Origin of the sequence: Psychrobacter sp. PAMC 21119 (genome assembly GCF_000247495.1) — a bacterium.
GTDB lineage: Bacteria > Pseudomonadota > Gammaproteobacteria > Pseudomonadales > Moraxellaceae > Psychrobacter > Psychrobacter glaciei.
On the sequence record NZ_AHVZ01000011.1, the window covers coordinates 230,685 to 346,027 of the forward strand.

88 protein-coding genes and 1 pseudogene (2 of these 89 cut by a window edge) are annotated in these 115,343 nt (G+C 43.3%); 49 read left to right on the forward strand and 40 right to left on the reverse strand.

Annotated features, from left to right (window positions below; translation table 11 throughout):
* Positions 1–680, forward strand: partial view of a hypothetical protein gene (locus tag RH96_RS04900; RefSeq protein ID WP_010197991.1) — the 3' portion only. It extends 31 nt beyond the left edge of the window; the window shows 680 of its 711 coding nt (coding positions 32–711); the start codon falls outside the window, past its left edge; the stop codon is at positions 678–680.
* A 262-nt stretch (positions 681–942) separates the two neighbouring features.
* Positions 943–1,623 (forward strand): cupin domain-containing protein, encoded by a 681-nt coding sequence (locus tag RH96_RS04905; protein ID WP_010197992.1) that lies wholly within the window; start codon positions 943–945, stop codon positions 1,621–1,623.
* Between the two features lie 50 nt (positions 1,624–1,673).
* Here the strand turns inward: RH96_RS04905 and RH96_RS04910 are convergent, their stop codons facing one another.
* The 3 genes from RH96_RS04910 to RH96_RS04920 form a co-directional block, all read right to left on the reverse strand.
* Complete coding sequence (locus RH96_RS04910; protein ID WP_010197994.1) at positions 1,674–2,216, reverse strand: DUF3124 domain-containing protein; 543 nt, start codon at positions 2,214–2,216, stop codon at positions 1,674–1,676.
* 97 nt (positions 2,217–2,313) lie between these two features.
* A complete protein-coding gene (locus tag RH96_RS04915) occupies positions 2,314–3,015 on the reverse strand; it encodes a potassium channel family protein (protein ID WP_010197995.1) in 702 nt (233 codons plus the stop codon).
* Positions 3,016–3,126: 111 nt separating this feature from the next.
* Complete coding sequence (locus RH96_RS04920; RefSeq protein ID WP_010197996.1) at positions 3,127–4,887, reverse strand: TrkH family potassium uptake protein; 1,761 nt, start codon at positions 4,885–4,887, stop codon at positions 3,127–3,129.
* 310 nt (positions 4,888–5,197) lie between these two features.
* On the opposite strand from RH96_RS04920, the gene cls reads away from it, so the two are divergent.
* Complete coding sequence (gene cls, locus RH96_RS04925; RefSeq protein WP_010197998.1) at positions 5,198–6,649, forward strand: cardiolipin synthase; 1,452 nt, start codon at positions 5,198–5,200, stop codon at positions 6,647–6,649.
* A gap of 30 nt (positions 6,650–6,679) precedes the next feature.
* On the opposite strand, the gene RH96_RS04930 is transcribed toward cls, so the two are convergent.
* The 6 genes from RH96_RS04930 to RH96_RS04955 all read right to left on the reverse strand — a co-directional run bounded on the left by RH96_RS04930 (position 6,680) and on the right by RH96_RS04955 (position 12,367).
* The gene (locus RH96_RS04930; protein WP_010198005.1) at positions 6,680–7,642 is read right to left on the reverse strand and encodes a putative RNA methyltransferase; all 963 of its coding nucleotides are present in this window, start codon (positions 7,640–7,642) and stop codon (positions 6,680–6,682) included.
* Positions 7,643–7,810: 168 nt separating this feature from the next.
* Positions 7,811–8,929 carry a phospho-N-acetylmuramoyl-pentapeptide-transferase gene (mraY, locus tag RH96_RS04935; RefSeq protein ID WP_010198007.1) on the reverse strand — a complete coding sequence of 373 codons (1,119 nt, stop codon included), beginning with the start codon at positions 8,927–8,929 and terminating at the stop codon, positions 7,811–7,813.
* Between the two features lie 3 nt (positions 8,930–8,932).
* On the reverse strand, positions 8,933–10,384 hold the full coding sequence (locus tag RH96_RS04940) for a UDP-N-acetylmuramoyl-tripeptide--D-alanyl-D-alanine ligase (protein ID WP_010198008.1): 1,452 nt from the start codon (positions 10,382–10,384) through the stop codon (positions 8,933–8,935).
* Between the two features lie 358 nt (positions 10,385–10,742).
* Positions 10,743–11,225, reverse strand: coding sequence for a bacterioferritin (gene bfr, locus RH96_RS04945; RefSeq protein ID WP_010198010.1), 483 nt, complete (start codon positions 11,223–11,225; stop codon positions 10,743–10,745).
* Between the two features lie 61 nt (positions 11,226–11,286).
* Positions 11,287–11,775, reverse strand: coding sequence for a bacterioferritin (gene bfr, locus RH96_RS04950; protein WP_010198016.1), 489 nt, complete (start codon positions 11,773–11,775; stop codon positions 11,287–11,289).
* 400 nt (positions 11,776–12,175) lie between these two features.
* On the reverse strand, positions 12,176–12,367 hold the full coding sequence (locus tag RH96_RS04955) for a bacterioferritin-associated ferredoxin (protein WP_010198018.1): 192 nt from the start codon (positions 12,365–12,367) through the stop codon (positions 12,176–12,178).
* 358 nt (positions 12,368–12,725) lie between these two features.
* Here RH96_RS04955 and RH96_RS04960 point away from each other — a divergent pair, with 358 nt between their 5' ends.
* Entirely contained in the window at positions 12,726–13,055 is a 330-nt protein-coding gene (locus RH96_RS04960; protein ID WP_010198020.1) for an ArsR/SmtB family transcription factor, read from the forward strand.
* A gap of 354 nt (positions 13,056–13,409) precedes the next feature.
* On the opposite strand, the gene RH96_RS04965 is transcribed toward RH96_RS04960, so the two are convergent.
* From RH96_RS04965 to RH96_RS04985, 5 genes are all read right to left on the reverse strand, one after another.
* Complete coding sequence (locus tag RH96_RS04965) at positions 13,410–14,132, reverse strand: sulfate/molybdate ABC transporter ATP-binding protein (protein WP_010198021.1); 723 nt, start codon at positions 14,130–14,132, stop codon at positions 13,410–13,412.
* Between the two features lie 104 nt (positions 14,133–14,236).
* Complete coding sequence (gene cysW, locus RH96_RS04970; RefSeq protein ID WP_010198022.1) at positions 14,237–15,172, reverse strand: sulfate ABC transporter permease subunit CysW; 936 nt, start codon at positions 15,170–15,172, stop codon at positions 14,237–14,239.
* Between the two features lies 1 nt (position 15,173).
* Positions 15,174–16,058 carry a sulfate ABC transporter permease subunit CysT gene (cysT, locus tag RH96_RS04975; protein WP_010198024.1) on the reverse strand — a complete coding sequence of 295 codons (885 nt, stop codon included), beginning with the start codon at positions 16,056–16,058 and terminating at the stop codon, positions 15,174–15,176.
* Positions 16,059–16,239: 181 nt separating this feature from the next.
* The gene (locus tag RH96_RS04980; RefSeq protein ID WP_010198026.1) at positions 16,240–17,340 is read right to left on the reverse strand and encodes a sulfate ABC transporter substrate-binding protein; all 1,101 of its coding nucleotides are present in this window, start codon (positions 17,338–17,340) and stop codon (positions 16,240–16,242) included.
* Between the two features lie 150 nt (positions 17,341–17,490).
* A complete protein-coding gene (locus RH96_RS04985; protein ID WP_010198028.1) occupies positions 17,491–18,615 on the reverse strand; it encodes a sulfate ABC transporter substrate-binding protein in 1,125 nt (374 codons plus the stop codon).
* 255 nt (positions 18,616–18,870) lie between these two features.
* On the opposite strand from RH96_RS04985, the gene RH96_RS04990 reads away from it, so the two are divergent.
* Positions 18,871–19,392 carry a hypothetical protein gene (locus RH96_RS04990; RefSeq protein WP_010198035.1) on the forward strand — a complete coding sequence of 174 codons (522 nt, stop codon included), beginning with the start codon at positions 18,871–18,873 and terminating at the stop codon, positions 19,390–19,392.
* 105 nt (positions 19,393–19,497) lie between these two features.
* Here RH96_RS04990 and sat read toward each other — a convergent pair whose 3' ends face one another.
* Complete coding sequence (sat, locus tag RH96_RS04995) at positions 19,498–20,751, reverse strand: sulfate adenylyltransferase (RefSeq protein ID WP_010198038.1); 1,254 nt, start codon at positions 20,749–20,751, stop codon at positions 19,498–19,500.
* A gap of 277 nt (positions 20,752–21,028) precedes the next feature.
* On the opposite strand from sat, the gene RH96_RS05000 reads away from it, so the two are divergent.
* The 9 genes from RH96_RS05000 to RH96_RS05040 all read left to right on the forward strand — a co-directional run bounded on the left by RH96_RS05000 (position 21,029) and on the right by RH96_RS05040 (position 36,346).
* Entirely contained in the window at positions 21,029–22,714 is a 1,686-nt protein-coding gene (locus RH96_RS05000; RefSeq protein WP_010198040.1) for a nitrite/sulfite reductase, read from the forward strand.
* Positions 22,707–23,303, forward strand: a complete 597-nt coding sequence (locus tag RH96_RS05005) for a DUF934 domain-containing protein (protein WP_010198042.1) — start codon at positions 22,707–22,709, stop codon at positions 23,301–23,303. The genes RH96_RS05000 and RH96_RS05005 overlap by 8 nt, the downstream gene beginning before the upstream one ends.
* A gap of 86 nt (positions 23,304–23,389) precedes the next feature.
* Entirely contained in the window at positions 23,390–24,028 is a 639-nt protein-coding gene (locus RH96_RS05010) for a phosphoadenosine phosphosulfate reductase family protein (protein ID WP_010198043.1), read from the forward strand.
* 202 nt (positions 24,029–24,230) lie between these two features.
* The gene (gene cobA / locus RH96_RS05015; RefSeq protein WP_010198044.1) at positions 24,231–25,898 is read left to right on the forward strand and encodes a uroporphyrinogen-III C-methyltransferase; all 1,668 of its coding nucleotides are present in this window, start codon (positions 24,231–24,233) and stop codon (positions 25,896–25,898) included.
* 158 nt (positions 25,899–26,056) lie between these two features.
* Positions 26,057–27,664 (forward strand): exonuclease SbcCD subunit D C-terminal domain-containing protein, encoded by a 1,608-nt coding sequence (locus RH96_RS05020; protein ID WP_227500939.1) that lies wholly within the window; start codon positions 26,057–26,059, stop codon positions 27,662–27,664.
* A gap of 102 nt (positions 27,665–27,766) precedes the next feature.
* Positions 27,767–31,702 (forward strand): AAA family ATPase, encoded by a 3,936-nt coding sequence (locus RH96_RS05025; protein ID WP_010198046.1) that lies wholly within the window; start codon positions 27,767–27,769, stop codon positions 31,700–31,702.
* Positions 31,703–31,850: 148 nt separating this feature from the next.
* The gene (locus RH96_RS05030) at positions 31,851–32,768 is read left to right on the forward strand and encodes a LysR family transcriptional regulator (RefSeq protein ID WP_010198047.1); all 918 of its coding nucleotides are present in this window, start codon (positions 31,851–31,853) and stop codon (positions 32,766–32,768) included.
* A gap of 1,117 nt (positions 32,769–33,885) precedes the next feature.
* On the forward strand, positions 33,886–35,049 hold the full coding sequence (locus RH96_RS05035; protein WP_010198049.1) for an MFS transporter: 1,164 nt from the start codon (positions 33,886–33,888) through the stop codon (positions 35,047–35,049).
* 97 nt (positions 35,050–35,146) lie between these two features.
* Positions 35,147–36,346, forward strand: a complete 1,200-nt coding sequence (locus tag RH96_RS05040; protein ID WP_010198051.1) for a multidrug effflux MFS transporter — start codon at positions 35,147–35,149, stop codon at positions 36,344–36,346.
* A gap of 98 nt (positions 36,347–36,444) precedes the next feature.
* Here the strand turns inward: RH96_RS05040 and RH96_RS05045 are convergent, their stop codons facing one another.
* A complete protein-coding gene (locus RH96_RS05045; protein ID WP_010198052.1) occupies positions 36,445–41,295 on the reverse strand; it encodes an NAD-glutamate dehydrogenase in 4,851 nt (1,616 codons plus the stop codon).
* Between the two features lie 460 nt (positions 41,296–41,755).
* Between RH96_RS05045 and purD the strand changes: the two genes are divergently transcribed.
* Positions 41,756–43,105 carry a phosphoribosylamine--glycine ligase gene (purD, locus tag RH96_RS05050; RefSeq protein WP_010198054.1) on the forward strand — a complete coding sequence of 450 codons (1,350 nt, stop codon included), beginning with the start codon at positions 41,756–41,758 and terminating at the stop codon, positions 43,103–43,105.
* 372 nt (positions 43,106–43,477) lie between these two features.
* Positions 43,478–44,872, forward strand: a complete 1,395-nt coding sequence (locus RH96_RS05055) for an ABC1 kinase family protein (protein ID WP_010198056.1) — start codon at positions 43,478–43,480, stop codon at positions 44,870–44,872.
* Positions 44,873–45,010: 138 nt separating this feature from the next.
* Here RH96_RS05055 and trmB read toward each other — a convergent pair whose 3' ends face one another.
* On the reverse strand, positions 45,011–45,688 hold the full coding sequence (trmB, locus tag RH96_RS05060; protein ID WP_010198058.1) for a tRNA (guanine(46)-N(7))-methyltransferase TrmB: 678 nt from the start codon (positions 45,686–45,688) through the stop codon (positions 45,011–45,013).
* Between the two features lie 202 nt (positions 45,689–45,890).
* Here trmB and RH96_RS14740 point away from each other — a divergent pair, with 202 nt between their 5' ends.
* Both RH96_RS14740 and RH96_RS05065 read left to right on the forward strand, forming a co-directional pair.
* On the forward strand, positions 45,891–46,082 hold the full coding sequence (locus RH96_RS14740; RefSeq protein ID WP_010198061.1) for a DNA gyrase inhibitor YacG: 192 nt from the start codon (positions 45,891–45,893) through the stop codon (positions 46,080–46,082).
* A gap of 40 nt (positions 46,083–46,122) precedes the next feature.
* A complete protein-coding gene (locus RH96_RS05065) occupies positions 46,123–47,304 on the forward strand; it encodes an aspartate aminotransferase family protein (protein WP_010198063.1) in 1,182 nt (393 codons plus the stop codon).
* A 228-nt stretch (positions 47,305–47,532) separates the two neighbouring features.
* Here the strand turns inward: RH96_RS05065 and RH96_RS05070 are convergent, their stop codons facing one another.
* The 6 genes from RH96_RS05070 to RH96_RS05095 all read right to left on the reverse strand — a co-directional run bounded on the left by RH96_RS05070 (position 47,533) and on the right by RH96_RS05095 (position 56,674).
* The gene (locus RH96_RS05070) at positions 47,533–48,432 is read right to left on the reverse strand and encodes a LysR family transcriptional regulator (protein WP_010198065.1); all 900 of its coding nucleotides are present in this window, start codon (positions 48,430–48,432) and stop codon (positions 47,533–47,535) included.
* 236 nt (positions 48,433–48,668) lie between these two features.
* Positions 48,669–50,669, reverse strand: coding sequence for a DNA polymerase III subunit gamma/tau (gene dnaX / locus RH96_RS05075; protein WP_010198067.1), 2,001 nt, complete (start codon positions 50,667–50,669; stop codon positions 48,669–48,671).
* A gap of 84 nt (positions 50,670–50,753) precedes the next feature.
* A complete protein-coding gene (locus RH96_RS05080) occupies positions 50,754–52,019 on the reverse strand; it encodes a hypothetical protein (protein ID WP_010198069.1) in 1,266 nt (421 codons plus the stop codon).
* Between the two features lie 221 nt (positions 52,020–52,240).
* Positions 52,241–53,773 carry a lysine--tRNA ligase gene (gene lysS, locus RH96_RS05085; protein WP_010198071.1) on the reverse strand — a complete coding sequence of 511 codons (1,533 nt, stop codon included), beginning with the start codon at positions 53,771–53,773 and terminating at the stop codon, positions 52,241–52,243.
* Positions 53,774–54,172: 399 nt separating this feature from the next.
* Positions 54,173–55,264, reverse strand: a complete 1,092-nt coding sequence (gene prfA, locus RH96_RS05090) for a peptide chain release factor 1 (protein ID WP_010198072.1) — start codon at positions 55,262–55,264, stop codon at positions 54,173–54,175.
* 264 nt (positions 55,265–55,528) lie between these two features.
* Entirely contained in the window at positions 55,529–56,674 is a 1,146-nt protein-coding gene (locus RH96_RS05095) for a beta-ketoacyl-ACP synthase III (RefSeq protein WP_010198073.1), read from the reverse strand.
* A gap of 296 nt (positions 56,675–56,970) precedes the next feature.
* Here RH96_RS05095 and pnuC point away from each other — a divergent pair, with 296 nt between their 5' ends.
* The 4 genes from pnuC (at position 56,971) to creD (ending at position 60,574) form a co-directional block, all read left to right on the forward strand.
* Positions 56,971–57,684: a nicotinamide riboside transporter PnuC gene (pnuC, locus tag RH96_RS05100; RefSeq protein WP_010198076.1), complete on the forward strand. Its 714-nt coding sequence runs from the start codon at positions 56,971–56,973 to the stop codon at positions 57,682–57,684.
* Positions 57,635–58,219, forward strand: coding sequence for an AAA family ATPase (locus tag RH96_RS05105; RefSeq protein ID WP_010198077.1), 585 nt, complete (start codon positions 57,635–57,637; stop codon positions 58,217–58,219). Before pnuC ends, RH96_RS05105 begins: the two co-directional genes overlap by 50 nt.
* 63 nt (positions 58,220–58,282) lie before the next feature.
* Positions 58,283–58,807: a TIGR00645 family protein gene (locus tag RH96_RS05110; RefSeq protein WP_026037149.1), complete on the forward strand. Its 525-nt coding sequence runs from the start codon at positions 58,283–58,285 to the stop codon at positions 58,805–58,807.
* A 129-nt stretch (positions 58,808–58,936) separates the two neighbouring features.
* Positions 58,937–60,574: a cell envelope integrity protein CreD gene (creD, locus tag RH96_RS05115; protein WP_010198079.1), complete on the forward strand. Its 1,638-nt coding sequence runs from the start codon at positions 58,937–58,939 to the stop codon at positions 60,572–60,574.
* Positions 60,575–60,689: 115 nt separating this feature from the next.
* On the opposite strand, the gene RH96_RS05120 is transcribed toward creD, so the two are convergent.
* On the reverse strand, positions 60,690–61,373 hold the full coding sequence (locus RH96_RS05120; protein WP_010198080.1) for a DUF421 domain-containing protein: 684 nt from the start codon (positions 61,371–61,373) through the stop codon (positions 60,690–60,692).
* Positions 61,374–61,836: 463 nt separating this feature from the next.
* Between RH96_RS05120 and RH96_RS05125 the strand changes: the two genes are divergently transcribed.
* A complete protein-coding gene (locus RH96_RS05125) occupies positions 61,837–62,748 on the forward strand; it encodes a DMT family transporter (protein ID WP_010198081.1) in 912 nt (303 codons plus the stop codon).
* A 272-nt stretch (positions 62,749–63,020) separates the two neighbouring features.
* Positions 63,021–63,968 carry a DMT family transporter gene (locus RH96_RS05130; protein WP_010198093.1) on the forward strand — a complete coding sequence of 316 codons (948 nt, stop codon included), beginning with the start codon at positions 63,021–63,023 and terminating at the stop codon, positions 63,966–63,968.
* Positions 63,969–64,368: 400 nt separating this feature from the next.
* On the opposite strand, the gene RH96_RS05135 is transcribed toward RH96_RS05130, so the two are convergent.
* Positions 64,369–65,007, reverse strand: coding sequence for a LysR family transcriptional regulator (locus RH96_RS05135; RefSeq protein WP_010198095.1), 639 nt, complete (start codon positions 65,005–65,007; stop codon positions 64,369–64,371).
* 100 nt (positions 65,008–65,107) lie between these two features.
* On the opposite strand from RH96_RS05135, the gene RH96_RS05140 reads away from it, so the two are divergent.
* The 3 genes from RH96_RS05140 (at position 65,108) to RH96_RS05150 (ending at position 67,386) form a co-directional block, all read left to right on the forward strand.
* The gene (locus RH96_RS05140; RefSeq protein WP_026037150.1) at positions 65,108–66,133 is read left to right on the forward strand and encodes a zinc-binding alcohol dehydrogenase family protein; all 1,026 of its coding nucleotides are present in this window, start codon (positions 65,108–65,110) and stop codon (positions 66,131–66,133) included.
* 92 nt (positions 66,134–66,225) lie between these two features.
* Complete coding sequence (locus tag RH96_RS05145; RefSeq protein ID WP_010198098.1) at positions 66,226–67,047, forward strand: PhzF family phenazine biosynthesis protein; 822 nt, start codon at positions 66,226–66,228, stop codon at positions 67,045–67,047.
* Between the two features lie 6 nt (positions 67,048–67,053).
* Positions 67,054–67,386 carry a YnfA family protein gene (locus tag RH96_RS05150; RefSeq protein WP_010198099.1) on the forward strand — a complete coding sequence of 111 codons (333 nt, stop codon included), beginning with the start codon at positions 67,054–67,056 and terminating at the stop codon, positions 67,384–67,386.
* A gap of 272 nt (positions 67,387–67,658) precedes the next feature.
* Here the strand turns inward: RH96_RS05150 and RH96_RS15295 are convergent, their stop codons facing one another.
* Positions 67,659–67,781, reverse strand: coding sequence for a hypothetical protein (locus RH96_RS15295; RefSeq protein WP_264623036.1), 123 nt, complete (start codon positions 67,779–67,781; stop codon positions 67,659–67,661).
* 416 nt (positions 67,782–68,197) lie between these two features.
* On the opposite strand from RH96_RS15295, the gene RH96_RS05155 reads away from it, so the two are divergent.
* The 11 genes from RH96_RS05155 (at position 68,198) to radA (ending at position 79,755) form a co-directional block, all read left to right on the forward strand.
* Positions 68,198–68,821, forward strand: coding sequence for a 6-pyruvoyl trahydropterin synthase family protein (locus tag RH96_RS05155; protein ID WP_010198104.1), 624 nt, complete (start codon positions 68,198–68,200; stop codon positions 68,819–68,821).
* The gene (gene tsaE, locus RH96_RS05160; RefSeq protein ID WP_010198106.1) at positions 68,814–69,368 is read left to right on the forward strand and encodes a tRNA (adenosine(37)-N6)-threonylcarbamoyltransferase complex ATPase subunit type 1 TsaE; all 555 of its coding nucleotides are present in this window, start codon (positions 68,814–68,816) and stop codon (positions 69,366–69,368) included. Before RH96_RS05155 ends, tsaE begins: the two co-directional genes overlap by 8 nt.
* A gap of 87 nt (positions 69,369–69,455) precedes the next feature.
* Entirely contained in the window at positions 69,456–71,339 is a 1,884-nt protein-coding gene (gene mutL / locus RH96_RS05165) for a DNA mismatch repair endonuclease MutL (protein WP_010198107.1), read from the forward strand.
* Between the two features lie 49 nt (positions 71,340–71,388).
* The gene (gene miaA / locus RH96_RS05170; RefSeq protein ID WP_010198109.1) at positions 71,389–72,579 is read left to right on the forward strand and encodes a tRNA (adenosine(37)-N6)-dimethylallyltransferase MiaA; all 1,191 of its coding nucleotides are present in this window, start codon (positions 71,389–71,391) and stop codon (positions 72,577–72,579) included.
* 455 nt (positions 72,580–73,034) lie between these two features.
* Complete coding sequence (gene hfq, locus RH96_RS05175; RefSeq protein WP_010198110.1) at positions 73,035–73,562, forward strand: RNA chaperone Hfq; 528 nt, start codon at positions 73,035–73,037, stop codon at positions 73,560–73,562.
* A 517-nt stretch (positions 73,563–74,079) separates the two neighbouring features.
* Entirely contained in the window at positions 74,080–75,072 is a 993-nt protein-coding gene (locus RH96_RS05180; protein ID WP_010198112.1) for a KpsF/GutQ family sugar-phosphate isomerase, read from the forward strand.
* Positions 75,073–75,223: 151 nt separating this feature from the next.
* Positions 75,224–75,790, forward strand: a complete 567-nt coding sequence (locus tag RH96_RS05185; RefSeq protein WP_010198113.1) for a KdsC family phosphatase — start codon at positions 75,224–75,226, stop codon at positions 75,788–75,790.
* Positions 75,787–76,374 carry an LPS export ABC transporter periplasmic protein LptC gene (gene lptC, locus RH96_RS05190; protein WP_010198114.1) on the forward strand — a complete coding sequence of 196 codons (588 nt, stop codon included), beginning with the start codon at positions 75,787–75,789 and terminating at the stop codon, positions 76,372–76,374. Before RH96_RS05185 ends, lptC begins: the two co-directional genes overlap by 4 nt.
* Before the next feature lie 221 nt (positions 76,375–76,595).
* A complete protein-coding gene (gene lptA / locus RH96_RS05195) occupies positions 76,596–77,078 on the forward strand; it encodes a lipopolysaccharide transport periplasmic protein LptA (protein WP_227500943.1) in 483 nt (160 codons plus the stop codon).
* Between the two features lie 136 nt (positions 77,079–77,214).
* On the forward strand, positions 77,215–77,925 hold the full coding sequence (gene lptB / locus RH96_RS05200; protein ID WP_192811737.1) for an LPS export ABC transporter ATP-binding protein: 711 nt from the start codon (positions 77,215–77,217) through the stop codon (positions 77,923–77,925).
* A gap of 384 nt (positions 77,926–78,309) precedes the next feature.
* Complete coding sequence (gene radA / locus RH96_RS05205) at positions 78,310–79,755, forward strand: DNA repair protein RadA (RefSeq protein WP_010198120.1); 1,446 nt, start codon at positions 78,310–78,312, stop codon at positions 79,753–79,755.
* A gap of 110 nt (positions 79,756–79,865) precedes the next feature.
* Here the strand turns inward: radA and RH96_RS15355 are convergent.
* Positions 79,866–80,207, reverse strand: a pseudogene (locus tag RH96_RS15355) (septal ring lytic transglycosylase RlpA family protein); the annotation flags it as partial.
* 1,077 nt (positions 80,208–81,284) lie between these two features.
* Positions 81,285–82,427, reverse strand: coding sequence for a rod shape-determining protein RodA (gene rodA / locus RH96_RS05215; RefSeq protein ID WP_010198122.1), 1,143 nt, complete (start codon positions 82,425–82,427; stop codon positions 81,285–81,287).
* Between the two features lie 262 nt (positions 82,428–82,689).
* Here rodA and RH96_RS05220 point away from each other — a divergent pair, with 262 nt between their 5' ends.
* Both RH96_RS05220 and RH96_RS05225 read left to right on the forward strand, forming a co-directional pair.
* Entirely contained in the window at positions 82,690–83,688 is a 999-nt protein-coding gene (locus RH96_RS05220; protein ID WP_010198123.1) for a D-Ala-D-Ala carboxypeptidase family metallohydrolase, read from the forward strand.
* 232 nt (positions 83,689–83,920) lie between these two features.
* Positions 83,921–84,469: a hypothetical protein gene (locus RH96_RS05225; RefSeq protein WP_010198125.1), complete on the forward strand. Its 549-nt coding sequence runs from the start codon at positions 83,921–83,923 to the stop codon at positions 84,467–84,469.
* Between the two features lie 176 nt (positions 84,470–84,645).
* On the opposite strand, the gene RH96_RS05230 is transcribed toward RH96_RS05225, so the two are convergent.
* Together RH96_RS05230 and RH96_RS05235 are read right to left on the reverse strand one after the other, a co-directional pair.
* Positions 84,646–86,223, reverse strand: a complete 1,578-nt coding sequence (locus RH96_RS05230) for a M16 family metallopeptidase (protein ID WP_010198127.1) — start codon at positions 86,221–86,223, stop codon at positions 84,646–84,648.
* Positions 86,224–86,292: 69 nt separating this feature from the next.
* Positions 86,293–87,843, reverse strand: a complete 1,551-nt coding sequence (locus RH96_RS05235) for a M16 family metallopeptidase (RefSeq protein ID WP_010198129.1) — start codon at positions 87,841–87,843, stop codon at positions 86,293–86,295.
* A gap of 3 nt (positions 87,844–87,846) precedes the next feature.
* Between RH96_RS05235 and RH96_RS05240 the strand changes: the two genes are divergently transcribed.
* The 3 genes from RH96_RS05240 to RH96_RS05250 all read left to right on the forward strand — a co-directional run bounded on the left by RH96_RS05240 (position 87,847) and on the right by RH96_RS05250 (position 90,451).
* The gene (locus tag RH96_RS05240) at positions 87,847–88,041 is read left to right on the forward strand and encodes a hypothetical protein (protein WP_010198131.1); all 195 of its coding nucleotides are present in this window, start codon (positions 87,847–87,849) and stop codon (positions 88,039–88,041) included.
* A 797-nt stretch (positions 88,042–88,838) separates the two neighbouring features.
* On the forward strand, positions 88,839–89,813 hold the full coding sequence (gene ftsY / locus RH96_RS05245) for a signal recognition particle-docking protein FtsY (RefSeq protein ID WP_227500944.1): 975 nt from the start codon (positions 88,839–88,841) through the stop codon (positions 89,811–89,813).
* A 65-nt stretch (positions 89,814–89,878) separates the two neighbouring features.
* The gene (locus tag RH96_RS05250; protein WP_010198134.1) at positions 89,879–90,451 is read left to right on the forward strand and encodes a methylated-DNA--[protein]-cysteine S-methyltransferase; all 573 of its coding nucleotides are present in this window, start codon (positions 89,879–89,881) and stop codon (positions 90,449–90,451) included.
* Positions 90,452–90,600: 149 nt separating this feature from the next.
* Here RH96_RS05250 and RH96_RS05255 read toward each other — a convergent pair whose 3' ends face one another.
* The 5 genes from RH96_RS05255 to RH96_RS05275 all read right to left on the reverse strand — a co-directional run bounded on the left by RH96_RS05255 (position 90,601) and on the right by RH96_RS05275 (position 97,110).
* On the reverse strand, positions 90,601–91,815 hold the full coding sequence (locus RH96_RS05255; protein ID WP_010198136.1) for an ABC transporter permease: 1,215 nt from the start codon (positions 91,813–91,815) through the stop codon (positions 90,601–90,603).
* Entirely contained in the window at positions 91,815–93,125 is a 1,311-nt protein-coding gene (locus RH96_RS05260) for an ABC transporter permease (protein ID WP_010198138.1), read from the reverse strand. Before RH96_RS05260 ends, RH96_RS05255 begins: the two co-directional genes overlap by 1 nt.
* A gap of 3 nt (positions 93,126–93,128) precedes the next feature.
* On the reverse strand, positions 93,129–94,328 hold the full coding sequence (locus RH96_RS05265) for an HlyD family secretion protein (protein ID WP_010198140.1): 1,200 nt from the start codon (positions 94,326–94,328) through the stop codon (positions 93,129–93,131).
* 63 nt (positions 94,329–94,391) lie between these two features.
* Positions 94,392–95,255 (reverse strand): YihY/virulence factor BrkB family protein, encoded by an 864-nt coding sequence (locus RH96_RS05270; protein WP_010198143.1) that lies wholly within the window; start codon positions 95,253–95,255, stop codon positions 94,392–94,394.
* Positions 95,256–95,385: 130 nt separating this feature from the next.
* Entirely contained in the window at positions 95,386–97,110 is a 1,725-nt protein-coding gene (locus RH96_RS05275) for a TolC family protein (protein ID WP_010198146.1), read from the reverse strand.
* A 722-nt stretch (positions 97,111–97,832) separates the two neighbouring features.
* On the opposite strand from RH96_RS05275, the gene glpK reads away from it, so the two are divergent.
* The 5 genes from glpK to RH96_RS05295 all read left to right on the forward strand — a co-directional run bounded on the left by glpK (position 97,833) and on the right by RH96_RS05295 (position 102,680).
* Positions 97,833–99,434 carry a glycerol kinase GlpK gene (gene glpK / locus RH96_RS05280; RefSeq protein WP_010198149.1) on the forward strand — a complete coding sequence of 534 codons (1,602 nt, stop codon included), beginning with the start codon at positions 97,833–97,835 and terminating at the stop codon, positions 99,432–99,434.
* A gap of 263 nt (positions 99,435–99,697) precedes the next feature.
* Positions 99,698–100,210, forward strand: coding sequence for a hypothetical protein (locus RH96_RS05285; protein WP_010198152.1), 513 nt, complete (start codon positions 99,698–99,700; stop codon positions 100,208–100,210).
* A 151-nt stretch (positions 100,211–100,361) separates the two neighbouring features.
* Complete coding sequence (locus RH96_RS15045) at positions 100,362–100,502, forward strand: hypothetical protein (RefSeq protein WP_157999881.1); 141 nt, start codon at positions 100,362–100,364, stop codon at positions 100,500–100,502.
* 241 nt (positions 100,503–100,743) lie between these two features.
* Positions 100,744–101,772, forward strand: coding sequence for an endonuclease/exonuclease/phosphatase family protein (locus RH96_RS05290; protein WP_010198154.1), 1,029 nt, complete (start codon positions 100,744–100,746; stop codon positions 101,770–101,772).
* Positions 101,773–101,987: 215 nt separating this feature from the next.
* On the forward strand, positions 101,988–102,680 hold the full coding sequence (locus RH96_RS05295) for a TetR/AcrR family transcriptional regulator (RefSeq protein ID WP_010198157.1): 693 nt from the start codon (positions 101,988–101,990) through the stop codon (positions 102,678–102,680).
* Between the two features lie 113 nt (positions 102,681–102,793).
* On the opposite strand, the gene RH96_RS05300 is transcribed toward RH96_RS05295, so the two are convergent.
* The 5 genes from RH96_RS05300 to RH96_RS05320 all read right to left on the reverse strand — a co-directional run bounded on the left by RH96_RS05300 (position 102,794) and on the right by RH96_RS05320 (position 113,700).
* Complete coding sequence (locus RH96_RS05300) at positions 102,794–103,567, reverse strand: hypothetical protein (RefSeq protein WP_010198160.1); 774 nt, start codon at positions 103,565–103,567, stop codon at positions 102,794–102,796.
* Between the two features lie 138 nt (positions 103,568–103,705).
* Entirely contained in the window at positions 103,706–108,955 is a 5,250-nt protein-coding gene (locus RH96_RS05305) for a DUF11 domain-containing protein (RefSeq protein ID WP_227500941.1), read from the reverse strand.
* Between the two features lie 217 nt (positions 108,956–109,172).
* Positions 109,173–111,260: a beta strand repeat-containing protein gene (locus RH96_RS05310; RefSeq protein WP_010198165.1), complete on the reverse strand. Its 2,088-nt coding sequence runs from the start codon at positions 111,258–111,260 to the stop codon at positions 109,173–109,175.
* 41 nt (positions 111,261–111,301) lie between these two features.
* Positions 111,302–111,769 (reverse strand): hypothetical protein, encoded by a 468-nt coding sequence (locus RH96_RS05315; RefSeq protein WP_010198167.1) that lies wholly within the window; start codon positions 111,767–111,769, stop codon positions 111,302–111,304.
* Positions 111,770–112,053: 284 nt separating this feature from the next.
* Positions 112,054–113,700: a hypothetical protein gene (locus RH96_RS05320; protein WP_010198168.1), complete on the reverse strand. Its 1,647-nt coding sequence runs from the start codon at positions 113,698–113,700 to the stop codon at positions 112,054–112,056.
* Between the two features lie 691 nt (positions 113,701–114,391).
* Between RH96_RS05320 and aceE the strand changes: the two genes are divergently transcribed.
* Positions 114,392–115,343 carry the start of a pyruvate dehydrogenase (acetyl-transferring), homodimeric type gene (gene aceE, locus RH96_RS05325; RefSeq protein WP_010198169.1) on the forward strand. Its footprint extends 1,862 nt past the window's final position, so the window shows 952 of its 2,814 coding nt (coding positions 1–952); the start codon lies at positions 114,392–114,394; its stop codon lies off the right edge, out of view.

The following is a 115,343-nucleotide window of genomic DNA, read 5'->3' on the forward strand; positions in this document are numbered from 1 at the left end:
TCAGCTTAAGCGCTTGTGTAACGATCAATGCACCGATGGGCAGCACTGAGAATGGTAGCAGTAATGGAAATACCATCACTCAATACCCTGTTGAGACCGCCCTACTCAATGTTTATACCAAAGAGCGCAGCGAAAAACTATATGCCGTAGTGGACAAGCAAAATATCGTCGCCGATATTAAGGTGACACCCAAAGGTACAGTGGCTTTCAACAATAAATCAGTTAAAGCTGCTGAGATAAATACTGTCACTAAACGCTACGATCAAATCACCAATCAATCTATCGCGACCAACTATTTTACGACCAATCCCTTGATGTTCCATGGCTTCACGGATAATAGCGGTAGATATTCACTATCGAACCAAACAACCATCATCCCCAAAATGGCTTCAGTTGGCGACTCCAATGCCTTGATCACCGAAAACGTCTACAGCGACAGCAGTATGCGCAAACAAACTGGCACTTATAAACAAAGCTGGTCGCTAACGAGGGAGAGCAATAACCGCGCTTGGCTATGTATAGAAACCTCAGAGAACCTACTCCTCAATTTTGATCCTAATGGCACTTCATCAGAATGCTATAAAATCAATGCTCAAGGCGATGTCTTAGCAAGCAAAGTCACTATTAGCCAGCCTAGTAAAAATGGCAGTACTGAGGCGGTGACGTTTATCAGTAAGTAGTTTATTCATATAGTCGATACTAAATGAATAAATAGGTACATGACATTATGATGCGTGACTGGCTCAAACTTTTCTTGCTTGCTGTGCCTACGCAGACAGAGGCTACGAAAAATTTATACCAGTCACGCTGTCTCTTTTTTACATTGACCTGACTATATAACTATTTGCTACCATGGACAGATGGCAAGTAGCGCTCTGAATTTTAAAACCTTTAACAGTAAGACTTTCAGTCTATACCTTTAGTACTTTTTTGGAGTGCCTTATGCTTATCAATGCAGATTTTTCACGTCGTGCCGCGCTAGCCCCTGAACACCATCAATGGGTAAAATCGCCACAAAATGGTGTGGAGCGTGTGATGCTTGACCGCGTAGGAGAAGAGAAGGCACGCGCGACCAGTTTGGTTCGTTATGCACCGAGCTCTTATTTTCCGCATCACTTGCATTCGGGTGGCGAAGAGATTTTGGTATTGTCAGGGACGTTTTCTGCTGATGACACACACTATCCAGTAGGCTGGTACTTGCGCAATCCACCGGCTTCAGGTCATAGACCTTATAGTGAGGAGGGTGCGGTTATTTTTGTTAAACTACGTCAAATGTCATCTGATGAGTCCAATCCTGTGGCTATCGATACTCAAGATAGTGCCAATTGGCAGCGCCAAGACAACCGTGACGTTTGTCCTCTGTTTTTAGATAGTAACGAGCAAGTGAGCTTGCAGCGTATAAATGCAGACGAGTTACTGTTCGATGCTTCAATTGATGGTGGTGCCGAGCTTCTGGTATTAGCAGGTGAGCTGATAGATGATGACCAAGTCTATCAACGAGGTGGGTGGATACGCTTCCCTATAGGTGAACAGCCGCAAGCCAAAGCTGGGCCAGAGGGTGCTACGGTGTATCTGAAAACTGGACATCTCACTCACGTCATTGGTTTAGAAATGAATGAATAAAACCTAAAATATAGCCACAGCCAGTACCACATTTGAATGCTCAACAGACCCTAATGTATTACTGGCGTACCTTGCGTCGTAAAAGCAAAGGCTTTATTGCTAAAGTTGCCTATCATCACCGCCTCAATAACTGGGGTGACGGTATCGTCAATGCCTTCGACCTCAATGATGAAGTTAGCGCCAGAGCCACCTTTGTCCTCTTCTTTTTCGACAATATAATTGAGCGTGCCCATGGCCGGTAGCTCAATAGGTTTATTCAGATACGATTTTAAAAAAGTCCCATGCGTGTCGTAGTAATCGATTTTATTGATATACAATGATTTCTTTAGGGTGGTATTACGAACGCTCAAAGTCGCGGACAGTAAGACTTTACGATTGTCTCTATCGGTATAAATGTCAGAGTAAATCGGCACATAAAAGGTTTGCTGATAGCCAAATTTGCTACGATCAATTTTTGAGGTAATTTCCAGCTGTTTGATGGGGTCTTTCTGCCCTTCTGACAGCATAACGTTCGGGTCTTGAGACGATTGATCACAGCCTGATAGCAGTGCCGTCACAGCAATCAGCAGGACGGATGTGTGATACTTATTCATAACTTTCCCTTTTATAATGTCATAGCGTTGCTATTTAAATAATAGGTATGTCGTCGTTGATGTTCAGACAATGTATCCTTTATTCAGATTTAGCCCGCTACTGGATTTTTACCCCAACGCTACGTAAAAACTGATTAATATGCTTGTTCGCGCCATAGATTATCAGAACATCTTTGTCCTGTAGCACTTGCTCAGGCTCGGCTAAACCTTCGATACTCGGCTTACGTTGCGTCCGTCCAAAGCTGTCTTCATAATACTCATAGCGCATGGTACTAAGCAATCGAATATTAAATTTTTGCTTGAGCTGTAAGTCGTCAACGGTCTTTCCAATCAATGTATTTGGAATACTAAGCTCAACGATACTAAAATGATCGGTAAGCTCAAACGAATCTATAAAGTAGCGCAGTGACAGCCGTTTGGCCCAGCGATCGGCGGCTTCTTTTTCAGGCAAAATAAGATCATCCACGCCGATGGCTTGCAGCACTTTTTGATGCAATGGGTTGATACTGCGGCTAATCAAGCGCCGCGCTTTTAAGGTCTTAAATAGCGCCGTTGCCATGACGTTCGCGCCTTGGTCTTCGCCGATTGCGACCACGACGATATCGGTATCGATAATGGGTAAACCAGTGACGGTATACTCATCGGTGGCATCCATACAGACGGTATGCGAGATGACCTCTTTATAGGCCTCAACTTTTTGCATATTGCTGTCAATAGCAATCACTTCATGACCTTGACTGGTCAGCGCCATACCCAGCGACGAGCCAAAGTTGCCTAACCCTACGATGATATATTTCATATTATCCTTTTGATGCCTTAATAATAGTGCCACGCTTGAATTAACAAAAACTTAGTTAGTAGAAATTTAATTAACAGGGACTTAATTAACAGGAACTTAGTTAACAGGAACTTAGTTAATAGTAATCTCTTCCGTGGGATAGCGGTAGTTACGCTCGCGCATGTTTTTGAATAAAGCAATAAAGAGCGTCAGCATACCCACTCGACCAACGAACATAATCACCGAAATCACCATTTTGCTAAAATCTGACAGCTCGGTCGTCAAATTCAAGCTCAAGCCCACAGTGCTATAAGCAGAAAAGCACTCAAAAATTACTTTAATCAAGTCCAGCTCGGGCTGATCGTAGCTGATAAGTGTCACGCCCATGCCAATGACCAATAACGACAGCCACATGATAGAGAACGCGCGACGAACCGATATCTCAGCGATTTCACGTTTGAACACTTCCACTCTGGTCTGTCCACGCGCCAAACTCAAGGTATTTAATAGCGCGATGGCAAAGGTACTGGTTTTGATACCACCGCCCGTTGAGTTCGGTGACGCCCCAATCCACATCAAAAAAATCGTCAACATAATCGTCGGAAATGCTAGGTCACCCATATCAATACTATTAAACCCAGCCGTTCGCGGAGTGGCAGCAGTGAAGATTCCCGTCACTAATTTGCCATAAAAACTGCCGTGGTCAGCCAGTACACCATTATACTCAAACAGCATAACCCCAATAAGCCCCACTAGCAGCAAAGCACCTGTCGTAATGAGGGTAATACGGCTGTTAATATTGAGTAACCATGGTAGATAAGCATAGCGCTGATTACGACGATATATCAGGCGCTGAGCACGGTAACGCAAATACCGCAGTACATTGACCACAATCACAAAGCCCATACCACCAAAAATAAAGGTAATACCAATAATCAGCTGCAAAGGATAATTGAAGCGCAGCGCGTCATCATATAAGCCTGCACTAAAGGTAGAAAATCCAGCATTACAAAAAGCCGAAATCGCATGGAATACAGAAAAAAACAAGCGCTCAGATAAGTCCATGCCAGGTAAATCATAAATACTGGCGTAAATAAATGCCGCCGCCAATGACTCAACGGCAAAGGTCACATATAAGATAGATTTGAGGGTCGCCACCACATCACCCGTCCCGCGCATATAGGACATCTCACTGATACTTAACTGAGTCTCATAGCTGACACCACCCTTGAAGAAATAGCTAAAATACGTCACAAAGGTCAAAATTCCGAGACCGCCGATTTGAATCAAGCCCATGATAATGACTTGACCAAAGGTTGTGTAATAGGTCGCGGTGTCCACCACAATAAGCCCAGTGACACATACCGCACTGGTGGCGGTAAATAACGCATCGATAAAAGACAAAGGCTGGGTGGTCGCGTTGGGCATCATTAATAGCAAAGCGCCAACCAGCACCACCGACAAAAAGCTTAGAATAAAGAATTGGGCTGGGTTTAAAAAAGTACGATCAAGATTGAAATCGTGATCAGAGATTTCACGAATGAACGTAACCAGAACCGCAATCTTAATCGCCACAAAACCGTCAACGGAAACAGCCAAGCCTGAGCGTATTAAATCCGTGAAATGCGCCACGAGTAAGATAACGATAGCGATACTGGTCAACAAGTCAAAAACGGCCACTTTATTAATCGTTAGCGGTTTTTTGCTATAAATGTAGCGCCCTGTCGTAACGACAAACCCTAAGAAGATAATGACCAAATACAAAATATGAAAAACATGCTGTAGCCAATTCGGTAGCGTAAAACCACTATCGAGGAGAGCCACGGCTACTCCAATGATGCTAATAAAAACAGTAAAATTATTAAGTAATCGATAGCGAATGGCAGCGTGCATAGCCTTAGTCCATGAAAGGAATAACCACGATACTTATACTCCTTTTTTTGACTATTCACTAAGACTGATTTTAAAAAATCTGTAACCAGTTATGAGTTGATTGTTCAAAGCTATGATGAACAAAGAATAGCGTTGTTTTTACACCAGACAGCTCCTTAACTCATCCCAATAAAGGCTGTTGTCATCAACGCTATTGATGACAATCTGATGACAAGTTGGCTACGGTCTAAACGAGTTGCCATGGTAAAGTACGGAGTAATAAATAACGATTGCAGCACCCTGTATAAAGACAATCACTAAGGACGGCGCTATGGTACTGGATATTTTGTTGACCATTCATTTCATATTACTCGTGCTGATATCCTTACGCATACTCTCCCGCCATGATTTGACTTCATCGGCTAGACTGGCATGGATGGTCGTCCTGTTTATCTTGCCTTATATCGGCGTTGTGGTTTACTGGATGTTTGGTGAGGTACATTTAGGCAGTGACTTCAGCCGCAAGCATGAGCAAATTATAGATAAGCTCCATACGCAGAACCCTGACGTGCTCGGTAGCGATGAAGCTTTAACACACGCCATAAAAACCGAGTATCAAGCGGCGTTTGCTTACTCTGCGAACGTCACAGGCTTTCATACCACGGTGGGCAATCATGCGGAACTCATGGCCGATGCGGCTGAAACGCACAAACGAATGATTGCGGATTTTGATGCAGCAACCAATCATATTCATGTGCTGTATTATATTTGGCTGATTGATGGCACGGGTATCGATATTGCCCAAGCCTTGATGCGTGCAGCACGTCGCGGTGTCACTTGTCGAGCAATGGTAGATGGCATGGGCTCACGGAAGATGGTGAGCTCAAAGATATGGCAACAAATGAAAAATGCTGGCGTGCAAGTCAGCGTGGCACTACCGATTAATAATATTATAAAGGTGATGTTATTTAGCCGTATTGATCTGCGTAACCACCGCAAGATTACCGTGATCGATGGCAGCATTGGTTACTCTGGTAGTCAAAACTGCGCGGACCCTGAGTTTCGCGTGAAGCCCAATTTTGCACCATGGGTCGATATTATGCTGCGCGTCGAAGGACCTGTCGTAGCACAGAACCAAATGCTCTTTGCCAGTGATTGGCTGATAGAAAACCCTGACGCAGCGATTGAGAGCTTTTATTACCCTACCGAGCAGCTAGGCTCGCCAACTTCTACAGGCTTTGCCGCACAAGTCTTTGCTGATGGCCCCACCCAACGCTCAGGCGCAACACCGCAATTCTTAGGAGTCCTCATTAGCCAAGCACAGAAAACCCTGACCATCTCAACCCCTTACTTTGTCCCAGATTATTCCCTCATCAATGTGTTATGTGCCACCGCCTATCGCGGCGTAGAGGTCACGATGATCTTCCCCAAACACAACGACTCATTGGTGGTCGCCGCGACCAGCCGCAGTTATTACTGGCAATTGCTAGAAGCAGGGGTAAAAATCTATGAGTACAAACCAGGATTGCTACATGCTAAGACCTTGACCGTTGACGGTCAGATCAGCTTAATTGGGTCGACCAATTTAGATTTGCGTAGCTTTGATTTGAATTACGAAAATAATATCGTCTTTAGCGATACCGCATTAACCGCCGATATTATTGAACGCCAGTATCAGTATATCGCTGATTCAGAAGAAGTCAGCCGTCAACAAGTTGCAGACTGGTCATTGCCATACAGAATTTGGAACAATATTGTCGCGACGATGGGGCCTATTTTATAAATAACGGCTGGGTGCTAGGGCGTGTCCTCATTATTTATCAGCGCTTTTTTGCAAAATATACACCACAAATTTTGCTTCCGTGCTAAATGCTTGTTGCTCAACGCCTGCCAGTAATGTCTGTCTTTTTTCGCTACGGGCGCGGTAAGCATACGGGGTCATGGTCAGCAAGTCGGCTAAGTCAGTCGCTGACAATGTCATCTCGGTACTGACTCGATGCGTCTCTATCAACGTAAAGTATGGTGCCAACTCCTGCAAAAACTTATCAGAATCATGCTCGCGCACGCTATCAAATAATGCATCACGCATCGTTGCTAAATGTCCGACATCAGGCTTGGCAATAATTAGGTAGCCCTTATCAGTCAATACCTTGGCAAAAGCCTCAGGCAAAATAGGGCTAAAAATACTGCTAATACCCGTGACGCTATGAGCACGCAGAGGCAAATTTGCCGCACTGGTGACCAATGGGTAAATCACCGTCGTCTTTTCAGCCTTGTCTTTATGTTGTTGATACCACAGCTGACTGGCGGCTTTGCTCACTTTAGCCAACTCAACCAACGCGGGCTTGCTGATATCAGCCGCTATCAAGGTAGTGACAATATCTGAGCCCATCTGTGCCATCGCCTGCGTGTAATAGCCTTCCCCGCAACCAATATCTAACCAGTTGACTGGGCTTTTATCAGGCTTAGCTGTTGGCGCAGAGATGCTTGCATTTTGCCCTAATAACTGCCCCATTTTCTGACAAACCAATCTTTGTAGCGGCGCATAATGCCCAGCGGCCAAAAACCGCTTTCGCGCTTCTATAGATTGCTGGCTGTCGCCTGGTGTCTTGGATTTTTTTTGCTGTACGGGCAGCAGATTGATATAGCCTTGACGCGCCACATCAAACGGATGCGCAGTTTGCTTAGGGTTTAAACTGCCATCGCAGCGCCACGTATCGGCGGCTGGTTGCAGAGGTGACTGGCAAAGGGGACAAACAAATAAGGACACAAGCATCTCTAGGTCATAGCAATATGGCTAGCATTTTAACAAAAATTGCGTGGGTTGATGAATAAAAGAAGCCGTACAGAATTTAAGAAAACAAAAAGCCACCTCAGTTATTGCTGAGATGGCTTTTTAATCACGCAAATATTTAAGATAGTATTTTTTGACGTTGCCTTACGCTTAGCGCAGTTTCAAAGTCATCAAACCAAGTATGACCAGTAAAATGGCAATAATCCAAAATCTGGCAACCACTTGCGTTTCTTTCCAGCCAATTTCTTCAAAGTGATGATGTAGCGGTGCCATACGAAAGACGCGTTTTTTGCGCAGTTTATAGGAGCCGACTTGCAGCATAACCGATAGCGCCTCGGCGACGAATAAACCACCCATAATAGCAAAAGCGATCTCTTGACGGGTCATAACGGCAATCGTACCGAGCATCGCACCGAGGGCAAGCGCGCCCACATCGCCCATAAAGACTTGCGCGGGATGCGCGTTAAACCACAAGAAGCCAAGGCCGGCACCGATCATCGAGCCACAGACAATAATTACTTCAGAGTTATAAGCAATATAAGGCACATGCAAATAATCGGCAAAGCGTACGTCACCCGAGACGTAGGCCATCGCGCCCAAACCAGCCGCGACTAAAACGACGGGCAAAATTGCCAAACCATCTAAGCCATCGGTCAAGTTGACAGCATTGGAAGAACCGTTAATCACAAAGTAAGTAAAGATAATAAAACCAATGCCGAAAGGCACGGCTGAGAACGGAATCATCCAGTCTTTAAAAATGGGTATTAATAAATCTTGCATCTCGCGGGTGGTGGCCATATCCGGTTGTAACGTGGCGATATAATACAACGAGATACCGACGAATAATGCACCCATAGACAGCCAAAAGTATTTTTTGCGAGCAATCAAACCTTTGGGATTTTTATATTTAATTTTGAGCCAATCATCCGCCCAACCGACCGCGCCAAAGATAATCATCACGATCAGCAAAATCCACACATAAGGATTGTTGAGGCGTGCCCAGAGTAAAGTCGATACCCCGATGGCGCTCAAAATCAACACCCCGCCCATGGTCGGCGTACCAGTCTTAGCCAAATGCGACTGCGGGCCATCATTACGAATGGCCTGACCGTACTTTAGTGATCGCAAATGCCGAATAACCGGTCCGCCAAAGAACATACTAAATGCGAGTGCCGTAACCACCGCAAGTAGCGCTCGTAGCGTCAACGAAGAAACCGCAGAAAACGGTGAGTAATACTGGCCAAGCCAGCCAAACAACCAAACTAACACCGCCTACTCCTCTACTAGCGCATGAATAAGTGTTTCCATCTGCATGGAACGAGAGCCTTTAAACAACACCGTACAAGGCTTAGCTTGTTGCGCTTGCAAGTAAGACTGTAAATACTGCAGTAAACTATCTTTATCAGCGAACGCATGCGCGCTAATCTCAGAAATCTCTTGTGCCCCAGCCACGGTGTAAGGCGCGTACTCGCCAACACACAGCAGTACATTGATACCCGTGGTTGCGATGGTACGACCCAAGCTTTGGTGTTCGCTCACCGCAGCATCGCCAAGCTCACCAATATCTCCTAACACCATCACCTGTGTACCAGTTTGCGCCGCCAATACTTTGGCAGCCGCGCGCACCGAATGTGGGTTGGCATTGTAAGTATCATCAATCAGGCGATGCATACCGAGTAGCTGACTGTTCAAGCGCCCTTTAGCGGGACGTGCGTTCTCAAGCCCGATCACAATGTCATTCACGTCGATATTCAAGGCATGAGCACAAGCCGCCGCCGCCAACGCATTATTAACATTATGCTCACCTGCTAGTGGCAAGCTAATATCATGGACTTGGTTGCCAATATGCAGCTTAAATTCACTGCGTTCAGGCTCGACATCTAAGTGACTGGCGCTGACATCGGTATTACCAAAGCCGATGACATGTGAGGTATGCTTTTCAGCAATACGGCGTAATTGATTGGTAAAATCATCTTTATCGGGAACGATCGCAAATTGCGCGTCATTCAAAGTATGATAAATCTCTGCTTTGGTTTGGCAAATGCCTTCGCGGCTACCAAATTCACCCAAATGAGCGGTGCCGATGTTCAGAATACAAGCCACGTCCGGACGAACAATTTCAGTAGTATAGGCAATTTCACCAATATGATTGGCACCCAACTCTAAGATGGCATAGCGATGGTGATCGGATAATTCGAGCAGCATCATCGGCACGCCTAAGTCGTTATTTAGATTGCCACGGGTAATGAGCGTCGGTGCTAATCTGCCGAAGATACTTCCGAGCATCTCTTTACAAGTGGTCTTACCGCTGGAGCCTGTAATGGCAATCACGGTCAAATCTTGATGCTGCTGACGACGATAGGCGGCTAATTGCCCTAGCGCTAAACGAGTATCCTTGACAACTAACTGCGGAATATTGGTAGAGATAGGCCGTGAGACGATAGCGGCAACTGCGCCCTGTGAGGCAGCCATATTGATATAATCGTGACCATCAAAATTGTCACCGGTTAAGGCTAAAAATATATCACCGGTTTTTATCGTGCGCGTGTCAGTGGCAATACGGTTGCTAGTAATGCCGTTACTTATCCCTGCTTGCCCTTCTTTTAACTGTCCTTCATCTAACTGCCAGTGACCATCAATAGCGGTGGTGGCTGCTAGCAAGTTATCTGCTTGCCAGACATACAGCCCTTGCGACTGTATGGTGTTATCGTTGTCGGCTGTCATAGTAGTGATTACCTTATATGATGATTACGTATTTCTTATAACTAGGGTCTGTTGAACATTCAAATATTAGGACTGCTGATCGCTAAAATTGCCCCAAACTAGGCGTAAACCGACGATAATGTCGAGACCTTAGCTAGGTTTACAACAACGTTTGGGGCGATTTTAGTATTAGCCTTTCAGGGCAGGGCTATTTTTTGCCAATACATGGCGAAATTGTCTAACCTAGAACGACTAGGCGTCAAAAATTTCACTGCGTATTGTCTAAAAAATAGCCACTGCCAGTGCCACATTTGAATGTTCAACAGACCCTAAACCTCTACTGGCTTTTTAATCGATGACGGACTTAAGCGATGACGGACTAAGGCGCTTTGTCATCATCCATCTGTGATTGGATGTAGCGTTCTACCCCAATACTTTCGATCAAGTCTTCTTGCGTCTCTAGCCAGTCTTGATACTCTTCATTGCCATCTTTGAGCTTAATCAATAGCTGACGAGATACATAATCACGATGTGTCTCACACAAAGTAATCGCATCGGTAAGAATGTCGAATTTCTGTTTTTCTAAACGCAAATTGCAATCAATAATCTCTGGCACATCTTCACCCACCAGAACTTTACCCAGTTCTTGCAAGTTCGGTAAACCATCAAGTAACAAGATACGCTCGATTAAATCGTCTGACCATTTCATCTCAGCAATTGACTGATGGTATAACGAGTCATTCAGAGCTTCAAGACCCCAATGCCGAGCAATCCGTGCGTGCAAAAAATACTGGTTAATAGCGATTAGTGATTGACCAAGCACTTTATTGAGTGCACGAATAACGTCTTTATCCCCTTTCATAATATCTCTCCCTTTATCATTACCTAGTAAATTAAATGTCGTGTAACGCTATCGATAGCTATTAAACAAGATGAGGAGATACCTCAGCCATTTGACTTTGTAGGTAATTTGGTAGACCAATCATATCGATGAGACGCAACTGCTGCTCAAGCCAATGCGCATGATCTTCTTCAGTGTCTTTTAGCTGCACAACCAACATCTCGCGAGTGACGTAATCATGTTGTTCTTCACACAGCGCAATACCGTCTTTTAGATGCTGTTGCACTTCATACTCTAGATCAAGGTCAAGCTGCAGCATTTCAGGAACGGTGCTGCCAACGTTGATATCGTTGACTTTCATCTTTGGCGTGCCGCCGAGCATTAGAATACGGCGAATGATAGCCTGTGCGTGTAAGGTTTCATCTTGCATCTCATGATTGATACGGTCGTATAACTTGCCGTAATGCCATTCCGCATACATCTCTGAGTGAATGAAATACTGGTCACGAGCTGCAAGCTCACCACCTAACAGAAAATTTAAATACTCAATAACTTTTGGGCTACCTATCATCACACGCACTCCTATATTTATTCGTCTTTCAGATTACAGTAATAGTGATAATACCTGTGTTGATAGCATTATCAGTAACCTGCACGGTAAAATTGAAAACAACAAAAAGTCTTCTAAAGCAAGACAGATATAGTAGCATATAGACGCTGTATGACTTGTAACGTTATTAACTAAGAATAAGATGCTAATTGAGAATCATAATTAGCCAGCTTTTTTTTAAGACGCTCAACAGGTATTTGAGCAATATAGAGAAAGTTCGGTGCGGGATATAAGCATGATAATTGCCCTACCCTTTATAACAGCTAATTTAGCTATAAAGAGTAAACAGCGATAATAGAAGAGGCGGTTGTTCGAAGGTAGGACTACTTGTCATGCGCAAGCGGTGTTTATCTAATAATCGTTAAACGGCATAAGCTAGGACATCTAATCTAGCATGGTGTTCATCAAGATAATCGTTGACCATAGGTTCGCAGCAGCCACAGCACGTCGCAACATCAAGGGTATCTTTTAGACCGTCAAGGGTATCGATGCCAGCAGCAATGGCAGCTTTGATTTGCTTTTCTTTTACGTCGTTACAGATACATACGTACATGTGCTTGCTCCTACGATGGTTACTATATGTGTTGCTGAAGTACTTAAAAATGAAGAGATGTGTTTTGGACGGTATAGGTTACTTGATATTCAACACTTTATCTTGTTAGTCATTATAATAACGATAATTATTACCATTTGCAATAGCATTGACCTATCTGTTTGGCATAAATCTATCGCTACTGAGTCTTAGTAAAAACTCAATTCATGTAACTGCATACATACGATCATGTAACCGAACATTTTTAACGGTATTAAATTGGCGACGAAGTGTAATTTTGCTTACTTTTTAATCGATTTTATTGATAACTGCTGTTATATTGACATCCTATTAATAAAAGCTCTCTTGGGACTACCCTATGTCTGATAATAATTTTACGATACAACCTATCGAATTGTTTAAAGTTTTATCTGATCCGACACGCTTAAAAATCTTCCAAATCTTATTCAAAAAAGAGGCACGCTGTGTAGGCTCATTGGTAGAAATATTGGATCAACCGCAGCCAACCATCTCTCGCCATTTAAACCATTTGAAAAAATTGGGCATTTTAAGCTGTGTTCGCGACGGTACGTGGATGTGGTATGAAGTGGCAGATGACCTGCCTGAATGGTGCCAAGATATCTTAGACATCACTCATGAGCAAACCTCACTCAGAGACTTAGACGTTGATACGAAAAAACTTGCGTAGTTACTATTAATTCGCGTAGTTACTATTAAGTAGTTACTACGACTAAGTGATTAGATGGTAAGCGATTAGGATAGCAGGTAATTATAAGCTATTAATTAAGCGTTACTATCTGCTAGGTTGTTGGTTGGTCATTGCTCCGCCCTTTAAGTTGACACTTATAAATAGTTTAGTCCACAAAAAAGACCTAATAACTTAGGTCTTTTTTTATTTGCAAATGACAGCAACTGCACAGACTGGTTGTCTTAAACATAGCTAAAATGCAATGAGATATAGTCAAAACATCCCAAAAATGCTGCGATACTGCTGATGTATCGATATTACTTTGCACTGACTATATGGTTTAAAGAATTCTGATTATACTAAATCTAAAAAGTCGCTGACAAAAGCGTTAGCTGGATGGTGTATCAGCTCCTCTGAAGTACCTACCTGCTCAACATGACCATGATTCATCACCACAATCTCATCAGATATTGCGCGCGCCTCTTCTTGATCATGGGTCACCATGATACTGGTAATGCCAAGATCATGATGAATGTCTTTTAGCCAAGTACGCAACTCTTTACGTACCTTGGCATCAAGTGCGCCAAACGGCTCATCCAGTAGTAATAACTTTGGTTTTACCGCCAGTGCTCGTGCTAGTGCAATACGTTGGCGCTGACCACCAGATAACTGATGCGGGTAAGCATTGGCAATTTGCGGCAGCTGTACTAATTCTAGCAACTCTGCCACCCGTTTATTGATATCGGCTTTGCTTGGTCGTTCGTTCTTTGGCAACAGCGTTAAGCCAAAGGCGATATTATCGGCGATATTTTTGTGGCGAAACAAGGCATAGTGCTGAAACATAAAGCCGATATGGCGTTTTTGAACCGGCGTATTGGTAACGTCTAAATCATCAAACAATATCTGTCCCGAATCCGCATATTCAAGCCCAGCAATGATACGTAACAGTGTTGTCTTACCGCAACCAGAGGGGCCTAATAATGTCGTCAATTTACCAGTAGGCACAGTGATATTAATATTGTCTAAGGCAGTAAAATTGCCAAAACTTTTATTAACGTTCCTAATTTCGATGCTCATAATAGTGTCTCTTATTATATCTTTTGTCTGATCGTAGCAGATTGTCTTCGATTACTGTTTTATTTAAATATAAGTAGCGAACTATTAACAGCTACTTGAACCATTTATAGGCTGTTATCTTCGTTCTTTGCTACGGTCGCATTGGCACTCACTGGCAACTCAGGGGCACTTGCCAGCCGTTCAGATTTGGCAAATTTACGCTCTTGTACTTTGGTCATGACTTGTTGTATCAGTAGCGTCACTAGAGCGAGCGCAGCAAGTAAACTTGATAAGGCAAAAGCCGCGGTAAAATTATAATCATTGTAAGCAATCTCGACCAAGAGCGGCATGGTATTGGTCTCACCGCGAATGTGACCCGAGACCACACTAACAGCACCAAACTCACCCATCGCCCGCGCATTGGTCAAAATCAAACCATAGAGCAATGCCCATTTGATATTGGGCAAGGTCACATGCCAGAAAGTCTGCCAACCAGTAGCACCTAAAGTAAGTGCGGCCTGCTCTTCACTATCGCCTTGTGTCTGCATCAGCGGTATCAGCTCACGTGCCACAAAGGGAAAGGTCACAAATAGCGTTGCCAACACAATCCCTGGCACCGCATAAATCACTTGAAAGCCCATGCTCTCAAGCCAGCCACCAACGGTAGAGTTAAGGCCGAATAACAACACAAACATCAAACCGGCGACCACTGGTGACACCGAAAACGGCAAATCAAGCAAGGTCGTGACCAGCTGCTTACCTTTAAACTGATAACGCGTCACCAACCATGCAATCGCGATACCCATCACCATATTAATAGGTAACACGATAGCAGCGGTAATTAACGTCAGCTTAATGGCTTGCAAGGCTTCTGGATCGACCAGCGAGGCAATGTACAGCTGCCAACCACCTTTAAAGGCTTCGTAGAACACCGCAAACAATGGCACCACCAACATGATAACCATGAATAAAACAGCAATCGCGATAAAGGTACGTCTAATCCATGGGCTGTCTTTAGTCGCTGGATTACTTTGATAATCGTAGCTATTGGATATCTGCATCTTAGCGAGCTCCTACACGGCGCGACAGTTTCCACTGTACGATGTTGATGGTCAATAAAATCACAAATGAGATCAGCAGCATAAATAACGCCACGGCGGAGGCACCCTGAACATCAAACTGCTCAAGTTTACTGATAATAATGAGCGGTAAAATCTCAGACTGCATCGGAATGTTACCAGCGATAAAAATCACCGAGCCATACTCGCCAGTCGCACGAGCAAACATCATGCCTGCACCCATAAGTAAAGCGGGTAACAGCTCTGGTAAAATAACCTTACGAAAAGTGGTAAAGCGATTTGCGCCTAATACCGCAGATGCCTCTTCAAACTCAACCGATAGCTCGGCCAGTACGGGCTGTACCGCACGAACAATAAACGGAAAGCTGACCACTACTAAGGCGAGCCAAATACCAATAGGCGTAAAAGCCACCTGAATATCGAATTTATCGAACCATTGACCAATCAGACCATTAGGTGCGTAAAGAGTGGCAAGAGAGATACCGGTGACAGCGGTTGGCAGTGCAAAAGGCAAATCAACCAAAGCATTGATTAAAGATTTGCCCCAAAACTCATAACGCACCAGTACCCAAGCGACCAACGTACCAAACACCATATTAGTGAGCATCGCTAAGAACGACATCCACAAGCTTAATTTTATAGCAGCGGTCACTTGCGGCTGGGTAATGGTTTCCCAAAAGCCGGTCCAGCCCATTTGCGTTGTGGTATAAGCCATCATAGCAAACGGCAGTACCACCAGTAACGATAAGCTAAAGACGGTGATACCCATGCTCAGACCAAACCCTGGCAGCACATTGCGCTGACGCAAACGGTTCAGCCACCCTTTGTTTCGCAGGGGTTTGTTGGCAGAAGATAGTGGTGCACTCATAGTAATGTCCTATTGCCTATCTGATGGTACTTATCGTAAAGACCACGTTTTATCAAATTTATTATTAGTACGCTTATGGTATAAAGGACATAGCGCGGGTGCCATGTCCTTTATATGATTGGACGTTACTTTAGAATTGCTGAGCTGGTAACGACAGTACGTTTAAAACATAGCAGACTGGCTACTGAGGGGCATTAATTGCTAACTGATCGAATACGCCGCCATCACTAAAGTAAGTGCCCATGATCTCATCCCATGACCCAAACGCATCGTTTGGACGGAAAGTTTCAACCGGTGGTAATTTGTCACCATTTTTATCAAGAACGCTTTTTACGCTAGGACGTAAGTAAAGGTCAGCAGCCAATTGCTGAGCAGGCTCGCTCCATAAATAATCAAGATAGGCTTTTGCTGCATTAGTCGTACCTTTCTTGTCCGTCACCGACTTAACAATCGCAACAGGGCTTTCTGATTTGATAGAGTATTTAGGATAAACGATGTCAACTTTACCCGCACCGAAATCAGTGGCGGCAAGGTTGGCTTCGTTTTCAAAAGTTACCAAGACATCACCAATACCGCGCTGAACGAAAGTCGTTGTCGCTGCACGTCCGCCATTCTCATAAACTTTCACGTTTTTAAGCATATCTTTTACATATTTTTTCGCTGGTGCTTCTTCGTTATTAAAGGCGTGTAAGCCATAACCATAAGCCCCTAAGAATGCATAGCGACCATTACCAGTAACTTTCGGATTAGCCATCACAATCTCAAGGCCATCTTTAGTCAAATCTTCCCAATCGTTGATGCCTTTTGGATTGTCTTTACGCACCAAAAATACGATGGTGCTGGTAAATGGCACGGCATTATCTGGGAACTTGCTTTCCCAATCTGATTCAACCAACCCTTTTTTCTCAAGCAATTCAATGTCCGAGCCTTGGTTCATCGTCGCAACATCCGCTTGCAAACCATTGGCCACTGACAGTGCTTGTTTACTTGAGCCACCATGTGACTGCTTAATTAGGATAGTATCGTTTGGGTTCTCAGCTTTATAGTGCTCAACGAACAGTGGGTTGTAGTCTTTATAAAAATCACGTGCCACATCATAAGAGACGTTCAACAGCTCGATATTTTGACCTTCTGCACTCGTGGCTGTGCCATCAGCATTGGCAGTCGTATCTGCCTGCTCACTGTTGCTACAGCCAGCAAGTCCAAGTGTCAACGCCACGCCAGCGACACTTAGAGCGCTCAGCGCTTTGTTTTTTTGTTGATAACGAGCTGCGTATGTCATAAATACCTCTGAGATGTCTGTTTTTTATGTAATGCAGGTATGCTAACAGCGCCATCTTATTATGTTTAATGATGAATATGTGTATGTTATTGCCAAAATGGAATAACTGTATGATATAGATAAAGTTATCAATTACTTAAGGGTTGCCCTCTACTCTACCCGTGCCAGCTGATCGAAACGCCCGCCATCGACAAAGAATGTGTCCATGATCTGTGCCCAAGACCCGAAAACTTCGACTGGCTCAAAAGTGTCAATATCAGGTAAGGTGTCTTTGTGCGCTGCTAATACCTGCTCATTACTAGGACGCATATACATCTGTGCCATGAGTTCTTGTGCGGGGGTATCCCATAAGCCTTTGAGATAAGCGGTTGCGGCCTCAGTTTTACCGCCTTTTTCGGTGACAGCGGTCACTACGGCAACGGGGTTTTTAATAACAATCGAGTAGCTCGGATAAACGATGTCAACTTTTCCTTTTGCGAACTGCTTCACCGCCAGATGCGCTTCGTTTTCGGTAGTGATAAGTACATCACCTAGCCCGCGTTGGGTAAAGCTGGTCGTCGCTGCTCGTGCACCATTGTCGTAAGTAACGACGTTTGCCAATAGTTTCTTGATAAAGTCATCCGTTTTGGTAGGATTTTCCACACTTTCTTTGAATTGATGCAGACCATAACCATAAGCGCCCAAAAAAGCATAACGCGCGGTACCACTGGTTTTTGGATTCGGGATGACCACATCGATACCATTACGCGCCAAGTCCGACCAATCTTGAATGTTTTTTGGATTGCCGTTCCGTACCAATAGCACCATAGTGCTGGTATAAGGAACGGCATTATTCGGTAGGGCTTGTTGCCAATCGGCTGCGACCAAGCCTTTTTCAACCAACAAGTTCATGTCGCTTTCTTGGTTGAAGGTCACCACATCGGCTTGCAAACCATTGGCAACCGACAAGGCTTGCTTACTTGAACCACCATGTGACTGGTTGATATCGATCTTACTGTCTGGATTTTCTTTCTGATAATTCGCACTGAATAACGCGTTATAGTCTTTGTAAAAATCGCGCGACACATCGTAAGAGACGTTCAGTAAGCTGATGTCTTTTTGCCCACTGGCAGATTCGTTTTGCGTGGCTTGCGTTGGGCTACAACCTGCAATTAGCATCATCGCTGTCAATGCGCTGCCAATCATTAGGATGCGTGGTTGTACGCTTTGAGATAATGATGGGGCACCAGCAATACTGCCAATGCGAGATGAGATTTTGTTGATATTAATTTGCATAAATGTTCTCTATAGTTTCGAGTTTCATATCTTTTAGTTTCGATGCGACCATTTTTTATTAAAATACTTATTACGGTCTCAATGGCTATTGCTCAGTGAATTTGGCTTTTTGAATTTAATATTGAGTATAATGAGAGCCATGCTAGCAGCTTGTTTCATGAACGCTTAGTGACAAATTAGCTTATCGAGTGAAGCACTTGGCATAAGCAGGCAGGAGCAATACCTATCATTCACTTAACCACAAGGTGCGACCATATGATTCAATACCAACTCCGCTCAGTACTTTCTATTGCATTATTATTTGCCAGCCCTATCCTTATTAGCGTCAGCGGTTGTAGTTATAGCAATGATAACTACGGTGATAGCAACGTGAAAAGTACTGCTGTTATGCCGACACCTGCTGTGCAAAAAGTCGTTGGTGACTACGCCTCAGAGAGTTATGCGGCTCGCAAGCAAGGTTATGATTGGGTGGGTATTATAGTGAGACCTGACGGAGCGACAGACATTACTATAAAAGTGCGCGCCCGCAGTGATGTGAAAAAACCAACCTGTCATTTTGATGGTAAGGCGACCTTGCTGGGCCAGGATGATGCACACGGCATTATTTTTCAGACCAAGATAAATAACAGCAATGACAACAATGTATTCTTTCAATTTAAAGACGATACGCTGACCATTGATAGCCCAGATAAATATGCATTGAACTATTTTTGCTCAGGTGGCGGTACGCTAGCCGGAAACTATGAGAAGCTTTCGGGTGCTTTAGAGCTGAATTAACATTCAATGACGTTAAGCTTTACTGTAGACAATAAAAAAGGTGCTAGACGATAAGTCTGACACCTTTTTTTATGACTGATTTTATTTATCAACGATACAAATTAATTATACGGCTGATGCACCAGTGAGCTTAACCTCAGCACGTTCCTCACGAGCGATACCGGCATAATAATTGCGCAAAATTTCTAGTACTTCGGGACGGCTAAAGTTCTCTGGCACCTCTTCGTCTTCTGATAGTGCTTTACGTAGCTTAGTACCTGACACTTTGACATGTTCAGAAGCGTCATGCGGGCAAGTCTTGTCTGATGCCATCGCATTACAAGCATTACACCAGAACGTCCAGCCAATTTTTAACGGCTGAGTGATCAGATCGTCTTTGCCAACGTGCTCAAAGATAGTCTGAGCATCAAAGGCACCATAATAATCGCCAACACCAGCATGGTCACGACCAACAATCAGATGACTACAGCCATAGTTTTGACGGAATACCGCATGTAGTAACGCTTCACGAGGTCCAGCATAACGCATGTCTAGTGGATAACCCGCTTGAATCACCGTATCTTGTCTAAAGTAGTTGTCAATCAACGTTTTGATGGCTTCTTGACGCACGTCAGCAGGAATATCACCTGGCTTGAGCGCACCTAACAATGAATGTATCAACACCCCATCACAAATCTCGATAGCAATCTTGGCAAGATATTCATGTGAGCGATGCATTGGGTTACGCGTCTGGAATGCTGCGACTGTTTTCCAGCCTTTGGCATCCAATATTTCGCGCGTCTCCGCAGGCGTTTTATAGATCTCTGGGTATAAGGCTGGGAATTCGCCTTCGCTCAGCACTTCTACGCTACCTGCGATGTTGACATCGCCTTGGTTTAGCACTTGCTGCACGCCCGGATGCTCAGAGTCTGTCGTGGTAAATACTTGCTGGCATTCGTGTTCTTTATCAATATTATAGGTTTCTTCAACCGTCAAGATGCCCATCACTTCACCGTCTTCAGCGATCAACGCGACTTTATCACCTTGATTTAGGCTATCAGCTGTGGCTGTTGGTGCAGATAAGGTGATTGGAATCGGCCAAAACAAGCCAGCATTCTCACCACTTTGCAGACGCATGTTATCAACCACACCCTGCCAGTCGGCTTGATTCATAAAGCCGTTTAGCGGGGTAAAGCCACCAATACCAAACATAATCAAATCGCCACGCTCACGAGAGCTTAAGGTAATCGTCGGTAATGTGCTGGCAAGTGCCAAGGCTTGATCACGGGCGTCGCCAGTTAATAATAATGGCTTAAGCTCACTGCTACCATGAGGAGGGACTAGTTTTGAAGCTGCTTGATTGAGGACTGAAGATGTCATATTGATTTAAAACCTTAATAATAAATGATTATACTTGGTAAATTGGCTTAGCAAATTGGCTTATAAATAGAATACGCATAGGCTACCTAACTTTCGTTATGAAAATTTATGCTGTGTTTGGATATGGATATGTCTTAAAGGAATTTATGTTTTTTGGCACAAGCTTATATGATGTAAAGCTGAATTATTCACATTGCGATCGGCAACAAAATCTATTACACACGCAAATCATTTTCGTCGCTGCTTTTAAGTCTAAAAACAAAATTGAGATTACGTCATGTATCAATATAACTACGCTGACCAAACCTTGGTAGAGGAACGGGTCGCCCAATTTCGCGACCAAACTGAACGGTTTTTGGCCGGTGAGCTGCCAGAAGATCAGTTTTTGCCCCTGCGTTTGCAGAATGGCCTTTATATCCAACGTTATGCGCCGATGTTGCGTATTGCTATTCCTTACGGCCTGCTAGCCAGTTACCAATTGCGTAAATTGGCAGAGATTACTCGCAAATATGACAGAGGCTATGGGCACTTCACGACCCGTACCAATATCCAGTTGAATTGGCCAAAGTTAGAGGAAGTTCCAGATATATTGGCAGAACTGGCATCGGTACAGATGCACGCCATTCAAACGTCGGGCAACTGTATTCGTAATACCACCACTGATCCTTACGCTGGTATTCATCAAGAAGAGATTGCAGATCCACGTCCCTATTGTGAAATTATTCGTCAGTGGTCAACCTTTCATCCTGAGTTTGCCTTTTTGCCGCGTAAATTTAAGATTGCTGTTATTGGTACAGCCAATGACCGCGCGGCGACGCAAGTGCATGATGTGGGACTACACCTAAAAACCAATGAAGCAGGCGAGATTGGTTTTGAAGTATTGGTTGGCGGTGGTCTTGGTCGTACACCAGTGATTGGTAAAGTGATTAACGAATTCTTACCGCGTCAGCATCTGCTCAGTTATCTAGATGCTATCTTGCGTGTTTATAACCTGCATGGTCGCCGCGATAATAAATTTAAAGCCCGTATTAAAATATTGGTGGAGAGCATGGGCGGACCTGCCTTTGCCAAATTAGTCGATGCAGAGTGGGAAGCGCATACCAAAGATGGTGCGCTGACCTTAACAGACGAAAATTTTGCCACTGCCAGCAGTTTCTTTAGCGAGCCTGATTATGTTGCCTTCGACGCTCTGCAAGCACAGTCTGATTTGCAGCAGCAACTCAATGCCGATAAAGACTTTGCCAATTGGTACAATCAAAATACGGTCGCGCATAAAGTGTCGGGCTACCGTGCCGTTGTTATTTCGTTAAAAGCAGGGTTGGTCGACGGAAGCTATGTGCCTTCGGGCGATGTCAACGAGCAGCAAATGGATGCCCTCGCTGACTTATCAGATAAATATAGCTTTGGGGAGTTACGCGGTACTTATCAGCAGAATTTAGTGTTTGCTGACGTGCAAACCAATCATTTGTATGAGCTATGGCAACAGTTGACTGAGCTTAATTTAGCGCGTGCCAATATAAACACCTTAACAGACATGATTGTCTGCCCAGGTTGGGATTATTGCTCGCTTGCCAATGCCACGACTTACAATATCGCTGAGCAAATCGAGAAACAGTTTGATGATCTCGACTACCTTTATGACTTGGGTGAGATTCGTCTAAACATGTCCGGCTGTATGAACGCTTGTGCGCACCATCACACGGGTGATATCGGTATCCTTGGTGTCGATAAAAAAGGCGAACACTGGTATCAGATTAGTTTGGGTGGTAACTCAAGCAGTGATGCCAAAATCGGCAAGATATTGGGCAAAGCAGTGCCAGCTGATGATGTCGCTACTACCCTACAAAAGATTTTGGACGTTTATTTAGAGCTGCGTGCTAGTAATGACAATGACGTAGAACTCTTTACTGATTTGGTCGATCGCGTCGGTATCGCTCCATTTAAGGAGAAGGTCTATGGGTAATCATCATGTACTAAATAGTGATGGTGTCGATATCAGTCAGACTGATACTTGGCATGCGCTTACCACCAATGAGATACCAGATGGTATCGCTCTCACAGAGATATCGCTGCTCGAGACCTTACAAAAGCAAGAGAAGCTCGATGTCGTCCTACCACTTGCAGACTTACTGGATGCTAAAGGCACGCTCGCTGGCGGACTATTGCAGCAAGTATATGAGCTGTTGGGCGAGCATACTAGCCGTCTTGGTGTTTGGATTACCTCAGACACCGATACTGATGCGCTGGCAGGATTGACAGACTTTTTGTTAAAGCAAGATTTGATTGTGATTCATGTACCAGCCTTTACTGATGGGCGTGGTTTTAGTTTCGCGCAAACATTGCGTCAGCTCGGTTTTCAAGGCGAGATTCGTATGGCAGGCAAGTTTGGCCGTGACCAAATTGCGTATCTACTGCGCGCGGGTGCCGACACTTTTGTACTTAGCGAGCACGATATGCAGTCTATCTCTGACATCAGTCAAGCGTTCAATGCGCTTGCTAGCAGTTATGATGGTCGCAACGCTGCCGACTTGCCGATGTTTTCAGGCGCTTAATATTACTATTCAGTAGCCGTTATTTACTTTTAAATATTTTGTTTATTTAACCATTTTTTATATTAACAACAATTAAGGAACGTATTATGAGTCAATTACACCCAAATCTAGACCTTGACCAAGCCAACCAAGCGCTACAAGGTAAATCACCAGAAGAAATCGTAGCATGGGCATTGCAGCAAGCTAAAAACCCAATTATCACGACGAACTTCCGTCCTTATGAATCTGCTATTTTGCATTTAGTCGCCAAGCAACGTCCTGATATTACCGTATTATGGGTAGATTCTGGTTATAACACCGATGCCACTTATCGTTTTGCTAATAAAGTCATCAAAGATTTAGGTCTAAATGTCATTACGTATATCCCTAAACAAACGGCTGCCCATCGTGACGCCACTATGAATGGCATTCCGGGGATTGATAATCCACAGCATGACGAATTCACTGAACAAGTGAAGCTTGAGCCGTTCCGCCGTGCACTAGATGAGCTAAAGCCTGACGTTTGGTTCAATGCCATTCGTAAAGATCAAACCGAATTCCGCCAAGGCCTTGATGTGTTAAGTCTATCAAAAGATGGCGTGCTGAAAGTAGCACCGTTGTTTGAAAAAACAGATGCAGACTTGGATGTTTATTTAGACGAGCACAAACTACCTAACGAGCATGACTACTTTGATCCAACGAAAGTAGAAGAGAGCCGTGAGTGTGGCTTGCATACGCAGCTGTAATATCGACTGATTTTAGTTAAGCAAAAGCCCTCTCATAAACGAGAGGGCTTTTTACATTCTGTATGGCTATTCCTTTTTCAATTAAAAACCACCTTTAACATGTCAAAAACGAATATACTAATGCCAATACACTAAGTGAGACGTCGCACGCGATACCTCATAATGGGGTATATTTTACATTGAATAAATTGCTGGTGATGCTATGAACACCTTTCCACTATTTTTTAAATTAGAAGACCGCAAAGTGCTGATCGTCGGTGGCGGCGATGTGGCGCTACGTAAGGCTGACTTGCTCAGCCGTGCTGGGGCTTGTATCACGGTACTGGCACCAACCATTATGGCTGAGATACAAGCATTGCTATCTGATAGCAAGCACCAACTCATCTATGAAAACTATCATAAAACCTATATGACAGGCGCGCGTGTCATCATCGCGGCGACAGATGACGAAACGCTCAATCATCAAATTCATGCCGATGCTACCGAGATTAATATTCCCGTAAACGTGGTCGATACCCCGCCTTTGTGTGATTTTATTTTTCCTGCCATCGTCGATCGCAATCCCATTGTGATAGGTATTTCTTCGAATGGTAAAGCGCCCGTACTGGCACGTCTGTTGCGTGCACGTCTTGAGACCTTAATACCTCAAGGCTACGGTAAACTTGCCAAGCTGGCAGGTGATTTCCGTGCTGAGGTAAAAAGCAAAATCCCAACCTTAACAGGTCGTCGGCAGTTTTGGGAGCGTGCTTTTGAAGGTCAAGTCAGTGAGCTGATGTTTGCGGGTAATGAAACCCAAGCGGCCGCCCAATTACAAGCCGACTTGGACGAGACGGCTGCCAAAATTGATAGAACCAGCAATGCAGACACTCAAATTCCACAAACAGCGATATCAGTGACTGATTCAAAAGATCAGCCACAACAACACCCTGAACATTCAGCTGCATCGTCTGAGCAAACGCCTATCGGTGAAGTCTATATCGTCGGTGCAGGCCCGGGTGATCCAGAGCTGCTTACGTTTAAAGCGCTACGTTTAATGCAGCAAGCCGATATTGTCTATTATGATGCGCTGGTATCACCGCAAGTATTGGATCTATGTCGCCGTGATGCCGATAAAGTATTTGTCGGTAAAAAACGTAGCAACCACGCCGTCGCTCAGCTTGGTATCAATGAGCTGTTGGTCAATAGTGCGAAAGAAGGTCGCCGTGTGGTACGGCTAAAAGGCGGTGATCCCTTTATCTTTGGACGTGGTGGTGAAGAAATTGAAAGCCTGCGCGCCCATGGCGTCCCGTATCAAGTCGTCCCCGGTATTACCGCTGCCAATGCTGCCGCAAGTTACGCTGGTATTCCGCTTACCCACCGTGATCACTCGCAGTCAGTACGTTTTGTCACTGGCTTCTTAAAGGCTGGCGCGCCCAATAGCAACTTTAGGAGCTTTTTGAATACGGATGAAACCGTGGTGTTTTATATGGGTCTGCATTCGCTGCCGCGTCTGACTGAAGGCTTAATCGAAGCAGGACGTAATGCCGATACACCAATCGCTATTATCTCTAATGCCAGTATGCCAAACCAGCAGGTATTGACAGGGACGCTAACAACTATTGTCGCCCAACAAGAAAAAGCGCAACTGCCAACGCCAGCCTTACTAATCATGGGTGATGTGGTCGCACTACATCATAATTTGGCTTGGTATAACTTACAGAATCAGCAGCACAATCAAAACGTCAGTGACACCGCAAATAATTGGTTGCGTGGCGGTACAGCTGCGACACCTAAAGAAACAAGCTTGCAGCAGCAAGCACATGCCCTATCAATGGTGGCCAATCTAGCAACGCAGCAAGAAGATGGACTCGAGAAACTGGTTATTGATTAGTGACTCTCCTCAACTTAATCGATAGCCACCTAAAGGGGCTATAACCATAAAGAAACCCTATCAGTAATATTTGGTAGGGTTTTATTTTGGCAGCAGAGCAAACAGCAATAATTCTTGCTAGAATGAAGGCTTTCTACTAAAAATCTTTAAGCTCAACTATGTCCACACTTGCCGATACCAAATCTATGCCTATTAAACCTCTCACTATACTCCATACCTCTGATTGGCATTTGGGACGACGGCTTTATGGTCGCATGCGTTATGAGGAATTTGAGGCATTTTTAAGCTGGCTTGAAGAGACGATTAGCGCGCAAAAAGTCGATGTATTAATCGTTGCTGGTGATATCTTTGATACCATGACGCCAAGTAATAGAGCCCAAGCATTGTATTTTGAGTTTTTGGGTAGAGTGTCAAAATCCTGCTGTCAGCACGTAGTGATAGTCGCGGGCAATCACGACTCCCCTACTTTTTTAGATGCACCCAGTCAGGTGCTTAAGTTTTTAAACGTCCATGTGATTGGTACGGCCTGTGACGACTTAACCGACGAAGTATTAGTTTTGAATGACATAGATGGTACATCTCATTGTATTATCGCCGCTGTCCCTTATTTGCGCGACCGCGATGTGCGTAGCAGTAGTGCTGGCGAGTCAGCAGATAGCAAAGACGCAAACGTTATCAAAGGCATTCGCGCCCATTATGATGAAGTCGCTAGCATTGCCAAAGCTCAGCAGGCTAAATTAGCCGAAGCAAACCAACGTCACATTCCTATCATCGCGACAGGGCATTTATTCGCGGCTGGTGGCACTACTACTGATGATGATGGCGTACGTGAGCTGTATGTGGGAAGCTTGGGCAAAATATCCGCCGATATGTTCGATGAATGCTTTGATTATGTCGCACTTGGTCACTTGCATGTGCCGCAGCGTGTCGGTGGTCGTGAGAGTATTCGCTATTCAGGCTCGCCTATCGCGATGGGATTTGGAGAAGCTCGCCAGCAAAAACAGGTGTTGTTGGTAAAATTTGGCGAAGCTTCAAAGCAAGTTACTGATGAGATGTCACCGTCAAAGGCAATTGATGAAGTTATAAGTTTTCAGGCGATAGAAACGGTAGTGCCTATCGAGAAATCCGTAGAGAAACTTTCTAAAAAAGTCGCCGCTCAAGCAACTGAATTTATGGACGACTTGTTTGGCTTTGGTGACTCGGCAGACAGCGAAGCGATTATACCAAACGCCTTTGACGACTCAATTTCTAGTCAAGTAAACGCTATACAGAGTAACCACTCTACAAATAATTCCACAAATAACTCCATATTAGTCTCTAACCTACTACATTATGACGAATCACGTCAGATGCAGGTCATCTCTCTACCCATCCCAAAATTTCAAAAGTTATCACAAGTCTCAGGTGATCTGGACGCTATTCAGCAGACTATCGATAAAACCATTCAGTCTCTCGATGCAACAGAGTCCGTTTGGCTGGAAGTTATTTATACAGGTAATGAAGTGGTCAGTGAGCTGCGCGATCATATTCAATCGATGGTAGATGGCTCGTCCTGTGAGGTGTTAAAAATAAAAAATACTCATACTTATAATAAAGTCCTCAATCAACAGCAGATCTCTGAGACGCTCCAAGATTTAAATGAGCAAGAGGTATTTGAGCGTTGCTTAGTCGCACATAGTGTCCCTGATGAGCAAAAATCAATCTTGCGTGATGCTTATGAGCAAATCGTTTATAACCTTCGTCATGAAGACACTCAGGCCGAATAATAGCAGCTTATTATAGAGGCAATTAATAGCTTCTTAATTTCTCACTACTGTTTCTCATCACTGCCATTTTCTCACTACTCTATATAAAAATAAGACCTGCCCATGCGACTGATTGAACTGCGACTCAAAAACCTGAACTCCCTAAAAGGCGAATGGCACATTGACTTTAGTGACCCCGCTTTTCTTAATGAAGGTATCTTTGCCATTACTGGGCAAACGGGCGCTGGCAAGACGACCATCTTGGATGCGATTTGCTTAGCACTATATAGCCAAACGCCAAGATTGGGTGATATTACAGGTTCGACAAACGAGATCATGACTCAGGGTACAGGTGAATGCTCGGCTGAAGTCATCATCGAGATTGACTCAACACGCTATCAATGCTCGTGGTATCAACATCGTGCTCACAAAAAAGCCAAAGGCAACTTATTGCCGATCAAGCATGAAATCAGCGCGGTCGAAACTGGCAAGATTTTAGAAGAAAAAAAATCTAAAACATCGGTCTATATCCAAGACCTTATCGGCATGGACTTTAGTCAATTTACCCGATCTATTATGCTGGCACAGGGCAGTTTTGCGGCGTTTTTAAAGTCTGATATTGGTGATAGAGCCGCCATTTTAGAGAAAATAACGGGCACTGCCATCTATGCCAAAATATCATTAAATGTGCATGAAAAGAAACGCTCTGAAGAAGAGGTGCTAAGCAATCTCCAAGCAGGCGTCAACAGCTTGTCTTTACTAAGTATCGAAGATGAACAACTGCTGATTGCAGCGTTAAAAGATCTTAATCAACAGCAAAGCACACAACGAAAAACCTTTAAAACACTAAGCGAGCAACTACAGTGGCTAGACAACGTTCAGCAGTTACAGCAGAGTCTGTCTGTTTATCAAACTGAATTTGCAACAGCGCAGCAGGCACAGCAAGACTTCGCTCCTGAAGCGCTGCGCTTAGACATTGCCAGCAAAGCATTGGAGATTGATAGCCAATTTCGAGAGCTGAGTCATAGCCGTGACACGGTTAAACGGCTAGGTATTGAACAACAGGAACTGCTTGATAAGCTTCCAGTACAGCAAGAAGCACTGACCCAGACTGCGACTCAGTTAGACGATGCCAACACTGTTGAAAAGCAAGCCACAGAACGCCTTCAAACGACTTTACCAGTCATTGCCAAGACGCGTGACTTGGATGCCGATATAAAACAGTTATCACAGTCTCTAGTAGACGATAATCAGCGTAAAGATGTACTAGCAAGTAATGCTCACAAATTACGTCAAGAAATCGCTAACCACAAACAAACAGAGCAAGTGACCAAAACTCAGCTTAGCACTATAGAAAAGTGTTTTAATGACAACCAAGAATTAAACGACCTCGATACGGATATAGCAACCTTTGATAATAGCTGTAGTCGATTGAAGGGGCTGCTACAAGACAATGTCCACTTAACAGAAAACAGTCTTGCGCTTAATCATCAATCCAAACAACTCAAGGCTGAATGTGATCAGTTATCTGAGCGACAATCCGCGGATAAACTGAAGGTAGTAAAACAACGTGAGCAATTGACCCACTTGCAACAGCAACAATCGGCACTGCTCCAAAATCAATCAATCGCTAGTATGCGTAGCGAACAAGAGCAAATTGATCACATTAGCAATCAAATTTCGCAAGCCAGCTTTAAGATAAAGCAGTTGTCCGAGATTGTTGGCCAAATCACGAAGACCACTCTCTCGCTACCGACGCTAAATAATGAGTTAACAACATTAGAAGGTTTGCTGGCTAGCCATCAATCAGACATTCAAGATGCCAAAATCAAACGACAAGAAAAGCTGACACATTTAACCCTACTACAAAAAGTCGCTAAGCTTGAAGACTATATAACAGAACTAGAGGATGGGTTGCCCTGCCCGCTTTGCGGTGCACATGAGCACCCTTACGGCAAACAGCATCCATTATTAGACAATAATTATACTAACGACACTAGCAACCAAAATCAACCGTCTCAAATAAACCAAACCCAGCAGCAACTGGCTGAATTAGAAACCCGTATCGAGAGTCTTGAGCAGGCTTTATCGGGCTACCATATCGAATATGCCACAAAGCAAGAAACGCTTAACAACCAGCAGCAGCAACTAGCACCACTACAACAACAATCCAAAACCTTAGGCAGTGATATTCAGGGTTACATATCGTCGCTGTTGAATACCGACCATCGTTATTCTGAGTCGATTGCAGCCATTATCAAGCCATTGGCGCAAATGAGTGACGGCATTAATACCGATATTTCGGATGTTGAGCAGTGCGTATTTTTATTAGATACCGTTAAACAGCAGCTTATTGAACAAAAGCAGTCCATTAAGATGACATTGCTTCATTATGACGAGCTGACTGAGAATGCATCCAAGCTCCGTACTGCTATCGAACATGATGAAAAACAGCAGCAGGCACTGATTAGCAATATCAATAACTTAACAACTGACATCACGCTGCACTCGCAGAAAATTGAAGGTATCGGCGGTAGAATTTTGGCTAACTTCTCTGAGCTAGCGCCCGCTGTGACAACAATTTCATCTTTAGTGCGCAAATACCCTGTAGATAAATATAAGAATGATTTCAATATCGATTTTGAGCCAACAATCATTCAAGACGTACTTGGGCAACTGGATAACAGTATCGATCAGCACACTGTGCTCGATAACGCAGACTATGACCGTCATATTGATGTATTGCGTCAACAGCGTAGTGCGCTTAATCAGTTAAAACAAAGATTTAATGAGAATAAAAATAGCCAACAGCAGCTCACCAATACGTTAAGCAGCTTGGCTGCGCAGATTGAGACTAAGCAAGATCAGCTTACCAACGACGAAGTAGCTTTCGCAAAACTAACAAACTTCATTGCCAATAAAACCAATGATATTGAACAACTAAACCACTCTAGAATAGAAATTTTTTCAGGTAAAAACCCAAACCACGAAGAGACGCAATTACGCAGTACTGTTGATGAGGCTAAAGCCAAGCAAGTAGTAGCACAAAGGCGGTTAGATTCGGTTCAGCAAGCATTAGAACAATTAACGACTAGAAAGCAACAGCTAGAAATGGAGCTACAGTCTGCAACTGTCATGATGGGTAGTAAGCAACAAACCTTTACTGATTCACTCGCAGAGTCGCAGTTCGCGGATGAGTCAGAATTTATCAATGCACGCCTGCCTAAAGAAGAGCGAGAAGCCCTACAGGTACGCAAATTGGCGATTGATAATGCGTTATATCAAGCTAAGTTACAGTTGGATGTCACTCAGCAAGCGTTAGAGCAAAAGCTTGCCACCCCTATGACAGAACAAAGCCGAGACACACTTGCTGAGCAGCATCACCATATTCAGACGGAGATTGATCAGTTAAGTCAAAAAATCGGGGCTATTGATCAAAAGCTCACAGACAATCACAACCAAAAAGGACAACAAGTGGCTCAGCTTGTTGCTATCAATGCACAAAAACAAAAGCTGCAAGTTTGGCAACAGCTCCACATTTTAATTGGTTCGGCTGATGGCAAAAAATACCGTACCTTTGCCCAAGGCTTAACGTTTGAGGTCATGATTAGCCATGCCAATAGCCAATTACAAAAGATGAGTGATCGCTATTTGCTGATTCATGACGATAACAACCCGCTTGAGCTAAATGTCATCGATAACTACCAAGGTGGTGATATTCGCAGTACTAAAAATCTATCCGGCGGTGAAGGTTTTATTATTAGCTTGGCACTCGCACTAGGACTATCACAAATGGCCAGTCACAATATTCGCGTCGACTCGCTGTTTTTGGATGAGGGTTTTGGGACACTTGATGAAGAGTCACTTGATATTGCACTCGATACCTTAACCAGCCTACAACAAGAAGGTAAATTAATTGGTATTATCTCGCATGTACAGGCATTAAAAGATCGTATTCTCACTCAAATTAAAGTTGAGAAAATTTCAGGAGGATTCAGTCAGATATCGGGTCAAGGTTGTCAGAAGGTGGTCAATGTTACTAACGGAAAAGCCTTGTGAGTTAAGGCGGTGGCACTTTACCCAATTAATGTCGTACTATAGTTTATTGCTTGACCAACCTTGTACTATAGTTAATTCAAAATAAAAGAGATACATACTTATTAGATAATATTATGTTGTAATTGATTACAAAAGGTTTGGGCTTATTATGCTGTGTAATAATCATTTAAAACAATTAGATTTTCAAGATATCGTGGTTTTTCTTAATTTAATGGAACTCAGAAGTGCAAAGAAAACAGCTGAATTAATGAACGTTAGTCAACCTACTATCAGCTACTGTCTAAAAAAACTAAGAGAATGCTTCGACGATATATTGTTTATACCAACTGATGGCAGTATGAGCCCTAGTAAAAAGGCTGAAAGAATAACTCCGTACATGCGAATGACAGTTGAATCAATAAACCAATGTGTAGATTCAGTTGAAAGCATACCTTTCGAACAAAAAGTATGGCGTATATGCGCCCCAGAATATTTCGAATTGTGTTTGATACCAAATATTTTAAGTTCTATCAATCAAAAATATTCCAATATTTCTTTAGAGGTACAACGCTTAGGGCAAGATTTACCCTTAGATAAGTTAGTAGTTGGTGATATAGATATAGCAATAGGTTTTGGTCCTGGATATCATCAACTACATCCAAACTTAAACTGGAAGTCTCTCGTTAGCGATGATTTTTGTTGCCTTACAACTTACCAAGGAGCTGATCCTGACATAAATGGTTATATGGATATAGATTTTTTCTGTGATTCACCACATGTATTCCCTACACCGTGGATATCAGAAAAAAACATGGTAGATGGGTGGTTAGATAAAATAGGAAAAAAAAGGATGGTTCTGGCTAGGACTAATAGTTATCAGTCATGTATCAATATTATTGACCAAATCCCAGCTACATTATGCTTACCAAGAAAGCTTGTGCCACTACTTAATATACCTGAGAATGTTAATATTCTCCGCCCACCTCTAGGTTTCCCTAGTTTTACTTTGGATATGGTTTGGTCTAGAGGAAGGTCTGAAAGTCCCGATATAAAAGAACTAAAAAAATTAATAATTGGCAATAAGTAAGTAAATATCAGCGGGTATTCAAATAAATTTCACAGTATTGTTCGCAATAAATACTATAGTTGTCAAGATACTCCTTAAATTATAAGGTTTAAAGACAAGCTTGTGTACTATTTATTCTATTGTGATGAACAACTAAATTCATAAAAAAATAATATTTTTTGACTTGAAGAACATCTCACTCTGCTGAAGTTAAATGCTTGTTAAAAGTATGCGGTTTTATATATTGTTAATAATTTCAGGTGTAAACATATACATATTATCAATCTTACTGAACGTTCTTTTAATTGTTCTCTACTTCTCTCTTACTATATCTTGTGCCTCCAGAACAGCCTCCTAAGCTATTTTCTAGCGTTCCTCACCATTTAATTCTCGGTATTTTCAAGCATCTTTCGGTATGAGCGTTGTGGGAAAGGCTCGCAACATTGACTTATACTAGCCATCATATTTTTTCATATATTCCGCGAAAGCATAGTTGGTGTGGTGATTTCTTTATTCAGAATGAGATTGTCTATCACTAGGCTTTAGTCGTGTGCGATATATAATATTGAATGCTGAAATTATTAGCTCATTATTGAGAATAATATAACAAGCTAAAGCCAACAATACGACTGTCATAAAAACCTATAAGAACGTTAAAACATCCCTTCCTTTTCAAGCATTGCGATAGCTGTGTATTTCAAGTTATTCATTGGTTGACCAATATCAAAAAATCCTACTGCCTCTCATATCATATAGTTTTGTGCTATCAATATTTTGATGGTTTCGAGTTTGACACTTCTTTTAATGTGAATATAACTTTTGAGTTTTGTCCAATTTTATCGTGCAATTGCAACCCCAATCTTCCTCGCTAGAGTCACTTCTTCATTCTAATAATTTAAAAATTAAATCAAGTATTTTAAAATTCAAAAAATGTTGATCTATATGTTTGATACCTTAATTAGGTAACTCAAAAAACTAATTTTACTTAATATATTCGTAAGGAATCTTTGATATGAATACGTCTTCTCCTATACAGAAGCCTTATTATCGACAACCTATCCCATGTTATGGTTTTGAGAGTATTTATGCTGAAACAAAGCCACTCCAGATCACTTATCAGCCCTACAAAAGGTAGGTTATGAGTAAGTCTATATACAACAGATGGCTATTAGCTATTATTACTATAATTATTGGCCTTAATCTTAGACCAATCATGGCATCTATCTCTCCAATTGTTCCTGTTTTACAAAATGCTATAGGAATTAATAACCAAACTGCTGGATTGTTAACAACATTACCCGTGGCAATGATGGGTTGTTTTGCGCTTCTAGGCTCCAGATTTCAGGCTAGAGTAGATGAATATGAAGGTGTGTTGTTTGGGTTGTTGGCCATAGCGGTTTCCTGCGGCTCTCGATTATTTATTCATTCTACACTTCCAATTCTTGTCACTTCTATTGTTGGAGGGGTGGGCATAGCGATAATTCAAACTTTGATGCCTGCGTATTTAAAGAGAGTTACCACAAATAATGCAAGTATCTACATGGGGTTGTTTACAACAGGAATTATGGGAGGAGCGGCTATCTCAGCTGCTTCATCCTCGCCTTTAGAAGAGGTGTTTGGATGGAACTTTGCGTTATCTGTTATGGCTATTCCTGCTTTGTTTGCAATTATATTTTGCTTTTTTGGTATGCAGCGTTTCAAAAGTAACAGTAAAGGATATTTACCACTACCTTTAGGTTCTAAGAACGCATGGTTGCTTATGCTTTTCTTCGGTATAGGAACAGGGGCCTACACTTTAGTATTAGCTTGGTTGCCATTAAATTACACACAATTAGGGTGGAGTAGAAATACGTCCGGGGCTTTATTAAGTATTTTGACAGTCGCAGAGGTAGTGGCGGGTATATTAGTTTCCATTTTTATCAAAAAATTCCCCGATCGCCGTAAGCCTTTATTTACAACTCTGCTACTAATATTAATAGGTTTATTGCTACTGATTTATGTCCCATCAAAACATCCATTACTAACTGTCATAACTTTAGGTCTAGGTATTGGTGCTTTATTCCCATTGTCTTTAATAGTAGCGCTAGACTATTCCTCAGACTCTAAACAAGCAGTCTCTCTTTTAGCTTTTGTTCAAGGTGGTGGATATCTAATCGCTTCAACATTTCCCTTTATGGCTGGCGCTTTAATTGATGCATCCAGTAACTTAACCAATGCATGGATAGGGATGATTGTTGGAGTTTTACTTTTATTGGGTATATGTATGAAATTCTCCCCAAAAGGCTTCTCAATCCAATATTAGCATTTAGATAGTTGCATTTATCAAGTGAATACTCATCAAAAAAAATAATGAACATCTAAAAATAAAGAGCTATTTTAAATATTTAAGGGGTTGGTTAATGAAAAAAGATATACGTTATGAAAACTTTATAATTTTCTTAGCACCATTTATTAATAGCTTGGGAGGGATTGCAATTGATCTCTATGCTCCAAGCTTACCTTCTATAGGTGCTGAATTTTCAGCTTCACCATCAATGATGCAGTATACAATCACTATTACATTGGTTTTCTATGCCATAGGGCAGATTTTCTTTGGAGTAATGGCAGATGCTATAGGTCGAAAATCTGCGGTTGTTTTGGGTCTTTCTATCTTCATAGGAGGCAGTGTTTTAGCTACTACTTCGTCATCAATTGGCATGTTGCTGTGCGCTCGTGCTCTTCAAGGATTCTCTATCGGTGCTTGTCAAGTTGTTGCAAGAGCGTTATTGGTTGATAATATAAAAGGAACTAGATTTGTAATTGCAATTACGTACTTGAGTTTGGCTTTCGGTTTAGGGCCTGTAATATCACCTTATATAGGGGGTTTGATCGAAGATAACTTTGGATGGCGATATAATTTTGTTTTATATGCAGCTTATGGCATTGTCATATTATGCCTGGTTTTGTGGAAACTCAAAGAGTCGTTACCTACAAGTGAAAGACGGAAAGTAACTGACATAATTTCAGGTTTTAAACCCATCTTATTCGATTCTTGCTTTATGACAGCAGTTTTGGTACTTGGATCAAGTTTCTCAGCATTCTTACTTTGGAACGTTGTAGGACCGTATATTATACAAAATACTTTAAACCAGTCCGCTCAATATTTCGGAACAACAGCCTTATTTGTGGGGTTGGCATACTTAACAGGAACACTTTCAAATAGATTTCTAATAAGTCATTTTCAATCTAATAAATTAATGATTTTTGGAGGTGGAGTGTTTCTTCTTGGTATTGTAGTCATTGCAATGAGTCCTAAAGAAGTATCTTTAATTCACCTTCTAGGTGGGATTATTATCATTGCGTTCTCCCAAGGTCTTATATTTTCTAACGCTTTGAGTGTTTCAATGTCGTTATTCAAAGACCGTGCAGGGGCAGCAGCTAGCCTTCAGGGTTGTCTGATGATTGCTTTTGGAGCTGTAGTCACAGGGGTTGTAAGCTCCTTGAACATCAATACTAATACTTCAATTGCTAGCGTATTCTTCTTTTTATTCATAATTTACTGCATCTCAATGCTGCACTTGAATAAAACACATTTTCAAGGTGCCAAAGGTGAGTTTTAATTCATAGCCAAATAATAAAAAACCACCGTTAATGAATAACGGTGGTTTTTTACGATCAATTATTTTAATAGCAACTGTTTTGCTAGTTGCTATTCTAGCTACTTTGTCACTAAGCCGCTCAGCTCACTCATGAGCACAGATAGCGTTGACAGACTGATTTGAATCTCATCATTACTATCGAGCTTATGCATCTCTGTCGTTATCAATTCGAGCTGGTTTTGATGACGAGACTTCCATTCACTAAATGCTTGTTTTGCATCTGGTTTTGAGAGAACAGCATCCATCAATAGACGCAAGCTGCGTGATAATTCGTTCGCTAAGGCATGACGTGCACGGCGATCCCAATAGCCTTGTTGCGGTAAAGTCGCGATGTTATCCGTCATCCAATCGAGCTGCAAGACTTGATAGGCTTCAAAGTATAGAGTCGCAATCTCATCGACAGGACGTTCATACTGCTCGGCAAGTAACGCCGCATCTAGCGCATCGACATGGTAAGGCAGCATAGCAAACAAGGTGGCATCACTATCGGACAGGTCTTTTTGCATTAGGCTATGAGTGTCTTCTTCTAAGTACTCTGCAAATTGCTGCTCAATGAACCCGCCTGATTTGGTTAATTTCTCAACACTATCCCTAAAGCGGCTGATCATATCAGCGACTTGCAAGTTTTGCCCAAAGGTATTGATAAACCAAACCACACCGCGCTCGAGCGCATCACGTAGACGTAGCTCAAGGTTAAGCAATAATGTCGCATCGACTTTATTGTCTAACGACTCAAGCGTGTTCCAAGCTTTTGATACATTAAAGACATCACGGCTAATCGCGTATCCACGGATGATGGTCGCTAGAGATTGGTCTGTTTCTTCATAGAGACGGAACAATGCTTCGATACCCAAACGGTTGACCACACTATTGGTCATATAAGTACTAATAATCTCACGATGCAAACGATGCTCAGTCATCTCATCAAAGAACCGCGTAGCCAGCTCATCTGGGAAGTACTTGCGCAGCTCATTGATGAAATACGGGTCATCTGGCAAGTCAGATAGCAACAAGTTGTCGTAAACCCACATTTTGCCATATGCCATGACCACGGCAAGCTCAGGAGGGGTCAAACCCGCATCTGATTTTTGACGCTTGGCAATCTCTTCGTCTGATGGCAAGTACTCAATAGCACGGTCAAGACGCCCTTCACCTTCTAGCATCTGGATAAAGCGCTGATGATCGCTTAAGTTGGCAGCGGCACGAATATGGCTTAGCTCAATCGCTTGCGGTTGTAGATAGTTCTGGCGTAGCACCAATTCTGCCACATTATCAGTCATACTTTCTAACAGCTCATTACGCTGTTTTAAAGTCATATCGCCTTGTTCGACTACTTTGCCGAGTAGGATTTTGATATTGACTTCATGATCTGAGCAGTTCACGCCGCCTGAGTTATCGATGGCATCGGTATAAATGCGCCCACCCGTTTGTGCGTATTCGATACGCCCTTGCTGGGTGAAGCCCAGATTACCCCCTTCTCCAATCACCGCACAGCGCAGCTCATTACCATTGATACGCAGCACATCATTAGCACGGTCACCAACATCGGCATGGCTTTCGCTTTCACTTTTTACATAAGTACCGATACCACCGTTCCAAATGAGGTCGACCGGTGACTTCATCAAGGCGCTAATGAGATCGTTAGGGGCTAAGTTGTCTTCGCTAATATCGAAGAGCTCTTTCATTTCAGCACTGATAGCGATACTTTTATCTTGACGTGAGAATATACCACCACCTTGACTGATTAATGATTTTTCATAATCAGCCCACGATGAGCGTGGCAATTCAAACAAACGTGCGCGCTCGGCATATGAGGCAGCAGTGTCTGGATTAGGGTCAATAAAGACATGCAGATGGTTAAAAGCAGCGACCAGCTTGGTATGGGTTGAGAGCAGCATACCATTACCAAATACATCACCACTCATGTCACCGATGCCGACCACAGTGAAGTCGTCACGGTTTTGAATGTCCATGCCGCGCATACGGAAGTGACGTTTAACCGACTCCCAACCACCGCGAGCGGTGATACCCATGGCTTTGTGATCATAACCGACCGAGCCGCCTGAGGCAAAGGCATCATCGAGCCAGAAGTTGTATTCGGCAGACAAGGCGTTGGCAATATCAGAGAAACTTGCCGTGCCTTTATCGGCTGCAACAACTAAGTATGGATCGTCTTCATCATGACGTACCGTATCGGCTGGCGGGACAATTTTTCCATCCACAATATTATCCGTGACATCGAGCATACCGCGTAAGAACGTCTGATAACAGGCGATACCTTCGGCTTGGAATGCTTCGCGTCCATCTGCCATAGATTTGGTCTTGACGATAAAGCCGCCTTTTGAACCGACAGGAACAATAACCGCGTTTTTGACCATTTGCGCTTTGACCAGACCAAGTACTTCGGTACGGAAATCTTCCATACGATCTGACCAACGTAGACCACCACGGGCGACTTTACCACCGCGTAGATGTACGGCTTCAACGCGTGGCGAGTAGACAAATATCTCAAACATTGGCTTAGGCTTGGGCAAGTTTGGAATATCTGCTGCCAAAAACTTAAACGATAGGCGGTCTTTACGTACACCTTCACTGTCTCTCTGATAAAAGTTGGTACGCACCATCGCATTGATTAAATCTAAATACCAACGCAAGATACGATCTTCATCCAAGCTATCGACGTCTATCAATGCTGCTGTAATTTGCTCTTGAATCTGCGTGGTTTTTTCTTGGCGCTCATCTTCACTATATTTAGGATTCATGCGTGCATCGAACAAGCTGCTTAATGCCACGCTAATGTCGCTGTTTTTGACCACAGTCTGCTGAATATAAGCACTAGAGAATGGTGCACGGGCTTGCATCATGTAGCGCTGCAAGGCACGGAGCACAACCACATCATGAGTATCTAACTTGGTAATTAATACCAGCTCGTTAAAAGAGTCACTCTCAACACGTCCTGCCCAAATCTGCTTGAGGCTCTCTTCAAATTGATTGCGCACCACTTGCATATTGACCGTATCGACATGTTCCAAGGTGAGCTCATACTCTTGCATCCAAATAGGCTTCTCAGGCAAGTCAAACTCATAGGTTTGCGCTGAAATCACCGAGACACCAAAGTTTTCAAGAATGGGCAATACTTTTGACAAGATGACTGGTTGCTCACGACCATAGAGCTTCAGGTGCAACTGATTACTCGCGTCACCTGTTGACTGATACAAGTGCCAAATCATTGGCTGAACGTCGGTTAACCCAGCCAGACGCTTGACATCTTCGACGGCAGTACGAGCATCAAAGCGCTCTTGGTAAGCGGCAGGTATATAGTTTAAAAAACGACGATTGAGTGCATTGGCTTGTTGTTCACCCACATTATCGAGTAGCATTTTTTGATAATGATCACCCCATGACTGCATGAGTGCCGATAGCTTTTCTTCTAGAGCTGCCGTATTCACTTCATTAACTTGACCGGGCACGGTGCGTACATGGACATGCACACGAGCGTGGGCAGATTCATTAAACTCAGTGGTAAAGCCAGATGACGTGCCACCGTAAGCATCTTTCAAGACATTTTGTACTTTAATGCGCAATTCAGTGTTGAATTTATCACGGGGAATATAGACCAAGCAGGAAACAAAACGCTGATAATGGTCGATGCGGCTGAATAGACGTAGGCTCTTTTTGTCTTGTAATTGGCTGATGCCAGAGACAATTGGATATAACTCTTCGACGCTGGCTTGAAACAGATCATCACGTGGCAAGGTATTGATGACGTGCATCATCTTATGGTGTGCATGACCATCTCGTGGCAGATACGCCATTGCCATGATTTTATTGGCTTTTTCGCGTAGTAATGGTATTTGCTGAACGGTCAGCTGATAGGCTTGCGACGTTAGCAAACCAATAAATCGATATTCACCGACCAGTTTACCGTTGTCATCAAACTTATGAATACCCAAAAAGTCCATATATACTGGACGATGCACAGGTGAGACACGGCTTGATTTAGAGAGCATCAATACGCGCGGCTCAGTCAATAGCTGCTTGAGTACTGTTGGCAATTGGCTAAAGCTTTCTGACAGTTTGTCTTCTTCAGCGCCACGTAGCAGACCAAGCCCACTATTACCAATAGCAAATAAATCCAAGTCTGCATTTTTGGCGTTAGTAGCGTCGCTATTGACATCCATCATACTACCGCCTTCTAAGCGGTACTCACGATAGCCTAAAAAGATAAAATGATCGTCTAATATCCAATCCAAAAATGCTTGAATCTCTTTCTGAGAATAGAATACTTCTGGCAGTGGTTTTTTTGACAGTTCAGATTGAATAGAAGTCAGTTTTTCTCTCATTTGCTTCCAATCGCCAACGACCGTATCAAGCGTGTCCACTTTTGCTAATAATAGTTCTTGTAATGCCGCCAATTCTTCGTCGTCTTGATAGGCAATTTCGCAGTGAATCAAAGATAAGTGAGACGTGGCGCTTTCATGCGCGCCTTCAATATGAACGATATTGCCGTCATCATCACGCGCAACACTAATAATGATGTTATACGTGCGATGGACGTCGATACCTTGAGCCTCAAGGCTCATCAAGATTGTGTCTACCAAGAACGGCCTGTCGTAAGCCACTATCTGTATGACTGTGTGTGAGCTGTGGAAATGCTGCTCTTCTGCCTTTGGATTTAAAATGGCGAGTTGTGGTTTTTTGCCATCATAAGATTTCAGTAGCGTAAAATGATGGAGTGCCATGCCAGCTAAATCAGTATTACTTATCGCCTCTGCTGTTTCCTGATGCAGCGGCTGGTAATAACTATGAATAAAATGATCAAATAGCGATTTGTCATTTTGTACATAGTTGGTGGCAATATCGCTTATTTGGCTTATGTGCTCTTTTGCGATACTTAGAGAGTTTGGCATGTTTGCTGTCCTTGTTATAAGTTTAGTACTTCAATTTTCTCTATCTATTTTCACTCATTAATCAATATCAATGACTAGCAACGTTTGAATATAATGAATCTTACCGATGTCAGATGGTAGTACTCTATTCGTGAGCTACCTTGTTATTATTGGCATCCTCTCCTGGTTTTTATTGCCTAACTTTTATAAGAGCAAACGGCTTGCTAGATTTGATACCGTTAATATGTTGAAGTGTAACGCACCTACGCTCATAGCTAAAGCGTACAACATCATTTCATGAATCAGCAACATGCCGATAACCTTTGCTCATGAGACAATGAGGCCTTAATTGTTGGCGAATACTTGCTGGCAAGTGGATACTCATGGTAATCAAGACACTTTTTTTGTTAGAATATGACCGTATCTCTCAGAGTGTATGACTAACTCATTATTAACTTTAATGCTAAGGGCAAAACGTATGATGAATATTTTGGTGATTGGCTCAGGTGGTCGCGAACACGCGCTAGCATGGCAATGTGCAAAAGACGACAATGTCCAACACGTTTACGTCGTGCCAGGCAATGCTGGTACTGCCCTTGAACCTAAATGCCAAAACGTTGTTTTAGAGCCTGCACGCAGTGAGGCGGACGAACACAGTGCTGTCATCGAGTTTTGCCAAAATAACGCTATCGATATGGTCATCGTAGGCCCAGAAGCTCCACTAGTTACAGGTATCGTCGACGCCTGCCGTGCTGCTGGTATTAAGGCTTGGGGACCGACCGCATATTGTGCGCAATTAGAAGGCTCAAAAACCTTTGCCAAAGAATTCATGGCACAGAACAATATTCCAACGGCGGCTTATCAAGGATTTACAGACGCTGATGCTGCCAAAGCCTATATTGATGAGCAAGGTGCGCCTATTGTTATCAAAGCGGATGGTCTAGCTGCTGGTAAAGGCGTCATCGTTGCGGAGACTGTCGAACAAGCACATGATGCAATCGACGATATGCTGGCTGACAATAAGTTTGGCGATGCCGGTAGCCGTGTGGTTATCGAGCAGTTTTTACAAGGTGAAGAAGCCAGCTTTATTTGTATGGTTGATGGCAAGAATATCCTGCCGATGGCAACTAGCCAAGATCATAAGCGCGCTTTTGAAGGCGACACTGGGCCTAACACTGGCGGTATGGGTGCCTATTCTCCTGCACCAGTCGTTACTCAAGAGGTTCATGACAAGGTAATGGCACAAGTTATTCAGCCCGTGGTTGACGCTATGAATGCCGCCGGTCATCCTTATACTGGATTTTTATATGCAGGCCTCATGATTGACAAGGCAGGCGATCCGTATGTCATCGAATTTAACTGCCGTTTTGGTGATCCAGAGACACAGCCTATTTTAATGCGTTTGCAGTCTTCAATGGTAGATTTAGTCGCTCAAGGGCTGGCTGGTCAATTACCAAGTGATGCTCAATGGGATGCGCGCCCTGCCCTTGGTATCGTGGTTGCCTCAAAAGGCTATCCTGAAACTTCTTCAAAAGGTGATGTGATTGCTGGCTTGCCAGAGTTGGATGCCAATAGTGATAATGCGGTTAAAGTCTTTCACGCAGGCACGGCCTTTTCGCATAATAGCAATGCTGATACGGCAAATACGGGTAATAATAAAGAAGTTATTACTAATGGCGGACGAGTATTATGCGTGACGGCATTAGCAGATACTATCTCAGAAGCTCAACAAGCCGCATTGGCAGTAACAGGTGCAATCAGCTTTGATGGGGCGCAGTATCGCCGCGATATCGGTCATCATGCGATTACCCGCGAAGAAGCAAAGGCATAGTTCATTATTAACAAGCTTTCTGACGATGTTTGGCAAAATTTAGCCATTCTAAGACTACTAAAATATATCAATGTGCTAATTAATGACACGCCCTAGTACTATGCTAGGTCGTGTTTTTTGCTGTATCTTTAAATCGATGCAAACTTTTTACTTTATGAAGTCTTTTGTAGCAACAACAGTGGCTAACGTGTGTAAACGTTCGAATCTTACTTTAGCTTACAAAGTAACTGCCAGTAGTCAACTAAGGCTTATAAACCGCCTTCTCTTTATATGATACAATTTTGTACCCGTTTGTACCTGCGCGTCGCATCTCTCTTGTATTGTAGGTTTTGAACCCGCAAATCAATACCAACTGGATGAATGATTATATTTATGGCAAATGATACGTCTAAACCTTCTAATAATAAGCAGTCAATTGACAACTTAAAAACCTCAGGGTTTGAGCGTCGTATGTCGATTGCCAAAACCTCTCTAAATATTGGTCGTCGTTGGGCAGGCAATAGCGTGTCTGGTATGTTTTTGAATAAAGAAGCGCGCACGGCACGTAACCAAGCTTTTATGGAAGCGCAGGCAAATTATGTGGCAGAAGAACTGGGCAAACTGAAAGGCTCAGTAGTAAAAATCGGTCAAATGTTGGCCATTTATGGTGAGCATGTATTGCCGCCTGAGATAACGCGTGCCTTACAAACGCTTAATGATGATACGGCTACCCTATCATGGCCAACCATCGAGCATACCTTGCGTCAACTATTGGGTGACAAACTCAGTGAGCTTGATGTAGATACTATCCCGATTGGTACAGCTTCTCTTGCCCAAGTCCATCGAGCCACGGTGTTAGCGACTGGTGAGCAAGTGGTGTTAAAAATTCAATATCCAGGGGTCGCAGACGCCATCAACTCTGATCTTGCCTTATTTAAGCGTTTGCTAAAAGTCAGCAACATTGTCCCGCAAACGCGCTCGCTCGATGCATGGTTTGAAGAGATACGCGACCTACTCCATCACGAAGTTGATTATGAGGCAGAGGCTGCAACCACTGAGCGTTTTTATGAGCGCTTAATAGATGATCCACGTTATGCTGTGCCCAAAATAAATCGTACTTATTCGAGCAAACGTCTGTTATGTATGTCTTATGAGCCTGGCATTAGTGTTGTTTCTGAAGCGCTACAGCTTTTGCCCCACGAGCGCCGCAATGCCATTGGTCAAGCAGCCATAGAAATTATGATGCAAGAGATTTTTGTTTGGGGCGAGATGCAAACAGACCCAAACTTTGGTAACTACCTCGTCCGTGTCAGCGATAATGAAAATGATATTGATAAGTTAGTATTACTAGATTTTGGTGCTATTCGCCAGTTTGATAATACTCTATTGACGATTGCTCATGGTTTACTAAAAGCTGGTTATCGTCATGATCATCAGGCGATGATCCAAGCCATGACTGGCTATGACTTTTTTGACACGATGAGTGACAAAGTCCGTTCCGATATTGCCTCGTTATTTTTATTGGCAACTGAGCCTTTTAGTGATCCCGCGATGAATAGCGACATTCCTACTGAGTGTTTGGATGAACAAAATCGCTATATCTGGGCAAATAGCAAACTGCATTCACGCCTCTCATCTGCTGCGACACGGGCGATGCAGTCTTTTGAATTTAATCTTCCACCAAAAGAATTTATGTTTATTAGTCGTAAGTTTATTGGTGCTTATACTCTTTTAACAGTTTTAGACGCCTATACGGATTCTAATAAATTAGTGAAGCCTTACTTGTAATATGAAATGAGTGTAATTTTTGGACTGTCCTTTAGTGGCAGTCTTTTTCATGTAATCATTTTATTTGCTTAGGCTATTTAATATACGATATAATTTGTTATTATGAATGATTCTCAATGGTTGCGTTATTTGATTAGGCTATTTTTTGTCTTTCAAATTACTAACATGCCAATCATCAAACCTCGTTTTATAGCCCTCTGGCTTACGCATCGTCAGCTCCCAACATGTCTCTCCGCGTGCTAGGTACTTAACCTCAAAGTGCGTACGCTCACTGTCTATTGGCACGTGGTAGCGAGTATTTGGCAAACACCATGCCGCAGAGGCTTGTTGCGCTGCATTATCCATATACGCTTCTATATTAGTCGCTAGTACCACTTCTCCGCCTACTTTTAGACGCGATAATAAGAACTCAAAAAATGGCATATTCAACCATTGCTGATTAGGATTGTGCTGTTCAGGGTTGGGGTATAGTATAAAAATTTTAGCAATACTACGGGGTGCGATCGCATGTACGATCCACGCGATGGCATCAGCATGAATAGCATTTAAGTTAGCTACATTTTGCTGTGTGGCAAGTTTAGCAAATGCTTCAAACTTATTACGAGTACGTTCAATGGCTATCAGCTGCTTGCCAGGATTCTGTGTAGCAAAACTAAGCGCGTGCTTACCCTTCCCTGCCCCAATCTCTAGCATTAACGGTTTTTCATCTTTATTGTCATTAATGATATTTGGAATAATAAAGTCACGCGGTGCTGACAGTTTATGTGGTTGAAAAGCTCGGGTTTTCTGATGAGAAAGCGTTGGTTGTTGCATCATGATAAGATATAGCCCTGTGAATGATAACCTTTAGCAAGGTATCAATTTGATTGTTAAACTATTGGCTCTGCTTAGATTGATTTGGTTTGACAGAGATAGACGGGTATTTGCCTTTTGTCATTCTTTAGCCCCATGCTATTATACCGATTCTCGTTCACTGATTATACTTTTCCTAATAACCATGAGGATGGCCTCACTTATTATGACTGACTCTACTTCAAACACCTCCCCCAAGACCTATCCTTGTCCACGCTGCGGTACCCAGACGGCATGGCAAGACAATAAATATAAACCATTCTGTAGCAGTCGCTGCAAAATTATCGACTTAGGTGCTTGGGCAAACGAAGACTACACGTTGCCTGCGGAAACCACACCTTTCTCTGACGAACTATAACCTACACTTTTATTCAATTATTATACCAAGGATGTTTTACATGTCTGCTACTTACCTGATGCCCACTTATAATCGTCAACCAATCAGCTTTACACGCGGTTCAGGCAGTTGGCTTTATACCAAAGACGATACGCCATACTTAGATGCCTTAACTGGTATCGCGGTGTGCGGCTTAGGACATTGCCATCCACAAGTGACTGATGCTATCCAGCAGCAAGCAGGTACCTTAGTTCATACGAGCAACCTATTCGGTATCGATTGGCAAGAGCGCGCTGGCGAAGTGCTATGTACAGCAGCTCAGATGGACAGTGTGTTTTTTGCTAATAGTGGCGCTGAAGCAAACGAAGCGGCGTTAAAAATGGCGCGTTTATATGCATACAAGCAAGGTTTTAAACGTCCAAAGGTCATTGTAATGGAGCAGTCGTTCCATGGCCGTACCTTACTGTCCTTATCAGCAACCGCCAATCCAAAAGCACGCGAAGGTTTTTATACCTTGGACGATGACTTTATCCGTGTGCCCTTTGGCGATATTGCAGCGGTTAAGCAAGCCGCGCAAGCTCATGATGACATTTGCGCCATCTTTGTAGAGCCTATCCAAGGCGAGGGTGGACTCAATACTGCCCCCAATGGCTTTACTTATTTAGAAGAGCTGCAAGCAGAATGTGATGCTCATAACTGGCTATTTATGCTGGATGAAGTGCAAACCGGTAATGGCCGTACTGGTAAATATTTTGCTTATCAACATAGCAATGCTCGTCCTGATGTATTGACGACAGCCAAAGGTCTAGGTAATGGCTTTCCAGTCGGCGCTTGTATGGTACGCGGTCGCGCTAACGGCTTGTTCGGTGCTGGTAGCCATGGCTCTACTTATGGTGGCACGCCATTAGCCAGCCGCGTGGTTCATAGCGTCTACGAGGTATTAGCGAACAGCAATATCATGGAAAACGCAGTGACTGAAGGCTTATTCATCAGAGAAAGTATAGTCGATACATTGGGACAATATGGCGTTAGCAGTCGCGGCGCTGGTATGATGATTGGTATCGCGCTACCTGAAGATTTGGATTGTAGCAAGCTGGTGGATCGTGCCCGTGACGAGCAAAATCTAATTATCAATGTAACCGGTGGCCATGTGGTACGCTTACTGCCACCGCTTAACATCAGCCGTGACGAGAGCACACAAGTGGCTGATCGTTTGATTAATTTATTAAAGCCGTCGTTTTAGCCCAAAGGTTTAAAGAAAAAAAACCTATTTACAGTTAAAAAGAAGCCTATAGATAATCGCTATCTATAGGCTTCTTTTGCTTACTACTGATCAAGTTTTATGGGTATAGTCATTCCACTATAAAAGTATTACTGCGTTAACCTCGCTTGAAGTATTTAATATACGTCTACACTCGGTTGCCTTGTACTACTTTTAAATTGAATCGACTATATATAAATAGATTAAAAGTTAATTCGCATGGAAATATTTTTTCAGCACTTCTAGACAACGCGTAATTTTAGCCGGCTGCTGATCGCGATTTAGAGTAACCGCATATAGCACAAAGCTCGGCAGCTGATAACCAGTCAATACTTCGACCAATTCACCACTTTCTAGCTCTTTTCTAATGTCCATTTCCATCATTCTAACCAAACCGTGGCCTTCTTTTGCTAAAGTTGTGGCCATAAACACATTATTGGTATAAATGCGTGAGTTCAGTTTTATGCGCGATTTTTTGCCAGTTTCGGTCTGAATCATATCAATCTGATTGGCATCTTTCATGATTTCAATACAAATCAGCTGATGTTCGGCCAAATCTTTAGGGGTTTTAAGTTTTACATGTTGGCGTAGATACTGTGGTGAGGCGACAAGCATCTGGCGCACATCCGTTAAAGGATGGCTACTCAAACTAGAATCATTGATCGTTGGGCTCATACGAATCGCGATATCGATACGCTCATCAATCATATCGATATAATGATTGTCTGCTAAATAAGTAACACTTAGGTCATCATGTGCCGCCATCCAAGTCGATAAGGCCGGTAAAATATGATTGACTCCAAGCTCAGGTGTTGTAGCCACACGCAAGCTACCTGCGAGCTCATCACGTAACTGATTGACTTTAATTCTACCTTGCTCAGCCGCACTGACCACGTCTTTTGCCGCTTCGTAAAAACTCTCACCCGCTTCCGTTAAACTGAGCTTACGGGTAGAGCGATGCAATAGTACGACACCCAAGTCGTTTTCTAACGAGCGAATTTGCTGACTGACTGCACTGGTGGTAATACCAAGCTCACGAGCTGAGCCACTAAACGAGCCATGTCCAACCACACTGGCGAACACAGCCATACCGCGTAAATTATCCAACATATTCTCACCTAAGCTGCGTTTTAATTTTTAGTATAACTTAACCATTATAAAGGATTTTAGTTTACCTTACAGCGATTAAATATACTGCTGTTGTTTGAATTAAGTTTATTTCATCAGTAATAAAAGCAAAAATATCAAGGCGATAGTATAACATCGACTTGATATTTTTTATAATACATTGTATCTATTAACTACACATACTATTAAATAATCTTAATAATCATTTTTCTGACTGTTTAATACAACTGAACTTTGCCCATTTTTCCTTCGCCGCGCTCGGTCAGATATTTCATCACCGGTGTATTCATCAATTTTGATTCTGCTACCGTCTTTGCTTGTACCAAACGCTTTTGTTGACGACGCTCAGGTGTTTTGTCATCCGCTTGCATGACGCTACCATCGATTTGCAGACCAATATCTGCCTGTATGAACTGCTGTTGCAGTTTTTCTGCCAGTTGCTGAAAGGTTACCTGCAAGTGCTTACTGTCAACGCTGGTAACAAAGGTCGATTTGCCATTACATAGACCCGTCATCATACCTTGACGAGCAAGTGCCAACTCATCTTGTGCCAAAATCTCGGCTTCACGAGCAGTTTGTAGCCAATAATCCCATTTCTCTGGTGTCCACTCGCCTATCAATTCTTGCGGTGCGCAGCGCAACAACATGCGTGGATCATCAGATTCAGACAGTAATTGAGAATCATTTGCGTCAGGCTCAACAACGGGTTCAGGCTCAACAACGGGTTCAGGCTCAACAACGGGTTCAGGCTCAACAACGGGTTCAGGCTCAACAACGGGTTCAGGCTCAACAACGGGTTCAGGCTCAACAACGGGTTCAGGCTCAACAACGGGTTCAGGCTCAACAACGGGTTCAGGCTCAACAACGGGTTCAGGCTCAACAACGGGTTCAGGCTCAACAACGGGTTCAGGCTCATGAGCTGGATTAATACTTAACGCATTCTCATCCAAACTAGCGTTTGGCTGCTCAATACTGGCTTGCTCTTGATAGTCGATATTATAAGGCTGTAACGGCGGTATCGAAGCTGAATGGGTAATGGCTGCCTGTGTAGAAGTTGTATTTTCTATAGCTGGTACTTTAGATGACACAGAACCATCATAAATAGGGCTTAGTACTTCATCGACTGGCAACGGACGAAAGGCTAACAAACGTAAAATGCACATCTCCAGCGCTTGCATCGGGGTACTGGCAAGCTTAACACCTTCACGCGCTTGCACGACAATTTCATAATACAGTTGCAGGACGTCTGGGCTCATATGCTGCGCAAGCGTATTAATGTCTTGGGCTTGTGCTTCATTTACGTTGAGAGCCACTTCAGGAAGCAGTTGGGTCAACGCCAATTGATGTAATAGCTCAGCCAGCCCATCAAACATACTCGTCGCATCAACCATTTGCGCGCGCATTTGCTCAATATGTGCAGCGACGGCAGATTTATCGTGATTATAGATATCGGTAATTAAACTGACCAAATCAGCCGCATCAATGAGACCAAGCATGGCATTGACAGTGACATCATCCAGCGCACCTTGACCGAAAGCAATGGCTTGATCGGTCAAGGATAAAGCGTCACGTACCGAGCCTTTTGCCGCACTGGCCAATTGCCAAAGTGCTGGCTGAGTATAACCTACCTGCTCTTGGGTAAGGATATTTGCCAGATGCTCACTCAGCAAGGTTTGCGGCAACGGACGCAGCACAAACTGTAAACAGCGCGAGATAATAGTAATCGGCAATTTTTGTGGATCGGTCGTCGCTAGCAAAAACTTCACATGTTCAGGCGGTTCTTCTAAAGTCTTGAGTAGTGCATTAAAACTGTGCATAGACAGCATATGCACTTCATCAATTAGGTACACTTTATAACGTCCTTGGCTTGGCGCATAAGGCACGTTATCTAACAGCTCGCGGGTGTCTTCCACTTTGGTACGAGAGGCCGCATCAATTTCAATCAGATCAATAAAACGACCTTGATCGATGGCGACGCAGTTATCACACACACCGCAAGGCGTACTAGTCACCCCAGTATCACAATTCAGACACTTGGATAAAATACGCGCAATCGTCGTCTTGCCCACACCGCGCGTACCTGTAAAGAGATAAGCATGATGCAGACGATTATAATCAATGGCATTAATCAGTGCTTGCGAGACGTGCGTTTGCCCAATCAATTCATGAAAGTTCTTGGGACGGTATTTGCGAGCTAAAACTTGATATTGCTGCGTCATAGTAACTGCCAATATAGTAACTGCCAATGTGAAAAGTACAAATGTAGGTGAAGCATCAGATCAGCGATCTACAATATAATGAGTCTATGACTGCGATCTTAGCTCAGCCAATTGCTCGTATAAGCGCTGAGTGTTTGCGTCGATAGCCGAGCCATTTTGATGAAACACGTCAACATGCACCTCAGTATTGACGCTGTCTTCACAAGGTCTAACCTCTACGCCAACTAAGAACAAATGGTCCATCACCGGCTGCTGCATTTGTGAATTAAGCTCGAACAATAAATCCTGATGCGAGGCGCGCACCTTGTCTGCACTTAATGTGCTATTTTCATCTTGTGCATAAAACACCATCAAATAATGGCGACCAAATACATGATAAGAATGCTCATGACAAACATAACCATTCCAGTTTGAATCTTTATCAATCGTTCTATGCGCCAATATCTTTTCTATTAAACACGCATAGGTATACATTGACTCATCGACCAACACATCGACCTGCTCTTTTGGCAGTGGTGTTCCCGCCTCATAATACTGCTGAATCAAGCTATTAAATAGCTTGTACCACATGCGAGTATTCTTTTGAATATCGAACATCAGCGCATTAGCAAAAGTTACTTGGTCGGGTTCTGCTGCTGTGAGCAAGCGCGGTTCCACTTGGTCTACTAACTGATGAGCGACCAACTGCTCTTGCACCTCAATGGCTCTCTGGTGAAAATCAGGCGACTGTAAAAATTGGGTGAGCAACATTGATTCGTCTTGAAACGTCTCAAAGCCAGCAAGCTTGCGGCGATGAAAGTCCAAATAAGCACTAAGATCACTCGGGGTCACCAATTGATTGAGAATGTCGACAAAGTTTTGATGACTAAATACTTGTAAGACACTCTCCTCATCGTCCAAGTCCAGCACACAGTCTTCGGCAAAGAACTGACTGCCATACTCGTAATTGACGGTATGGGGTTGTGACTCTGAGTTATCATTTTTATGCTTAATAGCAAGTGACGTCAGACCAATAAAATAAATCGCCTTGTTCGATGCCGACGCGTTTGCGTCAGCCAGTGCCTTATCATTTTTTAGATAAAGCTGCGCATGACGCTTGATTAATTGATTAACCACTTCTTTTCGCCACTCACGAACCTGCGTACTGTCAATTTCTTGCTGATTGGCCTGCATCACCACATCATTGACGATAAGGTAAACCGTCGCACCAGAGAACTCAAAAACAAAGTCATAACCCTGCAATAGATGCTGGGAATGGTTACTGTCTTCTTCTGATACATCGTACAAAGATAAGAAGCTTTGCTGAATCATCTGCTGCCAAACTGAGAGCGGTAGGTGCTGAGTGTCCATAATATCCCTATAAATGAGTGCTCATAAACCACTGAGCGTCTGCCATCAACGTTGCAAAACTCGCTCTATACTCAGTTCAGTAACAGCGTCATAGTCGGTTAAATATAATTTAGGCACAAAGGAAGGCGAGTGAAAACACTACAAGTAGTAAACCAAGCGAGCCTGACATCGTACCTAAATTAGATAGGATTGACTATATTTCATAATAAGTAGACGCTAGTCTAGTTGTCAAGCTTACGACGCATGTGTGGGAACAAAATCACATCACGAATGCTCGCTGAATCAGTGAGTAGCATGACTAAGCGATCAATACCTATACCCTCACCTGCTGTCGGTGGCAAACCATAAGACAATGCTTCGATATATTCTTCGTCAAAATGCATGGCTTCATCATCGCCTGCGTCTTTTTCAGCGACTTGACCACGGAAGCGTTCCGCCTGATCTGCTGGGTCATTTAGCTCACTAAAGCCATTGGCCAATTCGCGACCACCAACGAACAATTCAAAGCGATCGGTAATCTCAGGATTGTCGTCACTACGGCGCGCGAGTGGTGACGTTTCTGCAGGATATTCAGTGATAAAGGTTGGCTGGCGTAATTGATGCTCAGCGGTTTCTTCAAAGATAATCGTTTGCAGTTTACCCACACCAAAGCCATCTTTTACTTGCTGCTTGAGCGTAGTAGATGCGTACTCTGCTAGATACTCACGGTCATTGATATGCGCCATGTCGAAGTTTTCGGCATATTTGGCAATCGCATCAGACATCGATAAACGAGCAAACGGCGCTTTTAGGCTGATGGCTTCTTCTTGATAAGTAATCTCAGTCGTATCCAAGATATCCATCGCCAACTCATTAAATAAGCGCTCGGTCAAATCCATCAAGTCATGATAATCCGCATACGCTTGATAAAACTCAATCATCGTAAATTCAGGATTGTGACGGGTTGAGACGCCTTCGTTACGGAAGCTACGGTTAATCTCAAATACTTTCTCAAAACCGCCAACCACCAAACGCTTCAAATAAAGCTCAGGCGCGATACGTAAATAAAGCGGCATGTCTAAAGCGTTATGATGCGTCACAAACGGACGTGCAACAGCACCACCTGGAATCGGATGCATCATTGGCGTTTCAACTTCCATGAAGCGCTCATTCAGCATGAATTTACGAATACCGCTGACGACCTGACTGCGAATCATAAACGTATCGCGAGTTGTCTCATTGGTCATCAGATCAAGATGACGATTGCGATAACGGGCTTCCACATCTGCCAAACCATGGAATTTATTTGGCATGGGACGTAATGATTTGGTTAGCAGATTGATCTCTTCGATATGCACGTATAGATCGCCTTTACCTGAGCGACCGATATAACCTGATACACCTACGATGTCACCCAAATCTAGCGACTTGATGCTCGCACGCGTCTCATCATCGAGCTCTTTACGCGCGACATATAGCTGAATACGGCCGCTCATATCTTGGATGACAATAAACGAGCCACGGTTGAGCATGACTCGACCTGCTACGTTGACCTGTGTTTTTTCGCCATTCGCCGCTTTTTCTTCAATTTCTTGCTTTGAGACGCCGTCAAAGGCTGTTTGTAAGTCTTGTGCATAATCGGTGCGTTTGAACGTATTTGGATAAGGCTGCTTGCCTGAAGCAGTGATATCGTCTAGCTTAGCTTGCAGCTGAGCAATTAGCTCGTTAGCGTCTTCTGGGGCTTGCTCTTGATTCTGATTGTTGTGCTTTGACATAACACTCTCAATATTATTAGGTAATTAAATGGATAAACGAAAACAGAAAAATTAAATCAATGCTTAGGGTCTGTTGAACATTCAAATATTAGGACTGCTGATCGCTAAAATCAGCATCAAACTAGGCGTAAACCGACGATAATGTCTAGACCTTAGTTAGGTTTATAACAACGTTTGGGGTGATTTTAGCATCAGCCCTTCGGGGCGGGACTATTTTTTGCCAATACATGGCGAAATTGTCTAACCTAGAATGCTAGGCGTCAAAAATTTCACTGCGTATTGTCTAAAAAACAGCCACTGCCAGTTCCACATTTGAATGTTCAACAGACCCTATTATTATAAAAAAATGACATCATGATGAAAAATCATAAAACTGCCAATGTGTTGTAGGATTGGCTGCTAGTCGCCACCGCCGATACTCGCCATCAAATCAGCCTGATGCTCACGTAGTAGTGAGTCAAGAATCTCATCCAAGTCGCCTTCCATAATAGAGTCGAGCTTGTATAAGGTCAGGTTGATACGATGATCGGTCATACGCCCTTGCGGGAAATTATAGGTGCGAATACGCTCACTGCGATCGCCACTACCGATTAAGTCACGGCGCATCGAATCAGCAACATCGACTTGTGCTTGTACCTTAACCTGCTGAATACGTGAAATGAGCATTTTCATCGCTTGTGCGCGGTTTTTGTGTTGGCTACGCTCTTGTTGACACTCTGCGACTGTGCCCGTTGGAATGTGTGTCAAACGTACAGCTGAGTCGGTGGTGTTAACGTGCTGACCACCAGCCCCGCTTGAACGGAACGTATCAAAACGGATATCAGCTGGGTTGAGCTCGACGGTATCATCAATCTCAACTTCAGGCATGACTGCAACGGTACAAGCTGAGGTGTGCACACGGCCTTGGCTTTCGGTTTCAGGAACACGCTGGACACGGTGCACGCCAGACTCAAACTTTAGGCGACCATAGACGCTGTTGCCTGATACGCGAGTGATGATTTCTTTATACCCGCCATGCTCACCTTCGCTTGCAGACAGCACGTCCAATGTCCAGCCTTGGCTCTGTGCGTATTTTTGGTACATTCGGAACAAGTCACCAGAGAAAATCGCTGCCTCATCGCCGCCGGTCCCTGCACGAATCTCCAAAAATGCTGGCACTTTATCGTTAGGATCTTTTGGTAGCATCATAAGATTAAGCGCTTCTTCCATCTTTATGATGGTATCACGAGCATTATCAATCTCGTCTTGCATCATCTCTTTCATGTCAGGATCTGTCGCATCAGCCAGCATAGCTTCTGCATCGGCCTGATCCGTTTCTGCACCCACGTAGTTTTGCCATAAAGTAGTGATATCCATCAAATCGCTGTGCTCGACAGACAATTCACGGAATTTATTATTATCACTAATGACACTAGGATCTGATAACAAGGCGGTGACCTCTTCATAACGGTCTACCATCTGGTCTAAACGCAGGCGTAAGGATTCTTTCATAAAAGGACTTTTAATTGGATGATAAGAGTAAGAGCGTGATTATAGCAAATTTTTCACCGTAAATTAAAACCTCTGAGTAATCTTGCTGCTATTCTAAGTAATTTTGCCATTCTATTGGCAGACATTCCTATCGCTGCTGAAATACTATCCTGTTTTCTCATCAGTCAGTGGTTATAAAATGCGATGCTAAAAACGTAGACATAAAAAAATAGCCAAGAAAGATCTTGGCTATTTTTATCGTTAAAAAAGATCTAGAATGAAACGCTACACTTTACGAACCAATACTGAGCCAATCGAATAACCTGCGCCGAATGAACAAATCACGCCCAAATCACCTGATGCTAACTCATCTTTATAGCGATGGAACACAATCATCGGGCTGGCTGAGCTGGTATTGGCAAATTCAGCAATGACGCTTGGGACAATCGCTTTATCTGCTTCTTTACCGATGACTGTACGTAGAATTAAATCTAACATATTGGCATTGGCTTGGTGTAACCACATCATTTTCACATCACTGGCTTGTAATTCGTTCTCAGTCAAATGCTCTGTGATGATCTCTGACACTTTTGGACAGACTTCACGGAATACTTTACGACCATTCTGTAGAAACAGTTTATCCGTGACTGGTTCTTTGATATCCGGATACATCTCAGTCTGTGCCGCTAAAAACTCTGAGCGATCCATAAAGCCGTATTCGTTTTTTATGTTAGTCGAAAACTGAGTAAATAGCTTAGAGTTAAGAATCTCATAACCTTTTGGCGTATCGAGATCTTCAACGATAGACGCTGTCGCTACGTCACCAAAGATGAAGTGGCTATCACGGTTACGCCAGTTTAGATGCGCCGAGGTAATCTCTACGTTGACCACAGCGATGCGCTTGGCCAAACCAGAGACGATAGAGCCGTGCGCTTGTGATAGACCAAAAGTCGCGGCACTACAAGCGACGTTCATATCATAAGCAAAGCCGCCAATCATACCGATTTCATTTTGAATCTCGATGGCAACCGCAGGATAAGTGCGCTGGAAGTTTGAGCAAGCAAGGATAATACCATCCAAGTCATTGGCCTCAAGTCCAGCATCAGCCAAAGCATCTCTAAGCGCTGCGGCACCCATTTCTGCCATGATAGACAGCTCTTCGCCTAGATTGCGATAAGGAATCACGGGAGCCATGATTTCAGGATCTAAAATGCCGTCTTTTTCCATCACATAACGTGATTTGATACCCGATACTTTTTCGATAAAAGCAGCTGAAGAAGGCTCAAGTGCGGTCACAGTCTCTGCTGCTATCTCATCAGCATGCTTTGCATTATAATTTTCAACATACTGGTTAAATGACTCTACTAACTCTTCGTTGCTGATGCTGTAAGGTGGGATATATAGGCCCGTGCCCGTGATACAAGTCGTCATGATAAGCTTCCTTGTCTACTACTGTGGTGCTTGGAATAAGCATAAAAGTGGAAAAATAATAGCCATTCAATTTCAGTGAATAACTGTAAACTTAAAATCAGTGCCTTTATTATGCCTGAATATTATAATTTTTCTAATACTTTGTTACAAATAATCTGTTTCTCGCCATAAATAAGCAAAGACTCAGTTCATTTTACGGTAGCTACGTTATAATTGGCGCTGTTTCACTCTGTACTATTCATCGAACTATATTATTTAGCAAAAATATCAATACACGCTCATATTTAGGAAAGCTAATGGCAGAACTTCTCAATTGGTTATTTGGTCAATACGCTGACTACTCTACGATATTTATTGTCCTTGAACTGATTGCCGTCGTCTTTGGCGTGGCAAGTGTCTTACTTGCCAGCAAAACCAATATTCTGGTCTTTCCTATTGGCTTGGTCAGCACTGCTATATTTGTCTATTTACTGTGGAAGTGGCAGCTGTTTGGCGATATGTTTATCAACGCTTACTATACCGTGATGAGCCTATATGGCTGGATTAATTGGTCAAAGAATAAGAAGATTCAATCTGTTGAGCATAAGCAGTCAAACGATGCTAATAATGTCCGTATCGAGCATCTGCATGCAGGCGACATACCTATACTCTCTGCTTTGGCAGCAGGAACGATGGTGTTTGTAGCACTGATTTATTATTTCCGTCCAGTCATCAATAACGGTTTTAGCTTCGATGGTGCAGTACTTGGACTGCATTTATTTACGTGGGTTGACTACACTGATATGTTCACTACCGCCTTGTTCCTTATGGCGATGTGGCTCATGGCACGGCGCAAGATTGAGCATTGGATACTATGGATTATTGCCGATGCGATATCGGTACCGCTATACTTTTATAAAGGTTTTACGTTTACCGCGCTACAATATGTAGTCTTCACTCTCATCGCAATCTGGGCATATTATGAATGGCAACGACGCTATCGCATTCAATCTCATACAGCATACGCCTAAATCTGTCATAAATGTCGCTATTTTAGGCGCAGAAAGTACGGGCAAGACGACTTTATGTCGGGGTTTGGCAGCACATTTTGATAGCCCTTGGGTATCAGAATATATGCGCACCTACTTACAAGCAAAATGGGATGACGAGCAACTGACTTGCACGTGGGATGACCTGCTACCTATCGCACAAGGTCAGATTACGTTAGAAAATAAATTGGCCAAACAAGTCGCTCAGACGTCCAATGCTAGCCATTATTTGTTTTGTGATACCAGTCTGTTTGAGCTAATGGTTTATTCTCACTGGTATTATGGCGACTGTCCTATCGCCCTTGAGCAAGCGGCATTGGCACATCATTATGATTTGATATTATTGACTGACGTTGATACACCATGGGTCGCTGATGACTTGCGAGACAGTCCACATCAACGTGACGAGATAAGCGCCTATTTCGCCAGCCAACTAAATAAACACCAAAGACCATTCCAGCGCATTGGTGGCGATAGAAAGGAGCGAGTACAACAAGTGCTCGAATGGCTTTCTTAAATTTATCCTATACCACGTTATAAGTAAATGACCTACAACCTTTAAGAATATCAAGAGATGTCTATGCTAAAAAACATTGAACGCTACTTAGAAAAAACCATCTTTAACAGCCGCTGGATACTAGCGCCTTTTTATCTAGGGCTGGTCTTAGGGATTATCTTATTATTTATAAAATTCATTCAAAAAACAGTCATGATGTTTAATACTGTATTTAGCGCTTCGGTATCAGATGTCATTGTCAATATATTAGTGCTAGTCGACCTCTCGTTAGTAGCCAGTTTATTATTAATCATCATATTCAGTGGCTATGAAATATTTGTCTCAAAAATTGATACAGGCGATCATATTGATCGACCCAGTTGGATGGGGAAAGTAGATTTTTCTGGGCTTAAATTAAAAGTCATCGGTGCCATCGTTGCGATTTCTGCCATTGATCTTTTAAAATCATTTATGGATATTCCTAATGAATTGAGTGAGGGTGAAGCAGACAAACTCATGTGGAAGGTCATTATTCACATGACATTCGTTCTATCCGGCTTGCTATTTGCGATTATGGACAAAGTAGTTGGCGACACCAAAAAGCACTGATTTTTATTATTCCACACACTCTCCATTGTTCTTACATATTTTTTCTTTATCACTCCTTTATGATTTTCTTTGAACCTATTGACTGTTATATGGACAGTTTTGGAATAAAGAGTCATATGAGGAGCTTTCATGCAAAAAACACTATTTACCAAACTATCTATCATCGCTGGGCTATGCATTATTTTCGCCATCGGTCTCAATATGATTGGCTCAGTAATTTACGAGCGACAAAATTATGCTGCGTCGGTGATCAAAGAAATCGCCCAGCAGCATATCAATCCGCAAGAAGTCATTACGCCATTTATTGCCATTCCGACTACTGTCACGCCTGAATGTCAGATTACAGCGCCTAGCACAACCAGTAAATGTGCACCGTCCTACTCAAAAATTGAAACCATTTTTGCAAATCAAACCCAAGCAACACAAGATCTTGAGGTAAGCACTGATACCTATAAGCGCGGCATCTATCATGCGACCAGTTATGATGGGACATTGAAATTTGACCAACGTTACACTTTTGATACAACCATCAGCCGCTTATATGAAGCGACGAGCACGGCTAGTGCAGAGCAAAGCTCCGTCAATACACCTGCCAGTAATAATAAAACGAAACCCAGAGAAACCATCATTCACTGGAATGAAGCAAAATTGATTATTCCAGTATCCGATCTGCGCGGCGTCGCGACTCTACCAACGGTAACCATTGATAAAAAACCGATAAAAGCGACTTACCCGCAGACACCGTTACTGAAAAATCTGACCTATGTAGAAGTCGCTATTCCGCAAAACATATTGCAGCCTGCCACGAAAAACATGGCTAGCCAGCAAAGTAGGAGCAGTCTCATTGCCACAAGCACCAGCAGCGAGGTATTGGCCAGTACAGATATAGGCAGTCAGTCGCCCGATATTAAAGGCACTCAAGCGACTGACATCATGATTGACTTGCCATTAGCGGGTATTAGCAATTTAAATACGGTTCCGACTGGACAAAACTTTAACTTAACGATGCGCAGTAATTGGCATGCGCCCAATTTCATTGGCAAGGCGCTCCCTAACGCCAAGAAATTTACTGCTAACGGTTTTGAAGCCAGTTGGCAAAATCAATATCTAACGATCGCCAACAATCAAGATTTGTCGCAGTGTCTTAGAATCGCTAACAACCGATGTGTCGTCATCAGTAAAGCCACTCTCGATACCAGTAGCCAGTCAATGACTCCTGATGATGCGATTACAGCAGTAGAAGGTATTGTCACAGAAGAAGGCACTACCATGACTGACAGCTACCAAAATGTGCGCCTGAACAGCTTTGGTGTGAGTTTTGCTGAGCCTAATGACGTATATTTACAAACCGAACGAGCGATGAAATACGCCTTACTATTAATCTTGGTCTCATTCGGCACTTTTTTCTTATTTGAAGTGATTAAATCCAGCCGCATCCACCCTATTCAGTACCTGTTGGTCGGTTGTGCGCTGTTTGTTTTTTATGTTTTATTATTACCACTTGCTGAGCAGATCGTCTTTTGGAAAGCTTATGCCATTGCTGCCAGCGCCTGTGTTGGACTCATTGGTTGGTATACTTATTATGTACTGGGCGGCATCAAACGAGCCACGATTTTTACTGCCACACTGGCAGGATTGTATGCCTCATTTTTCGGCATCTTAACCACTGAAGATATGAATTTATTGCTTGGTGCTGTTTTCTGTTTTGTACTACTCGCTTGCGTGATGGTCATGACCCGTAAAATTGACTGGTATAAAATCGCCTAACTCAGTTAGCGCGTGCAAAAAACGTTCAGTCTAGGGCTGTCTTACGTTGGTATCACTCGCTAAACCTACCAACATAAGACTGCTCAATCTACTCATAGATAATTCAATATAGTTGTCATCTAATAATCTTGCTATTTAAGGCTTTTGCCCAGTTTCTACAGTCGTTTTCACAGCGTTCGCAGCACTGACTAGGGTCAGATAGGTGATTGACGTAGCCGCAATGCATACATGCATAATGCGTTCCTGACTCTATCTCTTTGACGGGTTGATACTGCTTAGGGAAAAGTGGCATACCATAGATGGTGTGATCAGGTGCATATAACAAAATACTAAAATTACCGTCTGTCTCTAGCAAGCCAGTACGCACTTGACCCAGATGCTCAACCCCTTGTTGGCGCATTTCAGCAAAAAACTCATCATGGGACATTTTGCCCTTTTTAATTTTATCGAGTACCAGCATGCCGTCTTCTACTATGTAGAGCGACTTCCCTTCTAGTAGATCTTCGAAAGGCTGATATTTCATCATAGCCCAAGTACATAAACGATAAAGCAGAATTACCGTACTCATAATCAGTACAGCCTGAATAATCGGAAGATCCTCAGTAAACATGGGATCACCTGCAATAGAACCAAGTGATAAAATAATGGTCAGCTCAAAAATAGACAGTTGGCGCACGCCGCGCTTGCCAGTAAAGCGTAAAAACAAAATGATCAGAGCAAACATCACGATGACGCGTATCACAATTTCAGCGGCAAATGCCCATGTGGTGTCATAAATAAAAATACTTGCCCAATCCATATCTTTCTTTCCTTGTCATTTTCAAATCGAGTCTATTTATAAGGTATGTATCATTTTAATTTATAAGTTAGTTTTTGGTATTGCACTATACTACTTCCATTCCAATATAAGGCTCAACAATAAATTTTTGCTATAGTCGATCCAAGACATTTTAAATCAATCCAAGATATTTTGGATACAAGGAAGGCGAGTAAAAGTACCATAGATGGTAAACTGAGCGCGCCTTACACCATATAAATGTTCAACAAACTCTAGGGCGTGTCCTCATTTCAAAAATGGTGATAAAAATGAGATAAATTGCAGTCAAACGAGGAAAATAGCGCAGATAATATCGGGATATTAACCAGCTATTTAACGATTTTTGACAAAATTTAGCCATTTTTAGCCCGTTTAGATATGATTAATTGAATTGAGGACACGCCCTAGTTAATTAAAACCAATTTAATGATTGTAGGAATTATTTTTGAAAGCCACGTTATACACGATTATTGCCTTAGTAGCATTTGCCGCAAACTCTCTTTTTTGTAGAATGGCCTTGGCAGAGGGATACATAGATGCGTGGAGTTTCACCATCATCCGTCTGCTTAGTGGTGCTATCTGTCTGAGCATTATTATGGGCGTTTATAGCTATAACCTACGACGCAAAGATTTAACCCTCAACAATCCACAAAATAAAGCTATTTTGAAAGACAAAGGCAGCTGGCTCAGCAGTCTAAGTTTGGTGGTGTATGCGCTTTGCTTTTCGATTGCTTATGTTGAGCTTGATACCGGAACTGGCGCGTTGATTTTATTTTCGGCGGTTCAACTCACCATGATTGGCTGGGGTATTTACAAAAAAGAGCAGTTAAGTGCCTTACAATGGATGGCTTTTATCGTAGCAGTAGCAGGTTTTGTCTATCTTATGCTGCCATCAGCAGCTGTCCCATCCGTATTGGCAGCGACATTGATGGCCGTCAGTGGCGTGGCATGGGGCATCTACAGTATACGCGGCAAAATCTGCGTATCACCGCTACGAGCCACGGGCTTTAACTTTATCAGAAGCCTCGTCGCTATTCCGCTACTACTTATCATTGGTATGGCTTATTTAAAAAACATGCCATTAGCCACTATCAGTATCGAGGGCATCTTATTGGCTTGCGCGTCGGGCGCAATTGCTTCTGGCATGGGTTACAGCGTTTGGTATATGGCAATGCCTTTATTAAAAAGCACTCAGGCGGCAGTAGTACAACTCTGCGTACCAGTATTGGCTGCCATACTTGGTGTGGTATTTTTATCGGAGCAGCTGACCCTACCGTTTATTCTAGCAAGCGCGGTCATCTTGGGCGCGGTACTGGTGTTTATCTTAAATAAAAAAACACCACAGACCGCTAGTTAATATTATGAGGCATGGTAAGTCCGATATAAAATGACTTACTCTATGTCATACCCATCAAAAATAAGAATGCCAGTAGCATAAGTTACTGGCATTTTTTATGTGTGGTTATGATTATGTAACAGCCAATATACTCATAAACACTCAACTGGTTTTGGCTACCGTGTCTTTAATAATGATATCCTATCTAGGGCGTGTACCTCAACCTGAACGAAAGCGGCTAAATGAGAACACGCCCTAATAATCGGCTTCATTACTTATTACTAGGGTAGTTCATGAGTGAATCAACCAATAACAACTCATTTTATAAAAGACACACTTGGCTTGTCCCGTTAACTTGCCTGTTGGCTGGTGGCGCCTTGATAGGCATTTCCACCAATCTAGCGAAAGCGGCAGGGCAAATTGGCTTGTCGCCACTCGCCTTTCTTTTTTGGTCGATTACTGGTGCAGCGCTCTTACTATCAGCCGTGGCGATTTTACGGCATGATCTACCACCGCTAACTGTACGTAGCTTAGAATACTATTCGGTCGCTGCCCTTGTCAGTGTTGCAGGCTCCAACCTGATTTTATTTTCTGCAATTCCACAAGTTGGTGCAGGTTTTGTCGCTTTAATTATCGCTTTGCCACCATTGCTCACCTATCTTGGCGCGCTATTTATGCGTATGGAGACATTCAATGTCGTTCGCGCTATGGGCGTGGCGGCAGCGCTGAGCGGTGTGGGTGTGTTAGCAATACGCAAGTTTTCGGCTCCCGATGCCAGTATTTTCTGGATTTTACTCGCGCTGTGTGGCCCTGTTTTGCTAGCGATTGGGAATATCTATCGTACCTTGCGTTGGCCAAATGCGGCGTCGCCCAGTTCGCTGGCACCCGGCATGTTAATCGCGGCGGCTATCTTTCTAGGTGTGGTTGGCACATTGCCAAACTTCTCGCTTGCGGTGCCAACGGGCGCATTACTGCCTATTGGGTTGATTGTGCTACAAGCCTTTATCTTTGCTGGACAATTTTTATTGCTGTTTTTATTGCAAAAAACAGGCGGTCCCGTACTATTAAGTTTATTAGGCTCAGTAGGCGCAATCGTTGGTGTGCCAGTGGCCATCTTTTTGCAGGGAGAAAGTCCACCAGAGGGTCTGTTTTTAGGGGCTTCCTTAATTGCCCTTGGCATCGTATTGGTCACTTGGGGTGGCGTAAAAATGATAGTAATTCCAGATAATACGCATCATTAAAGCATGTCCTCATTTTAAAAATACTGATCATACCAAACCCAAAAAGTACGATTAGCTGTGTCAAACTCGCTTAGTCTACAATGCGTAGTACTTATATTCGTTTTCCTTGCTACTCTAATTTTTGTGAATGGCATCACTTCTTGTTATTGCAACTTTATCTGAAAATCATATTTATCGATGACAAAAAAACGCCAGTAACTTAAGCTACTGGCGTTTTTTAGCAGTTTATTCAGGCTTATAAATTATTGATTTACTAGGGCATGTCCTCATTTTAAAAATGAGGATAAAAGTGAGATAAATTGCAGTCAAACAAGGAAAATAGCGCAGATAATATCGAGATATGACCTAGCTAATTGACGACGTTTGGCAAGATTTAACCACTTTTAGCCCATTTAGATCGCTATCGGTTGAATTGAGGACACGCCCTAGTGAATTCCCACACATCGTGAGTGATATCGTACAGCTGATAAAACAACCCATTGTGCGTCGGTAGCTCATGCGGATGCTGGGGTATGCCGTGACGTGTTATATACGCGGGCGATGCACAAAGCAACCCTGGGACATCACAAATCTTAAAGCCGTAAAGACTGGCATCTTTTGGCGAACCATAGCGTAATGCCATGTCTACAGAGTCACGATAAAAGTCTATATGACTATCGCTTAGATCGGTTCTCAAGCTCATATTGGGATGATGATCTAGTAACTCATCAAGCCATGGTGTAACGATGTTGCGCCCCAAATCAGAAGGCAGTGCAATGCACAGCTCACCATCGACGATATCGAGATCTTCTTTGATATTTTGCCTAGCTTGCTCAAGCAATAAGAGTGCTTTTTCACATTCTGGAATGTAGCGCTCTCCGGCACTCGATAGACGTAATTGACGCGTGGTACGAATGAATATTTCAGCGCCCAATGTTTTTTCTACCCGTTTGAGCGCAGCACTGGCAGTTGCCACACGCATGTCTAAATGCGCTGCCGCTGCCGTGATATTGCGATGTTCAGCGATTTTTAGAATAACTTCGAGATCAGATAACAGCATATTCTCAATTCTTATTTGATAATGTATCAAATATTACCCTGTTTATCTTGTCATAAGCCAGCGTTATGATGGCAGCCACTTAACGAACCGGAGCAGCATGATGAAAGCCATTGGATTTATACAGTCTTTACCCATTACTCACACGGACTCATTGCAAGATATCGAGTTGCCACAGCCTATCGCAAAAGGCTTTGATTTATTGGTCAAAATCAGCTCTATCGCGGTCAATCCTGTCGATTATAAAGTCCGCCAAAACATGCCATCCGAGGACGGTAGCCATAAAGTCATTGGTTGGGACGCAGTCGGTGAAGTGGTCGCCATTGGTGAGAAGGCGACACGCTTTGCAGTTGGCGATAGGGTTTACTATGCAGGCGAGCTCGATCGCCAAGGCAGTAATGCAGAGTATCAATTGGTGGATGAGCGTATCGTTGGTATGAAACCAAAAAGTCTGTCGAATAACGAAGCGGCAGCATTGCCGTTGACCACTATCACGGCATGGGAGATATTGTTTGAGCATTTAGCCATTCAGCAGCAGCCAGTCACTGATAACAGTAAATCTGATGAGGTTATCTTAGTCGTTGGTGCTGCAGGTGGGGTAGGTTCTATTTTGCTACAACTGGCAGCAACATTAACGGGGGCTACCATTATCGCGACAGCCTCACGTGAGCGCTCAAAGCAGTGGGTGCAGACACTGGGGGCAGATTATGTGATTGATCATAGCCAGCCACTAGCGGCACAAATCGAAGCGTTGGGCATTGGCCCTGTGACCCATGTCGCAGGCCTTCAGAGTACTGAAAGCTACTTCGATACTTATATAGATATCTTGACGCCTTTTGGGAAAATAGCGATAATCGATGATCCTGAGCAGTTAGACATCACCAAAATTAAGTTTAAAAGCCTCTCATTTCATTGGGAGTTTATGTTTGCCCGCTCACTGTTCAAAGCCTCGGACATGGCAGCACAAGGTCAGCTATTAAACCGTGTCGCTGACTTGATTGATCAGGGTTATATCCAAACCACGGTTGGCGAAAACATGGGTGTCATCAATGCGACCAATCTACGAGCGGCTCATCAAGCGCTAGAGTCGGGCACAACGATTGGTAAAATAGTATTGGAAGGTTTTTAATATTTGAATGTTCAACAAACCTTAGGGCATGTCCTCATTTTTATCACCATTTTAAAATGAGGACACGGCCCAATCAAAAATAAGAGACAGATATGCAACTAGAAATCAATGTTATCGATGCTTTTACTGATACTGTTTTTAAAGGTAATTCAGCAGCCGTTATTATCACCGATAGCTGGCTCGCTGATGATCTAATGCAATCGATTGCTTTTGAAAACAATTTGTCTGAGACGGCATTTTTGGTTTTAGATGAGAGTGATGGTAAAGATATCTATCATATCCGCTGGTTTTCACCGCTTACTGAGATTGCCTTTTGCGGTCATGCAACGCTAGCATCTGCTTTTGTGCTATTTAAGAAAAATCCTAATTTAGCCTTTATTAAATTTTCAGCCGACGCCGTTGGGATATTGACCATCGTGCAAACAGACGCTGGCAAGATACAAATGGACTTTCCCAATACTAAACCTGAAAAAGTCGACAATGTCCCTGATAGTTTGCTGGCAGGATTGTCTATTGCACCAGCTGAAGTCTATAAAAATACCCAAGCCTATTTCGTGATTTATAATTCTGAAAGCGATGTATTAAACGTAGAGCGTGATAACGAGCAGCTAAAACAGCTCGCACCTTTAGATGTGGTGGTGACATGCCAAGCTAAGTCTGCTGAATACAAAGACTACGATTTTGTATCACGTTATTTTTGGCCAGCCAATGGTGGTGATGAAGACCCAGTGACTGGATCAGTGCACACAGGACTTGCGCCATTATGGGCTGAGCGTTTGGGTAAAAATGAATTGGTCGCTTATCAGGCGTCAAATAGAGGCGGGGTGCTAGACTGTGTTGTTGCAAAAGATAGGGTACTTGTTTCTGGTAATGCCGTGCAGTATTTGACAGGATTTATCACGGTCGAGGAGTAGCAGGTTTTGACAGAATTAAAGACACTAGGGCTTTTTGCACTGACTGCATTAGCAGAGATTATAGGTTGTTACCTACCTTATTTATGGCTGCGAGAAGGTAAGTCTATCTGGCTGCTTGTTCCCAGTGTGCTGAGTCTGGCGGCCTTTGTTTGGTTGCTGACATTACATCCAACCGCTGTAGGCAGAGTCTATGCAGCTTACGGTGGGGTATATGTTGTGATGGCGATTTTATGGTTGTGGACGGTGAACGGTATCAGGCCTACCACATGGGATATCGTAGGGTCTGCGGTTGCATTGTTAGGCATGGCAATTATTATGTTTGCACCGCGCAGTGGCTAGGGCGTGTCCTCAATTCAACCGATAGCGAGCTAAATGGGCTAAAAGTGGTTAAATCTTGCCAAACATCGTCAATTAGCTAGATAATATATCGATATTATCTGCGCTATTTTCCTTGTTTGACTGCCATTTACCTCACTTTTATCCTCATTTTTAAAATGAGGACACGCCCTAATATCAATGCAGCGCCTAACACAAAAAATGCCAATCAAACCGTGAGGTTCAATTGGCATAGCTTTAACTAATATTCAATTAGCGCAGTGATGCATCCAATATTAATGTTTGCCTAAGATACTGCCACTGTCATCTTTCTTAGATTGCTTGGCGGCTTTCTTTTCTTTTGCCGTCAATAGCGGTTTCTTTTTCACATTTTTCTTACTATCTTGACCTTTACTCATGATTTTTTCCTCTTTAGGTAGCTTATACAGCCATAAGCCAGATTGGCTGACTAGCGGGCGGAATGGCTACAATTGACGCAGATGCTGCGTACTAGATTGAGTATAGCTCTAAGCCTGTGCAATAGATAGCGATAGCACAATTTCCCTACGCTTCAATGCGGTCGTTCTATTTGGATAAATATTATTCAACGCCTCTTTTATATTGAAATTCTGAATATCTCAGTCATATTGTCGGCTTAAGATATGTTCAAACGATGCGTTTAATCAATACCAATATCAATATTAGTATTCGTAAGTGCTTACTTACGGAGTCATCACGATTTGCTATAATGAGCCACAAGCCGATGAGTCGTCGCGGCAAACTTTTATAATATTCCTATTTAGCACAAAGATGCTTACTGTTTTGGTTGATTGTTATGCGTATCCGTAAACTTTTTAAATTTGAAAATGCACATATTGTGCGTAATTGCAGCTCTGAGCGTTGCAAACACTCTATCCATGGTCATAGCTATCAGATTGAACTGATTCTTGAGGCTAAGCGCTTGGATCATGGGCAAATGGTCTATGATTTTGGACTATTAAAGTCGTCTATCAAGGATATTATCGACAGTTTTGATCATGCGATTTGCTTTTGGAATAAAGACGACCCTGAATATATCGCTGCTTGCAAAAAATTCAGCGCGCGCTGGATAAGCTTGCCGGTATCGCCATCGGCAGAGCAATTCTCTAGAGTCATCTTCTTTTGGGCGCAAGAAATTCTCAAACAAACCCAAATGCAAAACGGTGAGTCTGATGTCAGCGTCTACTCGGTGATTGCGCACGAAACCGCAACGGGTTACGCCCAGTGTTTTGCTGATGATGTGGCCAATGAACAAATGGGTCAGCTTAATTTAGAAGCGTTTGAGTTTAGCGACCAAGTCAGTGCTGAATGGCATGACACCGATCTGTATGCCAAATTGATTCGCGGTGAAAGCTTTACTAATCCAACGGTAACTATGCAGGTACAGACGCAAGTACAGGCAGGCACACCCGATGCCTAATAGTACAACAGAAGACAAAAACGTCAAAACATTGACACTGTACTCTGAAGACGATACTCAGCGTTTGGCTGCGCAATTAGCAGCGTTGCCATTGACGGGCAGTGTGTGGCTGGCGGGTGATTTAGGGGCAGGTAAAACTACTCTGACTCGTTACTGGTTACAGGCGCTAGGGCATACAGGAGCTGTCAAAAGCCCGACTTATACCTTGGTCGAGCCTTATAGCATCGACCAAAGCAGTATCGAGCAAAACAGCATCGAGAAAAAAGACGGCTCAATCAAGCCCGTCTACCATGCGGATTTGTATCGTCTGCAAGACCCAGAAGAATTGTCCTTTATAGGCTTCGATGAGTATCTCGATGAGCCAAATGCGCTGGTCATTATTGAATGGGCAAGTCGTGCGGACAGCTATTTACCACCGCCGATTTTGTTTATTGATATGACGCAGGCTAATAGCGGTGATAAAAATCAAGAGTCTCGTCACGTTGAGCTGCGACTATCGAAGGCAGGACAAGCGCAAGGTTTGGATCTATCATCCTTTAAGATTTAGTTATACCTTCAATATAAGTCATCAATATTCGCCAGCATTACTTATCACTACGCAAATTATCACTACGCAAAATAAAGATACCTCTTAATGCCGCAAATGCCAGACAATCATTTTAATACCCGCATCAAAAAACTATCGCCGCTGCTCATCAATCAATTGGCAGCTGGTGAGGTGGTGACACGCCCAGCCGCGGTGGTCAAAGAGCTGCTTGAAAACGCGATTGACGCTGATGCCACCAATGTTGAGATACATATTACCCAAGGCGGCATGGGTATGATTGAGGTGATCGACAATGGCGTTGGAATTCATCCTGATGATATGGCCATGGCGATTACCCGTCATGCGACCAGCAAAGTCGCGGATGTGGCTAACTTGCATGGCATTACGACGTTGGGTTTTCGCGGGGAAGCATTGGCTGCAACAGCAGCAGTTTCTCGGCTGACGCTAACCAGTAGCCATGATGACAGTGGTATCGGTCGCCAGTTGCAGGTCGCGGGTGTGTTAGATGACATACCAAAAATGATACCAGTTGTGCATCATCGTGGCACGACCATTACGGTTAAGGATTTATACTTTAACGTACCAGCCCGTCGCGGCAATTTGAAATCTATTGCGACCGAGTTTGGTCATATCGAAACGATCGTGCGCGAAGTGGCTTTGGCGCGAGCAGATGTAGCGCTTAGTCTCTTTCATGACAATAAAAAACGGCTGTCACTGTCTTCAAATGCACGTGTGCTATTGGCAAATGCGATGCCTGCAAGCGACGGATCTATCAGTGCTAATGCAGGCAACAGTGTCAATCCTTTACCATTGTCACGGCTAGAGCAAGCCACGAGTGCAGAGCTCACAGTGAACGCACTTGAAGTAATGATTGATTTGTCCAGTTTGTGGCAGCCGTCTACAGAATACACGGATAGTACAAGCTCTAGTAGTCAGGCAGGTATCTATGGTTGGTTGTGGCCTATTAATAAGCAGGCGAAACAGCAGGACAGCTTACCAAAGCTACTGTACATCAATGGTCGCTTGGTCAAAGAGCCGATCATCAGCAATCAGCTTCGTCAACTCGCGCAGAGTGCTCATTTAGATGGCATCGGTTATGCCCTTTATTTTGATTTGCCGACTCAATGGCTTAATATCAATGTCCATCCGTCCAAACAGCGTATCAAGATCAGTCCATTAAATAATGTTATGGCACATTTAAGCCATGCCATTCATGCAAAACTGAAAACCATTACTACGATGGATACGGTCACATCCACCAGTTATAATAGACAGGCGCTAGACGATGACAATACTAAAAGCCAGTCTTTTACTACGACACCGCGCAATGCATCGCCTACGACCCATTTAAGACAAAGCCAGCAAGTACAAGCGCCTGAACAGTTATACCAACTGTCGGTAAGTGCTCCTATTCTAAGCAATCCTTTTTTGCAACGCTCAAAACAGTCCTATTCAGAAAAGTCTTATCGTGATGAATCGTCAGCACAGAGCCTCAAATCGCGCAGCACAATGTCAATTACCAATAGTGCTGAGACCAATAGTGCCGATATTTCGAGTAGCTCATCAGTAGCAAGTAAGCCTTTGCCCGTCTGCTTAGATATTATTACCCACTTAAATGACATAGCAACCGAATCTGCTAATGCTAAGGACATGGATAGTAAATCGCTGCCTTGGCTACTATTTTACCACCAAGCACAATGTCTGCTGATTAGTGCGGTAGATTGGCAGTCAAAGCTAAGTGTGTTATTTGAATCGCAGGTCCTGAGTAATAACGTCTCTAAAAAAGACGAGGTACTAAAGAGCCCAGCATATATCAATCAACAACTCGCTACCGTAAGCTCGCAAATGTCTGCGCAAGACTTGATCGTTTTTATAGAAGATATTGACTCCTTAATCACTGACAATGCAATCAAAATCATAGACAGTCATCAATTAGTAGCGGCAATGTTCTCACTTTTGAACAAACAATAGCGCCAAATTATATTTTTGCTACCCACCATCTCATTAGTAAAGGCAACCTATGCGACATTCATCTGACAGCTTATCTTATAGATTGAGTCCCAATTTAGCGGATAATAGCGTGGTTTGCTTGATGGCGCCAACCGCGAGTGGTAAGACAGCACTGGCCTATGAGCTATACGATACAGGTCGTTATGAGCTTATCTCAGTAGACTCGGCGCTGATATATCGTGATATGAATATCGGTACGGCAAAGCCTACGTCTGATGAGCTGGCGCGTTATCCTCATCACTTAGTGGATATGATTGACCCTATGCAGAGCTATAGTGTCGCTGAGTTCGTCAGCGATGTCGCCCGTTTGATTGATAGCTGTCATCAGAACGGTAAGATACCGTTGCTAGTAGGCGGTACCATGATGTATTACATGGCGTTACTGGATGGACTATCCCCTGTACCTGATAGCGATGACGGCATTCGCGCGCAGGTAGAGCAATGGCGACAGGAAGAGGGTATTAGCGCGCTATATGAGTATTTGGGTAAGGTTGATCCGATAAGTCACCAGCGTCTTAATGCTACTGATACTCAGCGTATTACTCGCGCTATTGAGGTATATCTACAAACGGATATTTCTATAAGTGAGTGGCAACGCAAACCCAAACAAGCATTAGCAAATAACCCCAATCAGAATTGGCACGTATTGGCAGTGATGCCTGATCGTCCGTGGTTGCATGAGCGTATCGCCCAGCGTCTAGACATCATGTGGAGTGAGGGTTTGGTGGCTGAAGTAATCGGACTGCTTGAGGAGTATCCATTGACACCGAACTTACCTTCTATGCGCTGCGTTGGTTATCGGCAAGTACTAGAGTACCTTGTACATACCAATCATCCAATATTTGAGCAACCGCATTTAGATAAAGCGCTTTTCTATGAGGCTTTTGGTGGATTAGATGAGTCGATAAATCAAAAAACAAAGCAGGACAAAATGTCTCAGCCTCTGATTGCATCAAGTTTGTCCGATAGCCAAACCGAGGTGCTTGCTTGTCAGCAAATGCAAAATAAGGCATTATATGCGACAAGGCAGTTGGCAAAGCGCCAATATACTTGGCTGCGTAAAGTAATACAATTGCCTGATAGTGCAGTAGACACGGCAACAAAATCTGACTCATTTAACGATGCGAATGACCCCACAAACCATGCATTAGAGATGAAGGTATTTACAACGATGGCACAGGCAAGAGACTATTTATTTTAGCCTATATAGATGACCATCGATTGAATTGAGGATATGGCCTAGTAGATTTATTGGCTTGTTTTTTACACTATCTTCTTAGAAACACAACACAGTAGTAACGCTTCATAAGTACATGAGAAAGTAATGACAATTAGTTTCAAAGTATAACGTGAATAACTGCTATAATTTAATACCAGAAAAGTGGTGGATTTTGTAGAATCACCATAACTTTGCCAATAATTATTGTCTAACGTTTGTTGGTAAAAACAGTTTATGAAACAAGTGGTTACTTAATTTTTTTACAATAATAATGTATTCGCGATAAAGTGGAATCACTTAAGAAGAACCGATGTTTATTTAGATACGTTTTATAAAGAAAAATTATTATTGTATCTACTCTTTGCCATTATAATTCAAGCAACACTTAAAATAATTGGCGCTTAAAACATAATTATATAATATTTAGGAGAGATTTCATGTCAAAAGGACAAACTTTACAAGATCCGTTCTTGAACTCGCTGCGCAAAGATCGCATTCCTGTCTCTATTTTTTTAGTCAATGGTATCAAATTGCAAGGTCAGATCGAGTCATTCGATCAGTATGTCGTATTGCTCAAAAACACAGTGAGTCAAATGGTATACAAACATGCCATCTCGACGGTTGTGCCAGCACGTAATCCGCGTAGCAGCACAACGACAACGACCAGTGCCCAGCCTCAAAGTGCAGCGCCAGCCGCTTATCAAGGTGGAGGTTTTGAACGTGGTAGCAACCCTGCTAGCACCGGTGGTTTTGAAGAGCGTGGTTTTGCCTCGAACCGTAGTGGCTTTAACCGTGGTGGTTTTAGCCAAGGTCAAGATCGTGGCTTTGAGCGTGGTAGCTTTGGACAAGGTCAAGAGCGCGGGTTTGAACGTGGTGGATTTGGTCAAGACCGTGGATTTGAGCCACCAGCAGAGAATGCGAACTTTGAAAATAAGCCAAGTGACGAATCTGATGATAACAACTAAGTTGATAATAAATAACCAATCATAGATAGATACACAAGAAGTATTTTGCCTATAGATGCGTTATCTCGACTTGATATATTTAATCAAAACCTGCTGCTATAGTGGGTTTTTTTTGTATAAATAGACGTATAATAACTAGGGTCTGTTGAACATTCAAATGTGGAACTGGCAGTATCTATTTTTTAGACAATACGCAGTGAAATTTTTGACGCCTAGTCATTCTAGGTTAGACAATTTTGCCATGTATTGGCAAAAAATAGTCCTGCCCTGAAAGGCTGATGCTAAAATCACCTCAAACGTTGTTGCAAACCTAGCTAAGGTCTCGACATTATCGTCGGTTTACGCCTAGTTTGTGGTAATTTTAGCAATCAGCAGTCCTAATATTTGGATGTTCAACAGACCCTACTTAGCATTGATATCTATTTGACGTTAATGCTGGGTTTTGCAGGGCATTATTAATATTGCTCAGAGTATAGTAAAATATCTTATTGATTCATTATAAACATAGAGCTGATGCATGAGTAATAGCCAAAGCAATCTGACCCATGAGCAATATATTAGTACCGCTATCGAAGCGATTAACACCGAGATATCGGCGTTAGCACTACTGACAGAGCAGATAGACGACAGATTTGCGCAGGCTTGCGATATTATTTTGGCTTGTAAAGGTCGGGTAGTGGTCACTGGTATGGGTAAGTCAGGACTGATAGGGCGCAAAATCGCCGCGACCTTTGCTTCTACTGGCACGCCCGCTTTTTTTATGCATCCTGGTGAGGCTGGGCATGGCGACTTGGGCATGCTGGTGAAAGGCGATGTGTTGCTTGCCATCTCTAACTCTGGTGAGTCAGATGAGATTAAAATGCTGCTGCCAGTGGTTAAGCACTTAAATATTCCGTTGATTAGTATCAGTCGTGATAAGCGTGGCATGTTACCGCGTGCAGCTGATATTGTATTGACCCTAGGCAAATCGCAAGAGGCGTGTCCGCTGAACCTTGCACCTACCTCCAGCACCACGGCTACATTGGCGCTAGGTGATGCGTTAGCAGTGGCTTTAGTACATGCGCGTAATTTCACTTCAGAAGATTTTGCTCTATCGCATCCAGCAGGGGCGTTGGGTCGTCAACTGCTCACTCGCGTCGAAGATTTAATGCATACTAAGTCAGAAGATTTGCCACTTATCAATCAACAAGCACCATTGCAAGAGGCGCTCTTTACTATGTCTGCTGGGCGCTTAGGGATGACAGTGGTCACTGACGATAATGATAAGGTTGTTGGGGTATTTACAGACGGTGACTTACGCCGCGGTTTAGAAAAAGGCATCGATCTACAAACCCCGATGCGCGATGTGATGGTGCACGATCCACGCCGAATCAGCAAAACCATGCGAGCATCAGACGCTCTGAGTGTCATGAATGAAAATGGTATCAGTCAGCTATTGATTATCGATGAGAAAGATCGATTAGAAGCGATTATTACGGTTCATGATTTACTACAAGCGGGTGTTAAGTAAGCATTATCTATAGTCAGGTCAATATAAAAAAAGACACAGCGTGCCTGATATAAATTTTTTGTCGCCTCTGTCTGCGTAGGCACAGCAAGCAAGAAAAATTTGTACCAGTCACGCATTATAGAGCCAAAAAGTCTTTAAGAAAGGATAACTCATGCAAGACTTAATAAAAAAAGCCGGACAAGTTAAGCTATTGGTATTAGATGTTGATGGTATTTTGTCAAATGGTCAAATCATCTATGACGCCAATGGTGTTGAGACCAAAGAGTTTTCAGTGCACGATGGTGTTGGCATTAAGTCGTTAGCACGTTATGGCATTTTGACTGCTATTATTACGGGTCGCATCAGCCCCATGGTGGATAAGCGCGCCATTGAAATAGGTGTGGATTATGTGGTGCAAGGTCGTGATGACAAGCTGATTGCCTTAAATGAGCTGCTATCTACCCTTGATCCTGCGCTCAATATCACAGCGGCTGATTGTGCTTATATGGGCGATGATTTGCCAGATATCAAGGCAATGCAAACTGTGGGATTTGCGGCAACAGTGCCCAATGCCCATGCCGAAGTAATTAAGCGCAGCGATATGGTGACCACACGTGCAGGCGGTACTGGCGCCGTACGTGAAATATGTGATCTTATCTTAAAAGGTCATGGCCATTATAAAGACTTTATCGCGCATTATACGCTTGATGAGGCACCAACTCAGGATACCTTATCGTGAATACTCGTGTTTTAATCGTTTTAGCGTTGATTATTGCTGGTATTGCTGGCTGGTTTTTTCAGCAGCAAGGAGACATATCACCGCCAGTTAGCATGGAAGCGACCGATGTTGATTATGAAGCGACTGATATTAAGGCGGTGCAAACCAATGAGCAAGGCGACACTGAATATGAGCTTACTGCTGAATCATTGACGCACAATCCGGCAACTAACGAAGATGAGATGTCAGGCATCACAATGAATTGGGAGCCCTCAGATGAGCAGCGCTATCGTATCGAAGCGGGTAGCGCTGCCATCAGTCAGCAGACTGGTGAATTGAGCTTGTCTGGTGGTTTTACCTTAGTTAGTGAAGACAAAGCCGATGGCGCATCAGATATTGAACCCATTAAAGTGACGGGCAGCACGCTCAAAGGTAACACCAAGTCAGGCCAAGTTTATAGTGATGAAATGGTCAAGATTGAACAAGGGATGAATCGATTTGAAGCATCGAGCATGAAAGCCAATCTGGAGACTGGGGAATATGAGTTTGGTCAAGTGGCGGTTAATTTTTCTCCTGCTGATCGTAAAGACAAGGCATTATTCTAATTGAAATGATCTTTGCCCAAAGAGATATTCAAAACCATATAGTCAGTGAAAGTTAGTCTGACGCCCTATGGGATTGACTATAGCTAGCATGAAGTTTGCAAATCCTACTACTAATAATAAAATGAGTAATGTTTATGAAATCTAAGTTTTTGCCTACTCTGCGCTCATTATCGACTCGCTCGATACAAGTCTCTTCTAGCCTGCGCACGCTACCAGTCATCATGTTGCTAGCGTTACCACTATATGGTCATGCGCTGCCATCAGACGCCAATCAGCAGATTAAACTGTTGGCAGACAAAGCCACGTATAGTGAGCGTACCGGTGTCACCAGTTATTCTGGTGGTGTGGTTATTACTCAAGGTACGTTTAAGATGACCGCTGATAATATCACGGTCAATTTATCACAGGGTCGTAGTATCAACTCTGCAGTAGCGACTGGGCGACCAGCCACCATGCAGCAAGTGGTCACGCAAGAGAAAGGTCTGGCAAAAGGTCAGGCCAATAAGATCGACTACAATGCGATTACTGGTATTATTACTTTGACCGGTAATGCAAAGCTGGTACAAAATGGCGCCAGTTTTGCGGGCAATGTCATTCGTTATAGCTTAAAGGCAGGTGATGTAGAAGCGACTGCTGGTGGCAACCAGCGCGTGGAGCTAGTCTTTCCACCTAGCAGCAATAATAGCCAGAGCGGCGTACGCTAAGTGATAGCAGCAATTGCGTAGCAGCACCTAAATTTCGACAACACTATGCGTAAGTTATGAGTAAATTATGAGTGATAACCAAAGTTTTGACGCTTTAGCCCCCACTAACAATGCTAAGCCTGTCGAGCGCTTGAGTATGAAAAACTTAGGTAAGCGTTATGGCAAACGTTGGGTCGTCAAAGATGTCTCATTTTCTGTTGATCAAGGTCAAGTGGTTGGCTTGTTAGGACCAAACGGTGCGGGTAAAACCACCAGTTTTTATATGGTAGTAGGTCTGGTCAACATGGACAGAGGCAGCGTCAGCTTAGGCAACATGGATTTATCCAAATATGCCATGCATGAACGCGCTCGTGCTGGCATTGGCTATTTACCGCAAGAAGCCTCAATCTTTCGTAAATTATCTATCGAAGACAATATCTTGGCTATTTTGCAAACTCGTACAGAATTGACTGCTAGTGAGCAGCGCCAAGAGCTTGAAAAATTGATTGGTGAGTTCAATTTAGGACATGTGCGCAAATCTTTAGGGATGAGTGTATCAGGCGGTGAGCGTCGCCGTTGCGAGATTGCCCGTGCCTTGGCTGCTGACCCGAAGTTTATCTTGCTAGATGAGCCTTTTGCGGGCGTTGATCCTATTTCTGTTGGTGATATTAAAGACGTGATATTAACGCTAAAAAATCGTGGTATTGGCGTGTTAATCACGGATCATAATGTTCGCGACACGCTCGCTATTTGTGAAAAAGCTTATATCGTCTCAGAAGGCGCTATTATTGCTGAAGGCACAGCATCTGACGTCTTAGATAATGAGTTGGTAAAATCTGTTTATTTAGGTAAAGATTTTCAGGTATAAACCGGTCAGTTAATCGCTGTTTTCGTTCGTTTATACTCTCTATAGGTTGGCATAAAGTTTATGCTATTTTTTATGCCAACGACCATCATTTATATCGTATTCATTATCATTTCTGCTACACAGCCTATAGTCAGGTCAATATAAAAAAGAGACAGCGTGGCGGGTATAAATTTTTTGTAGCCTCTGTCTGCACAGGCACAGGTACAGCAAGCAAGAAAAATTTGCACCCGTCAGGCATGATAATGTCCTGTATCCATTTTATTTAGTATCGACTATATCATCTAAGCGGCTTCTTCCTTATAAAATTATTCTTATATAAACACTTATACAAAAGCATTCTGATATTTTATTATTTATTGATTGTCTGAATAAGGCTCATACGTTATGGCAAAAAATAAAAGCAGCTATGTCTGTCAACATTGCGGTGCGCATTTTGGCAAATGGGCAGGACAGTGTACGGATTGCGGGGAATGGAACAGTTTGGTCGAAGCGCCTAATGTCAGTATGCCGCATCATAATAAAAGTACTGCTAAGCCTAATGCTGGTCGTGCAGCGCCTCGTAGCACAGGCAGCAGTGGCACACCTACAGGGAACTATTCTGGTACCCATAGTGCGGTTATGCCGCTTAATGCTGTCAGCGTCGGCCTAGATACGCGCTTGCCTACTGGTATTAGTGAGTTTGATCGAGTATTGGGCGGTGGATTAGTCGCCGGATCTGTTGTACTGATAGGCGGCGACCCCGGTATTGGTAAATCCACTATCTTACTACAAACAGCGACCAATATGGCTCGTGCTGATTCGCTGGCAGGTAGTGCGCTTTACGTGACCGGTGAGGAGTCACTGGCTCAGGTTGCTATGCGTGCCAAGCGTTTAGATTTGCCAGCGGACAGGCTGCGGGTATTGGCCGAAACCAATGTCGAGACTATTTGTGCGGCTTTAACTCAAGAGCAGCCAGCCATCGCTATTATCGACTCTATCCAGACTATTTATACGGATGCCATCAATTCTGCGCCGGGCGGCGTCAGTCAAATTCGAGAATCTGCGGCTATTTTGACACGCTATGCTAAGCAAACGGGCACCGCGCTATTTTTAGTGGGGCATGTGACCAAAGAAGGTACGTTAGCAGGCCCACGAGTGCTTGAGCATATGGTCGATACGGTATTGTATTTTGAGGGACAGTCGGACTCCCGCTTTCGGATGATTCGCGCGGTTAAAAACCGTTTTGGTGCGGTTAATGAGCTGGGTATCTTTGGTATGACTGATATGGGACTGAAAGAAGTCGCCAATCCGTCAGCGATATTTTTGAGCCGTTATGATAAGCCAGTGGCTGGGTCGGTCGTTATGGTCAGTCGTGAAGGTACGAGACCGCTATTGGTCGAGGTACAGGCCTTGGTTGATGATTCGCAAGGGCAGCCCAGACGCATGGCATTAGGCCTCGATTTTCAACGCTTATCCATGCTGCTGGCCGTCATGCATCGACACGGTGGCATTCATACCAGCGGACAAGACGTGTATGTCAACGTAGTTGGCGGCGTCAAGGTAATAGAGACAGGCTCTGATTTGGCCGTATTATTGGCTTGTGCTTCTAGTATTAAAGAAAAACCTTTGCCCTCATCCTTAGCCGTGTTCGGTGAAGTGGGCTTGTCTGGGGAGATACGCCCTGTCCCTAATGGTCAAGAGCGATTGAAAGAAGCGATGAAGCATGGTTTTAAACATGCCATTATTCCTAAGGGCAATGCGCCTGCAAAGGATGCTCCTCAGTTTAAAGGCATCAATGTAATTGCCGTTGAACGTCTCGATGATGCTATCGAAAGCGCATTTGAGTTATAAACAGATACTCTTCGGTGTTCGACTAAAAAAGATAAACTCAAACAAAAAACGCCTAACTCATCATGGTTAGGCGTTTTTTTACTCTAATTAAGAAGGCTGTTGTTTTAGAACTAAGGTCCTGAAACACGCTCAATCGAGACGTTACCAACCCCTTTGCTCGTGATACCTAATTGCTTGGCAGCACCATAAGACAAATCCATTACACGATTACCATGGAATGGACCGCGATCATTAACTTTTACCACGACGCTTTTGCCATTGGTTTTATTGGTGACTTTCACATAGCAATTTAGTGGTAGTGAACGATGAGCCGCTGTTAGGGCATTCATATCAAAAGTATCACCGCTGGCCGTTTTGCGACCATGAAACTTACGTCCGTACCAAGATGCCAAACCGGTTTGCTTAAATTTGCTTACTGAGTTAGACGCGACTGCTGTTAAGCGCTCTAACACATCTTCGTCATTGCTTACTTGGGCGGTATCGCTCGCTAATAGTGAGCTGCTAAGTGCTAATGAGGTAGGCTGACGGGCAGACTTAACCAAGCTTGAAGCACCATCATGTTGACGGCTAAGCTCACCGAGTACACGGTCGATATGGGAGGCGTTATCTTGCGAAATCATTGCAAGGGTGGTTTTTGCTTCTACTGCATTGGCATTAGATGCGACTGCAGAGCCAGCAAATAGAAATACTGACATTGTAAGTAAACCAGATAAACGCTTATTCATAAATACCTCTATAACTTATACATTAAAACCTAACTCTAAAAATCTTAGATCGAGTGTGACAGACTTAGACCAATCTAATCGTGTCGCAAGCTCTAAAGCCTATGTATCAATCGGTCATTCTAATCAGGATTGATGCAAAAGATGGCTTTTATAGGGTCTAACATATGATAATTTTCATTTTGTTATCATAAATGCGTTGCAGTAGTAAATGACCGAAACGTTTACGATATGCTCAAATGATAGTTAACAATATTAATTAAGTACCGACTCTAATAGTTGGATAACTAAAGTTTAAATGGTCAGTACCGACATTTATCATATCCGATAAACAAACTTCCATGTATTGCTAAATTAATAAACGTTTTGAAGTGTATTACGTATTACTTTGTTATTAAAGCGTTAATTAAGTAGTCGATTTGAAAGCCTGAAATCTCGGATTTGCTAACTATACGGATGAGCTATAACTAAAATATAATTAAATGCTAAGTTTGTTAGTAGCTCTGTACGGGTTATGTAGCAAAACACAGTAAAACGAGGTTAACGCAATTATTTGTAAAAAACAAGGATTAAAACCTATCAGTGTAGATTGACAATAAGCACGCTTTTGACGAAGAAAGACAGTGATTTTATTTTTAATAATTCAATAATATCAAAAACTTATGATGAATAACTGCTTTAGAGGAAAATGGATAATATCAAGAATGTCTGTAGTATTAATTACAAATAAAGCCAGTTTTTGGTCATTAAAACTGACTCGCATTCTATTTTTTCATTTTTACCGTCAGAGTTATTAGATGATGGCGGTTAGTTAGATTTATGAGTATGAATGGACATCAGCAGCCCAAATCCCGCCATTAAAGTGACGATTGCGGTGCCACCATAGCTAATGAAAGGCAGGGGTACTCCAACGACAGGTAAAATGCCGCCGACCATACCGACATTGACGAACACATAAACAAAAAATGACATGGCGACCGCGCCTGCTAATAACCTGCTATACACATCGGGATGGGTGAAAGCGATATATAAGGCACGGGTGAGTAAACAGGCATAAACGAACATCAACAACATCACGCCCAACAGACCAAATTCCTCAGAGAAAGCCGCGATGATAAAGTCGGTATGGCCTTCCGGTAAGAAGTGTAGATGCGACTGCGTGCCCTCTAAATAGCCTTTGCCCGTCAGTCCACCTGCGCCAATGGCTGTTTTGGACTGAATGATGTTCCAGCCAGCTCCTTGTACATCTGCTTCAGGATTGAGTAATGTCAATACTCGGGTACGCTGATAGTCGTGTAACAAAAAATTCCAAGCGACGGCGATGAGGGGTATCGCTAAGACGGCCGCGCCCGAAATCACTCGCCATGACAGACCTGCTAAAAAAAGCACGAAGATGCCACTGGCCGCAACTAACAGTGAAGTACCTAGATCAGGTTCTTTGGCAATCAATAGCACTGGAACGATGATCAAGGCTAAAGTGATGGCGATACTTGATGCTGATGGAGGTAGATCGCGCTTAGACAAAAACCAGGCACACATCATCGGCATACCAAGTTTCATAAACTCTGAAGGCTGCACGCTGCCAAATCCTGGCAGGTTAATCCAGCGCTGTGCCCCCATGCGCACCTCACCAATGATGTCTACCAATACCAATAGTACGAGTCCAAGTACATAAAAAACAGGCGTAAAGGTACGATAAATACTTGGCGGTATTTGTGCCATGGTAAACATCACGGCAAATGCCACGCCATAGCTGACCATTTGGCGTATGACCATGCTATTGTCTTGGGTCGAGGCGCTATATAGAATCGTTAAACCAATGCAGCAAACTGTTAATAGAAGCAGGGTCAACCATGGATCGATATGGATACGTTGCCATAGCGTCGGCGCATGACCTTGACCGAAATGGTGGCTCTGACGTGAAAAACGATATTGCGGATTAGAAGACATAGGCAAAGTGTGACTGGCAATTGGCGTAAAAGAGATGTCGAATTTGACATAAATGTGTGATCAATCAGTGATTACAAGAGGTTCATTCCAATAGATGCCAGCAGATAAAGTAACACATCAGTAATAAAGTCACGTAACTATGAAAATTATGAGGATAAGTGTTAATTACGAATAGGTGGCTACGAATTAGAAGCGATAGTTTAGCCTGCTTGCCAAAAATTTGATAGTATCGATAAAACGTTTTTAGCGGTAGCTTCTTGCAATGATCAATAAAAAAAACCATGTCTATCGGCAGATTCATAAGCCTATTATCGCCCTATTGGTTTGTGCCAGTAGTATTAGCGTTCATGCGGCTATCGTGAGCGACAATAGTGAGCGTCGTATCGAAGTCCGTCAAGGAGGCAGTAGTGGCAATAGCAGCAGTAATGCTTATATCAGGCCTTCCACGAACGCGACAAGCTATAACTCAGGCGTTACTATGTTAAGTGGGGCAACAAGGTTAAGTGGAGCAACAAGGTTAAGTGGAGCAAATGCGATAGCGGGCGATAGCATGCAAGGGCTAATTCAGCAAAAACAACGTGATTTCGATTTTGACGCCAGCTTATCCATCGAAGAAAACAAACGCGTCAATGTCAACAGACGTACGCCTAGCTATAATACAACTTATCCTTCCACTTACAGCACCAGTAATAATACTTATAACAATTTTACCAGTATCGACTTTAACGGCTGGCTCAACAGCAATAGCTACCGTGCTAGCCAAGTCGCTGATTATCAGCGCTATTTGAACGCACGAGTGGGTGCGCATAATGTACCACCCTTGTCTCAGCTGCTTACGACGGCACGTAGTTGGGATAAATGTGGCTATGAGCCTTATCAGCTGCCACCGCAAGAATTATGGGCCAATATAGTTCCCACACTACGACTGTATAGTGAGCTAAAGAATCAAGGTATTTTACCTGCCAGTAGTGAGATACGTTCAGTTTACCGTAGTCCTGGACTCAATGACTGTGCTGGCGGGGCAGATAGCAGCAAACATATGACTGCGGGTGCTATAGATATTTGGGTGCCGGAGTACGAAGATAATTCATGGCTGCTGAGTACCATGCAAGATGGCCTATGTCAGTTTTGGCAATATCAGGGGCAGTCTCATAACTTTGGGCTAGGACTGTACTCCACGGGTGCTATTCATTTGGATACTGAGGGTTATCGCAAGTGGGGCTTTAATCATGCTAGCAGCAGTTCATCATGTCGTTATTAATAGTTTTATTCGCATAGTCAAAACGACTATAGTCAATCCACTATAAAAGCGTTACAGCGTTAACCTCGCTTGAGGTATTAAATATACATCTACACTCGGTTGCCTTGTACCACTTTTAAATTGAACCGACTATATAGTTATCCTATTATACTTATACAAATCACTTTTTATCTCAGTAAACTATGCTGTATTATGTCAAAAAATATAGCCTAGTTTATAGTAAGCGGGATTTATGAAAAAGTGGTACTTAAGAGTAGAAAGATCAAATCAATCAGAAAAATCGAAAAAAAGCACTTTGCGCTCAACTCAGATGTATGCAGGGCTATGTTGCTCGGTGATTTTGTCTCTTCTGTTTATTAGCGCCTGTAGCCCGAACACTGCTTCTGAAAATAGTTTGCCTAACGTAAATGCCTCGGATGCAAAAGACATCGAAGAAAACATTAAAAACTCTTATGCACGTCTCGCTGCCAAACGTCCTGATGTATGCCCAAAACTACTACAAAAAAACGTCGACGATGACACTATTGTCCGTACTGCGGAGGTCATGATATCGAATTATTGCGATTATTACTTATACCCAGAAAGGGGTCAAAGCATAAACATCGATATCAATACCGATCAAATCGAGACATTGCTAATTGTGCCAACCATGCATAACTTTGCCAATGGTTCCTATCAAGTCGAATCTTATGATAAGCATGTGATTCGTTTAAATTATGTCGGGGTGACTCATAAACCCGAGCGCTTAAGCTATGACGTAAACATCACTATCACTAGCTAACTTGACTGAAGCCAATTACTTTACATAGTAGTTAGTACTTGTAACGTCGTCCTTTATTTTTCTATTGTTTATTCTTCTTCTATTTCATATAGCTGCTTTCAATAATTAATATTAATAGTTTGCCTAGAAGCACTTTTATAAGTGCTTTTTTTGATTCTCATTATTATTGATAAGCATTATTTATTAGTCTTCCAAGGATCCTCTTGTCCAACCGTGACAATCAAAAAGTCATCCGGTTTGAGCGTATCGCGCATGGTTTTATTAACCTCTGGTAATTGTACTTGGTCAATACGACTCACATAATTGGTCAGATAATTCTTGGGCAACTGATAAAAATTCATCATTCCCAACAAGCTATTGATACCGGCATTGCTGGCAAAACCCATCGGAAAACTGTTCTTTAAATTGTCAGTCGTCAAGCGCATCTCAGTGCTAGTAATACCATTGTCCAATGTATCATTAATGACGTCTAAGCTGGCGTCAATAGCAGCGCGCGCTTTATCATTACGGGTCGAAAACCCAATCTGATAAGGACCTCGCGCCAGCATCGGACTCATTGAGCCTGAAATACCATAGGTATAGCCAAGGTTTTGTCTGATTTCGGTCATCAGCCGCGCATTGAAATCACCGCCTGCTAGCACTTCGTTACCCACGGCAAAGTTGGTTTGCTTCTGTTGTGCGATAGCATCGGTGGCGCGCTTATCGCCCAGTTGCCCCATAAGTACGGTCGTTTGGGTGCTGGGAAAAGGAATGTGAATATGCTGCGCTTTTGTCAGTGGTTTGGGCTCAGGTAGCGTTGTCGCTGCTTGACCGACTGGCAAATCAGCCGTGATATCGTCAGCAAGTTTTTTGGCTTGGGTTAAAGTCAAATTACCCGTCATCGCGATAGAAGCATTTGCCGCCACCAAATAGCGATTTTTGAAGTCGAGCAATTCTTTTCTTTCAATACTCGGTACACTGTCGAGCGTACCAACGGAAGGGTGCGCGTAAGGATGGTCGCCATATAAGGCTTCGTTAAAAGCAATGCTCGCAAGACTATTGGGGTCTTGTTTTTGCTGCTGCAAACCGACTAAGAGTCGCGCTTTGTTACGTGCTAGGATATCTGCATCAAACGCCGGTTCATTTAGCATTTGAGTCATCAAGTCGACGGCAGGCAGTAGATGTTTGTCATCGGACAAGCTGCGTAGCGAGACGATAAACATATCTTTATAGGCGCTACTGCTCAAATTCACTCCCAAGGTTTCAACAGCGCGGGTGAACTCATTTTCATTTAAGCTTTTAGAGCCTTGTTCCAACATAGTAGCAGTCATATTGGCGATGCCAAAACCGGCTTTGCGTATGCTGCCATCTCGGGCACTACCTGCATTAAAGCGTAAATCAATATCAACAATGGGCAGGGCAGTGGTGCGTACAAAAAGCACAGGGATGCCAGCTTTGGTTTCGAACTGTTGAATGGTTGGCACTGTGACTTTTAATGGCTTGGCATCAGCGACACTTGTAAGCTTTGATAGTGCGACTATTGGTGCATTTATATCAACGGCAGCTGATGGCGTACGAAAGTCTTCGCTACCAGTGGTATCTGCCTGAGCGGTGGTCGTCAATATCGTCAAACCTAACAATATACCTAGGCTCAAGTAGGAACGCTGTTTAAATCTAAGTTCGAAATGAGGTTCGAAATGAAGTTTAAATTTGCGCTTTACTAACGGCAATAAAGGGCTTTTTTTTGTATTCATGAGAAAAGTAATCTGAGTCATGGCTTTCTTCTTATTAATAAGGTCTTTAGCATTGGCTTATCAGTGAAAAATATTGACAGCACGTTGTTATTATTTGTTTTTGCTTACCGTTTTTTGACTTGCTTGCTTTGTAGATGCTTTTTCTTTAGACGCTTGCTCAGTAGGCGGTATCACATGCATGACGGTCAAATTATCTTTGACCAAGTACTTTTTACTGGCTGCTTGAATATCAGAGATTTTGACGCCATCAAGCTTGGCTGGTAATTCGGCAAGCAGCCTGTCATCGAGACCGATAGACTGTAGCGAGCCAATCATGCGTGCCTGACCCTCCATACTGTCTTGCGCATAGATCAATCCAGTGACCGTATTGGTTTTGGCACGACTGATTTCGTCAGCAGCAATAGGATCGGTTTTGAGCTTTTCTATTTCAGAGAGTATGGCTTGCTGCGCTTGTTCTAAGCTAACACCTTCACGCGGTGTCGCTTGAATTAAAAACAGTCCATCGCCGCGATCAAGCAAGTCATAAGAGGTGCCAACTGTGGTGAGCAGGCCTTGTTCGCGTATCAGTCGGCTCTCTAAGCGAGCAGACAGACCACCATCCAATACGTCTTGTGCCAGCGATAACGCGTAAGCTTGTTTTTCATTGGCTGTGCCGGCAGTGACGAGACTGGGCACGTTATAGCCCATCAGCAAAACCGGTACTTGTACTGCTTGTTCAGACTCAACTTGCTGATAACCACGAAAGCCTTTTTGACTGACAGCAGGGCGTTTGGGCAGATTGCTTGGTTTGAGATCACCGAAGTAGCGTTTGACTTGCGCCAATACTTCTGTTGGGTCGACATCGCCGACTATCACCAAGGTCGCATTGTTGGGTGCGTACCAAGTCTTGTACCATTCTTTTAGCTCTGGGAGCGTAATGGATTCAAGCTCACTCATAGGGCCAATGACAGATTCGCCTTTTGGGCTATCAGGCAGCGCCAACAATCGGAATGATTCATAAGCTTTGGCAAGTGGGTTGTCATCTGTACGTTGGCGTCGCTCCTCCATGACCACTTGATGCTCTTTGGTAAATTCTTTGTCATCGAAGATTAAGTTTTTCATTCGATCGGCTTCGAGCTCTAGCGCTAGCGGCATGCGGTTGGCTGGGAATAGCTCGTAGTAACCCGTATAGTCATAACTGGTAAAGGCATTGTTAACGCCCCCAAATTTGGCGATCAAACGTTCATAATCGTCACTCGATACATTAGAGGTGCCTTTGAACATCATATGCTCTAGCAAATGCGAGAGTCCGCCTTTATCAAGCGGCTCGTCTGTCGACCCCACTCGATACCAAATCTGGGTCATAGCGACGGGTGCGCGGTGGTCTTCTTTTACCACGATCTTTAGACCGTTTTCTAACTGATACTCATGCCGACCTGACATATCCATGGACAACGCTGACGACTGCTGATCGTCCTTACTGTCTGGATTTTGATTTACCTTGCTCTGCGCCGCACCTTGCATGGCTGGATTTTTGACAAGCGCGTTTCCATCCGCTGACGAAGGAGTACCAACAGTATTGGTTTGACAAGCCGCAAGAGTAGTTGCTATAGCCAAAGCGCCAGCAACGCGTAAAACGTGTAGTGGTAAAGTCGAGGACATGGTATGTTCTGCTTATATAAAAAGATGACTGAATGTGTGCCTGCTAACTATAATAATCACCAGCGTTATAGCGATTTGTGTGCGCCAACCATTACGCTAGCCGTCGGTTTAAACTCTGATGTTGTGTTACAGCCAGTCGCTGACAATGCGATGGTGGCTATTAGCAGAGCTGCACTGATAGAGGTTATTTTTTTATAGCAATTTAGTGACGATAGCATAGGTGGTTCCTAGTAGAAAGTTATTGAATAAAGTTCGCTAAGAGTAGGCGAAGTTGCGCCTGCTAAGGGTCAGATTTTTGTGTCCAAACCTTAAGCGAAACTTTCTCAACCGTTTGGCCTGTCCGATCACTTCTGACTATTTAGCGTTGGTCTGGTAGGGTAAAGGCTGAGCGCAACTTGAATTATGCTAAACTAGGCTAAAAATAATCTATCATTTGAATGGTAGAAAACTGACAATATACCGATCAATTTTAAAATAAACATCTTACTAATAATGATAACTTTTAGGGCAAGCTTATGAATAACCCAAATAATAGCAATCGTGTAGTCATTAACCTTGACGGTGGTCTCGATGACTTAGATGACGATGATATTACCTTACCCAGTCTACCGGTGCAATCTATGCCCATCGTTGATGAGGATAGCGTACCTACCAAACCGTTAGACGATGCTAGGGTGACTGATAAGCATCATGATAATGTGACAAATAACGATAATGTGAAAAATAATGACGATACGACAAATCAAGAGACGACGACAAACAAAGACGTCTCAAGCGCTCATGCTGCTGAAAGTATCGCTTTAGCCACGCCGATTGTCATGACAGAAGAGCATAACGTACCTAAAAGTTCCTCTGAAAGCTTTTCGCGTGCCAAAGAAACAGAAGCTAGTAGCAAGACCAATACGGCTTCAACGATTCCAACCATGCCATTACAGGAGCAGTTGGGAGATAGTCCGAGTGTGACCCCCGTTGTTAATAGCGATGGGCAAGTTGCCATGCCAAAAGAGCCAGTAGCAGAGACTCAAGAAAGTCAGAAAAAAGGCAGCTGGTTTAATCGGATGAAAACAGGGCTGAGTAAATCACGTAAAAATCTAGCTGAAGGTATGGTCAGTATCCTGATCGGTGGCAAAGAAATCGATGATGAGTTGTTAGAAGAAGTTGAAGATCAGCTACTGGTTGCTGATATTGGTGTCAACGCGACCAACCGTATTATCAAAAGCTTGACTGAGCAGACAGCTCGTGGGGATTTGATTTATTCGCATTCATTGTATAAAGCATTGCAAACGGAATTGGTTGATATCTTAACGCCAAAAGTAGCGCCGTTGGTGGTTGATACCAGCAAAAAACCTTTTGTGATTTTGGTTGTGGGCGTCAATGGGGTCGGTAAAACCACCACCATCGGTAAACTTGCCAAACGCTTACAAGGTGAGGGCAAATCTGTCATGCTGGCTGCTGGTGATACGTTCCGAGCTGCCGCAACCGAACAGCTGCAAATCTGGGGTGAGCGTAATAACATTCCAGTCGTGGCGCAAGGTCATGGCTCAGATAGTGCCTCTGTCATTTTCGATGCCATGCAGTCTGCCAAAGCAAAAAACATTGATGTGCTGATAGCAGATACCGCTGGGCGCTTGCAAAACAAAACGCATCTCATGGCGGAGCTAGAAAAAGTCGTACGTGTCATGCGTAAAGCCGATCCAAGCGCACCGCACGAAGGTATGATTGTCCTCGATGCTGGCACGGGTCAAAATGCCATTAATCAAGTAGAACTCTTTAACAAAGTCGTGCCATTAACGGGTATTACGATTACTAAGTTAGACGGTACTGCTAAAGGTGGTGTGGTCTTTAATATTGCCGAAACCACAGATGTGCCTATCCGTTATATTGGCGTTGGCGAGTCGATTGATGATTTACGCGCCTTTAGTCCAAAACAATTTGTCGCTGCCTTGTTCGAAACCGACGATAAAGAGTAGCGCTCGATAGGTCGTTTTAGCCAACAAACGACTCTTGGGAAAATAATAATTTGAAAGGAATAGTCATGATAGTTACTACAGCAGTTTTTGGATCACATCAATTGACGTTGATTGCGAGTGTCAATGAGCATAGCAGCCCTAAACTGGTTGAAGTCAATTGGCTGCTGGCAGGTAACTCTTGGCACAGCTCAAAATCTATTCCCAAACTTAAAAAGCACTACGGCCTTGTCGATCAGAGTTTTACATTCATTAATAACGATAGCCTAAGCGAAAATGAGCCTGCCCAAGCATTACTCATAAATGCTATCGAACAATTAAAGGCTTATTTTAAAGGGGATCGTCAGAATTTCGATTTGCCTATAGATGCAAGCTTAGGAACCCATTTTCAGCAACGAGTTTGGCAAGCATTACAAGATATTGGGTATGGCGAGACAATCAGCTATGCAACACTGGCGCAAAATGTAGATAATCCCAAAGGCTTTCGCGCGGTGGCCAATGCCAATAGCAAAAATCCTTTTAGCATTATCGTTCCTTGTCATCGCGTCATTGCTAGCGATGGTAAGCTTGGCGGTTATACGGGCGGGCTGGATAAGAAAGAATATTTGCTAGGGCTTGAAGGCGTCACTTGCAAAACTTAGTTTGAAGCAGATGCCTATCACACAAATAAACCCAAAAAAGGCCAAACGTTTTAAGTGTTTGGCCTTTTTTATGAATCGTCCCGTCCTGAAATAAGTCTAAGAAAGATGATTTTATTTATGGATAGGAAAATTGACAATCGCCTGACTTGTTACATCTTTATCGAAACTTTATGAGGCAATTGTTTTTGTGAGGTACGCCAGCGAAACAGCAGCAGTAACGCAAAGTAAAATGCCCATAAGCCTGCGAGCGCATAAAAGCCCATAGCGACTTGAGCGACACTGGCCCCCATTTGATTTAGCTGCACAGAAGTATTGATAGCAGGGGTAGTCGGTACCAGCCAACGTACCAACTGTAGTATCTCAGGGAGTTGGTCGGCAGGCCAAGGATAGCCACTGATAAAAAATAACGGTAACGAGCTAAAGATTAAAATTTGCATACTGCGCTCACGTTGCCGGAACCACAGTCCCAGCAAGCAACCAAGGGTGGCGACGGTCGGACAAAATAGCAGCAAGAATAACAAACTGCCAGCCATGTTTTGTCCACGGGGATAATGATGGAGCTCAAACGCCCAGCCATAATAAAAGCAGCCGATGATAAAGCTCAACATGCTGAGTGCACCAATACGTCCTAGCCAGCCGCGTATCGTAGTCATGTGGCGGCGCTGCTCATACCAAGTACCGATCAGCATTGCGGTGGCCATGAGTAACGTCTGCTGCAAGATAATAATGGATACCGCTGGCACTACATAAGCGCCATAACCTTCAGTTTGGTTGTATAAAGGAATAATCTGTAGCGGTACGGCTTGGGTGTTTTTGGCAGCGGTGGGCGAATATGCGCCTTGTGCCACGCTTTTTTTCACTTCAATACCAGCCGATACCGTACTGACCGCTTTTAAAAATCCCAGCTGTACGTTTTTGTTCAAGATAAAGTAGCCGCCATTGCCGAGCACACTCACGCTAGCTGCTTTACCAGACAACACTTGCTGCTCAAGGCCACTAGGGATGACCATATAGCCAGCGATTTGATCCGACCACATGGCCTCGATGGCATCTTGCTCATTAATAAATCGCTGTGTGTTCAGCTGCGGGCTGGCACTCGCATAACGGACAATGGTACGGGATAGATTGCTATTGTCTTTATCGATAATGCCAACGGGTACGTGATTGACGACTTCAGTAGAATACGGCCATGGATAAAAGAAACCATAAATGATAGGAGCCATAATTAAAAGCAAAACCACGCCTTTATCGGTAAAGATATCTTTGAGAGTCTGTAAAAAACTGCCTAAGAAGCTCTGTGACGATGACGAAGTGGTTGATTCAGCATGTTTTTTTTGTGGCTTGTTTTTTGATAATGGCGACATTAACGTGCTCCCCAACGTTCAGGACGCGCCAATGCGCGCTTGCTTAGTACGGCAGTCAAGCCCATAGCAAGCAAGGTCGCTAGCGTTAGGCCATAAATGATTGGCAAAGATACGGCAACGGGTGCGTGCATCTGTAATTGCGCGATATGTAGTTTTAGATAATGGGTAAGCGGTAGGATGTTCGACCAATGCTGCGCGCTATCACTAATAGCGATATAAGGAAAAGTGACACCTGCAAAAGCGTAAGAAGGCGCAGAAATGAAACCGGTAGCGGATAAGCCCATACGCAATGAAAATGAATTCAAAGTAAAGATGGCTCCTAGCCAAAACGACAGCATCATCAATAGTATCAGCCCGATGTAAGTGACAACCATTGAGGCGAGAGCGACCGTTTGTTGCGGTGTGGCAAGCCATAGTGCCAATGCAGACCATATACTATAAGCAAGCATTGGCCAAAAATATTTGCCCAATAAGCCAAAAATTAAGACGGCAATACTTACTTGCTGATTTTTTTTGAGACTTTCCGATATTTCAGGGTCATCGCTACGTGTTTGCTTATTGTCGAGCGTAGACAGTGCTTCATTATCTATGAGTGCCGTCAAATTGGGACGACCAGTATCAATAAAAGCGTACCAGTGACCGATTCGTTTATCCCGCAACTCACGTCCAATCGTCGTTGCTCCAATGACCATTGCCAAAATATGCAGCAGTGCAGGGATAACAGTGGAGGCCAAAAACTGCTGATAGTCGGTTGCCGCATTAAACAAACTGATGCGCTGAATACTGATCGGCGAGTAAGCAATCGCCGCTTGCGAGGGTGCCATGCCTTGCTTGACCAAACGCTGTATCTCAACGCCTGCGGATAAGGTGGCAGCGACAGACTGAACGCTTTTTTGGATAATCCCAGAGTGTGTACCATACTGAGCATTTACTTGTAAAATCAGTGGCGCTGGCTTATTGGATAAAATATTTCGAGAAAAATCCTCAGGGATAATCACGACTGCATAAATATCTCGTTGCAGGATTGCCGCTTCAGCAGCGGCTGGCGAGCGATAAAGCTGTCTGACGGTAATATCAGGACTGGCCTCTAGATAGCGCACCACGGTATTAGCAACAGGGCTATTGTCTTGATCGATCACCCCAATAGGCAAATTGGTAATTTGCGTTTGCGAAAAAATCCACCAAATCAGCAGTACTGTCGCCAAGGGTATCCAAACCACCATGGCAAAATCCCAAGAATTTTTGGCCAAAAAACGCCGCTCATAGGCGGCACTACGTATAAAAGCTTCGCTAAGCTGAGTTAGGCGCATGGCTTATTCTTGGCTCTGATTAGCAAGGGTTGGATTGATACGGACGATGACACTCATTCCAGATCGAATCCGCGCATCAGGTTTACTTGGTCGCGCCTTGACTTCAAAGGTACGCACATCAAAGCCATCATCATTATTGGTGGGTCGCCACGTCGCAAAGTCAGACAATGTAGAGGTTGTGTAGACAGTAAACTGCTTGCTATAGGGTTTGTCTGCTGATGATAACGCCGGAATAGTACCAGTAAAATGCTGACCAATGGCAAACTGGTTCAAATAGGTTTCGGTGACATTCAGCACCACCCATTGATCATTGGTATTGACCAAGGTTAATAGTGGCACACCTTGACCGATTACTTCACCAGCACTGACTATCACGTTATCCACGATACCAGCGATAGGGCTTTTTAAGTTGGCTTCTTCTTTTGCAGCCAGTGCCTCATCTAGTTGAGCATCGACTTGCGCCACTTGTGCGGTAGCTGCGGATTTGTCTTCACTACGCGTGCCTTCCATCGCCAAATCGTATTGCAAGCGTGCGGCTTCGGTTTGATCTTGGGTTGCAAGATACTGCGCATAAGCTTCATCGCGTTTTTGTCGCGCCATGAGACCCTCTTCATAGAGTCGATTGACACGCTGATAGGTGTTCTCTGCCAGATCCGAGGCCGCTTTGTTGGCTTGCCATGCAGCCTTTGCTTGCGCAATCTCTTGCGGACGGGCACCATTTTCGGCTTTATCAAGCTGACTTTGTGCCATCTGCTTGCCAGCCTGCGCTTGATTAATCTTTGCGTTAATCTCAGGCGAATCCATTTCAATTAATTGTTGACCAGCCGTCACCTCATCCCCTTCAGTAACCATAATCTGAGCAATACGCCCCGGTACTTTTGCAGCGATGGAGGTTTGCTGCATTTGCATTTGCCCTTGCAGGGTAATGACGTCAGGTTCGCTGCTTTGGTTGCTTTTGTATAAACCATAAGCGATAACGCCCAATGCAATCAGCACGAATAAGACAAGCAGCGCCTTTTTTATCATGGCAGACTTGTCAGATTTAGGATTATCACGATAAGTAGGCGTTGCCTGTTCTGGTTCCACGTCAGGTATGTCTTCTACAGAATCGACTGACGGCTGATCATTATGAGACAGCGTTGACTCATCAGTCGAATCAGTTGATTTGCGTGAGTCGTCTGATTCGTTTGGAAATTCAGTCATGACAGTGAGATTCCTAAAACAATAAAGTTGAGAGTGAAAAGGATAGGGTAAAGTCGTTTTGACCTAGTACACTCGAATAGCATGAGGTTTAGAGTTTTCTAAAGTTTCAAAATTAAAAATAGCACCAAAAGCGATAATAAATGCTGAGTAATAAAGCCACAGCATAATGACTACGGCTGCTGAAAGCGCACCAAACTCAGCGCTATAGTTATTAAAGTTTTGCACATAAATCGAAAATAACACGGACAATAGAATCCAGAGAACAGTAGCTAAGGCAGCGCCTGGCACCAGATTTTTTAGCGCTACGGCGTCACGGTTTGGCGCAAAACGATATAGGCTTAAGAAGCTTAAGAATATAATACCAGCCAATATCGGCCATCTGCTCCAAAGCGCAATGGTCTTAGCGATTTGCGGAAAAGGAAAATAAGCCGCCGCCAAAGGAATAATAGCGATAGAGGAGATGGCTATGATCAAGACCACAACGGCAGCAAAAGTTAAACTAAGTGCTCGCATCGTACCTTGTATAAAGTTGCGCTCTTGGGTGATATGAAAGGCAAGATTAATCAGGATAATTAAGGATTTTATGCCTTTAGAACCAGCATAAAGGGCTAGTAGCGTCGAGATAATCAAACCAAAAGTCAGTTTTGATGCAGTGTTAGAAGCCAGCTCGCTTAAGCGTGAATTAAGAACCTCATATACAGACTCAGGGATAAACGAACGTAAAAGTGAAATCTGCTCTTGCATTTCAACAGGTGAAAAAGCGAGACCATAAATCAGTACAAACACGGCCATTGCTGGAAAAATAGATAAAAAACCAAAAAATCCTACGCTCGCGCAATGTGCCCAAACATTAGGGCTATTTGCTATACGCCATGTCTGAAGCAGGTACGGCAGCCAATGGGTTACTTTAGAAGTTAATTTTTTCATAAAACGCTTATTCGCAGTAGAGCTAGGGTTAGTAGTATCGTAAGGTCAGTAATAATATAGCCATTAGCCATTTAATTATCATCAGTATCAGCGCTTATCAACACGCTCTATTACTCTTCACACGAGATCATTATTCACTATATAAAGTAGGTAACTGAATATCTGCCGCATTAAGATAGGTGTTAAAAGCCAGTGGCGTCCCGCAACTTTGCATCAGGGCGGCAAGCGCTTGCACATAACTGTTGGCTGCCTGCGCTTGTTCAGTTCGTGCTTTGAGAGATTGCGTTTGTGCTTGTACCACGTCAACCGTTGTATTTACGCCTTCTTGGAGACCCAACTGACGCAAGCGCAATACTTCTGCTGCCAAGTCAACATTGCTCTGTAATGCTTGATAACGTGACTGGGCATTATTCATATCGTGCCAATTTTTTTCGACCAACAGCAGCAGATTGTCACTGACTTCAATCTCAGAGAGATCCGCTTGGCGTATTTGCGCGTTACTTGATGCCAGTGATGCTGTTTTATCGAGTCCACCCCATAGCTTCCAAGTGGCAGAGATACCAGCGACCCAACTGGGGTCTTTTTCGACTTGTCCGTAGCCGTACAGCATAACGGTAGGCTTATAACCCGTATCTGATAACGCATGGAGTTGCTGAGCCTGCGCGCGTTTGGCGGCGACTTTCTGTAACCCTGGATGATTGGCGAGTGCCAAGTCTTGGAAATAGCTCACATCAGGTAGCGAGCGACTGGAGACAAACAAAGGCGTGGTCGGTTTGATACGATAATCGGTACGTAATAGCCGCTGCAAAGCAATCATCGCAAGGCGTGCATCATTATTGGCATTGACCGATTCACTTTTGGCATCTGCTAAGGCAGACTGCGCTTCTATTCTGTCGACGCGTGAAATAAAGCCTTCTTCGAACAGACGCTCCGCCATATGATCGGTCTGCTGCAAGGTATCATAAGCATCTTCACGCAAGTAGGCAGCGATGATGGCCAGCTGCGCCTTAAAATAGCGCTCAATTAGGGTGCTATAAAGCTCGTTTTTGTCTAATAGGCTGTTCGCGACTGCTTCTTGGGTGCGTGCATCGGACGCGCCTGTTAACGCTGTTGTCCGCCCAGCAGTGTAAATAGGCCAAACAACGCCAATACCAGCGCCCGTCGTTGAGCCTGAACGATTAAAATCATAAGACTCTGGGAGGCGCTCACCGACCAATTCACCAAAATTTGGCAAATCTGTGTTTGGTGGAATAGGAGGGATAACCTCATCTACGCTATTATTGATCTCATTAACGATGCCGTTTTTGAGCGATGATAAATCAATGTCTTCTTCCACATGATAGGCACTTGCCGATACGCGGGCGAACACCAATGGATTGTCTATGGTTTTTAGGGCATCGGTTTGAAATTGACTGGCGGCAATGGCGGCTTCATTGGCTGCTAACTTTGGCGAGACTTGTAATAAGATGTTTTGCGCCTGCTCAAGACTCAAAAAACTAGACACTTCTAATGGATAGCTGTTATCAACCGCTTTGTGCGTGATAGGATCGATAAGCGTGGCTAGGCGGCTCTGTTGCTCAATGCCTTTTTGCTCAATGCCTCGGCTATGCATGGTGGATGCAGAGCTATTGATGGCAGTATTATCGTCCACTGACAATGCTGTTTTTGTCTGAACAGCCGTCGCAGCGCCAGTTTGTCGTTCATCAGCGTCAACGATCTGGGTTATCGTTACTGGTAGCACGTCATTCTGTGACTCAACGTTATCCATGTTAGCGTTTGCTGAGGTAGCGACGGACATCCCTATGAGCATAACCGTTAGCACAGCAGTAGACAGAGTTGATAATGCAAATTTCATAAGTCACATAAGCCATTAATTAGAATGCAAGATTTTTTAAAACAACGTGCGATATTCATCATTTTAGCCGACCACATAATAGCGTCGTTACGCTATTATAGTCGATTCAATTTAAAAGTAGTACAAGGCAACCGAGTGTAGACGTATATTAAGTACTTCAAGCGAGATTAACGCAGTAATACTTTTATAGTGGAATGACTATATAAACTATCCGGCAGCCAGCAAATTAATAGTGCTCGAATTAATTCTAAGCAAAAAACACGAATAAAATAGGCGGAAAAAACAAAAGATGAGGATATATAAATATTAACTAAAATTTTGTCTTGCCTAATGCGGGGTACACTCTAGAGACACAACCGTGACGGGTCAAGCCTCAATATCTTGTCGTTGTCTATTGTATAATCAATACTGATGTGGTAAGGAAATAGTTTTGGTTTTTATAATAGCGTTATTATTTATTGAATTATCAGAACATAATTGTGATCAGATCATGAATTTTTTATCTATTAACCAATTGATAATTAAATGATTTTTTTGTATTTCATCACTTTGGTTTTACTACTAATTAATAATAATGCAGGTTATGTTTCGACTGTTAATATTATGAAAGGATGGTTATTTAAGTAGGTTAACTTATTTATGAAAACCGCTGAATATAAAAATATGAGAATGATATAAACGATCAATCACAGAATAAATAAGACCAGTAAAGGATATGAGTAATGGCAGGATATATTTTGGCTTTAGATCAAGGCACCACTTCGAGTCGCGCGATATTATACGATGATCATGCGCGTCCCATCAAAATGGTGCAACAGCCAACCACATTACAGACACCCAAAGCGGGCTTTGTCGAGCAGGATGCACAGCAAATTTGGCAGACTCAGATTAGCTGTGCGCATGACGTTATTAACCAAGCAGGGTTGCTCGCTACCGATGTCACTAGCATCGCCATCACCAATCAGCGTGAGTCTATTGTCATGTGGGACAAGCAAACGGGTAGACCCTTAGCACCTGCAATTATTTGGCAAGACCGCCGTACTGCAAACTACTGCAAAACGCTTGCTGCTGAAAGCGCGGGCGGGGCTTATAGTGCTAGCACGGATGAAGACGATGACATGGCACACGAAGTGCAGCGAATCACCGGTTTACGCTTAGATCCGTATTTTAGTGCCAGTAAAATTGCTTGGCTGCTCGAAAATGACCCTAAGCTTAGCGTACGAGCTAGCAAGGGTGAAGTAGCTGTTGGCACCATTGATAGTTGGCTGATTTATAAATTGACAGGTGGTGAGCACGTTATTGATGTGACCAACGCTTCACGGACGCTGTTATACGATATTCATAAACTGGCATGGTCGGAAGAGTTGTGTGCACGTTTTGCTATTCCCATGAGCATTTTACCCAAAGTCCTGCCATCCGATGGTGAGTTTGGCAAAACAAAAAAAGGCTTATTTGCCAAGCAAATCCCTATTCAGGCAGTATTAGGCGATCAGCAAGCAGCACTTTTTGGCCAAGGCTGCCTCGATGCTGGCATGGCCAAAAACACCTATGGTACAGGCTGTTTTATGCTGATGAATATCGGTCAACAGCCAAAGTTGAGCGAGCATAAGCTATTGACGACGATAGCGTGGCAACGAAAGACGACAACGCTGCGCCCCGACAATTTATCCTTTGATCAAATCATGCAGTCTGGTAAGCGTATGCTACAGCCGCCCAAAAAAGAAGTCACTTACGCGCTAGAAGGCAGTGTGTTTATGGCAGGGGCAATTGTCCAGTGGCTACGTGATAATCTGGGTATGATTCAGCAAAGTAGTGAGGTCGAAAGCTTAGCGCGGCAGGTCGATAGTAGTGAAGATGTGGTGCTGCTCCCTGCATTCACAGGGCTTGGCGCACCTTATTGGCGCTCGGACATTAGTGCCAGTATTACAGGTATGAGCCGCGGCACGACCAAAGCGCATATTGCCCGTGCCGCGTTGGAAGCAGTTGCTTACCAAACGTATGACGTGTTAATCGCTATGCAAAAAGACAGCCCGCACCCCTTAACCGAACTGAGAGTCGATGGCGGTGCCGCCAATAATGATTTGCTCATGCAGTTTCAGGCAGACTTATTAGACGTCCCCGTACTGCGTCCCAGAGACACGGAAATTACTGCCAAAGGTGCTGCGCTCCTTGCTGGTCTAAAGACGGGATTGTACGATGAAGCAACGATGCAATCATCATGGCAAGTCGATCGAGTATTTGAGCCGAGTATGTCTGCTGATGAACGCGAGCAGCACCTCTATAAATGGCAACGAGCCATCGCAAGGTCGTTAATGCAGATGTAGACAGGGTTTTTTTGCTGAAATTAGCAGCATCATGTGTTTGTGATTACTTAAAGCATAAATCCATCGTACAAAACCTTGAGAAAGATACAAGCTGTAACGCAACACAATCGTAATATGGACACAGTTTACATAATCTATCTATCTGTTCTTGTACATAAATTTCTATACTTTAGATGAATCAAATAAAAAATGACTCAAGCAACACCGCTAATTTTTAGCACTTAATAACTCTAAAATATAACAAATAATTTAAGGATAATAGTATGAGTAATCATGACGAAATTGATCGCAGTGAAGTAAAACACATGTCAAAAGAAGCCAAGCAAGATTTGAATGCTGACATCATCACAGGTGAGCCAGGCTCACATCCAGTAGGTACTGGTATTGGCGGCTTAGGTGGGGCAGCTGCAGGTGCAGCAATCGGTACGATGGCAGGACCATTAGGTACGTTAATCGGCGGTGCTATTGGTGCTATCGTTGGTGGCGGTGCAGGTCATGCAGCAGCTGAAGCAATTGATCCAACCCATGAAGAAGCTTACTGGCGTGCAGAACATGCAAACGCTGACTATTATACAGAAGAGCATGACTTTGACCGTGACCTACATCCAGCTTATGCAGTAGGTTATGCTAACCGCGCTCGCTATCCTGCGGACGCTCGCTTTGAAGATCATGAAGCAGATTTGGAACGTTCATGGCATGAAGTGAAAGGCGAGTCACGCATGGAGTGGAATGAAGCACGTAGAGCATCACATGACGCATGGAATCGTGTGTCGTAACATGAGTAAATAGAGAACCTCGGCATTTCCGTACTTTTATAGCTGAGTTCTTACCTTTAGCAATTGTAGTTATATTAAAGCCTTTAGAGCACGCTCTAGAGGCTTTTTTACATGTTGCAACCTTGATGGTTGTGGTAATCTTATTGTCTATATGTTAGAAAACGGTGGCTATATTACAGTGATGGCACCAGTGTTTGGCGCAGAGCACAAATACGTGCAGCTGTTGATACTATGTGTCATGGCTTCTATGATTGGTAGTATCGCCTTTGTATTGGCTCGCAAACGATTGTGATTAGATAACCTGTTAAACAGCTAACTACGTACAGATGTAACATGCATATGAATATTTAATGTTATGACTTTGATGGAGCAAGTATTCGCTACATGATCAGTTGATCCATTTTTTGAGTTTTAAGTAGCAGGATAAAGCAATACGAAACACTACAGATTTAGTACGGGCGGTCTATTATCATGAACAAGTTGCTTTATTTATTCATAATAATGCATACTATTCAAATAGCACTAGGATTTTTATGACTTACTCTGCCCATAAAGGTATTGATAAACAATTTTATATCGCCACTGCTAATTTACTAAATTTTGCCAATCCCAATCGTACTTACTATGAAAATGCTGAGCCATATAGCAACAAAGAGTATGAAAATAAACTGCGTGGTATCAGCGATTTATTAGCAAAAGCCCATGCCGACATCATTGCCGTACAAGAAGTATGGGACAGTGAGGCGTTAGAAGCGCTGGCGGTATCGTTAGGATTTAAGCCTGAACATGTGGTTATACCGCTGGCAAGCAACGATAGTGCGAGCCCCTATACTCAAGGTAGAGGGGCACAAAATACGCCTGCTGTGGGAATTATTAGTCGCTTTGAGCAGCTAGAGACGACTTTGTTAGAAGAGGTGGCACCAAAGGCGGTGATTGACATTCCTGATATCGGTCCTTATAAACGCTTTAATCGCCCGCCGCTGGTATTGCGAGTCAATGCATTCGGGCAACCGATTACTATTATTACGGCTCATCTTAAAAGCAAGCGCACTTTTTTCTTACGTGATGAAGCTGGCAATTTGCTAGAAGATATGGATGACCCTAATATTCGTATTCGTGCCAAACTTCGTAGCTTATGTATGCGGGCAGCAGAAGCGGCCTCCATCCGTATGTTTATTATCGAACGCTTAAAGCATACTCGCGAGCCCTTAATCTTACTCGGTGATATGAACGATGTCACGGGTAGTGTGACCACGCAATTGATGACTGAAACTGGCGAAGTGAATTACGACAAAAGCATGCGTGATGTTGCCTTGTTTGATGCCGCTCGTGTCCAAGCGCGTTATGGCTGGATGAAAGATGTAGCGTATACCCATATCTATCAAGGTATGCCAGAAGTGATTGATCAGCTGTTTGTTTCAGAAGAATTCTTGGCTGATAGCAAGTTTGCGCTTGGTCAAGTCGAACGAGTTGACTATTTTAATGACCATTTAAAGTGGGATTATTCCGATAGAGTCATCGATCATGGTATTATAAGGGCGAAAATAAAACTTCATGATTAACCCTATTATGTTGTTAATTGATACATTCTTTTTTAACCCATGCATGTCCCTTGCTTGATAATGTACAAGCGTTTATGATGCCTCTTCATTGAATATAGAGCGGTAATATTAGCCCGTATTATCAACTAACGCACAGTCTTTCTTAGATTTAGAATGAATACTGTCCAATGAAGACCATATTTATAAAGATAGGGCACAACATTAAGAGATTTATAATGAGCGAAAACAAAGACGAAAAGATTGAAGATGTGTTGGTAGACTCGGAACTGGCAAAAAAACTGGTACCGAATAAATTCAAGTTCACCAGTCAGCAAGGCCGTGCACGCCGTCAGAAACTTTTGGCTGGTGCCAAAAAGTTGAGCGAAACACAAGCTATTAATGATATTACTTTGGCTGCTGTATGTGAAGAAGCTGGCATTCCAAGAGCCTCTGCTTACCACTTCTTCCCTAATATCGAAGCAATATTTTTAGCATTACGCTTTTTGAATGCAATCGAAATATTAGAAATAGTAGAAACGGTCGATATCGGTAATTATGACAGATGGCAGGGTTATTTGACGGCACTTATCGATAAGTGTGTGACGATATTCCATAACGATAAAACCAAAGCCAAGCTCGTTTATGACACCAATACACCTGATTTTGAAGGCGATAGTTTTGGTGAAGATATTGATCATCAGATTGTTGATTTGGTTTATAAGCGTTTGTCAGAGCGTTATGAGATGCCGAGTTTCCACGACATTCAAGACACGCTATTGATCGCCTATAGTATTGTAAATGCTATCTTTACCTTATCTTATCGCCGTCATCAAAGCATTACCAATGAGTACATCCAAGAAGCGAACACTGCATTTATTGCTTACTTGCGTTGCTACCTACCAGAAAAACTACCACGTAAGAATCGCTAGTCTTTCTGCAATTTAGCCATTTTGATGACACGCCCTAAGTAAATAAAAAAATCCGACATCATATGTCGGATTTTTTGTGTCTACTGTCTTTGCTCATTATGGTTATGATTGGTCTAACGGATCGGCGTTAATACTTGCCCACGGCAAATATCAGTACTCGTATCTAAAGGCGCATATTGCTCATAATAGCTGACGATTAGATTCTGCAAAGCAACGTTGGTTTGCGAATCATTGGCATTCACATAGGCTTCACGCGCTTGCTCTAGCCAACGGTCTGCCATGCGAAAGTGGCTGCCTGACTCGCGCCAGCCTCGCTCGCATTGATTGGTCGCTGCCCAGATGAGAGAAACCTCACTGAACGCCAGTTCACGTGGTGCTGAAGTAATACCGTCACTATCTTTTAGGGCGCTTAGGGTTGCCCACAGATCGGGTCGCATCAAGGCTGAGTTGGAGGGAATGTCTTGATGCAGGCTGATGTCTTGTATCGTATCATTCTTTAGCGCGTGTAGTATGGTTTCTGCAAACTGTGCTGCTTGTAGCCCAGCAGTTGAGCGACTATTCATGCTGTCTTGATGGATGGCATAGGTCAGCCAAGCTTGCGCTTTATAAGCAAAGTATTGCTGACGTGCGCTCATACTTTTTTGCTGATACTCTTTTAATTGTGTCAGCATACACTGCATAGCACGTTGATGTGTGCTTTGGTATTTATAAGCAGGAGTTTCGCTTTGCAACTCACTATCACAATAGTCATTGGCTTGTAGAGTGGTAGCTTGAGTATGGCTGTTTGCTGCCACTGCTGATGACGCAGTTGCCAGTAGTAATACTGCTGAGAGCGCAGTATAGATAGGCTGTTTGTAAGTTATTGCTTTAATCGCAGAGTACAACATAATACTGACCTTATATTAAGGTAATAAGTGTGGATATTTACTCTTATTAAGACTGACTAACCGATGAATAATAGCAAAGTAACAAAGTAACAAAGTAACAAAGTAACAAAGTAACAAAGTAACATTGTAACATTTAAACTATAACGTAGAATTATTGGTCAGACGTTTGTTTTTGCGTGGGTCTTCACGTTTGAATAAGTCTTCATCGAACTTAAAGCGCAGTCTAAAGTAAGCACCTTCTTGAGTGCTATCATCATAAGCGATGTCTTCATCTTCAAAACCCATAAAGTTGTAGCCGAGTGATAACCAAAGGTTGGTCATTGGGCTATAGCCCACTTCAGCACCCAGCATATGAGACATATCATCCGCTTGTTTGTTCCAGTAAGTACCTGCTTGTAAGCCAATATCCCAGCGCTCGCTAATGTCATATAAGCCGCGTGCATAGACAGCATGAGCTGTGTTATCGCTTACGATATCGTCAGCATCATATTCTGTATACTTACCCGCATAACGACCTGATAGCGTTAATGGGCGAGTCGGATGGTAATTGCCGCTCCATGACCAAACAATCGCATCTTTTTGATAAGGATCGTCACCAGTAGCGTTGTCATCTAGACGATACTCAAGCTTAGCAAGCATATCGAGCTGATTGCTATCATAATCACGATATGCAGCGCCAAGCTGGAAACGGTTGATGGTGCGATGACCATCGTTATAATCTACTTTTGAGTAGATATCTTTGGCTAATAAAGTAATATCATCGGTGTAACGATAAGCGATGCCAGCGCTGCCGAGAAGGGTGTCACTGGTGTCGCCCCAACGTTTTTCTAAGCGCCCTGAAGCCTTGTAGTTTTCTTTGGCTAGGTACTCAACACCGACACCCGCTGCGGTTGCCGTGCTATCTTCGTCACCTTCTAAAGACTCGACACGTTCAAATAGTGTGCTCAAGGTCAGACCTTCTTGGACATACCATTTGTTTTTTAGACCGATAGCTGCTTCTGCTTCGCGTGCACTGATTGCATCACGCATACGATATTCACTGTAAACCTTACCGTCTTTCATATAAGTGGCATCGAATCCCACGACCGTACGCTGACGCTCATCAGAATCATCAAGACCGTAGCTACCTGACAAACTATTAATTAAGTCATGGCGGGCGTATAAGCGACCTAAGCTACCCAGTGGCGTCTCGCCGCCGATAGAGGTGGCATTGCGTTCGCTATTGTCAATATCTTGCTCATATTCGGCAAACACTAACGAGTTGTTCAGCTTTGGCAAACGTGCGGTCAGACGGGCGCGAGCAGTCGTCCCTTCGATATCTTTGTCAGCGTTACTGACGCCATTGAGTGCTGATTGATTGATGATGTCATCGTTGAATATTGTATCATCGATGACATCTAGCACGTCAGTGGCGGCTTGGGTATTGCGTGAGGCGGCAGTCGCATCTTGCTTGTAGTAGCGCACCCCAATCTCGCCAACGATATTCTGACTTAGACGCTGTTCAATGCTTGCTTCTACACCTTCGCGATTGGCTTCGGTTGTATGATCTTCAGTGCGCACGCCTTCAAATTTAAGTGCCGTTTGCTTGTTGTTTAATGTATGAGTGACCTCAACGCCAGATTCAGTGCGACCAGCTGTCTGCGGCGAGGCGCCAGTGACAAAGCCTTCGTCTGTGTCGTTATAATAAGCTTTGGCACGGGTGTTCTTCTTGTTATCAAAGTCAAGCTCGATACGTAGTGCGTCGCCTTCGACATCGTTACCTTCTAAAAGATCGGCATTAATCTGATTGCTTGGTTGAAAGTTTGGGTTTTCAGCTTTGTTCATCGCGTATTCGGCAACCAACTTTAGCTTATCGCTAAATTTGATAACGCTGTTGACACTGGCCAGCTCTTCTTTATTAAGTGGATCGTCACTGTTGACATAGCTACCACCGATAGCCACTTTAGCATTCAGTTGTTGCTTGGCAGCGATACCGCCGACCAAGTATTCCTCGCCGCCTTCATCGACTTCTACAGTGACTCGTAGATAAATAGGGTTGCCATCGATATCTTGGCTAGCGATAGGGGCTTTTAAGAATAGGCTGCGGCTAATAGGGTCAATTTCGTAATCTGCAAAGCGGGTAAGGGTTTCACGATTGACGATTAAACCTGGGTTATTCGCATCGCGAGTAATAACCTCGATCGTTTCTGAATTCTCTAATACGGCGTCAAAATTTTCAGCCAATGGATAAGGACCTGAGATACCCAAACCACGAGTTTCATTAACGCGCTGACTGGTGCTGGTCTCGGCTATGAAGGCAGTAACACGAGTATTGTTGTCTTCATACTGTGCTTTTACACCCGTCAACGTACGGTTGTACTGACCAAGTTTGATGCCTTCATCGTTATCGATTTGAGTTTTCAAATCACCATACATGGCAAATGAGCGGCCTTTATCTACCCGAACATAAAGCTTGCTGGTAGATTGGGCGTCAAAACCTTTGGCTGATGAATCGCCATAGACGGGATAGTATTCGCCCGGATCGATATCACGGAATAAACGTTCGCCTTTTTTGTCACTGTCATAAGCGAGGGTTAGCAGATAGTCGCCGCGTACTTTGCCTTTGAGGAACATCGCAGCACGACCAGATGCCGTATAGTCATCGTTACCCGCAAAATCATTAAGCTCTTGCTCAAATGCACCTTGAGCATCAGTAATACTGCCGCCATCAAAATCTTTGAGTGAAATAGCACCTTCTACGATACCAACAGCAATGAGAGGGCGTAGTTTAGCAGTGAACTGTAGCGGAATCACTTGCTTGCTACTACCGGTATCAATAATCAGCTCACCCTTACCTGGTACACTCGGGGCGATGACTGAAACCAACAGCTCGCCACCATCAATGATAACCTGAGTACCGGCTTGGTCTTTGCTGCTGTCTTTCAAATTGATACGACCGATATTAGTATCAAGCGTGAGAGAAGTAGTACCAATATAGGGGCGATTGTCGCGATCTTTTAGACTAATGACTATCTGGTATTCGCTCACGCCATCAGCAGGCACTAGCTGTTCTTGAGTGCGATATGTGATCGCTTGTAAACTATCAGGTGTCAATACTTTGATAGTTTGCTCAGAGATGACTTTGCCATTCACGTCAGTAGCAACACCGCGCAGGGTATTGTTTCCGCGTTGTAAGTCAACAGCATAGTAATCAAAAGCAGTCACATTTTGCTTTTCTTGCTCAGCCGTTTTGCCGATTTGCTGCTCTGAGACCGCTTTACCATTAGCATAAAGGGTAAAAATAGAGCCTAAAGGCGCTTGGACCTGTACCATTTGCTTATAAGTACTGAGCTGCTGACCTTCGTTTAGGTTGATAAAGGCGACATTATTATTAGCCACTTCTTTCAAGTATTCTTCTAGCTCTTTTTCTACTGGCGGTGCTACCGTGGTGACAGCCATATCGACACGATTGGCTGCTGGATTGACCATTTCATTGATGATAGCAGAGTCACAATTATTACCAAGGTCTAGATCGCCATTGACGTTACAGCCACTGGCTTCTACATTGTCATCGTAGTCACGATTGTAATCAGGGTCTAGGGTTAGCTCAGTTTTTACGGCTTGCTCAAGGGTGTCATTCTTAGCGCTCACAGATTTGCTACGAGCAATAAGTTCTGCGTTCAAGCGTTCCGTGCTATCGCCCATACCACCAACGATAGCAAAATCGGCACGATGTAATTCGCCATATTTTAAGTCAACGAAACGGCTACCCGCATCACCCGCATTACGATTGCTTTGGGTAACCAGTTCGGTTTCTCTAGGTATAGTAGTGCGATCAACTTTTAGCACGTGAGTCTTGGCACTAACACCATAAAAATTATACTTACCTTCAGGATCGGTCACGATAAAGTTACCGTTTTCCATATAAATGCGCACGCCTGCGACGCCAAGCTCGCCATCTTCTTTTTGTTGAATACCATCACGGTTGATGTCGTGATAAACCTTACCGATGATGATGCCATCTGTATTCATGACACCGCGTTCGACTTCGATCTGCCACTGTGCTTCTCTAGAAACTATAGTGATGGCTTGAGCCGTTTCGCTGTTACGAGCTTGTGCGGTAGCGCGGTTGATACCGTCACCACCTAGTGCCGAAGCACCTATTAGCACACGATAAGTGATCTCTCTAGTTTCGCGAGCCTCTAAGTTACCTAGGTTCAGGACTTGGTATTTGCCTTCTGCTTTGAACTCAGTGGTCTGTGGTTGATTGACATTGATAGTCGTCGTAGGAGTAACGCGAGCACTACCTGCTACATAGTCAAAACCACGAGGCAATGCGTCTTTTAGCTGTACGTCATAAGCGGTGAAATCACTATTATTTTCAACGTTAATAGTATAGCTAACATAATCACCAAGCTCAGCGCTCTTTGTTTCGCTCTCTTTAGTAACGACTAAGGTAGGATTGCCATCGATGATATTGATTTGCGAGCTTAGGTCACTGATACTTACTGTGAAATCTGAAGCGCTCGGAAGTTCATTAGCACCGATGCCAACCGAAGGGGCAATACAAGCATCTAAACTGGCAGTCAATGTGTCGTTGTTCAACGTCTGGATAAGCTTATCTTTAATAGCATTAGCGTTATTTTGAGTTGCTGCGGACAGCTGATATTTACCTGTGTTATTACCGGTCTCTATTCCTTTAAGTGAGTAAGTATCACCTGTGGTCGGAGACTTGATCGTAATCCACACTTGATCTGGCTTGTCAGATTGAACGTTGCATTGCGCATAGCTGGCATCGATATAGACGTTTTCATTGATTTGAGAAGTGGTTTTATTTGCATCAAACTTAGGCGTAGTAAATTTTATCTCAGGCTCAACGATAACGAGCTTGTCAGTAACATTAGTGGTTATAGAAGGATCTTCTAGAACAATAGCGCCAATCTGAATCTCGGCAGTATCATCAGTTTTACCGTTAGGATCCGACAAGGCTTGTACGATAAGCTGAATGCTTTCATTGTGCCCAAGCATGATCTGAGTGCTCAAGTTGTCAAAGATAACTTCTCTGTCAGTACTATCTACGATGCCGTTTCTATTTAAATCTTGATAAAATTTTAAATTAGAAAGGGTTGGCGATATATTTAATGTCAGCTCAACCGTTTGATTGCTGTAGCTGGTGTTGCTTAAGACATTGACCCAATTGACCAAAGTATTGGGTATGACTGTCTGTACTGCCTGCTTCGTTAGATCAATGCCAAATTCAGGAAGTGCAGACGCTTTGACTTGTACTTGGTTAGAGATGCTACTCAAACCGACGCTTTTATCGCCATTGACGTTAAAGCTAGCATTGGCAGTATTAGTAATAGTTTGTACAGTATCATCAGATGCTGCAAAAGCCATATTTGATTGCATAAGCAACATAGCAAGCGACAGCGCAGAGATCTTGGCTGTGCAAAGCGTGATGTGTTTAGACGTATTGATTACACTAAGAGTCATAATAGGTCGCTTATCCAATAAAACATGCATTGGTAATAGGGTAAAACTGCTCTAGCTTGGCTAATTAAAATCGATTAGGTCAAGCTAGAGCGTTGATCTATAAGCCTCTTACAAGGCTTATAGCTTATAAAAATTAACGAGCGTTTTTAATCTTAATTCTAAAGGTCAAGGTGCCAACGCCCTGAGGAACTAGGGTATAGTTGCTACCAAGAACCGCAGTAGTACTAGTACTGGCTGTACCTGCAGTAGATGAATTAGTAGCAGACGTAGCAGGTGAACCAGCTACTAAATCTGCACCCGCTGAGAAGTTAGATAACAAATCCGAGATGGTTAGAGCGGTAAGGTTGAAACCTAATGCCGCTGAAGACGTGTTAGTTGCCTGAATACGATAGATGACACACTGATCAGGGGTTGCATTAATAGCAGTTTGAACAAACGCCCCTGCAGCAACCGTACCTGAACAAGTCGTATCTAAGGCTTGAGCCTTCACTAACGTTAAGCCTCTGACATTAGTCGTGTCAGTCACTGAAGTAGCAGCAGGTGCATTAGTACCAGCAGGGGTCAAAGTTACGATAGTCGTTTCAGTGCTACCGACAGCAGCAGCATCATCAGTAGTTGCAGGAGTAGTGACATTGCCTGAAGACACATTATAGTTAATCGCTAGTACGCCACCAGGTGCAATACCACCGGGTAATGTAGTTGTGTTGAGAGTGTAAGTATTACCATTAGCAACAGTAGGTTGAATGGTTGTGGTAACAGGTGTTCCACCACCAGGCGGCGTATAAGTAACACTGACAGGACCAGTAACCGGTCTGACAGCCGCATTCAAGCCACCATCAGCAATAGTGAAAGTCAATGGGTTAGTATTGGTACCTTCAGTATCCTGACCGTTGTTGGTAATAGTCGTCGTCTGTGTGGCTTGACCAGCAGTACCTGAAGCAGGGGCAATCTCTCTAGTCGATGGCGCACCTAATACAACTGCTCGTCTAGTGAAGTTAGTCACACCAGCGGTATCTACACCAGCGCCATTCGCTTGATCAGCAGCAGGAGGAACTCTAGTAACATCTATAGCGTTATTTGTACTATCTAGAATGTCATAGTTAGTACCAACTACAGGAGCAGCAGGTAACGTACCGACTGGACCGACGAACTTATCGTAGACTTCTACGTTGTTAGTTACTGAACTATTAGCAGCTGTATACTGAGTTTTATCAACATTAACCGTGAAAGTAATCGTGCGACTTGCGCCAACGGCTAAGTCCGCTACAGCAACATCAATAGCTCGTCGACCATTGATAGTAGAAATCGTAGCGGTACCAGCACCACCCGTTACGGTCACGTCTGATGCTGCGCCGTTAGGCAAACTTAAACCTGCAGGAAGAACATCTCTGATAACAATATCAGTAGCAGCAGCACTATAATCAGTAGTCGCGTTAGTCACTACGATACTATAGTTGATCTGCGGGTTAGCCACTGTCAGATCGACAGTACTAGTCGCTGTTTTTGCGATTCTAAAGGTAGGCAATCTAACGATAGTTTGGTTTTCGTTCACCAATGTTGCATTAGCTGGAGCATTATTTGTGAAGAAAGTACTGGTCGCAGTTAATGTGCCCACGCCTTTGTCATTACCATTACGAGCGGCTGGCGTAGCTGATGCATAGCTTAAATTAGCTCTAGTACCTGGCTGTAGTCTAATAGTACCACCATTGGCTATGGTACCTGTCTGTGCTTGACCATTTAAAGCGGTGACTTGAGCAGGAGTTAAAGCAGTACCATCTGCTTGTACAATAGTAAACGTAACAGGCGCAGTACCTAAAGCATAGTCTGGAGAAGCCGTTACTAGTGGTGAGTCATTACCTGTGGTATTAACGGTATAAGTATCCGTCACGTTACCCGTGTTGGTTAAAGCATGAGTAAAGTTAGTCGTACCACCTGGCGTAGCAGTCTGATTGGTAGCAGTATCGTTGCCAATGCTACCATCATCAACAGTCGATACCAATGCAAAGTTAGCCGTTTCACTAACGTTGACAGTCACAGAATTAGACGTCACGTTTGGCTGAGCAATGCCAGCAACACTGTAGTTTGCAGTTGCTACGTTAGTAATTGGCGCAGCTCCTGCTGTTGCAGCGTTAGCAGGGGTAGCAGCATTAGCAGTAGTGATACCCATTGCCGCCACAACACCTACGGCTAATACTGTATATTTAAAAGAATTTGGTTTCATGTGGTAGATCTCCAAAAAGTTAAATTGGTAAGGTTGAAGGATTATTTATTAACGACAGTATTAAGGGCAACAGCCGCCGCCTTTTTCGCAGGTAGTAACTTGATGTTCCAGCGTAGCGTACGGTATTCAGAGTAGGGTACCTTGATCATCTTGCCGTCGATTTTACGCATTAGAGGCATATCAGCGTAATTCTTACCATCGATGCTGGCTTGTGCGCTGGCAGGGTTTGCCTCACCTGTGAATGTCATGTTTGCAGGGATAGGTAGTGTCACCATCAGATCATTAATATCATTATTGATGGTATTGGTATAAGTTGCTTTGTATTGGATGACAGTACCTGCTGGCGCTGTCCGCACTGGGGAGTATACTGTCTTACCGTCAGCATTCTTGATGACTTGATTAGCAGTCAGTTCCATTTTTAGAGCATCATCAGCATGTGCGACATTCAATAAAGAAATAGAAGCAGCGGTTGCCAATAAAATACCGTGTAAGAGATTAAAACGTTTCATATAAAATCCTTTCTTAGAACATGACTATCAGTGAATAGCAAACGTCCAGTGAATAGCAAACGTCGTATGTTATGATGGAGGAGCTTGCAATCTAATATGATTCTCATTTTTAGAAGGCATCTATCTCCCTTTTTCTATTGTCACGTAATTGATACAATTATTCATCACAAAAACGACAACTGGCATTTTGAAGTATATAAACGGTAAAAGCCCCGTCTGGCTAGACAGGGCTTTTCTTTTATTATGAGAGACTAACGGAGATGAAAATGTTAAGAGAAGATAAGTTATTGATTGCTTGCAATAGTGCCATATTTTGTATTGAAGTAAAAATCTCGTTTAGCTCTAGCTGTTAATGTAAGAGATTTAGTTTTCACCTCACCATTTCCTCCAATCGCTGGATTCTCGCTAGTAGTATAATCAGTTGTTGAAAGTGCGGGGTTAGCTAATACGGATGTAACTGTCGCGCCATCAACACCTTGTTTTTGGAGAACATCCTTCATTACAAAGTTGTTAATGTCAATATTTGCACGATTGGTAGCAGTAATTCTATAAGCGATACATTGTCCAGGTATGAGATTGCCGTTAATACCGCCTTCACTAAAACCGGTCCTAGGATCGGTATTTCCTGAGACATTTAGGGTACTATCAGAGTAATTGAGCGTTGCAGGGCAGTTGTTGACGTATTGAGCCTTTCTTAGTACCAATGCAGCGTTTGCAGGAATGACTCTTCCAAAATCGTTGTTCGGATAATTATAAGTGGTTGCTGCAAACCCAACGGTTCTACTCTCATTGCTAGTGCGAATAGGATAAGTATTGCCGGTGCGACTCTCTACTAGACAAAGATTTGTATTATTAGCCAGTGTCGTTTTAGGAATGCTAATTTGATATTCACCCACAGGAGCACCATTTCTAATGACTGATTGTGTTGGATAAGTAGTAGATGTATTAGAACAATTTGCTAATTGCACTGTACTACCTGTAATCCCTGTTTCAGGGGCGGTAGGATCATATCTACCGTTGAAGTAATTAGGTCGATTGGCGTAAGCACTGCTAGCTGTAGTAATGTCAGCATTGGTCGCACTGGCCTGCGCAGCCGTAATACCACCGTTATCATCAAATACTGTACCAGAGAAGACGTACTGCGGAACGTAGCAGTAATTGTCTACACGGAAATCGACTTCTTGATTAGTCGTTGTTGAAAGACGGCCAGTATTAGTATAACGGATGTTAACTGAGGTTACAGGTTGAGAGAACTGTATAGATCCTTGGCATTCTGTACCAAAATTTTTGGCTGGACAGTTGAATGTACTGGTCGTATATAGTCCTTGGAAATAAGCAATGTTTGATCCAGCTATTGATTGGGGCGCACCTTCAATAATACTTCCCGTTTGGGTAACACCAGTAATTTTGATGTAATCATCAAAAGTATTGCCGTTGCTATTGGCGTAATCAATGTCAAATGCACTTAAAGCTACGTTAGTAAGAAAAATTGGCTGAGACGTTATGCTATTACGAAAATCAAGATTTATGTCTGTAAAAGCAGTTGTATTAGGGAACGTTCTTCTCACATTAATCGCTCTTACTCCTTCAGATTCAATGACACCAAAATTACTTAATGTGGTATTAGAGCTGGATTCAGTAGTGCTTATCTTGATTTGTAATGGAATACTTCCTGCTGCATTTCCTCCAATGGTCACGTAGTTATTTGTATTAACCGCTGATACCAAATTATTATAATCAGTGTTAATAAAGCTACCTTGAGAGGCACCTGTTATACCTTGGCAAGTCGCTCCAGGATTGGTTGCAAGCGCATAGGATGAGTGGCTGATTAAAAATGACGCTATAAACCCTACTAAGGTCAGTAGTATGAATTTATATTTCTGGAACAAATCTATACTCTTAGATCCTGCAAAGTATTTATCGATGTACATAGTAATATTCCTATAAACTCACACTGACGATTAGAATTCGTGCCGAACATATCTGTGACCAGTTTAACAGATGAATGTATAAATCATGTAACTTGCTATTTTATAGAAAAATTGTAAAAAATGTCTTAAAGAGTCGATAGATGGCAGGTTTTTTGTGACCAGATGCCAAATTTCTGACTTGTAGTATAATTATTTATATTTTGTACTTCTTATTTTCTATACATCTTATGTTTACACATCGCGATTATCTCAAGTTATCTGAATTTTTCCTTGTCATTCAAATTGTTACATTTGACATATCCTCTCAAAAAGTCATCAAATATTTACTTAATAACTAATCGTTATTTATTTAAAAAATACTTGTCATTTCACCATTTCTTTACAGCCATAAACAACCCATCAATAAACGCCTATAATATAGAGTGATTATCGTTTAATAATTAGATATATAGCACGAGTTTTGATTTTGTTATGCTTCTTTTTCTTCAAGATGCTAAAGGGTCGTTGCGTTATATTGTCACCTGAGCTTTATATGACTGCAACACATGATGGAGCGGCGGCCTGTCGCCTGCTACCTGTAACAAGGAAGTCATTTAGCAAAGCGTTAGCACATTACTATATTAAATAACACGTTGATTTAACAACACCCTGTCATGGTACAGGGCTGACTGATAAAAAAGGATGAGTAAAGATGAGTTATTATAAGGATGCTGATAGCACCGAAACCCAAGAATGGCTGGACGCCTTTGAGTCTGTCATCAAACATGCGGACAAGGATCGCGCGCAATTTTTGCTAAAAGCCTTGTACAACATGGCGGTACAAGAGGGATTGCCATTTAATAGACTAGATACTGCCTATGTTAATAGTATTGCGGTCGAAGATGAGCCGATGTACCCAGGTGATTTGGGTATGGAGCGTAAAATTCGTGCCTTGATTCGCTATAACGCTTTAGCAATGGTCATGCGAGCCAATAAGAACGATGATGACTTAGGTGGTCACTTAGCGACATTCGCTTCTAGTGCCACGCTATATGAAACTGGCTTTAACCACTTTTTCCGTGCGGCAAGTGATCACTTCGGTGGTGATATGATCTACTACCAAGGTCACTCTGCTCCAGGTATCTATGCTCGCTCATTTCTAGAAGGTCGTTTGACAGAAGATCAGCTCGATAATTTCCGCCGTGAAGTCGGTGGTAAAGGCTTATCAAGCTATCCGCATCCTTATCTAATGCCGGATTACTGGCAGTTCCCAACCGTATCGATGGGCTTAGGTCCTATCATGTCGATCTATCATGCTCACGTGCATCGTTATATGGAAAACCGTGGCTTGCTAGAAAAAGAAGGTCGTAAAATTTGGACGTTCTTGGGTGATGGCGAAACTGACGAGCCAGAGAGCTTGGGTGCGATTTCTCTCGCGGGTCGTGAGAAGCTGGATAACCTGATATGGGTGGTCAACTGTAACTTACAGCGTCTGGATGGTCCAGTCCGTGGTAACGGTAAAATCATTCAAGAGCTAGAGTCTGTGTTCCGCGGCGCAGGTTGGCGCGTGATTAAAGTTATTTGGGGTGGTAACTGGGACAGTCTACTGGCCAATGACAAAACGGGTGTGCTAAAACATCGTATGGAAGAAGTGGTCGATGGTG

Excerpts from the sequence above, each read along its gene's own strand:
- RH96_RS05235 (WP_010198129.1), bottom strand. The coding sequence starts at position 87,843 with ATGTCCTCGACTTTACCACTACACGTTTTACGCGTTGCTGGCGCTTTG.
- RH96_RS05220 (WP_010198123.1), top strand. The coding sequence starts at position 82,690 with ATGATCAATAAAAAAAACCATGTCTATCGGCAGATTCATAAGCCTATT.
- RH96_RS05275 (WP_010198146.1), bottom strand. The coding sequence starts at position 97,110 with ATGAAATTTGCATTATCAACTCTGTCTACTGCTGTGCTAACGGTTATG.
- RH96_RS05250 (WP_010198134.1), top strand. The coding sequence starts at position 89,879 with ATGATAGTTACTACAGCAGTTTTTGGATCACATCAATTGACGTTGATT.
- RH96_RS05030 (WP_010198047.1), top strand. The coding sequence starts at position 31,851 with ATGCTGTGTAATAATCATTTAAAACAATTAGATTTTCAAGATATCGTG.
- RH96_RS05300 (WP_010198160.1), bottom strand. The coding sequence starts at position 103,567 with ATGTTGTACTCTGCGATTAAAGCAATAACTTACAAACAGCCTATCTAT.
- RH96_RS05180 (WP_010198112.1), top strand. The coding sequence starts at position 74,080 with ATGAGTAATAGCCAAAGCAATCTGACCCATGAGCAATATATTAGTACC.
- RH96_RS05155 (WP_010198104.1), top strand. The coding sequence starts at position 68,198 with ATGCGTATCCGTAAACTTTTTAAATTTGAAAATGCACATATTGTGCGT.
- RH96_RS15295 (WP_264623036.1), bottom strand. The coding sequence starts at position 67,781 with ATGAGTAAAGGTCAAGATAGTAAGAAAAATGTGAAAAAGAAACCGCTA.
- RH96_RS05135 (WP_010198095.1), bottom strand. The coding sequence starts at position 65,007 with ATGCTGTTATCTGATCTCGAAGTTATTCTAAAAATCGCTGAACATCGC.
- RH96_RS05040 (WP_010198051.1), top strand. The coding sequence starts at position 35,147 with ATGAAAAAAGATATACGTTATGAAAACTTTATAATTTTCTTAGCACCA.
- RH96_RS05225 (WP_010198125.1), top strand. The coding sequence starts at position 83,921 with ATGAAAAAGTGGTACTTAAGAGTAGAAAGATCAAATCAATCAGAAAAA.
- RH96_RS05230 (WP_010198127.1), bottom strand. The coding sequence starts at position 86,223 with ATGACTCAGATTACTTTTCTCATGAATACAAAAAAAAGCCCTTTATTG.
- RH96_RS04960 (WP_010198020.1), top strand. The coding sequence starts at position 12,726 with ATGTCTGATAATAATTTTACGATACAACCTATCGAATTGTTTAAAGTT.
- RH96_RS04910 (WP_010197994.1), bottom strand. The coding sequence starts at position 2,216 with ATGAATAAGTATCACACATCCGTCCTGCTGATTGCTGTGACGGCACTG.
- trmB (WP_010198058.1), bottom strand. The coding sequence starts at position 45,688 with ATGATGCAACAACCAACGCTTTCTCATCAGAAAACCCGAGCTTTTCAA.
- RH96_RS05290 (WP_010198154.1), top strand. The coding sequence starts at position 100,744 with ATGACTTACTCTGCCCATAAAGGTATTGATAAACAATTTTATATCGCC.
- RH96_RS04915 (WP_010197995.1), bottom strand. The coding sequence starts at position 3,015 with ATGAAATATATCATCGTAGGGTTAGGCAACTTTGGCTCGTCGCTGGGT.
- RH96_RS05265 (WP_010198140.1), bottom strand. The coding sequence starts at position 94,328 with ATGACTGAATTTCCAAACGAATCAGACGACTCACGCAAATCAACTGAT.
- RH96_RS05120 (WP_010198080.1), bottom strand. The coding sequence starts at position 61,373 with ATGGATTGGGCAAGTATTTTTATTTATGACACCACATGGGCATTTGCC.
- pnuC (WP_010198076.1), top strand. The coding sequence starts at position 56,971 with ATGGCAGAACTTCTCAATTGGTTATTTGGTCAATACGCTGACTACTCT.
- ftsY (WP_227500944.1), top strand. The coding sequence starts at position 88,839 with ATGCCAAAAGAGCCAGTAGCAGAGACTCAAGAAAGTCAGAAAAAAGGC.
- RH96_RS05285 (WP_010198152.1), top strand. The coding sequence starts at position 99,698 with ATGAGTAATCATGACGAAATTGATCGCAGTGAAGTAAAACACATGTCA.
- cls (WP_010197998.1), top strand. The coding sequence starts at position 5,198 with ATGGTACTGGATATTTTGTTGACCATTCATTTCATATTACTCGTGCTG.
- RH96_RS05105 (WP_010198077.1), top strand. The coding sequence starts at position 57,635 with ATGAATGGCAACGACGCTATCGCATTCAATCTCATACAGCATACGCCT.
- RH96_RS04940 (WP_010198008.1), bottom strand. The coding sequence starts at position 10,384 with ATGACAGCCGACAACGATAACACCATACAGTCGCAAGGGCTGTATGTC.
- RH96_RS04980 (WP_010198026.1), bottom strand. The coding sequence starts at position 17,340 with ATGACATACGCAGCTCGTTATCAACAAAAAAACAAAGCGCTGAGCGCT.
- tsaE (WP_010198106.1), top strand. The coding sequence starts at position 68,814 with ATGCCTAATAGTACAACAGAAGACAAAAACGTCAAAACATTGACACTG.
- RH96_RS04905 (WP_010197992.1), top strand. The coding sequence starts at position 943 with ATGCTTATCAATGCAGATTTTTCACGTCGTGCCGCGCTAGCCCCTGAA.
- RH96_RS05010 (WP_010198043.1), top strand. The coding sequence starts at position 23,390 with ATGAGTCAATTACACCCAAATCTAGACCTTGACCAAGCCAACCAAGCG.
- RH96_RS14740 (WP_010198061.1), top strand. The coding sequence starts at position 45,891 with ATGACTGACTCTACTTCAAACACCTCCCCCAAGACCTATCCTTGTCCA.
- RH96_RS05320 (WP_010198168.1), bottom strand. The coding sequence starts at position 113,700 with ATGTACATCGATAAATACTTTGCAGGATCTAAGAGTATAGATTTGTTC.
- cysT (WP_010198024.1), bottom strand. The coding sequence starts at position 16,058 with ATGAGTGCACCACTATCTTCTGCCAACAAACCCCTGCGAAACAAAGGG.
- bfr (WP_010198016.1), bottom strand. The coding sequence starts at position 11,775 with ATGATAGGTAGCCCAAAAGTTATTGAGTATTTAAATTTTCTGTTAGGT.
- RH96_RS05130 (WP_010198093.1), top strand. The coding sequence starts at position 63,021 with ATGAGTGAATCAACCAATAACAACTCATTTTATAAAAGACACACTTGG.
- RH96_RS05140 (WP_026037150.1), top strand. The coding sequence starts at position 65,108 with ATGAAAGCCATTGGATTTATACAGTCTTTACCCATTACTCACACGGAC.
- rodA (WP_010198122.1), bottom strand. The coding sequence starts at position 82,427 with ATGTCTTCTAATCCGCAATATCGTTTTTCACGTCAGAGCCACCATTTC.
- RH96_RS05260 (WP_010198138.1), bottom strand. The coding sequence starts at position 93,125 with ATGCGCCTAACTCAGCTTAGCGAAGCTTTTATACGTAGTGCCGCCTAT.
- RH96_RS05045 (WP_010198052.1), bottom strand. The coding sequence starts at position 41,295 with ATGCCAAACTCTCTAAGTATCGCAAAAGAGCACATAAGCCAAATAAGC.
- RH96_RS04930 (WP_010198005.1), bottom strand. The coding sequence starts at position 7,642 with ATGCTTGTGTCCTTATTTGTTTGTCCCCTTTGCCAGTCACCTCTGCAA.
- lptB (WP_192811737.1), top strand. The coding sequence starts at position 77,215 with ATGAAAAACTTAGGTAAGCGTTATGGCAAACGTTGGGTCGTCAAAGAT.
- RH96_RS05055 (WP_010198056.1), top strand. The coding sequence starts at position 43,478 with ATGGCAAATGATACGTCTAAACCTTCTAATAATAAGCAGTCAATTGAC.
- RH96_RS05255 (WP_010198136.1), bottom strand. The coding sequence starts at position 91,815 with ATGTCGCCATTATCAAAAAACAAGCCACAAAAAAAACATGCTGAATCA.
- glpK (WP_010198149.1), top strand. The coding sequence starts at position 97,833 with ATGGCAGGATATATTTTGGCTTTAGATCAAGGCACCACTTCGAGTCGC.
- RH96_RS05095 (WP_010198073.1), bottom strand. The coding sequence starts at position 56,674 with ATGACGACTTGTATCACGGGCACGGGCCTATATATCCCACCTTACAGC.
- RH96_RS05305 (WP_227500941.1), bottom strand. The coding sequence starts at position 108,955 with ATGCAATCAAATATGGCTTTTGCAGCATCTGATGATACTGTACAAACT.
- cobA (WP_010198044.1), top strand. The coding sequence starts at position 24,231 with ATGAACACCTTTCCACTATTTTTTAAATTAGAAGACCGCAAAGTGCTG.
- RH96_RS05145 (WP_010198098.1), top strand. The coding sequence starts at position 66,226 with ATGCAACTAGAAATCAATGTTATCGATGCTTTTACTGATACTGTTTTT.
- hfq (WP_010198110.1), top strand. The coding sequence starts at position 73,035 with ATGTCAAAAGGACAAACTTTACAAGATCCGTTCTTGAACTCGCTGCGC.
- RH96_RS05020 (WP_227500939.1), top strand. The coding sequence starts at position 26,057 with ATGTCCACACTTGCCGATACCAAATCTATGCCTATTAAACCTCTCACT.
- RH96_RS05315 (WP_010198167.1), bottom strand. The coding sequence starts at position 111,769 with ATGAAACGTTTTAATCTCTTACACGGTATTTTATTGGCAACCGCTGCT.
- RH96_RS15045 (WP_157999881.1), top strand. The coding sequence starts at position 100,362 with ATGTTAGAAAACGGTGGCTATATTACAGTGATGGCACCAGTGTTTGGC.
- RH96_RS05185 (WP_010198113.1), top strand. The coding sequence starts at position 75,224 with ATGCAAGACTTAATAAAAAAAGCCGGACAAGTTAAGCTATTGGTATTA.
- radA (WP_010198120.1), top strand. The coding sequence starts at position 78,310 with ATGGCAAAAAATAAAAGCAGCTATGTCTGTCAACATTGCGGTGCGCAT.
- creD (WP_010198079.1), top strand. The coding sequence starts at position 58,937 with ATGCAAAAAACACTATTTACCAAACTATCTATCATCGCTGGGCTATGC.
- RH96_RS05270 (WP_010198143.1), bottom strand. The coding sequence starts at position 95,255 with ATGAAAAAATTAACTTCTAAAGTAACCCATTGGCTGCCGTACCTGCTT.
- RH96_RS05025 (WP_010198046.1), top strand. The coding sequence starts at position 27,767 with ATGCGACTGATTGAACTGCGACTCAAAAACCTGAACTCCCTAAAAGGC.
- prfA (WP_010198072.1), bottom strand. The coding sequence starts at position 55,264 with ATGAAAGAATCCTTACGCCTGCGTTTAGACCAGATGGTAGACCGTTAT.
- RH96_RS05070 (WP_010198065.1), bottom strand. The coding sequence starts at position 48,432 with ATGTTGGATAATTTACGCGGTATGGCTGTGTTCGCCAGTGTGGTTGGA.
- RH96_RS05310 (WP_010198165.1), bottom strand. The coding sequence starts at position 111,260 with ATGAAACCAAATTCTTTTAAATATACAGTATTAGCCGTAGGTGTTGTG.
- purD (WP_010198054.1), top strand. The coding sequence starts at position 41,756 with ATGAATATTTTGGTGATTGGCTCAGGTGGTCGCGAACACGCGCTAGCA.
- RH96_RS05000 (WP_010198040.1), top strand. The coding sequence starts at position 21,029 with ATGTATCAATATAACTACGCTGACCAAACCTTGGTAGAGGAACGGGTC.
- lysS (WP_010198071.1), bottom strand. The coding sequence starts at position 53,773 with ATGTCAAAGCACAACAATCAGAATCAAGAGCAAGCCCCAGAAGACGCT.
- sat (WP_010198038.1), bottom strand. The coding sequence starts at position 20,751 with ATGACATCTTCAGTCCTCAATCAAGCAGCTTCAAAACTAGTCCCTCCT.
- RH96_RS05080 (WP_010198069.1), bottom strand. The coding sequence starts at position 52,019 with ATGGACACTCAGCACCTACCGCTCTCAGTTTGGCAGCAGATGATTCAG.
- RH96_RS04920 (WP_010197996.1), bottom strand. The coding sequence starts at position 4,887 with ATGCACGCTGCCATTCGCTATCGATTACTTAATAATTTTACTGTTTTT.
- RH96_RS05035 (WP_010198049.1), top strand. The coding sequence starts at position 33,886 with ATGAGTAAGTCTATATACAACAGATGGCTATTAGCTATTATTACTATA.
- mutL (WP_010198107.1), top strand. The coding sequence starts at position 69,456 with ATGCCGCAAATGCCAGACAATCATTTTAATACCCGCATCAAAAAACTA.
- RH96_RS05065 (WP_010198063.1), top strand. The coding sequence starts at position 46,123 with ATGTCTGCTACTTACCTGATGCCCACTTATAATCGTCAACCAATCAGC.
- RH96_RS05110 (WP_026037149.1), top strand. The coding sequence starts at position 58,283 with ATGCTAAAAAACATTGAACGCTACTTAGAAAAAACCATCTTTAACAGC.
- bfr (WP_010198010.1), bottom strand. The coding sequence starts at position 11,225 with ATGAAAGGGGATAAAGACGTTATTCGTGCACTCAATAAAGTGCTTGGT.
- RH96_RS04955 (WP_010198018.1), bottom strand. The coding sequence starts at position 12,367 with ATGTACGTATGTATCTGTAACGACGTAAAAGAAAAGCAAATCAAAGCT.
- miaA (WP_010198109.1), top strand. The coding sequence starts at position 71,389 with ATGCGACATTCATCTGACAGCTTATCTTATAGATTGAGTCCCAATTTA.
- RH96_RS04990 (WP_010198035.1), top strand. The coding sequence starts at position 18,871 with ATGATTCAATACCAACTCCGCTCAGTACTTTCTATTGCATTATTATTT.
- RH96_RS05295 (WP_010198157.1), top strand. The coding sequence starts at position 101,988 with ATGAGCGAAAACAAAGACGAAAAGATTGAAGATGTGTTGGTAGACTCG.
- RH96_RS05240 (WP_010198131.1), top strand. The coding sequence starts at position 87,847 with ATGTTCTGCTTATATAAAAAGATGACTGAATGTGTGCCTGCTAACTAT.
- RH96_RS04985 (WP_010198028.1), bottom strand. The coding sequence starts at position 18,615 with ATGCAAATTAATATCAACAAAATCTCATCTCGCATTGGCAGTATTGCT.
- RH96_RS04965 (WP_010198021.1), bottom strand. The coding sequence starts at position 14,132 with ATGAGCATCGAAATTAGGAACGTTAATAAAAGTTTTGGCAATTTTACT.
- lptA (WP_227500943.1), top strand. The coding sequence starts at position 76,596 with ATGTTGCTAGCGTTACCACTATATGGTCATGCGCTGCCATCAGACGCC.
- cysW (WP_010198022.1), bottom strand. The coding sequence starts at position 15,172 with ATGCAGATATCCAATAGCTACGATTATCAAAGTAATCCAGCGACTAAA.
- RH96_RS05005 (WP_010198042.1), top strand. The coding sequence starts at position 22,707 with ATGGGTAATCATCATGTACTAAATAGTGATGGTGTCGATATCAGTCAG.
- dnaX (WP_010198067.1), bottom strand. The coding sequence starts at position 50,669 with ATGACGCAGCAATATCAAGTTTTAGCTCGCAAATACCGTCCCAAGAAC.